This window comes from Streptomyces sp. NBC_00271 (assembly GCF_036178845.1).
GTDB lineage: Bacteria > Actinomycetota > Actinomycetes > Streptomycetales > Streptomycetaceae > Streptomyces.
The window spans coordinates 9,238,721-9,354,063 of the sequence record NZ_CP108070.1 but is presented as its reverse complement, the minus strand read 5'-3'; the positions used below and the strand labels follow the sequence as shown (position 1 = coordinate 9,354,063).

Here is a 115,343-nt window from a genome sequence, read left to right as displayed (position 1 = left end):
CCGCCGTGATCGACGCGCAGAGCGTGAAGACTTCGGCAAACGTGGCCGAGACCAGCCAGGGCATCGACGCCGGCAAGAAGATCAAAGGACGCAAGAGGCACCTGATCACCGACACACTCGGCCTGGTGCTGGCCGTCCTCATCACCGCCGCCAACGTGCACGACACCGCCGGCGGCAAGCTCCTGCTCGACGACCTGGCCGCCGCCCATCCCGGCGTGACCAAGGTGTGGGCCGACGGCGGTTACCAGACCAGCATCCTCAACCACGGCGCCGGACTCGGCATCGACGTCGAGGTGGTGCAGCGGCCTCGGGCGAAGGGGTTCGAGCCCCTGCCGAAGCGATGGGTGATCGAGCGGACCTTCGGCTGGCTCATGCAGCACCGCCGCCTCGCGCGGGACTACGAAGCCCTCCCACAGAGATCCCGCACGATGATCCACTGGGCAATGGCTAACAAAATGTCCCGCGAGCTGACCGGAGAATCCACCCCAACGTGGCGAATCGAAACGGACAACACTGCCATAGCAATCTGAAAGCTGATCAGATGCTCTCTAAGAACTCCTAACAAAAGTGGTGGGCTTGACCTGGTCAGAGGTCGGTGTCGTGCACGAGGCCGCCGGGTATCGGGACGCGGTCAGCCGCGTAATCGCACGCGATAAACCGGCGACGTCGGCGATCGTCCCCGGGATACTGGTCGCCCATGGATGAGGTCAAAGTCGTCGTCGCCCATTCCGAGCGCGCGACCCTGCGCGTCGGTGACGTGTTCTTGAAGGTGGACCCCGATCAGGCGCGCATCGACGTCGAGGTCGAGGCGATGTCCCTCGCGCCGGTCCCGACCCCGGAGGTCCTGTGGCGCAAGCCGCCCGTGCTCGCGATCACCGCACTCCCGGGGACGACGCTCGGGCGCCTCGGCGGGCCGTCGACCGGGTCGCCGGCGGCGTGGGCCGCGGCGGGCGCCGCCATCCGGAAGCTGCACGAAGCGCCCTTGCCGCCCCTGCCGGGGCGGGCCGGCCGGAGCATCGTCGCGCTGGCGGCGGAACTCGACGACGAGTGCGAGTTGCTCGTGACGAACGGTGTCCTGCGCGCTGACCTGGTCACCCGCAACCGCCAGGTCGCTGAGGCCGCGCTCCGGCCGTGGACTCCGGCGTTCACGCACGGCGACCTGCAGATCGCGCACGTCTTCGTCGACGGCGACGAGGTCACGGGCATCATCGACTGGTCCGAGGCGGGCCAGGGTGATGCCCTGTACGACCTCGCCACCTTCACGCTCGGACACGAGGAGCACCTCGACGACGTCGCCGCCGGCTATGGCACCGACATCGACCTCGACGTGATCCACGCGTGGTGGTCGTTGCGAAGCCTGCTGGCAGTTCGCTGGCTGATCGAGCACGGCCTCGACCCGTTCGCGCCGGGCTGTGAGGTCGACGTGCTGAGATCCCTGATGTGAGGCTGCGCGGGCCAAGCGGCGCGCTCCGGCCGGCTCACCAGCCCATTCTGAGCCGCATCGCCAGCTCCGAGTGATTGCTCCCGCGGGGTCACCCGCGAACTGAACACTCCAGGATGCGGCCGTCGACGGTCCCGACGAGCAAATGCCCTGGGCATGCTACAGCGAGAGAAAGTGCGGTGGTCGGTGCTCCGCCGACCTCAAGCTCGGTGTGCCATCGCACCGAGCCGCTGCCGGCGTCCAGTGCTGTCAGGGCTCCGGAGTTGTAGGCCACGTAGACCGTATCTGTGTCAGCATCAAGGGCGGTGGCGGGATGATCGGTCCGGTACTGCCACTGCACCGCGCCGTTCAAGGATCGCCGTACGACGTAGGCGCCACCCGGCTGGAGCCCATGCCCATGGTGGACGGCGCCGGCATACACCAGGGACTGCCCGATCTCGACCGCCGGACCCCCGAAGTGGTGCTCCTGCGGCACCCAGGAGTGCGGGAAGAGCCGCCGCAATGTCCCGTCGGCGCCCACGGCGGCGATCCACTTGTCCTTGTGCGGTTTATCCAGGTCAGTGCCTACCAGGACATACGGGCGACTCGCGCACCGGACTGCAAACCCGTGATTGAACAGGTCGAAGCGGCCTACCTCGGGACCGTCCGCCGGACTTTCGAGGTCGTACATCATCAGCCGTGCGGGACGCTTGCTGCGGCCGTCCAACGGCCTCAGGATCGTCCGCTGGCCGCCTGTGACGAGAACCGCGCACACGCCCGGGCTCAGGGTCTCCAGCACCTGCCCTGCGTCGACGGCGATCCTGGCGAGCCGAGGCGCGGACGTCTCCCAGCGTCCTTCCTTCCGGCGACCGCGGCGTTCGGCGTTGGCCCAGACCGATGTTCCGTCGGAAGCCAGAACCAGCTGGCGGCCGCCTTCCTCGTCCTCCACCGCCCACTGCCGGTCTCCTGACGGCAGCCACGACTCCGCCAGGACCCCGTCCAGAGCGGCCAGCACGCGGCCGTCCTCCATGCCTTCGACAGCCCACACCCGTCGACGTACGGACCACTGCCGACCGGCGGCGGCCGCGAGGTCCGCGAGAAGTCGGCGGGTCTCCGCGCTGTGATCCGACTGAACGGCCGGCTCCGCGGGGGCTGCCATTTCTTCAGCACCGATCGCCCGTTGTTCGACCGCGCCCCAGTCTGCGCGAGTGACAAGGACCGTATGTCCCTGCTTGTGTGCGTGCGGGTTGTCCCAGTCATCGCACGGGGCCAGGACCAGACGCAGTGCTGTCTCACTGCGCCATTCGACGCTGAGCACCTCCCGCGGGTGCTGCAACGCGGACACCACGTTGCCGGAGCCGAGGTGGATCAGCAGCAGCTCGCCTTCGAAGGAGTAGCCGCCGTCGTAGCGTCCCGTGCCGACGGCCAACAGGGGAAGAACGGGGTGGAAGGCGAGAGATCGTACGGGGTACCAGGACCTCACCAGATGCCGGCACCGCAATCCGTCCCGCTCATAGACACCGATCCGGTGCCCCGTCCATCTGGAGTCCGCGGTCCCACTGCCGTTCCACTGAACTGCCCCGACGTCCCCGCCCACAGCGACCATCCGCGAGCGATCGTCGATGACGGCCACAGCCGGCTCTCCGATTTCAGCGAAGGGCCCGTCGCCGAGCACGCGTCGGACGATCGGCAATGGGGTCATGCAGAGTCCCTCCCGGGGCGGCCCATGAACGACCGCCAATGATCTCGATCAAAGCCCTCACCCGCACCGCCCAGTGAGCACAGCCCGGTACGCGCCGGCGTCCTGGCAGTCACGGGCCGCCGGCCTCGGAGACTCGCCCGGTCAGAGCGGGCTGGCCATCCTGTAGACCGAGACATGGGAGCGCGACTCCGCAGTGAATTCCTTTCCCGTCCAGTCGGCATGCCTGGACTCCCGTGTCATTCCGGCCAGCTCGGCCATCAGGTCAAGTTCAGCCGGCCAGATGTATCGGTGCGGGCTGCGCAACAACCGGGCCTCGCGACCGGACTCGGTGTCGAACCGGAAGTGGTGCGAGACGACCTGCTGGCGAAGGACATCGTAGGTGTCGAGCCCGATGTAGCCCGTCGCCGACTCCCAGACCACGGCCTGCTGACCTGGCGGCAGCTTGCGCAGTTCGGGGACCCACAGCTCGACGACGAACCGGCCGCCCGGCGCGAGGTGGCGTGCGGCGTTTCGAAAACAGGCAACCTGCTCGGCCTGCGTGAGCAGGTTGGAGATGGTGTTGTAGACGAGATAGACGAGCTGGAACTCGCCCGGAACTCGTACAGTGGCCATGTCGCCGACGACGACCGGGATGGCCGCGTCGTCTACCTTCGTGCGGAGCTGATCGATCATCGGCTGCGACAGCTCGATGCCACTGACCGGGACTCCGCGCTCCGCGAGGGGAACTGCCACCCGCCCGGTCCCGATGGCGAACTCCAGCGCCCGCCCGCCGTCGGCGAGCTCCACGAGTCGGTCCACGGTCGGCCTCAGCACCGTCGGCGCGAACATACCGGTCCCAGGGGAGTCATAGCTCTGAGCGGCCTGGTCATCCCAAATCTCACTTTGAAGCATGAGCGGCGATGATTTCCCACCACCCCAGGAATGGCAACGCACTTTTTACAGAGTCAAGATGAGGATGCGCCGCCGGTTCGAGCTCCGGCTTGACCCAATGACGGTACCCCCGAGGAGCACCGGCGATGATCTGTGTTCCGGCCGGCACAGGACGTGACATGTGCCTCTCCCCCGCCGGCAGGCACCTCGGGGCGGGCCTCCAAGTGGTCCGTCGAGGTGTTGCGCGAAGCCTTGCCGCCCCAAGTTCCATACTGTAGACAATATTTCGTCGACAGAGTTCGGCAGTTCCTCGGTACCCTCGACCGAACGGAGCGAGCCACAGTGAAAGTCGCCGTTCTCGGCGCCGGTGCGATCGGCGCCTACGTCGGCGCCGCGCTGCACCGCGCAGGCGCCGACGTGCACCTCATCGCCCGTGGACCGCATCTCGCGGCCATGAGGCAGCACGGAGTCCAAGTCCTCAGTCCGCGTGGCGACTTCACCGCGCGCGCCCATGCCACCGACGACCCGGCCGAGGTCGGCCCGGTCGACTACGTCCTGCTCGGCCTGAAGGCCAACTCGTACGCGGCGTGCGGGCCGCTGATCGAGCCTTTGCTGCACGACACCACGGCGGTGATCGCCGCCCAGAACGGCATCCCCTGGTGGTATTTCCACCGGCACGGCGGCCCGCACGACGGCCACCGGGTGGAGAGCGTCGACCCGGACGGCGCGGTCAGTGCGGTGCTCGCGCCCGAACGGGCCATCGGGTGTGTCGTGTACGCCGCGACCGAGCTGGAAGGACCGGGCATCGTACGGCACTTGGAAGGCACCCGGTTCTCCGTCGGTGAGCCCGACCGCACCCTCTCCACGCGGTGCACGGCGTTCAGCGAGGCCATGACGGCCGGCGGCCTCAAGTGCCCGGTCGAACGGGATCTGCGCAACGACATCTGGCTCAAGCTGCTCGGCAACATCTCCTTCAACCCGATCAGCGCGCTGGCCCGCGCGACGATGCGGCAGATGTGCCTGCACGGCGGCACCCGCAAGGTCATCGAGATCATGATGACCGAGACGCTCGCGGTCGCCGAGGCGCTCGGCTGCGAGGTGGGCGTCTCCATCGAACGGCGGCTGGCCGGCGCCGAGCGCGTCGGCGACCACCGCACCTCCACTCTCCAGGACCTGGAGCGCGGCAAGCCGCTCGAACTGGACGTACTGCTGGCAGCGGTCGTCGAGTTGGCGGACATCACCGGCGTCGAGGTGCCCACCCTGCGCACCGTCCACGCCATCTCGGACCTGCTCGCGCTGAGGAGCGCCGCATGAGGAAACGTGAATCGAAGATCTACGCCCGGCTCACGCACCCCCTGGTCCGTGACGCGCGCGACGAGCCCTTCCGGCGGGCCGGCTGGGACGAGGCCCTGACCCGCGCGGCGTCCGGACTCAGTGCCGCCCGCGGCGCCTTCGGCCTGTTCTCCTGCGCCCGCGCGACCAACGAGATGAACTACGTGGCCCAGAAGTTCGCCCGGGTCGTGATGGGCACGAACAACGTCGACTCCTGCAACCGCACCTGCCACGCCCCGAGCGTCGCGGGCCTGAGCGCCGCCTTCGGTTCCGGCGGCGGCACCTCCTCGTACGCGGAGGTCGAGGAGACCGACCTCATCGTGATGTGGGGCTCCAACGCCCGCTTCGCCCACCCGATCTTCTTCCAGCACGTGCTGAAGGGGATCAGGAATGGCGCCCGGATGTACGCGGTCGACCCGCGCCGTACGTCCACGGCCGAGTGGGCGGAGAGCTGGCTCGGTCTGAACGTCGGCACCGACATCCCGATGGCGCACGCGATCGGCCGCGAGATCATCCACGCGGGCCTCGCCAACCACGCCTTCATCGAGCGGGCCACCAGCGGCTTCGAGGAGTACAAGGCGCTCGTCGAGCCCTGGACGCTGTCGCTCGCCGAGAAGGTGACGGGCGTACCGGCGGCGGCGATACGGCAGTTGGCGCACGCGTACGCCCGCGCCGAGCGCGCCCAGCTGTGCTGGACCCTCGGCATCACCGAGCACCACAACGGCACCGACAACGTCCGCGCGCTGATCAACCTGTCCCTGCTGACCGGGCACGTGGGCCGCCACGGCTCCGGACTCCAGCCCCTGCGCGGGCAGAACAACGTGCAGGGCGGCGGCGACATGGGCGCCATCCCCAACCGCCTCCCCGGCTTCCAGGACATCCTCGACCCCGAGGCGCGGCTGAAGTTCGAGTCCGCCTGGAACACCGTCATCCAGCCGCACTACGGGCTGAACCTGACGGAGATGTTCGAGGCCATGGAGGAGGGCACGCTCAAGGCCGTCTACTGCATCGGCGAGAACCCGGCGCAGTCGGAGGCCGACAGCGAACAGGCGATACGGCGGCTGGGCGCCCTCGACTTCCTCGTCGTGCAGGACATCTTCCTCACGAAGACCGCCCAGTTGGCGGACGTCGTGCTGCCCGCGACCGCCGGGTGGGCGGAGACGGAGGGCACCACCACCAACAGCGAGCGGCGTGTGCAGCGGGTGCGCGCGGCGGTCACACCGCCCGGTGAGGCCCGCGAGGACATCGACATCCTCTGCGACCTCGCCGCACGCCTCGGGCACGACTGGAAGTACGCCGACGCCGAGGCCGTCTGGAACGAGCTGCGGTCGGTGTCGCCGGACCACTACGGGATGACGTACGAACGTCTGGCGGAGCACCAGGGCATCCAGTGGCCCTGCCCCGACATCGGGCGGCTCGAACCCACCTATCTGCACGGCCGGTTGTGGGCCTCGGACCCCGCCGAGCGCGGTCGGCTCGCGCCGTTCGGGATCGTCCAGCACGACCCGCCCGTGGATCTGACGGACGAGGAGTATCCGATCCGGCTCACCACCGGGCGGCGGCTCGACTCGTACAACACCGGGGTGCAGAGCGGTGGTTTCGCCTCGCCGTTGCGGCGCGGCGAGTTTGTCGAGCTCTGCCCGGAGGACGCCGAGCACTACGGGGTCGTGGTGGGCGAGGAGGTCCAGGTCTCCTCGCGCCGGGGATCCGTCGTGGCACCCGTGTGGATCGACACCGCGCTGCGGCCCGGCCTTGCGTTCATGACCATGCACTTTCCCGACGAGGTGGACACCAACCAGCTGACGATCGAGGCGAACTGCCCGATCGCGGGGACGGCGGAGTTCAAGGCGTCGGCCATCCGGATCGAGAAGCTGCCGGTCGCGACTCAAGTGAGGTGATGTGGTGGATCTGCACTTCGGTGACAGCAAACCGACGGACGAGGAGCGGGCGGCGATCGACGCGCTGCTCGGTCCTCCGGAGTCCTCGTGGGAGGGCGCCGCCCGCGATGAGATGAGGGCCGCCGACCTCAGGTGGGCGCGCGGCGGTCGGGAGGCGCGCGAACGCCGCGACCTGCTGTTGCCGGGGCTGCACGCCGTCAACGACCGGATCGGCTGGATCAGCGAGGGCGCGCTCGACTACCTGTGCCGCCGGCTGACCGTGCCGCCTGCGGAGGCCTACGGGGTCGCGACCTTCTACGCGATGTTCTCGGTGAAACCGCGCCCCGCGACCGTGCTCCACGTGTGCACGGATCTCGCGTGCGCGGCGGCGGGCGCGGCGGAGCTGTGCGCGGGGGTCGAGGCGCGCCTCGGCCCCGGCAGCGGCGTCGGCGTCGAGCGCAGCCCCTGCCTGGGGTTGTGCGAGCGCGCTCCGGCGGCCCTCGCGGTCAGGGCGGGCGATCCGGTGCGTACGGCCGTGTCGGCGCCCACCACCGTCGCGCGGGCGGCGGAGGCGGCGAGCGCCCCCGACTCGGCGCCCGAGGAGCCGCCCGCGGCCTTCGCGGTACCCCAGGCGGGCGATCCCTCCCTCGTGCTGCTGAGTCGTGTCGGTGTGGTCGACCCCGCCTCGCTCGACGACTACCGGGCACACGGCGGGTACGCCGCCCTGCGGCGGGCCTTCGCACTCGGGCCGGCCGGGGTCATCCGTGAGGTCACCGACGCGGGCTTGGTCGGGCGCGGCGGCGCCGCCTTCCCCACCGGCCGTAAATGGCAGGCCACGGCGTCCCAGCCCGACCGTCCGCACTACCTGGTGTGCAACGCCGACGAGTCCGAGCCGGGCACCTTCAAGGACCGGGTCGTCATGGAGGGCGACCCGTACGCCCTCGTCGAGGCGATGACCATCGCGGCGTACGCCGTCGGGGCGCACAAGGGTTACCTCTATCTGCGCGGCGAGTACCCGCGCGCCCTGCACCGCATGGAGCACGCCCTCGGGCAGGCACGCGCGCGTGGGCTGCTCGGCGAGGACGTCCTCGGCCAGGGGTACGCCTTCGACATCGAGATCCGGCGGGGCGCAGGTGCGTACATCTGCGGCGAGGAGACCGCCCTGTTCAACTCGATCGAGGGGTACAGAGGAGAGCCGCGTTCCAAGCCGCCCTTCCCTGTGGAAAAGGGTTTGTTCGGTAAACCCACTGCCGAGAACAACGTCGAGACCCTGGTGAACGTCCTGCCGATCCTGACGAGGGGGGCCGAGGCGTACGCGGCGATCGGCACCCCGGGCTCCACCGGCCCGAAGCTGTACTGCGTGTCGGGCAGCGTGGACCGGCCCGGAATCTACGAACTGCCGTTCGGGGCGACGCTGGGCGAGCTGCTGGAGCTGGCGGGCGTGCGTGAACGGCTGCGCGCGGTGCTGCTCGGCGGCGCGGCGGGCGGCTTCGTACGGCCCGACGAACTCGAGATCCCGCTCACCTTCGAGGGCACCCGGGCGGCGGGCACGACCCTCGGCTCGGGCGTGGTCATCGCCTTCGACGACACGGTCCCGCTCCCCCGCCTGCTGCTGCGCATCGCCGAGTTCTTCCGCGACGAGTCGTGCGGGCAGTGCGTGCCGTGCCGGGTCGGGACCGTACGGCAGGAGGAGGCGCTGCACCGGATCGCCGAGCGGAGGGGCGCTGCGGCGGCCGACGACCTCGCCCTGCTCAGGGAGGTGGGCCGCGCGATGCGGGACGCCTCGATCTGCGGTCTCGGGCAGACCGCGTGGAACGCCGTGGAATCCGCGATCGACCGCTTGGGGGCCTACGAATGACCGCGATACCGCTGGGAGTGCCGCGTCGGCTCGTCGAGTTCACCCTCGACGGGCAGGAGGCCAGGGTTCCGGAGGGCTCGACGATCCTCGACGCCTGCCGGGCGGCGGGCAAGGAGGTCCCCACCCTCTGTCAGGGCGACACGCTCACCCCCAAGAACGCCTGCCGGGTCTGTGTCGTCGAGCTGGAGGGCGCCCGGACCCTCGTCCCGGCCTGCTCCCGCAAGGCGGAGGCGGGCATGGAGGTGCGGACGGACACCGAGCGCGCCCGCCACAGCCGCAAGGTCGTCATCGAGCTCCTCGCCTCCTCGGTCGACCTGTCAACCACTCCGGAGGTGGCCGGGTGGATCAAGGAGTACGAGGCGAAACCGGACCGCTTCGGCCCCGACGCGGCGCGCCTCGACGAGGAGCCGAAGATCGACAACGGCCTCTACGTCCGCGACTACGACAAGTGCATCCTCTGCTACAAGTGCGTCGACGCGTGTGGCGACCAGTGGCAGAACACCTTCGCGATCTCGGTCTCCGGGCGAGGATTCGACGCCCGGATCGCCGTCGAGCACGACGCCCCGCTGACCGACTCGGCGTGCGTGTACTGCGGCAACTGCATCGAGGTGTGCCCGACGGGAGCACTGTCCTTCAAGTCGGAGTTCGACATGCGCGCGGCGGGTACATGGGACGAGTCGGCGCAGACCGAGACGACGACCGTGTGCGCGTACTGCGGAGTGGGCTGCAACCTCACCCTGCACGTGCAGGACAATGAGATCGTGAAGGTCACCTCCCCGCACGACAATCCGGTGACCCACGGCAATCTCTGCATCAAGGGCCGCTTCGGCTACCAGCACGTACAGAACCGGGACTGATCAGGACATGGGACGAGTCACGGAACGACGCAAGGTGATCCGCATCCGGGACGGGGCCATCTCCACCCGCCCCGACACGCTCGTCGCCGAGGAGCCACTGGAGATCCGCCTCAACGGGAAACCGCTCGCGATCACCATGCGCACCCCGGGCGACGACTTCGCGCTCGCGGCGGGCTTCCTCGTCAGCGAGGGGGTCTTCGGCCGGGCCGACGAGGTGCAGAACATCGTCTACTGCGCGGGCGCCACCGGTGGGGGCCCCTCCCGCTCGAGCGAAGCCGAGAGTGGGGGAGGTTCCAACACGTACAACGTCGTGGACGTCCGGACCGCGCCGGGCGTCGTGCTGCCCGACATCACGCTGGAGCGCAACGTCTACACGACCTCGTCCTGCGGCCTGTGCGGCAAGGCGAGCCTGGACGCGGTCCGTACGACGGCCCGCTGGTCCATCGACGACGGGGCCGACGCTCCCCCGGTCCGGCTGGAGCCCGCGCTCCTCGCCGGCCTCCCCGACCGGCTGCGCGAGGCCCAGCGGGTCTTCGACCGGACCGGGGGTCTGCACGCCGCGGCACTGTTCACGGAGGACGGGGAGATGCTCGACGTACGGGAGGACGTGGGCCGGCACAACGCGGTCGACAAGCTGGTCGGGCGCGCCCTGCAACGCGGCGACCTCCCGCTCTCCCGCACGATCCTGCTGGTGTCGGGCCGGGCCTCCTTCGAGCTGGCGCAGAAGGCGGTCATGGCGGGCATCCCCGTACTGGCGGCGGTCTCCGCACCGTCCTCGCTGGCGGTGGACCTGGCCGCCGAGACCGGGCTGACCCTGGTGGGCTTCCTGCGCGGCCCCTCCATGAACGTGTACGCGGGCGAGCACCGCATCGCCCTGCAGGCCGCGGCCGCCCAGGGCTGACCGGCTCCCCGCGGCACGGCGGCGGGGCCCCGACCGGCGGGGAGCGCCCCCTGCGCCGTAGGGGCCCCGCCTCAGCCCGCCGCGACCGGGCTCACGGCTCCTCGGCCCGCGCCGGGTCGGCGAGGGGCGCGAGCGGGGCGAAGGCGGTGATCAGGGGCGAGCGCCGGCTCGCCTCCCAGGCGAGCAGCACCTCGTCGCGCTCCGCGTCCGGCACCGGTACGTAGGTGATGTCGGGGCGCGAGTACTGCTCGGCGACGGACTCCGGTACGAGCGTGATGCCGGCCCCGCTCGCCACGGACTCGAACTTCTCTTCGATGGTGCGGATCGGCAGCTCGCCGGGACGGGGGTCGGCGTACCTCAGGCGCGGTTCGTCCGCCAGGTCGGCCAGGGCGAGTTCCGGTTTGCCCGCGAGCCGGTGGTCGGCGGGGAGCATCGCCACGCGCGCCTCACTGAAGAGCGGCAGCAGCGTGAGGCCCTGCTCGCGGATCGGGCGGCGTACGTAGGCGAGGTCGACGGTTCCGTCGAGGATCAGCCGCTCCTGGTCGTCCCATTCGACGCGGCGGGCGAGCGCCTCGACGTCCGGGTGGGCGGCCCCGAAGGCGCGCAGGGCGCGGGTCACGACGACGCCGGCCCGGAAGCCGACGACCAGTCGGCGCGGTCCGCCGGCGGCGCGGCGCACCCGGAGCCTGGTGGCGTCCGCGGTGGCGAGCAACTGCCGTGCGTCGTCGAGGAGTTGATGCCCGGCCGCCGTCAGAGTCACACCATGGCTGTCGCGTTCGAAAAGCGGTGCGCCCAAGTCCTTCTCCAGGGCGCGGATCTGACGGCTCAGGACCGGCTGAGCGATGTGCAGTCGCTCCGCCGCGCGGCCGAAGTGGAGCAGCTCGGCGACCGCCACGAAGTAGCGGATCTTCCGCAGGTCGAGGTCCATGGCCGCCCCTTCCGTCGTCCCGGTGGCGATGCCTTCAGGGTATCGCCCCTGGCGAAAGGGGATGAGTCCGCGAGGATCCCGGACACCCCGTTCGGGGCGCGTACACGGCGGTCGGGTACGGCGCACCGTCGATCAGGAAGGGCGGTTCCCTCGCGCACTGACACGGGAGCCGACGCCGATCCGGGCCAACGTGGTCTCCCCCGGCGTGATCCGCACCGAACCGTGGCGGGACCTGCCGGAGGCCGCCCGCGAGGGCCTGTTCACGTCCGCCGCGCAGTCGCTGCCGGTCGGGCGGGGCGGGGTGCCCGAGGACGTGGCGGAGGCATGCCCCTACCGGCATCCCCTGCCCCGCGCCGCGCCTCAGCCCGCGCTGAAGTGCACCTGCGCGGTGGTCACGACCGTGCCCAGGCGTGGGAAGTCGAGGCGGACCGACGCCTCGTGTTCGGGCGCGGTGAGGGCCGCCATCGCGTCCTCTGCGAACACGAGGTCGTAGCCGAGGTCGCCGGCGGCGCGGGCGGTGGACTCGACGCCGAGGTTGGTGGCGATCCCGCCGAACACCAGGGTGGAGATGCCGCGCTCCCGCAGCCGCTCGTCGAGACCGCTGCCCTGGAACCCGCCGATGGTCCGCTTCACGACCTCGAGGTCGCCCTCCATCGCGAGTCCGGCGACGAGTCCGCTGCCGGGCGGCTGCTCGGGCAGCCCGGGCCGTTCACCCCGGACGAGCACGACGAGCGCGCCCGCCTTGCGGAAGGTGGCCGCCAACTCCTCGGCGGCGGCGAGGACTTCGGTGCCCTTGCGGGGTTCCACGGGCAGCCCGACGATGCGCTCCATCAGATCCACGAGCACCAGGGCGGTGCGCGCGGGGTCGAGGGCGAGCCGGGGTTCGGTTTCGGGTGCGGTCATGACGGAACGTTAGCCTTCATCAGCCGTCCGTACCGGAAATCCGGATCAACAGGCCCATGAACTGCTTCCGCTCGGCCTCCGAGAGCGGCGAGAGGAGGGCGTCGTTGGCCTCGCGCGCCGCCCGCTCGCAGCGTGCGAGGAGGCGTGCGCCCTCCTCGGTGATGGACACCGCGTTCTTGCGCCGGTCCCTGGGGTCAGGTTCACGCAGGACCAGGCCCGCACCCTGGAGGTCGTTGAGAACACCGACCAGGTCCTTGGGGTCGAGCTGGATGCTGCGGCCCAGTTCGGCCTGGGCGACGGGGCCGAGGTCGGAGACGGCGGAGAGCACCACGTGATCCCACATCTTCAGGCCCTCGGCCGCCAGCGCCTCGGCGACGAGGGCACGGCCGCGGGCGGCGGTGCGACCGAGGAGCCAGCTGGGGAGGGCGCGGATGGCGGACAGGGGGGCGGACATGGGACCAGCCTAGCGAATAACCGTTGGGCACCCCAATGAATGTCCGTTACCGTTGGGGCTCCCAACGACCTGAGGCCTCACCCCCTCGCCTCCTCACCCCCTCACCCCCTCACCCCCTCACCCCTGGAGGTGCGATGCGTCGCGTCCGATACGAGCACACCGGCGGCCCCCTGTTCCTGGAGGACGTCCCCGTACCCGCCGCCGGGCCCGGCGAACTGCTGGTGCGCACCGAGGCGATCGGCGTCACCCTCCCCGTCGTCCGCAAGGTCACCGAGGCCGCGGAGCCGATCCCGCTGGGCGGCGAGATCGCGGGCGAGGTCGTCGCCGTCGGCGCGGGCGTCACCCGTTTCGCGGCGGGCGACCGCGTCACCGGACTCTGCTTCGGGCACGGGTACGCCGACCACGCCCTGCTGAACGAGACCATGGCCTCCCCCGTCCCGGCGGCGGCGAGCGCGGTCGACGCCGTCGCCCTCGTCCGCAGCGGGCTGGTCGCGCTCGGCGCCCTGAAGGCGGCGCGCCCGGCGCCCGGCGAGGCGGCGCTGATCACCGGCGCGGCGAGCGGGGTCGGCCATCTCGCCGTCCAACTCGCCCGGCTGCAGGGCGCGTCACGTGTCGTCGGGGCCGTGTCCGCGCTCGCCCCCGGCAAGGCGGAGTTCGTTCGGGGGCTCGGCGCGGACGAGGTGATCGCGTACGACTCAGAGGACTGGGGCGAGCCCGTCGACTACGTTCTCGACGCGGTCGGCGGCGACCTGCTCACCCCGGCCGTCGCCGCCCTCGCCCCGGGCGGGCGGCTCGTCGCGTACAGCTCGGGCGGCGGGAGTGTGCGGACGTACGACCTGTTGGTGGGCGCCAAGTCCGTGATCGGCTTCCAGATGGCCCGGATCGCCCGGAACGAGCCAGGGCGGTACGAGCGGTGGCGCGAGGAACTGTGGCGACTGTTCGCGGAGGGGGCCCTGCGGCCCGCCGTGCACGGGGAGTTCGCCCTGGAGGACGCGGCGAGGGCGCACGCGGCGATCGAGTCACGGAGCAACCTCGGGAAGGTGGTGCTGCGCCCCTGACGGACGAGTTCAGGTTTGGCGTGAACACGACCTGTGCTCGCTTCTTGTGGGGCCGCTGGGGGCCCAAGTAGCGTCTGCGGCACACACATTGGACGTCGGATGTCGGATGTCGGATGTCGGATGTCCAGATCACCCTGGTTGCCCAGACACACGAAGGGCAGGTCGCACCATGTCGGCACGTCTGCGCGCACGTCTCAGATCGACCCTGACCGCCGTCCTCACGGCCGCCGCACTGTGCGTGCTCGCGCTGCCGAGCCCCGCGAGGGCCTCCGCGGCCGACGCGTCCGGTGCGGCCGATGCGTCGTTCGAGCAACAGGTGCTCTTCAGGGCCTCCCAGGATCCCGGCTACGCCTGCTTCCGCATCCCGGCCGTCGTGCGGAGCACCCACGGCACCCTGCTGGCGTTCGCCGAGGGGCGCGTGCACGACTGCGGCGACGCGGGTGACATCGACATCGTCGTCAAGCGGTCGAACGACGGCGGCCGGACCTGGGGACCGCTCCAGGTCGTCAACGAGGGGGCGGGCGACACCCACGGCAACCCCGCCCCGATCGTGGACCGCGAGACCGGTCGCATCGTGCTGGCGGAGACGTACAACACGGGCCGCACGGACGGGCGCGGTTGCGACGTCCCCTGCGACCGCACCCCGCATCTCCAGTACAGCGACGACGACGGCCTCAGCTGGTCCGCGCCGCGCGACCTGAGCGCCGAGATCCTCCCGCCGAACTGGAACTCCTGGTACGCCACCGGCCCTGTGCACGGCATCCAGCTGACCCGTGGCAGGCACGCCGGGCGGCTCGTCTTCGGCGTCAACACCGAGACCTGGAACGGCAGTCGGGTCACCGCCAACAACGCCGCCCTCATCACCAGCGACGACGGCGGCGACCACTGGCGGATCGGCGCGAGCGACTCCTGGCCGATCGCGGACGACGGCACCTTCCGTCAGAAGCCGTCCGAGCTGACGCTCACGGAACGCGCCGACGGATCCGTCCTCGTCAGCGGGCGCGAGCAGGACGGCACCGACCTCGGCCACCGTACCCAGACCGTCAGCCGGGACGGCGGCGACAGCTTCACGGCGACCTTCCGCGACCTCCCCGGCCTCTACGCGCCCCAGGTCCAGGGCTCCGTACTCCGCCTCGGCGACCGCATCCTGCTGGCCTGCCCCGGCGACCCCGACCGCCGCAGGACCATGATGATCCGCTCCTCGTACGACGGCGGGCGCACCTGGGACAGCGTGGACCGCGGCACGGTCGTGACCACCGACTGGTCGGGCTACTCCGACCTGGTCGGGATCGGCGGCGGCGCCGTGGGGCTGCTGTACGAGGGCGGCGCGGTCGACGCACGCGACGAGGTCCGCTTCGCCCGCTTCACCGAGGACTGGCTCACCCCGCGCCGCGGCCCCGACCCGACGACCGCCGACCTCGCCCGCCACGCCGAACCGGCCGCAGTCCTCGGTGGCGCCCAGGAGACGGCGGGCGTGCGCGGTGGCGCGCTGGAGTTCGACGGCGCCGACGACGCCGTACGCCTGCCGTATCAGGACCGACTCCCGCTCGGGACGAAGGACTTCACCGCGTCGCTGTGGTTCCGCTACACGGCCACCGGCGGAGAGCAGCCGCTGCTGTGGATGGGCGGGATCGGGACGACGCAGCCGCAGGTGTGGATGCGCGCCGAGCCCGCGTCCCACCGGATCACCGCGCTGATCACCACGAGGAACGGAGCCGCGGCCCCGACCTCCGCCTCTGTCCGCACGGCGAGCGCCTACAACGACGGACAGTGGCATCATCTGGCCCTACGCCGGGGCGACGGACTGCTCACGCTCTCCGTCGACGGTACGGCGGTCGGCGCCTCGGACGTGCCCGGTTCGGTCAGCCGCAACTCGCCGTTCGGGGTCCATGTCGGGCAACGGATGGACAGCCGGGCGTACTTCACGGGAGCGATCGACGAAGTGCGTGTATACGACCGGGCGTTGAGCGACGACGAGCTGTCCGCGCCGCCCTCCGGGGAAGTGACCCGGGACACGGTCCTATATCTGCCCATGGACCGGGTGCGCGGCGGCCACTAACGTCCCGTCCGTGCCCGACGACGCACGAGCACGACGACGGCGGACCGGGGCCGGCCTCGGTGTCCTGCTCGCCCTGGTCTGCGCGGCCGTGCTGCTCACCGCCCTCCCCGACCACGACCGGGAGGGCGGCGGCGCGTGCACGGCCCGTACGCTGCGGTCCTGGAGCGCGGACGCGCGGCTCACGGGCGAGTTCGCGCGCTACGGCGACGACGCGAGCCGTGTCGACGACTGGACCGGTGGCGACGGCACGCACTCGGTGCGGCTGCCGGACGGGCGGGTGCTGTGGCTGTTCTCGGACACGTATCTGGGCCAGGTGCACGGGCCGCCGAACCCGGTCGGCGAGTCGTACGCGTGGCGCGACACGAGTGCGCCCCTGGTGCGGAACTCGGCCGTGGTGATGTCGAAGGACGGGCGGCTGGAGACGACGCTGTCCACGCCGGTGTTCCCCGACCCCGGGCCTGGGCGGTGGCGGTGGCCGGTCGCGGCCCGTGTCGAGCCCCGCTCCCCCGGCTCCGCCGAGCAGGTCGTCCGCGTCCTGCTGTGGACCCGTACCGTCGGCCAGGCTCCCTGGATCTACGGCGTGCCCACGTCCACCGAGGTCGCCACGCTCTCACTGCCCGACCTGCGGCTGGAAGGCGTCACGACGGTCCTGGACCAGAGTTCCGTGACGGATCCCTCCCGGCGGGTGCTGTTCGGCACCACGGCGGTCGACGCGGGCGCGTGGACGTACGTCTTCGGCGGCGACGACGGCCAGGCCGCCTCGCGCCCGGCCTCGCAGGCGTACGTGGCGCGGGTGCCGCGCGGCCGGCTCGGGCAGCCGGCGGCCTGGGAGTACTGGGACGGCGGCGGATGGGCTGTGCGGGCACGGCCGGGGCCGGTGCTCGGGGACGGGCGGCGCACGGGGGTCGGCAGCGCGTTCACGGTGGTGCGGGACGGCGGGACGTACGTCCTGTTCACGATGGCGGCGGGCACCGCGGGGTTGACGACGATCACCTCGTACTGGGCGTGCGCGCCGACCGGCCCCTGGCACGGGCCCACCCGGAGCTTCAGTCCGTCCCTGCCGCAGGGGCAGGTGGCCGCGTACAACCCGCAGGCGCACGCGGCGCTGAGCGACGGCGACCGGCTCGTCCTGAGCTATGACGTGAACTGGCTGGACACGACGGGCGGTGTCTCGGCGCAGGCGAACCTCAGTCGGAACGTGGCGCTGTACCGACCGCGATTCGTGACGCTGCGACTGGGGGCACCGGGGTCGTAGCCGCCTCGGGGTCGTGGGCGCGGCGCTTGGCGATCACCGCGCACACCATCAGCTGCATCTGGTGGAAGAGCATCAGCGGCAGCACGGCGAGCGAGGCGTGCGCGCCGAACAGGACGCTGGCCATGGGAAGCCCCGAGGCGAGGGACTTCTTCGACCCGGCGAACTGGATCGCGATGCGGTCCTCACGCTGGAAGCCCAGCGCCTTCCCGCCGTACCAGGTGAGCGTCAGCATCACCGCGAGCAGCACGGCCTCGACCGCGAGCAGTCCCGCCAGTCGCACCGCGCTCACCTGGTGCCATATGCCCTGCACCATGCCCTCGCTGAACGCGGTGTAGACGACGAGCAGGATCGAGCCGCGGTCGACGTACCCGAGGACCTTCTTGTGGCGCGTGATGAACCCCCCGATCCAGCGGCGCAGCACCTGCCCGGCGAGGAACGGCACCAGCAGTTGGAGCACGATCTTGACCAGCGAGTCCGCGGAGAATCCGCCACCGCTGCTGCCCAGCAGTGCCGCGGCGAGCAGGGGGGTGACGACGATGCCCGCGAGGGAGGAGAAGGAGCCGGCGCAGATCGCGGCGGGCACGTTGCCGCGGGCCATGGAGGTGAAGGCGATCGACGACTGGATGGTCGAGGGGACGAGCGTGAGGAAGAGCAGACCGGTGTAGAGGTTGTGGGTCAGGAGCAACGGTTCGAGGCCGCGGGCGGCCAGGCCGAGCAGCGGGAAGACGACGAAGGTGCAGGCCAGGACGGTGACGTGGAGCCGCCAGTGCTTGAGGCCCTCGACCGCCTCGCGGGTGGAGAGCCGGGCCCCGTAGAGGAAGAAGAGGAAGGCGATGGCGGCCGTGGACGCGCCCGACGCGACGTCGGCGCCCGTACCCCGTGCCGGGAGCAGGGCCGCGAGTCCCACTGTCCCGAGCAACAGCAGGATGTAGGGGTCGATCGGCATCCAACTCGGCCACTGCAGGCGTTTCACGGTGCTCCACTGCTCAGACGTCGTACGGGGTGGCCCGGGGACAAGGGTGGTCCCGGGGCGGGTCGTGCCCTCTCCATCGTCCTCTTCCGGCCCGCGATCGGGAATCCGTCATACCGTTCTGACTGTCATCGCGATTCGCGATAACGTGGAGGTGTGTACGACCCCTCCCAGCTGCGTACCTTTCTGGCGGTGGCCCAGACCCTCAGCTTCACGCAGGCCGCCCGGCGGCTCGGGCTGCGCCAGTCGACCGTCAGCCAGCACGTACGCCGCCTGGAGGACGCGGTGGGACGGCAGCTGTTCTCGCGGGACACGCACTCCGTGGAGCTCACCGAGGACGGCGAGGCGATGCTCGGCTTCGCGCGCCGCATCCTGGCGGTGCACGAGCAGGCGACCGCCTTCTTCACGGGCACCCGTCTGCGCGGCCGGCTGCGCTTCGGCGCCTCCGAGGACTTCGTACTGACCCGGCTTCCGGAGATCCTGGAGGGCTTCCGGTACGACCATCCGGAGGTGGACCTGGAGCTGACGGTCGAGCTGTCCGGCACGCTGCACGAACAGCTCACGGCGGGCAGGCTGGACCTGGTGCTGGCGAAGCGGCGGCCCGAGGACCCGCGCGGCGAGCTGGTCTGGCACGACCGCCTGGTGTGGATCGGCGCGGAACGCCTGCGGCTCGACCCCGACCGCCCGGTCCCCCTGATCGTCTACCCGCCCCCGGGCATCACTCGCGCCCTCGCCTTCGAAGCCCTGGAGCGCCAGGGCCGCGCGTGGCGCATCGCCTGCACCAGCGGCAGTCTGAACGCCCTCGTCGCGGCGGCCCGCGCGGGCCTCGGCGTGATGGCCCACTCGCGCGGACTGATCCCCCCGGGCCTCGTCCGCGTACCCGACCGCGCGGGCCTCCCGGAACTGGGCGAGGTCGACTTCGTCCTGGTGCACGGGCAGCGGCGTACGTCCGCACAGGGCGCGGCGGACGCCCTCGCGTCCGCGATCCTGGGAGGCGGGGACCGGCTGCTCGGGGGCGGCGGGCCTAGCGGGTCGGTCTCGCGTACGTGAGTTGCTTGATGCGGCGCAGGAACGGGGTCGTCTCGACGTGCTGGACCCCTTCGAGGGTGCCGAGGCGGCCGCTCAGGTAGGCGTAGAGGCCCGCTGTATCACGGGCGACGGCGGTGACGACGATGTTGGAGGGGCCGGCCGTCGCCGCGGCGAAGGCGATCTCGTCGTGGGTGGCGAGGGCCTCTCCGACGGAGTGCAGGGCCGCCGGGGCCGCGGTGATCCACAGGACGGCGGCGCAGGCGTAGCCGAGGGTCTCGGAGTGGTACTCGACGTCGACGTACACGGCGCCGGAGGCGAGCAGCGCGGCGAGGCGGCGCTTGACGACGGACTCGGAGCGGCCGGTGGCGCGCTGGAGTTCCGGATAGGTGGCGCGTCCGTCGCGTTCGAGCGCGGCGGCCAGCGGCTCGTCCTCGGGGTCGATCCGGGCGGGCCCCGAGGGGTCGGAGAGCCGCGGCCGCAGCGCGTCGATCTGTTCGTCCGTCAGCGCGTCGAACCTGCTGATCCAGCCCGTCGGCCCGCCGAAGAAGCGGTTCAGGATCTGGTGGGCGCGGATCTCCATGATGCTCGGGGTGCGCGGCAACTTGCCGAGCAGCAGGTCGTCGTGGTCGCCGGGGCTGCGCGGCCGGGTCATGCAGACCACCTCGGTGCCGCCCGAGGCCAGTCCGATCCACGCGGTGTCCGGCCGCTTGGCCAGCGCCTCCGCGATCGTCTCCGCGCTGTCGGGCGCGCAGCGCAGCCGTAGCATCCACTGGCTCTGGCCGAGCCGCTCGGCGTCGCGCACCGCGACGACCCGCAGCCCGCCCTCGGCGGAGAGTCTGCGGAAGCGGCGCGCGATCGTCTGGTCGGAGACGCCCAGCACCGCCGCGATCCGGCTGAAGGGCGCGCGGGCGTCCAGTTCCAGCGCGGCCAGCAGTTGCAGATCGAGCTTGTCGAAGGTGTGGGATTCCAGCTCCATGGGGGCCGTCCTTGTCGGATTCCGGCGATCCGGCGCCCGAGGCCACCGCGATCACCCCTCGGGAGCTCATCGTACGGAGCCATACGCATCCGCGGCACGGGGTTCTGGAGGAGTTGAGGACATGCGTACATGGGGGCCGCTCACGGCGGTGTGCCTGGGGACGTTCATGTTGTTGCTGGACGTGACGATCGCGGTCGTCGCGCTGCCGGACATGGCACGGGCGCTGCACGCGTCGCTGAGTGATCTGCAGTGGGTGATCGACGGGTACGCGCTCGCGCTCGCCGCGCTGCTGCTGGGAGTGGGGGCTGCCGCCGACATTCTGGGACGGCGCCGGGTGCACGTGGCGGGCGTGGTGCTGTTCGCGGTGGCCTCGCTGCTGTGCGGGCTCGCGTCCGGGCCCGGGATGCTGGTGGCCGCGCGTGGGCTGCAGGGGGTGGGCGCGGCGGCGATGTTCGCGACGACCCTGCCGCTGCTCGGCTCGGTCTACCAGGGGCGGCAGCGGTCGACGGCGCTCGGGGTGTGGGGCGCGGTCAGCGGCGGCGCGGCGGCGGTCGGGCCGGTGCTCGGCGGACTGCTCACCGAGGGGCCGGGCTGGCGGTGGATCTTCTTCGTGAACCTGCCGGTGAGCGTGGCGTCGGTGTGGCTGACGCTGCGGGTGGTGCCGGAGTCGCGCGGACCGCGGGGGATGCGCATCGACTGGGCGGGCACGGTCGCCTTCGCCTGCTTCGCGGGGGCGACGACGTACGGGGTGGTGCGGGCCGGGGCGGACGGCTGGACGTCGGGGGTGGTGACGGGCTCGTTCGGGACGGCGGCGCTGGCGCTGGTCGCGTTCGTCCTCGTCGAGCGGCGGGTCGCCCACCCGCTCCTGGACCTGTCGCTGCTGCGCAAGCCGGCGTTCGTGGGCGTGATGGCGGGCGCGCTCGCCTTCAACGGGGTGGCGTTCGGTGTGATCCCGTACCTGTCCATCTGGATGCAGACGGTGCTGGGCATGAGCCCGGTGCGCGGCGGGCTCACCCTGCTCCCGCTGACCGGCGCGACGATGGTGGTCGCGATCCTCGCGGGGAAGCTGCTGCACGGGGTGCCTGCGCGGCTGACGATAGGCGGCGGGCTGCTCCTGGTCGGCTCGGGCGCGTTCTGCCAGGCCGTGCTGGACGCGGGTACGAGCTGGACGGTGCTGGTGCCGGGCCTCGTCCTGGTCGGGATCGGCACGGGCTTCGTGTCCCCCGCCATCGCGGGCGCCGCGCTCGCCGCCGTACCGCCGGAGCGGGCGGGCATGGCGGGCGGCGCGGTGAACACGGTCCGCCAGCTGGGGTACGCGCTCGGGGTCGCCGTCTTCGGCACGGTGCTGACCTCCCGCATGCAGGACACGCTCTCGCACGACGCGGCCCACACCCTGGCCGGCGGCGGCGCCGGGGCCCTGCGCGGCCCTCTCTCCGAACACGCCCTGCGGGCCGCGTTCGCCTCGGGGCTCGACTCGGCGTCGGTGGCGGCGGGCGTGACGGGGATGGTCGCCGGTGCGCTGGTACTGGTGTTGGTGCGGACGCCGCGCGCTGTGACGGACACGGCCGAGGCACCGGCGAAGCGGGCGACGGCGTCCCGCGCATGACACCGGTGAGGGCCCGGTCATGACACCGGCGGAGCCGGTCCCGGAGCCACCGGGACCGGCTCCGGCGGTAGCCGCACAGCGCGGAATCGGAAATTCCGTGTCCGGTATTCGGCGTCCCGTGCCCCGTAGGAGGGTCGTACAGATTCCGTGGAGATTACGGGACCGAAACCTACGGAACCGTACGGGATTCTGTCCGGCCCTTCCCCATGTGCGGGCATTTTCTCGGCTGACCTGTGCATATGCCGCACACACCCCCGCTCCGGCCCCCCTCCCGCCCGACGGCGTGGTGGGGTAGCTTTCACGGCGCTGTGCGGAGCGCCACTAGGAGCGGGATTGCGCGAGTTCACCAACCCTCCGTTGGCGTCGGCGCCGCCGGTGGGCGGCCTGGCCGACGTCGTCTTCGACCATGCCCAGGAGGACCCGTTGCGGGCCGCGTTCGGCCGCAAGGACGAGAACGAACAGTGGCGCGATGTGACGGCCGCCGAGTTCCGTGACGAGGTCCTCGCACTTGCCAAGGGACTGCTCGCCCAGGGAATCCGATTCGGCGACCGGGTCGCGATCATGTCCCGTACCCGCTACGAATGGACACTCTTCGACTACGCGTTGTGGACGATCGGCGCCCACGTCGTCCCCATGTACTCGACGTCCTCGGCCGAGCAGGTCTTCTGGATGCTGCACGACGCCCAGGTGTCGGCCGCGGTGGTCGAGCACGAGGACCACGCGATGACCATCGCCACGGTGATCGACCGGCTGCCCCAGCTGCACAAGCTCTGGCAACTGGACTCGGGCGCGGTGCAGGAGCTCTACGAGGCGGGCACGGGCATCGACGACGAGGTGGTGCACCGACACCGGCGCGCCGTCACCCCCGAGTCGATCGCGACGATCATCTACACCTCGGGCACCACGGGCCGCCCCAAGGGCTGCGTCATCTCGCACGCCAACTTCATGGCCGAGGCGAGCACGGTCATCGGGCTCATGGAACCGATCTTCACCTCCAAGCGCGACAACGGGGCATCCACACTGCTGTTCCTGCCGCTCGCGCATGTCTTCGGGCGGATGGTCCAGGTCGCGGGAGTCCTCGGGAAGGTCAAGCTGGGCCATCAGCCGCAGATGCATGCCGCCGTGCTGCTGCCCGACCTGGCCGCGTTCCAGCCGACGTTCATCCTGGCGGTGCCGTACATCTTCGAGAAGGTCTTCAACGCGGCCCGCCGCAAGGCCGAGAAGGACGGGAAGTCCGGAGCCTTCGAGAAGGCCGTGGAGGTCGCGGTCCGCTACGCGGACGCGATCGAGGCGAAGGCGTGGGGGATCGGCGCCGGGCCGTCGGCGAGCCTGCGGATGCAGCACCAGTTCTTCGACAAGGTCGTCTACACCAAGATGCGCGCCGCCATGGGTGGCCGGGTCAGACACGCGGTCTCGGGCGGCTCCGCGATGGACCGTCGGCTCGGGCTGTTCTTCGCCGGCGCAGGCATCCAGATCTACGAGGGATACGGGCTCACCGAGACCACCGCCGCCGCGGTCGTCACCCCGCCCGAGCGAACCCGGTACGGGACGGTCGGCCAGGCCATTCCGGGCACGACCGTGCACATCGCGGACGACGGCGAGATCTGGCTGCACGGCGACAACATCTTCCAGGGCTATCTGAACGACCCCAAGGCCACCGACGCCGCACTGCACGACGGCTGGCTCGCTACCGGCGACCTCGGCACCCTCGATGAGGATGGCTTTCTCACCATCACCGGGCGCAAGAAGGAGATCCTGGTGACCTCCGGCGGCAAGAGCGTCTCGCCGGGCGTCCTGGAGGAGCGTGTCCGCGACCATCCGCTGGTCGCCCAGTGCATCGTGGTCGGCAACGACCGGCCGTACATCGCGGCGCTCGTCACCCTCGACTCCGAGGCCGTCGATCACTGGCTCCAGATGCGGGGCAAGACGCGGCTGTCCCCGTCCGACCTGGTGCGCGACCCGGACCTGGAGACCGAGGTGCGGCGGGCGGTGGTCGCCGCGAACACCCTGGTCTCGCAGGCCGAGTCGATCCGTACGTTCCGGATACTGGCGAACCAGTTCACCGAGGAGCACGGCTTGCTGACGCCTTCGCTGAAGTTGAAGCGGAAGGCGATCGAGAACGCGTATGCGACGGAGGTGGAGGCGTTGTACCGGGCATGAGCCCGGTACAACGCCTCGGTCCGGCTAGTTGATGCTCACCTTGAAGATCTTGTCCGAGCCGTCCGCCGCTCCTCCGTTGTTGTCGCAGTTGGTGGTGGAGAGCCAGAGCTGGTCGGCGCCGGGCACCTTGGTGACCGTGCGCAGGCGGCCGTAGGTGCCGACGTAGTACGCCGTCGGCGTGCCGACGTTCTCCGTGTCGCCGGTGATGGGGATGCGCCACAGCCGTTCTCCGCGCAGGGACGCCATGTAGACGACGTTGCGGACGATCGCGATGCCGCTCGGTGACGCCTCGGAGACGTTCCAGGTCGCCTTCGGGTTGGTCATCCCGGAGACGCTGCAACTGCCTTCGCAGGTCGGCCAGCCGTAGTTGGCACCCGGTTTGATGAGGTTGAGTTCGTCCTTGGAGCTGTTGCCGAACTCCGCCTCCCACAGGCGGCCGTTGCGGTCGAAGGCGAGGCCCTGCGGGTTGCGGTGCCCGTAGCTGTAGACGTAGTTGCCGAACGGGTTGCCGGGGGCGGCCTTGCCGTCCGTCGTCATCCGCAGGATCTTGCCGTTCAACGACGTCTTGTCCTGGGCCAGTTCGGGTGTCTGGGCCTCGCCGGTGGAGACGTACAGATAGCCGTCGGGGCCGAAGGCGAGGCGTCCGCCGTTGTGGTAGCGGTTCTTCTTGATGCCCTGGAGGAGGATCGTGTAGCCGGTGAGGGAGCTGCCGTCGTAGGTCATGCGGACGACGCGGTTGCCCTCGGAGGCCGTGTGCATGAAGTACACGTAGTGGTTGGTCGCCCACTTCGGGTCGACGGCCACGCCCAGCAGTCCGCCCTCACCGTTCGTGGTCACGGCGTTCGGCACGGTTCCGACCTGGGTCCTCGTGCCGTCCTTGGTGACCTTCCAGACCCAGAAGTCGTCCCGCTCGGTGACCAGCGCCGTCTGCCCGTCGGGCATCCAGAACGTGCCCCACGGGATCGTCCAGCCGCTGGAGACGGTCCCGATGGACGAGGGGACCCCGCCGTCGGTGGCACAGGCCTTGGTTGTGAAGGTGACCGTGTTGCTCTGCGGCGACACGTTGCCGGCCGCGTCGCGCGCCACCACGTTCAGCGTGTACGGGCTGTTGCAGGCGAGCCCGGTGAGCGTGGTCGACGTACCGGTGACGCTCTTGTAGACCGTCGTGTCGCTGCGCACGTCGTAGCCGACGACCGCCTTGTCGTCGGTCGAGGCGCCCCAGCTCAGGTCGGCGCTGGTGGCCGTGACGTTCGAGGAGGTGAGGGTGCCGGGTTTGCCGGGCGGGGTGGTGTCGGAGCTGGGCCGAGTCGTGCAGTCGACGACCGGACTGGCCTGGGAGGCGTTGCCTGCGGCGTCGCGGGCGATGACGGTGAGGTTGTAGGTGGTGTTCGGACTCAGGCCGGTGAGCACCTTGGAGGTCGCGTCGCCGGCCGCCTCGCCGAGCTTGTTGCCGTGCTCGTAGAGGTCGTACGCGGCCACGCCGACGTTGTCCGTGGAGGCGCCCCAGGAGAGGGTGAGGGCGTCCTCGCCGATGGCCGAGCAGCTCGGCTGGCCGGGTCGCGACGGGGCCTGGGTGTCCGCCGCCGCAGCAACGCTGACGCGGTCGAGGTTGGGGCCGCCGTTCGCCGTGGTGGCGGTCGCGCGGATCTTGTTGGAACCCGCGTTGAGCTGGACGTTCACACTCTTCGTCGCCCAGGTGTTCCAGTCGGTGGTGGCCGGGAAGGAGACCCCGGAGGCGACGACCGTGCCGTTGACGGACAGGTCCATCGGGCGGTCGACGCTCGTGCCGTTGGCGTAGCGCAGGGCCAGCGAGGAGGTGCCGGCCGTGGCCGCGCTCACCGTGAACTCCACGTACGAGCCGGTGATGTTGGTGTAGTCGACGAAGCCGGTGCCCGTGTAGCCGGTGTGGTTGGTGGCGACGGCGCCCTGCGAGATCGTGGCGTCCTCGGCCTGGTAGTCGGTGGCCGCCTGCGCCGCCGTGCCGGCCAGTGCGACGAGCGGCACGGCCAGGACGAGCGAGAGGCACCAGGGCAGCGCTCGGTTCAGTTTCATGGGTTCGTCCCCTCAGCCCGTGTACTGGGCGAAGACCTTGAGGTAGTCGTACGGCTGCTGCGACACGCCGCTGCAGGAGTCACCGTCGGAGCCGGAGCCGCAGGCCCGGTCGCGGTTCACGGACCAGTAGGTGAGGCGCCCGATGTGGTGCTGCTGGGCGTAGGCGAGCATGGTCTTGAAGTCGGCGACGCGGACCAGTTCGCCGGAGTCGTCGGTCTTGCCGTTCATGGACGACAGGCCGATGTGCGCGTACGCCGTCGCGTCGCTGTATCCATAAGCCGACTTGACCCGTGCCTTCAGTCCCTCCATGGCCTGGGTGGTGAGCGTGCCCATGTTCGTGGTGCCGCCGCCGAAGTCGAACGGCATGATGCACCAGATGTCGTTCGCGAGGCCTGAGGCGGCGCCGCGCTTGATCATGTCGACGCCGGTGGAGTCCGGGCCGCTGGTCGCCGTGCCGAAGGTGATGATGGTCTTGAGGCCGGAGTTGTTGGCCTTCACGATCTTCAGCGCGTCGATCACGCGTTGCCGGACGGTCGCGTTGCTCCACTCGGTGTTCTCGATGTCGATGTCGATGACCTTGAGCCCATAGGCGTTGACGACCTTCTGGTAGGCGCCCGCGAGCGCCGAGGCGCTGGAGCACTTCTCGCCGAGCTTGGCGCCGCTCCAGCCGCCGATGGAGACGACGACGTCACCGCCCGCCGCGCGGATCGCGTTGATCTTCGACTGGTCGTTGCCGCCGGTCAGCGGGCGCGAGCCGTCCCACTTCGGGTTGCAGGAGCCGTCGGAGAGAACGAACGCGAGCGTGAACCACTTCACCCCGGTGGCCGACATGACCGAGGTCGGGTTCTGCGGGCTGCCCCAGCCGAGGTACTCGTAGGGCGCCACCGCCATGCCCGGTGAGGCCGCGGCGGTCTTCAGGGTGGTGCTCACCGGCTTCACCCGGATCAGGCGCGTCTCCCCCGGGCGCAGGGTCGCGCTGTACGAGTCCGCGATCGTGCCCTTGTGGGAGCCCGACCACAGGTCCGTGACATCGCCGGAGCCGGTGAAGCCGACCTGCGACCAGTTCACACTCACCGTGGAGTTGCCGGACGTACCGGTGTTGAAGAGGGCGACCACGTACTGGCCGTCGCTCTCCTTCTTGCTCCAGACCTGCTTGACGCCGCTGCTCACGATCCGCTTCGCGGCGACGCCGTCCTGGTCGACGCCGATGAGGCGGTCGTTGGTCAGCATCGGTTTGTCGACGGAGTCGAGGTCGGTCAGGTCCGTGCCGAGCAGCAAGGGCGCGCCCGCCATCGCCCACAGGGTGAAGTGCGAGCGGCGCTGGTCCGCGGTCAGGCCCGCCTGGTCACCGTTGCCGATCTCCAGGGAGTCCAGGTCGTTCCAGCCACCAGGACCGGCGTACTGCTGCCAGTTGGCGGCCGAGGTGAAGCGCGCGGAGACATGCGACCAGTCGGTCAGCGGATAGCCGCTGCCGTTGTCGCCCGAGCCGCAGTAGCACTCGACGTCGCCCTGCGTGCGCCAGCTGTTCGCCAGTGACTTCCAGGTGGAGGCATGGGCGATCGGCAGGTTGTTGGAGAGGGCGAAGGTGATGGGCCGGCCGGTGGCCCGCAGCGCCTTGTCCCAGGCCTGGACGTCGGGGATGTCCGCACTGCCCACGCCGTCGATCTTCAGGTAGTCGACTCCCCAGGAGGCGAACTGCTTCGCCCATGAGTTCACGAACTCCTGGGCGCCCGGCTTCCCGTAGTCGATGTAGTACATGTTCTTGCAGTTGTAGTTCTTCTCGGTCTTCGAGGTGTCCGCGATGTCGGCCGCGTGGTACGAGGTCCCCTCGATCGGTGTGTTCCTGGTGACGGCGTTCTTGGCGATGCCCGGCGTCACGTAGAAGCCGAACTTCAGCCCCTTGGAGTGGATGTAGTCGGCCAGCGCCTTGATCCCGGCGGGGAATTTGGTGGTGTCGACGGTCCAGCGTCCGTAGGAGTCGACGACGAATCCGTTCGCGTCGCACTTCTGCCAGAAGTCGTCGAGGTTGATGTACACGAAGCCGTGGTCCTTGAGCCCGCTCGCGACGAGCGCGTCGGCCTGCGCCTTGATCTTCGCCTCGGTCGGCCAACGGCGCACGAAGCTCCAGCTGCTCCAGCCCATGGCGGGTCGGAGGGCCTGGCCGTTGTCCGAGTACGTGTGGACGGTGGCCGCCGGGGTGGCGTACGACGTGCCGATCCAGGCCTCGTCGATCCGCAGCCGCTTGGAGCGGGTGGTGTCGGTGGACGCGGCCCAGGTGGTGTCGACTTCGAGGCGTACGTATCGGGCGTTGGCGGCGGTCAGGTCGATCCCCTGGATACCCCGCCTGCTTGCGAGCTGACCGGTCTTGACCGCGCTGCCCCAGGTGGACCCGTCGTTGCTGAGGAACACCTTGTAGTCCTTGATACGTGCGGACTGCTCGGTGTCGGAGCGCGCGTAGGCGACGGAGTCCTCGCGCTGGTTGAGGCCGATGTACTGGACCTTCTTCGCGCTGCCGAGGTCGAAGGTGAGGTTGACGGGCAGCGTCTTGTTGCTGTCCCAGTAGGTGAGGTAGTCGCCGTCGCCCGCGGCAGCCGCGCCATGACCGCTCGCCGAGGCGCTCGCGGACATCGTGACGCCGGACGCGATGCCCTGGCGGCCCGCCGTGGTGACCTTGAAGACGGTGTCGTACGGGTCCCAGTTCGCCAGGCCGCTCAGGGTGAGCACGCCACCCGACTGGGACCACGAAATAGCCGCGCCCGTACGGAGGTTGGTGACGGAGGCGATGCGGTAGCCGTTGTCGCGGATGCGCAGGGTGCTGGTGCTGGGCGGGGTCAGTACGTGGATGTACTGGAGGTCGGGGTCGGTCTTGCTGACCGTGGTGACACCGTGGGCCCCGTCGTTCCAGAAGCCGGGCTTGAGGCCGCCGTACAGGTAGCCGCCGCCCTCGGTGCCGTGCAGTGACTGCCAGATGGGGCCGAGATAGGAGTTGGCGAAGTTGTTGAAGGCCTCCTGGTTCGTTGGGAACTTGCCGTTGACCTGCGCGGTCTCGGCCATCAGGGCCTTCACGGAGGAGCCGGCGTTGGTGATCAACCGGCCGAGGGTGAGCATCTTGTCGACGGACGGGTTGGAGCCGTCGTACCACCACGCCCCGCTCGACGGCAGCTTGAAGTCGGCTTCGGTGAGGCGGGGCCCGGCCGTGTAGACGGCTTGGGGGTAGTCGTAGGACGGGGTCATGCCCGTCTTCTGCTCATTGCTGATCATGTCCATGATCGGCGTGTCTTCGTTGTTGTTGCTGAGCGTGTAGTTCGGGCGCTTCTGCTGGATCTGCGCGTAGAGGTCGTGGCTCTCCCAGTACGCGTTGTCGTTGTCGATCCAGAAGCCGCCGAGGTCCGGATAGCGGTCCATGACCTCGAAGAAGTTGTCGTAGCTGAAGCGGCCGAAGCCGTCGCGGGTGGTGAGGTCGACGTCGGTGCCCTTGTAGGCGGAGTACGCGGCCGAGTCGAGCCACTCGTGGCCGCCCTCGTCGTGCCACTGGGGGTCGTCGGTCATGTAGAGGATGACCTTGAGGCCCTTGGCCTTGGCGGCGGTGATGAGTTCGCCGAGGAAGTCCCGCTTGGTGGAGCAGCTGCCGGGGATCTTCGAGGGCCAGGGGCGGGCGTAGCCGAGGCGGCTGTGGAAGGTGGCGAGGACGAGGTACTGGGTGTGCAGTTTCTGGGCCTCGTTCACCCAGTAGTCGGGCGTCCAGCCGCCGTTGGTGACGTCGTTCTCCCAGGCGGTGCAGCTGGTGTGGGCGGGGGCGGTGCGTTCGCCCCAGTGCAGGAAGAGTCCGCCGACGGAGCCGCGCAGGAAGGCCTGGCGGGGGTTTTCGAGGTCGAGCGGCTTCACACCTGTGTGCGGCCGCTGCACGGCGGTGGTCGTCGTCGCCGTGCTCTTGGCCGCCGTACCGCAGTTCTCGCTGGAGCCGCCGGCGGAGACCCGCAGTGCGCCGCCCGAGGTGTTGTGACTGTCCGTCAGGCAGTAGCCGGTGACGTTCTGGAAGCCCATGTCGTGGGGTGAGTTACTCCCCCGCTGGGCCGTGAACCGGGTGAACCTGATCCCGTTCGCGGCGTTCGCGATGACGGCCGGGCGTCCGTCGTCGGCCGCGTATTTCACCGAGCTGTCCGTGAAGCTGACGTTGTCGGCGTTGTGGACGTACCAGCCGTAGGCGGGCCGCGTGCCGATGGCCTTCGGGTTGTAGTCGCCCGGGTCATTGCTCGGCACGGCGGTGGACATGGTGCCGTTGCCGCCGGGGACGGTGATGTCGACGTTGGTGAAGGTGACCCCGTTGATCCGGTGGCCGCTCTCGCCCCACAGTGTCGGGCTGAAGGATGGACTCACCCCGGTCGCCGTGATGTTGTCGTACGTGACGTTGCTGATCGAACCGACGCCGGGACTGTTGCCGCAGCGCTTTCGGGTACCGATCTTCTGCATGATGGGAGAGCGGACGCCGGTCATGGTGATGTCGCGGTAGTGGACGTCTGAGATCTTCGCGCCGTCCATGGAGACCATGCCGAGCCCGGACTTGTTCGAGCCCTCGATGCGGATCTTGGCGAACTGGTAGTCGGAGAAGTCTCCGCAGGTCTCGGACCCGAACATCAGGGCGTTGCAGCACACCGCCGACAGATACGAATCGCTCACCCGCACATGGCCGTTGGGGAGCTTGGCGCCGAGCGCGTAGTCGCTCTTGAAGACGAGGGCGTCGTCGTTGGCCTTGATGTCGGCATTCGTGACCGTGACGTTGGTCGTGCTGATGATGTTCCAGCCGTCGCGGTCGCTCGCCGTGTCGATGGTCAGGTGGTCCGAGGTGACGTTCGTACAGCCGTTGATGAGGGCCGCGAAGTGGCCGCCGCGCCGCAGGGTGAGGCCGTCGCCGAGGCGCAGGCCGTCGCAGCGGGTCAGCGAGAGGATCTTGTCGGCCTCGCCGGACTTGGGGTTGCCGGTGATGAGGTTGCCGAGGCCGTCGATGACGCCCTCACCGGCGAAGCCGATGTTCTTCAGCTTGTCGCCGTAGATCATCGCGTTGTGGAAGTGGCTGTGCCCGTAGTCCTGGTAGGCGTCGTTGGGGTTGGCCTCGGGCGGGTCGTAGGTGTCCGCGCTGGAGCCTTGGATCGTCGCGCCCTTGTCCACTTGAAGAGTGACCTCGCTCTTCATGTGGATGGTGTTCTTGGACTTGTACTGGCCGGCGGGGAAGCGGACGGTGCCGCCGCCCGCCGCGTTGGCGGCGGTGATGGCCTTGTTGATGGCGGGGGTGTCGTTGGTGGAGCCGTCGCCCTTGGCTCCGTAGGCGTGGACGTCGAAGACGGCGGCGTGGGGCGTTTTGGTGGACGTGGACGTGGGTGGGGTGGCGGTTCGGGGGGCCGCGAGGGCCTCGGGGTGGGTCAGGCCGAGTACGACGGCGAAGGCGAAGAAGACGCTCGCCGCCCAACTCCGCTTTCTCATGGGGGGTTTCATGGAACGGCTCCTCATACCAGTTGGTAGCCGCGCAGGTTGGTCAGCAGCAGGTAGCAGTCCTGCAGGGACCCGGAGGTGTCGCCGAGGGACCGGTAGATGCCCCACTTGGGGCGCACCCGGTCGGCGAGGAAGGTGTCGACGCCCGACTTGGACGCGTCGATGACGGTGGTGGAGCCGTTCTTGAGGATCCAGCGGAGGGTGCCCGCGGAGCCGTTGCCGACCTTGATCTGGAAGTCGACGTCGATCCATTTGTTCTGCAGCGGCTCCAGATCTGTGCGGCCGATGAGGATGTCGTCGATCGCGAGCTTCAGCTCGATGGTCTGCACCCCGTTCACCCGGCGCAGTGACTGCACCACGATCGGCGAGGTGCCGGTGCCGGGCTGCTTCATCTGCATGATGTGGGTGAAGGTGGTGGTCGCCTTCAGCGAGCTCGGGATGTACATCGAGTACGTGACCCGCCAGGTCTGGCCCACGGTCCACTTGAGGTAGTCACTGCCGCTCCCGTTGCGCAGGCCCGTGACTTCCTGGCGCTGGCGGTCCGTCGAGGTGTCGCGGTCGACGGTGTGCATGTTGAAGCGCCAGTTGTCGCCGGTGGCGAAGATGTGCGGCTGCCCCGCGGGGTGCGAGTCGGCGCGGTCGTCCTCGATCGTCTCGAAGGCGCCGAGCTTGTCGCCGCTCGCCGACGGGGACCACTTCAGCTGCCAGGAGGCGGCGTGGGCGGCGGTGGCCGTCGCCGGGATGCCGACCGCGGCTCCGGCGGCGCCGCCGAGCGCCGCGCCGAGCAGGGTCCTTCTGGTGGTGCTCATGGCTGACTCACCTCGTCCTGAGTGGGTGGGCTGTGAGCTGTTCGTTCATGATCAGAAAGGCGCCGAGGCCGTGGAAGTCGTTCGTGGCCCGGTCGCGGGCGATGTAGTACGCGTAGTCGCCGACATTGGTGCCGATGGAGATGTCGATGACGTTGGTGCGGCCGTCGGCGCCGACCGACATCCTGGAGAGGACGCCCTGGTAACCGCGTTGCGCAACGGACCCGTAGTGCGGGTCGAGGTAGCCCTGCTGGGCGCCGCGCGAGAGGGCGTAGGTGAACATGCTGGAGCAGGACGTCTCGGTCCAGTTGTCGCTGCGGGCGCCCTTGTCGATCACCTGGAACCAGCGGCCGGTGGCCGGATCCTGGTACTTCTCCAGCCCGGCGGCCAACCTCCTGAAAATGCCCACGAGTTGGGGTCGCCTGGGGTGGTTGACCGGGATCGCGTCGAGCACGTTGACGATCGCCATCGCGTACCAGCCGACCGCCCGGCACCAGTGCTCCGGGGCGAGACCGGTCGCCGGGTCGGCCCAGCTCACCGTCCTCGACTCGTCGTAGGCGTGCTTCAACAGGCCGTTCGCCACCTGGAGATGGTTGCCGTAGACGTAGAGCTGCTTGGCGGCCTCGTCGTTCGCGTAGGTCGTGTCCCCGAACTCCTTGCCGTACTCGACGAGGAACGGGTTCACCATGTAGACGCCGTCCGACCAGAGCTGATGGGCCCGGCTGCTGGTGTCGGCGTGCCAGAAGCCTCCGTCGGAGGTGCGCGGGTAGGTGTTCAGACGGTTCCGGATCTTCAGGGCCGCCTTGCGGTAGCGGTCCTGGCCCGTCTCGTGATGCAGGATCGTCAGCAGCCGGCCCGCCTGCATGCTGTCGAGGCTGTTGAAGCTCTGGCCGATCGAACCGTCGCTCGACACGAAGCGGTCGACATAGCTCTTGATGTAGGTGAGATAGCGGGCGTCGTGCGTGCGCTGGTACGTGAGGTACTGGCCGTAGAGGTACAGCCCGACCGGGTACGACCAGCCGCCGATCGTGCTCGGGGTGTAGCGGGCCATGGTCGAGTCGATCAGGGCGACGGACCAGTCCTGGGCGGCGGCGGGCCTTCCCACAGGCGCTTGGGGTAAAGGTGCTGGGGGTGCGGTGGCGGCCACCGTGGTCAGGCCGGCGGTAGTGAGCACGCCCGCCATCAGCGCTGCCCGCAGTCGTCGTCTCATGTTCCTCTCTCTCGGTAGGCGTAGGCGGAGTTCCTGAGCGGGGCCTCGTCGACGAGCGCGCGGACGAGGTGGTGGTCGGGTGCGTGGCGGCAGGCCGGGTCGGTGCGGGAGGCGTCGCCGGTGAGCGCGTACGCCTGGCAGCGGCAGCCGCCGAAGTCGGTCGTGCGCAGGGCGCAGCCGCGGCAGGGGTCCGGCATCCACGCCTCGCCCCGGTAGGCGTTGAAGGCCTTCGACTCACGCCAGATCCAGTCGATCCGGTGTGCGCGCACGTTCGGCGCGTCGAGTGTCGGGAGGGTCGCGGCGGAGGGGCACGGGAGCGCGGTGCCGTCCGGGGCGACGGTGAGGGAGACGGCGCCCCAGCCGCCCATGCAGGGTTTCGCGGTGGCGTCGAGAAGGTCGGGGGCGACCCAGACCAACTCCAATGAGCCGGTGAGTTGTTCGCGTCGGCGGCGCACGGTGACGCGGGCCCGTTCGACCTGGTCCCGGGTCGGCAGCAGGGCGGTGCGGTTGCGGGCGGCCCAGCCGTAGTACTGCGTGTGGGCGAGCTCGATCCGGTCGGCGCCCCAGGCGAGAGCGAGCGTGATCAGGTCGTCGACGGCGTCGATGTTGGCCCGGTGCAGCACGACGTTCAGACCGAGCGGCAGCCCTGTCGCCCGCACCAGCCGTGCGGCGCGCTCCTTGGCGGTGAACGCGCGGGCTCCCGCGATGAGTTCGGCGGCTTGGGGATCGGTGTGCTGCACGGAGAGCTGGACGCTGCGCAGTCCCGCGTCCAGCAGCTCCGCGAGCCTTCGCTCGTGCAGGCCCACACCGCTGGTGACGAGCTGGGTGTAGAGGCCCGCGGTGTCGGCGGCGGCGACGATCCGGGCGAGATCGCGCCTGAGGAGGGGTTCGCCGCCGGACAGGTGGGTCTGGACAACGCCCAGGTCAGCGGCTTGACGAAAGACGTCAGTCCATTGTTCGGCGGTCAGCTCTCTTGACCGACTGATCAGTTCGACGGGGTTGGAGCAATACGCGCAGCGCAGCGGGCAGCCGTGGGTGAGTTCGGCCAGCAGGGCCCAGGGGGGATCGACGGTCGCGGTCATCGCAGCCAGCCCTCCTCGTACAACGCCGAGAGGAATCCGGGTACTTCGTCGGCGATCGGCGCGCCGGGGAAGCGTTCGGCGAGCATGGCGACGATCTCGGGCACCTCGCGCCTGCCGTCGCAGAGCCGAACGACACTCCCGGCGTGGCCGCGCAGGACGACGACGCGTTCGGGCATGAGCAGCAAGTCCGTGTCGCGTACGCGATCATGACGGAGCATCACGGAGCGGGCGAGAACGGGAAGCCAGGTCATGGCGGGCCCCCTGCGGGGCCGGGCACCACCGGGGTGTCCGTCTGCACGGGTGCACCGGGGTGGCGGGCCGGGACCTTCGTCGGTATCGACGCACTCGCGGTCCCTGCCTGCGCCGCCGCGCCCGAAGCCCCGAAAGCCGCGTCGCCGCCGGCCACGTCCCGCGCGGCGCGGGGACGCCGCTGCGCGGGCCCGCGCGCACGCGAACTCGCCACCGAATCCGACAGCCCCGGCGGGACGACTCCGGGCGAGACCTCCCCAGACGACGACTCAAACACGAGGGGCGAGGCATCTCCCGACGTGCGCTCAGACACGAGCGGTGAGACATCTCCCAGCACATGCTCAGACACAAGCCGCGCGGCATCCCCCGACACCCCGTCCGCCGGGCCCGTCGGCACGGAGTCGCTCGCCCGGTCCACCGCGTCCAGGAGCGCCCACAGCACCTCGCACTTGAATGTCAGCGCCGCCACGGCCCGTTCCTGCTGCTCACGGGTGCGGGCCCAGCCCTGGACCAGGGCGAGCGCCTCCTCGCTGTCACGGCTGCCCTGCCCGATGCGGGTACGGAAATACGCGAGCCCCTCCGCCTCGATCCAGGGGTAGTACCGCTCGAACGCGGCGATCCGCGTGCGCATCAACCCCGGTGCGGACAGCTCCGTGAGGGAGGCGGCGACCGCGTCGAGCGCGGGGCGCAGGCGGCAGAAATTGACGTAGCCCTCGACCGCGAGCCGGACACCGGGCAGCACCCGGGCGGTGTCCCACAGCGCCGGCCGTTCGAGGCCGGCGGCCTCGCCCAGCCGCAGCCAGCGTTCGATGCCGCCCTGTCCGACGGCGGTGCCGTCGTGGTCCTGGATCCTGCGGACCCACACCCGCCGCAGTGCGGGATCGTCGAACTTGGCCAGGATCAGGGCGTCCTTGACGGGGATGTGGCGTTGGTAGTGGAAGCGGTTGATGATCCAGCGGCGCAGCTCGGCCGGGGTCAACTCGCCTTGGTGCATACGGACGTTGAAGGGATGACGGTCGTGGTAGCGGTCCTCGGCGACGGCACGCAGCCGCTCGGTGAACTCGGCGGTTCCCCAAGGGGCCGCGGCACCGTCGTCGCACACCGGTGTCGCGGTCATGGTTCGACAACCGTGGGGCTAGGCCGTACGCGCCAGGCGTGGCCCGGCGGTCGCCGCTTCGGCAACCGGGCCCAGGCGGTCGCCGAGGGCGTACGCGGTGACCTCCAGGGCGGTCTCGACGACCAGATACCCGGGGGTCTTCCAGACCCTTTCCTCCGATGTTTCCCGAACAACCTGCTCCGCGCGGCAGCCTTCGAGGGCGTTCTTGTTCATGTGCGCGTACCTGCTTTCCTAATGGGTGGGGGGTGTAGGGCCCAGACAGGTGCTGGTGTTCACATGCATGCACCGGGTTCATGAACCCGTTCGGTGACGCCCTACAGAGTGGTCGGATGACGGAACTCGGTCAATGGTCCGGACCGATAAGGTCGGATCCATTTCCGGCCAATCTCCGACCCTCACCAGGAATCCACAGCGAATCCACCGGTCAGGAATGCATAACGGCCGGTGATCGTTGACCATGGGAGTACCATCCGACGACTTAAGGATCGAGAGCTCGTGAGCAAGGTCCCCCCGATCATCCTGAACAACGGCGTCGAGATGCCGCAGCTGGGCTTCGGTGTCTGGCAGGTCCCGGACGACGAGGCGGAGCAGGCCGTCGCCACGGCGCTGGAGTCCGGATACCGCAGCATCGACACCGCGGCGATCTACGGCAACGAGGAGGGCACGGGCAAGGCCATCGCCACCTCCGGCATCCCCCGTGAGGAACTCTTCGTCACCACCAAGCTCTGGAACAGCGACCAGGGGTACGACTCGACGCTCCGCGCGTTCGACACCTCCCTGGAGAAGCTCGGCCTGGACTACCTCGACCTGTATCTGATCCACTGGCCGCTGCCGACCCGGGGCAAGTACATCGACACGTACAAGGCCTTCGAGAAGCTCTACACGAACGGCCGGATCAAGGCCATCGGTGTCTCCAACTTCTACCCGGAGTACCTGGAGCAGCTGATCGAGGCGACGTCCGTCATCCCGGCCGTCAACCAGATCGAGCTGCACCCGCACCTCCAGCAGCACGCGGTCCGCGAGTACCACGCGCAGCAGGGCATCGCCACCGAGGCCTGGTCCCCGCTCGGCTCGGGCAAGGGCCTGCTGGAGGTCCCGGCGATCGTCGCCATCGCCCAGAAGCACAACCGCACTCCGGCCCAGATCGTGCTGCGCTGGCACATCCAGCTGGGCAACGTCGTGATCCCCAAGTCCGTGACCCCGTCCCGGATCAAGGAGAACATCGACGTCTTCGACTTCTCGCTCGACACCGAGGACATCGCGGCGATCAGCGCGCTGAACGAGGACCGTCGCCTGGGTCCCGACCCGGCGACGTTCGACATGGGCTGAGCCCGGCCCCCATGGGCTGACCTGCCCCGACCCCGCCGCCGGCCCGGACGCGCACCGCGTGTCCGGGCCGGCGGCGTCTTCCCCCGCGCGCGCCGACGCGCATCCACACGTTTCCACTGCGGTTTCAGCCCCTGGACCGGACCAACTCCGCCGAAGGGCTTGACGCGGTCATGCAAGAAGGCCACCTTGTACGGCAACCCGGTAAGGAAACTTTCCTAACAGAAGGGTCCCCCACAGTGCGCTCTCGAACACTGACCCTCGCGGCCGTCGCCGGTGCCGCGCTCCTCGCCACCGCGGCACTCCCGGCCAGCGCGTCGGGCTCCGCCACCCCCCGTTCCGCCCAGGAGGGTTCGGTCAGCGCGGCCGACCTGCTCGCCAAGGTGACGTCCTGCTCGCAGATTTCGAACGGCAAGTACAAGACCGACGACGAGACCTCGGCCACCATCCCCGTGTGCGGCAAGAACGGCGCGGTGTTCTGGAAGGCCGACATGGACATCGACTGCGACGGCCAGGTCACCGGCAAGTGCAACGGCGACGCCGACCCCTGGTTCCAGGACGACACGGCGTTCCACCAGTCCGACGGGAAGCCGCTGCGCGCCGAGTCACTGCCGTATGTGGTCGTGCCCAGCACCAGCAGCATCTGGAAGTACACGAGCTATGGCATCAAGGGCGGCGGTGTCGTCGCCGTGATCTACAACAACAAGGTCGAGTACGCGGTGGTCGGCGACACCGGGCCCACGAAGATCATCGGTGAGGCGTCGTACGCCACGGCGAAGGCCCTCGGCATCGACCCCGACCCTGCCACGGGCGGGGCCGACTCCGGAGTGACCTACATCCTGTTCAAGAACTCCCAGGTGTCGCCGATCGAGAGTCACAGTGCGGCGGTGTCGCTCGGGGACTCGTTGGCGAAGCAGTTCCTGCAGAACAACTGAGGCTTCCGCACCCATTGAGGCTCTGCACCAACTGAGGTTTCCGCGACAGCTGAGGCGCCCGCGGGTCCGACGTCAGTTGGGCTGGCCGATCGGACGTACCACCACGGTGTTCACATCGACGCCCGACGGCTGTCCGATCGCCCAGACGATCGACTCGGTGAGCTGGTCCGCCGTCAGCAGATGACCGGGTGGCAGACTCCCGTAGCTGTCCCAGAACGGGGTCTCCACCCGGCCCGGCGAGATCAGGGTCACGCCGACACCGAACTCGGTCACCTCGCGGCGGGCGTTCTCGGCGAGCCCGGTCACGGCCCACTTGGTGGCCCCGTAGATGTTGCCGGGGCCGTGGACGTGGCCCGCCACACTCCCGACCAGCACGATCCGGCCCCGCGTCTCCTTCAGGGCGTCGATGGAGGCCCTGATCAGCAGCGCGGGACCCAGCACATTGGTCAGCACCATCTCGGACCAGCCCGCCGGATCACCGCCGGCGACGGTGTCGTGCGTGGCGAAACCCGCGTTGGCGACGACGGTGTCGAGTCGCCCGAACTCCTTGAGCGTCAGCTCGACCGCGGCGTGCACCTGGTCGTAATCGGCCGCGTTCCCGACGACCGTCAACAGGCCCTCGGGGTTCCCGAGTTCCTCGGCAAAGGCACGCAGCCGCTCCGCACCGCGGCCGGTGACCGTGACCCGGTGGCCGGCGTCGAGCAGTCGCCGCGCGACCGCAGCGCCGATGCCGCTTCCGCCACCGGTGATGAGTGCGACAGGTGAGTCGGTCATGGATACCCCCGTATGTGTGCGACAACGAGCGGGAGTACATCACTTGAAGTGCCCTCGAAGTCAAGGCCGGCACCGCTGGCCTCCCTCAACACGTCCGCCGGTAGGGCACGTCGGGCAGATACCTGCGCCACTCGGCCCGGGTCGCCCCGCCCCCGCCCGAGCGCACACATCGGCCGCCGCACGGGCAGGCGTCAACTGTGCCGAACACAGCGACAGATGACCCGTCGCGATGTGCAACTCCCCCGCACCCGGGGAAAATCCGATCGCAAGGTCGGGTCCGTCACCGGTCGACAGGGTCGCTCCCTCCCGTCGCGGGGACGCCGTCTCCCACACGCGGACCGAGCCGTCGTCCCGGCTTTCTCGGCCAGCAGCGAGCCGTCGGCCGAGAAAGCCGGGGCGGGCCGCTCGACGGTGGAGTCGGCGACTGCCAGGACGACGATCCGGTGCTGTCCGCCGTCGTCCCACGGGGTGAGGCGCCCCCGGGTGTCGGCGGCGGCCAAGTAGCGTCCGCCCGGGCTGAAGACCGCGTCGGCAGGAGATCCTCGCCCTGGAGTCCCTGCCTGCGACTGCCCGTCGCGACGTCGATCAGGACTCCCTCGGCGGTCACGACCGTACGCCCGGCCGGGTCGATCGCGGCGGGGCCTTCGCTCCATCTTCCGACGACGTGGGCGACGGGGTGCGCGCCCTGGCGGGTGACGAGGATCCCGTCGCGGGTGCTGACGGCGATGTACACCGTGCCGTCCGCGGCGACGGCACGCACCGCGGGCCGCACCGCGGGCCGCACCGCGGGTTCTGCCGACTGCCCGTCGGCGTCGAACGCGGCATCGCTCCGTGCCTTCTTCCGCCACGCCGGGCTGATGAGCCCATGCAGCGAGAGGGTGCGTACGACTCCTGCCTGGGAGCCTTCGCGGTAGCGCAACACCTCCTCGCGCGGGTCGAGCCGGATGTCGGTGACGGCGGGCGTCTCGACGGGGAACGTGATGAGCGGCCGGTGCGGCCCGCCGTTCGCCGGGGCCGGGCTGTCCGTACGCCACAGGGCCAGGCCGGCCGCACCCCAGCTGAGGACGTACGCGCCCGTGGGGTCGAACTCCACCGAGTTGACGCCCTCGCCGGGCATCGGCAGCAGGGGACGCTCCCGGTCGGCATGGAAATTCCAGGTGACGACGCCGTCCGCGGTTCCCGCGGCCAACGCGCGGTTGTCGGGAGTGAAGGTCAACTCGTCGGAGCGGCACAGCAGCCGCCCTGCGTCCGCGCGGGCGGATCGGTCAGGACCCGGCGCCGCTCGACGACGTCCCAGACACGCAGTGGTTCACCGTCGTGGGTGCACCAGCCGTGTACGCGCGCCCCGGCACATGCTGACCGGACGCGCACTACTCCGGCTTCACCGCGACGTGCACGGTGTGCGCCGTCAGCAGGAAGACGTCCGGCCGGTGGTACACGCTCGCCTTGTCATCCGGGTCGAGGAGACGGTCGAGGGTGGCGAGGTCGTCCGCGTCGAGGCCGGGAGCGAGGGAGTCGCGGCGGTGGGTGAGGGAGGTGACGACGAAGGCGCGCGTCTCGTCCGAGACCGGGGCGGGGAGGTCGACGAGGAAAGTGCGGGTCGCGGTGTGGCGCAGGCCGACGGCGGTCATCAGGGCGGGCCAGTCCTCCGTCTCGGCCACCGCTCCGGGCAGCTCGTCCCGCATCCGGCCGAACCACTCGTCGTGGACCGCGTCGATGCGGGACTGAAGGCCGGGGCGGCCGATGCCGATCTCGCGCGGGACGTAGCGCATGGGCAGGCCGCCCTCCATGAGGGCGAGGGTGCCGCCGGGCGCGAGAGCCCGTGCGAAACCGGTGAGCGCGGCGCGCTGGTCGCCCACGTGATGCAGGGACCTGCTCGCCCACAGCAGGTCCGCCGGGTACTCCAAGTCACCCAGTCCGCCGCCGAGTTCGGCCCGCAGGGTGCTGAAGCGGTCGCCGACGCCGAGCCGGTCGGCGCGGGCGCGGGCCCGCTCCAGCAGGGGTTCCACCTCGTCCACGGCCACGACCCGCGCCGCGGGGAAGGTGTCCGCGAGGAGACAGGAGATGACACCGGGGCCACTGCCCGCGTCCACGATCAGCCCGGTCTCGGACCGCTGGTCCCGCAGCCAGCCCGCCGCCTCGGTGTAGAGCGGGCTGAACAGCTCCGCCTCCTGCTCCAGCATGGGGATCATCTCGGCGAAGTCCATGTGGGTGTGGTCATGAGCGTGCCGGTCGTTCTCGTGGTCGTGGTGGCCGTGTGCCATGGTGGTCCGCCTCTCGTCCGGGTGCGTACACAGCGTGCTCCTCGACTCCCGGAAACAGCCAACGATGTTGCGTAAACGGCAAACCCGGCGGCAGAAAAACCTGATGCGTCCGAAGCGGCGCGTCCACGAGCATGGCCCCATGGAGGACGAGATGGTGGAGCGGTTCCTCGAGGACGGGTTCGTGAAGATCGAGGGCGCCTTCCCGCCGCGCGTCGCCGAGGGCTGCGCCCGGTTGCTGTGGAAGGAGACGGGGTACGACCCGGACGACCCCGGCACCTGGAAGGACCCCGTGCACTGGGTGAGCAGCATGGCGCAGGGCCCGTTCGCCGCCGCGGCCAACTCCCCCGCCCTGCACCAGGCCTTCGACCTTCTGGTCGGCGAGAGACGCTGGGATCCGCGCTACGCGCTGGGCAGCTTCCCGCTGCGGTTCCCGCACACGCGGGAACCGGACGACGCGGGCTGGCACATCGAAGGCAGTTACCTCCCCGACGGCGAGACGCTCTACCACTCCAATCTCCGCTCGCGGGGCCGGGCCCTGCTGATGCTCTTCCTGTTCAGCGAGGTGACCGAGGCCGACGCCCCGACCCGTATCAGGGTGGGCTCGCACCTCGATGTGCCGCCGGTCCTGGAGCCGTACGGCGAGGCGGGGGCCTCGTTCCTCGAGCTCGGTCCGAAGGTGGCCGAGGCCTCCGCGCACCGCCCGCTCGCCCACGCCACCGGCCGCCCCGGCGACGTGTATCTCTGCCACCCGTTCCTGGTGCACGCGGCGCAGCCGCACCACGGCACGCGCCCGCGTTTCATGGCGCAGCCGCCGCTGTATCCGTCGGTGCCCTACGAGCTGGAGCGGGCGGACGGCGACTACTCGGCGGTGGAGTTCGCGATCCGCCGGGGGCTGGCCCAGGAGGCCTGACCCCGGCGGATCACCGGGTCGGGCGCCCTACAGCGGCGGATACGCGTTCGTCATCAGCTGCTGGAACTGTGCCGAGAACCAGTGCCCCGACAGCGGGGCGTTCGGCAGCGCGCCGGACATGTTGTTGTTGTTCCGGGGGTTGCCCGTGTAGGTCGGGTCGCACATCCGGTCGAAGCCCTTGCCCTCGTCGTTGGCGATGGCGGAGCTGGAGCCGTCGGACTCACCCGGGGGCTTCATCCACACATAGGCGTCGATCCCTGTGGCCGGGGCGGCCTGCGGGCGCTCGCCGAGGCCGGCTCCGGCCTGGTTGCACCAGTTCCCGACGTGGATACGGCGGTCGTAGCGTCCACCGTCGACGTAGGTGTCGACACTGGTCGTCGCGCCGGGACCGGTGGGCCGGGCGGTGCCGCCCCAGCCGTTCCTGGACGTGTCGATCAGCATGCCGATGCCGGAGTTGAAGCCGACCGAGACGAGCTGGTTGCGGAAGCCCTGGGCGAAGGACAGCTCGTCGACATAGCGGTTCCAGTCGACCCACTTGGACTGGCGGACGGAGGTGCCGTTCACCGTGTCGTTGATGGTGAAGTTGTTCTCCTTCAGGGCGCTGTAGTTCGCCGTGTTGGTGATGAACCCGGCGACGTCGTCGACGGTGGCGCCCTCACTGGTGGCCGCCTGCTTGAACAGGGTGGCGGACGGGGCGAAGTTGTCGTCCCAGCCGATCCAGCCGTGGTGGCCGGCGTCGAGGTAGTTGTAGACGTTCGGGACCGCGCCGAGCTTGGCCAGCGCGTAGCCCACGCCCTTCACGTAGTTGCCGTTGGCGAGCATCGTGTCGCACTGCGGGGTGGCGGTGGCCCGGCTGCCGGTGTTGGTGACGAGGTTCGGCAGCGAGTCGATCTCGATGGTCGTGACGATCCGCAGCGAGGCGTACTTGCTGTCCGCGAGGATCGCCGCGATCGGGTCGATGAACTGCGTCTTGTACTTGTCGATCTCCGTCGGGCCGAGCTCCCCGTTGGAGGCGAGGGCCGCGCAGTCACGTCCGGGCAGATCGTAGACGACCAGCTGGACGACCTCCTCGCCGCTGCCCTTCTGCGCGAGCGCCGCGTCGAGGTGGGCGCGCAGGCCCATGCTGCCGCTCGCCCCGTTGATCGCGGCGATCCGGTCGAGCCAGACACCGGTGGGCTGGTTGGAGATCCGGCTGCCGCCGGTCTCCGCCGCCGCCTTCGCGGACCACTCCGGGTTCACGTACACCTTGGCACCGGCGTACGGGTTGTCGACTCTCCCGGAGGGGTCACTGCCCCCTCCGCCGCCTCCGCCACCGCTTCCGTCGTCGACGTTGCAGGTCACCCCGTCAAGGGTGAAGGAGGTGGGCAGCGCGTTGGTGCCGCTGTAGGAGGCGTTGAAGCCGAAGCTGACCGAACCGCCGGTCGCCAGCGTCCCGTTGTAGGTCTCGTTGGCCGCGGTGACGGCGGTGCCGCTCTGGCTGATCTTCGCGTTCCAGCCCGAGGTCACTTTCTGGTTCCCGGCGTACGCCCACTTCACCGCCCAGGAGGTCTTGGCGGCGCTGTTGTTGGTGACCGTGACGGCGGCGGTGAAGCCGGTGTCCCACTGGTTCTGCACCTTGTAGTCGACGGTGCAGGGGATGGCGGCGATCCCGGCGGGGTCCGCGGGAACGGCCGCCACGGCGGTTCCCGAAGCGCCGGCGAGCAGGACGAGCGCCCCTAAGAGCGCGGATTTGGTACGACTCATGAGTGCGGGTTCCCATCTCTTCTTGTGCGGGTGTCCGTTGACTTCCTGCGCGGGTGTACGTCTGGTTCCTGCGCAGGGGTGCGTGTGACTCCTGCGCGGGGGTGCGTGTGACTCCTGCGCGGGGGTGCGTGTGATTCCAGTGCGCGTGTGCGTCTGATGCCTGCGCCGGTTATCCGTTGAGGGCGCGCAGATGATCACGCAGCCCGACTCCGTACGACGTGGGAGTGCCGTCGTAGTCGGAGATCAGGGAGGGACCGGAGGAGCAGTCCCAGGTGTTCCAGGTCCAGCCGAGGTAGGAGAGCCCCCGGTCGTCGAACCACTTCATCGCGGTGTCGACGAAGCCGTGGGAGCAGGTGTTCTCGCCGATCTCCCCCGCCACGAGTGGGACTTGGGCCGCCACCGGGGCGAGCGTCGAGTTCCAGCAGCTCTCACTGGCGCACGTGTTGAAGTTGTAGGTGTGGAAGGCCGCGACGAGGTTGCCCGTCGGATCGCTCGGCCTGTACGTCAGCCACTGGCTCAGGTCGTTGGAGTACGCGAGCCCGCCGGTCAGGATCAGGTTCCTGGCGCCGGTGCCGCGCACCGCGTCGACCAGGTCCTGCATCCCGGCGACCTCGTAGCCGATGCCCGGGCAGGTGCCGCCGTCCTTCCAGCAGGCCCACGCCTGGGCGGTGGTGGAGGTCGCGCGATCCGGGTAGGGCTCGTTGAACAGGTCGAAGGCGACGGCCTGGTCGTCCTTGAACGTACTGGCGACCGAGGACCAGAACGCCGGGCTGTACTGCGCGTCCGGCATCGGCTTCTGGCAGGTGGCGTGCACGTCCGAGCAGCCGGCCGAGTTCCCGGTGTACTGCCCGTAGTTCCAGTGCAGTTCGACGAGCGGGGTCATCCCGTGCGCCTCGACCTTGGCCACCAGGTCCTTGACGGCGGAGATGTAGTGGGCGCCCGCGTACTCCGGTTTGATGTTGGACAGGCCGAGCCAGCACTCCTCGTTGAGCGGAATGCGGACCGTGTTGGCCTTCCAGTCGGCGATCGCCTTGACCGAGGCGTCGTCGACGGGGCCGTCGAAGATGCCGTATCCCTGGACGCACATGAACTCGCCGCCGGAGCGGTTGACGCCGAGCAGCCGCCGCGTCGTACCGTCGGCGTCGACGAGCTTGTTCCCGGAGACGTGCAGCTCGGGTGCCGTACCGGTCGTGGGCGGCGGGTCCGTCGGGGTCGGCGACGGCTCCGTGTCCACGTTGCACGTGGTCCCGTTGAGCTTGAACGTCGTGGGTACGGCGTTGCTCCCCGACCACGAGGCGAGGAACCCGGCGCTGACACTGGCCCCTGAGCCCAGCGAGCCGTTCCAGCTCTCGTTGGCCGCGGTGACCGTCGTGGCGGACTGGGACCACTTGGCGTTCCAGCCCTGGCTGACCTTCTGACCGTTCGCGAAGTCGAAGGTGAGACTCCAACCGCTGAGCGCGGCCCTGTTGTTGGTGATCTTCACGGCGCCCTGGAAGCCGGTGTCCCACTGGCTCGTGACGGAGTAGTCCACCGTGCACGCGGGTGTGGCTCCTGAAGCCGTGACGACCGGCGCGATCGCGGTGCCCACGAGGGCGACCGCGGCGCCGACCACTAAAAGTCCTGAACGCGGAGGGTGTCGCATGAGCGACTCCTTGCAGCTCGGGCGCGTCGTGACGGACGCGTCGACTGATGGAACCGCTCCCACTGGTGCGGATGAAGTTAGCGCCAAGTGTCGGTAAAGGACAGAGGCGTCGCACTGTTGATCAATCGAACAATTTCGACTCTTCAAGCACCTTGACCCCTTCGACCCCTCTCTCCAATATGGGAGCGCTCCCACTGGTTCAAGGCTTGTTGCTGCTCCGCCCCCACTTCTCCGAGCCGCAAGGAGGAACCAGGACATGCACCCAAGTTCCAGAAGCAGACGCCGGAGGACCCGGCGGCTGTGGACCGCCGCGGTGGCCGCCCTCGCGCTTCCGCTCACGATGCTCGCGAATGGCTCAACTCCCGCTCAGGCGGCGGGAGTTCAGTGCAGTGTCGACTACAAGACCAATGACTGGGGCTCCGGCTTCACCGCGGATCTCACGCTCACCAACCGGGGCGCTGACCCGATCAACGGCTGGACCCTGACATACGACTACACCGGCAACCAGACGCTGACCAGCGGCTGGAACGGGACCTGGTCGCAGTCCGGCAGGACGGTCACCGCGAAGAACGCCTCCTGGAACGGGACGATCGCCGCCGGGGCAGCGGTCTCCACCGGCGCGCAGTTCACCTACAGCGGCACCAACACGGCGCCCGCCTCGTTCGCGATCAACGGCACCACCTGCACCGGCGCCCACCAGCCGCCGGTCACCGTGCTGACCAGCCCGGCCGCGGGCGCGGTCTACACGCAGGGCGACGCGATCCCGCTGGCCGCGACCGCGGCGGCCGCCGACAACGCGACGATCGCCAAGGTCGAGTTCTACGACGACACGACCCTGCTGGGCACGGACACCAGCTCCCCCTACACGCTGTCGACGTCCAGCCTGGCCGTGGGCAGTCATTCGCTGGTGGCCAAGGCGTACGACAGCCTGGGCGCCTCCGCGGCGTCCACACCCGTCGGCATCACGGTCGCCTCGGGTCCCGCCGTGGTGGCTTCGCCGACCCAACTCGGCGTCCAGCAGAGCAAGTCGGGCACCTTTGCCGTGCAACTTTCGAAACAGCCGGCCGCGAACGTGACGGTGACGACCGCCCGTACGGACGGCAATACGGGCCTTTCCGTCACCGGCGGCGCCTCGCTCACCTTCACCCCGGCCAACTGGAACACGGCGCAGAACGTGACCGTCACCGCCGATGCCTCCGGGACGGGCGCCGCGACCTTCACGGCCTCGGCGACCGGGTACGCCAAGGCGACCGTCACCGTGACGGAGCTGGCCGCGTCGAAGGCGTACGACGCGCGTTTCCTGGACCTCTACGGCAGGATCACCAACCCGGCGAACGGCTACTTCTCACCCGAGGGCATCCCCTACCACTCGGTGGAGACGCTGATCGTCGAGGCGCCGGACCAGGGACATGAGACGACCTCGGAGGCGTACAGCTATCTGATCTGGCTGCAGGCGATGTACGGGAAGGTCACCGGCGACTGGTCCAAGTTCAACGCCGCGTGGACGACCATGGAGACGTACATGATCCCCACCCACGCCGACCAGCCGACGAACTCCTTCTACAACGCCTCGAAGCCCGCGACCTACGCGCCCGAGCTGGACACCCCGAACGAGTATCCGGCCAAGCTCGACACGGGCGTCTCCGTCGGCTCGGACCCGATCGCGGCCGAGCTGAAGAGCGCGTACGGCACGGACGACGTGTACGGCATGCACTGGCTCCAGGACGTCGACAACGTCTACGGCTACGGCGACGAGCCCGGCAAGTGCGAGGCGGGACCGACCGCGACCGGACCGTCGTACATCAACACCTTCCAGCGCGGCGCGCAGGAGTCGGTGTGGGAGACGGTGCCGCAGCCGACCTGCGACGCCTTCAAGTACGGCTCCACGAACGGCTACCTGGACCTCTTCACCGGGGATTCCTCGTACGCCAAGCAGTGGAAGTACACCGACGCGCCGGACGCCGACGCGCGGGCCGTGCAGGCCGCGTACTGGGCCGACGTGTGGGCCAAGGCGCAGGGCAAGGGCGGCGATGTGTCCACGACCGTCGGCAAGGCGGCGAAGATGGGCGACTATCTGCGCTACGCCATGTACGACAAGTACTTCAAGAAGATCGGCAACTGTGTCGGTCCGTCGACCTGCGCGGCCGGCACCGGCAAGGACGCCTCGCACTATCTGCTCTCCTGGTACTACGCCTGGGGCGGCGCGACCGACACCTCGGCGGGCTGGGCCTGGCGCATCGGCTCCAGCCATGTCCACGGCGGCTACCAGAACCCGCTGGCCGCGTACGCACTCAGCTCGTACGCCGATCTGAAGCCCAAGTCCTCGACGGGGGCGGCCGATTGGGGGACCTCCCTCACCCGGCAGCTGGAGTTCTACCGCTGGCTGCAGTCCAACGAGGGTGCCATCGCGGGCGGCGCGACCAACAGCTGGGCGGGCCGTTACGCGACCCCGCCGGCTGGGACACCGACCTTCTACGGCATGTACTACGACCAGCAGCCGGTGTACCACGACCCGCCGTCCAACCAGTGGTTCGGCTTCCAGGCCTGGTCCATGGAGCGGGTCGCCGAGTTCTACCAGCAGACGGGGAACGCGAGCGCGAAGGCGATCCTCGACAAGTGGGTCTCCTGGGCACTGTCCAAGACCACGATCAACCCGGACGGCACCTACCAGGTCCCCTCCACGCTCCAGTGGTCCGGCACACCCGACACGTGGAACGCTTCAAGTCCCGGCGCCAACAGTGGACTTCACGTGACCGTCACCGACTACACCAACGACGTCGGTGTGGCCGCCGCGTACGCCAAGACCCTGTCGTACTACGCCGCCAAGTCCGGCAACGCCCAGGCGAAGACGACGGCGAAGGCACTCCTCGACGGCATGTGGAGCAACTACCAGGACAGCCTGGGCATCGCCGTCCCGGAGACCCGCGCCGACTACAACCGCTTCGACGACACGGTCTACGTCCCGAGCGGCTGGAGCGGCAAGATGCCGAACGGCGACACGATCAACTCCACCTCGACCTTCACCTCGCTCAGGTCCTTCTACAAGAACGACCCGAACTGGTCGAAGATCGAGGCCTATCTGGCGGGCGGAGCCGCGCCCTCCTTCACGTACCACCGGTTCTGGGCCCAGGCGGACATCGCCCTGGCCATGGGCTCGTACGCGGAGCTTCTCGAATAGTCCCCGCCAAGCGCTCCGCGGGTTGGGCGGTACTCGAGCTGCGGGCCGTCTGTGGCTGGTCGCGCAGTTCCTCGCGCCCCTGAAGGGCGCGGTAGCTCGCCGCGCTTCACCGGAACCGCTTGAAAGCTCCGCGTGCGCGGTCTCGTCACCTGACGACGAGGCCACCTGGCCGGGCGGCCCCCACCCGCACTGGGGGCCGCCCGGTCGTCATGCCCTCCTTCAGAGAGGACCCCACCGTGCGAAGAACCCGTATCCTCACGGCCGTGCTGGCACTGGCCGCCGGCCTGCTGGCGGGCAGTCCGTCCGCCCTCGCCGCGAGCACCCCGACAACGACGCTCGCCGCCGACACGTACACCTGGAAGAACGCCAGGATCGACGGCGGCGGCTTCGTCCCCGGCATCGTCTTCAACCGCTCCGAGAAGAACCTCGCCTACGCCCGCACGGACATCGGCGGCGCCTACCGCTGGCAGGAGTCGACGAAGACCTGGACCCCGCTCACGGACTCGATCGGCTGGGACCGGTGGGGCCACACCGGGGTGGTCAGCCTCGCGTCCGACTCCGTCGACCCGAACAAGGTGTACGCGGCGGTCGGCACGTATACGAACAGCTGGGACCCCGGCAACGGTGCCGTGCTGCGCTCCGCCGACCGGGGCGCGAGCTGGCAGAGGACGGACCTGCCCTTCAAACTGGGCGGGAACATGCCGGGCCGGGGCATGGGCGAGCGCCTCGCGATCGACCCCAACAAAAACAGCGTGCTGTACCTCGGCGCGCCGAGCGGCAAGGGCCTGTGGCGGTCCACGGACTCGGGTGTCACGTGGTCACAGGTGACCAACTTCCCGAACGTCGGCAACTACGTGCAGGACGCGACCGACACGAGCGGCTACGCCAGCGACAACCAGGGCATCGCGTGGGTGACCTTCGACGAGTCCACGGGCACCCCCGGAAGCGCCACGCAGACGGTCTACGTCGGGGTCGCCGACAAGGACAACGCGGTCTACCGCTCGACGGACGGCGGCGCGACCTGGTCCCGGCTCGCCGGGCAGCCCACCGGCTACCTCGCCCACAAGGGAGTCCTCGACGCCACGAACGGCTACCTCTACCTCGCCTACAGCGACAAGGGTGGCCCGTACGACGGCGGCAAGGGCCGGCTGTGGCGGTACGCGACCAGGACCGGGACCTGGACGAACATCAGCCCGGTCGCGGAGGCCGACACCTACTACGGATTCAGCGGACTGACCGTCGACCTGCAGCATCCGGGCACGGTGATGACCACGGCGTACAGCTCGTGGTGGCCGGACACCCAGATCTTCCGGTCCACCGACAGTGGCGGCACCTGGACGAAGGCCTGGGACTACACCTCGTACCCGAACCGCTCGAACCGCTACACGATGGACGTGTCGTCCGTGCCCTGGCTGACCTTCGACGCGAACCCGTCACCCCCCGAGCAGTCCCCCAAACTCGGCTGGATGACCGAGGGGTTGGAGATCGACCCGTTCAACTCCGCCCGGATGATGTACGGAACGGGCGCGACGATCTACGGCACCGAGAACCTCACGAACTGGGACAGCAACAGCCAGTTCACGATGCGGCCCATGGTCCAGGGCCTGGAGGAGACGGCCGTCAACGACCTGGCCTCTCCCCCCTCCGGGGCGACCCTGCTCAGCGCCCTCGGTGACATCGGCGGCTTCCGGCACACGGACCTCACCAAGGTGCCGTCGATGATGTACACCTCGCCGAACTTCACCACGACGACGAGCCTCGACTACGCCGAGACCAACCCGAACACGGTGGTGCGCGTCGGCAACCTCGACGCGGGCCCGCACATCGCCTTCTCCACGGACAACGGCGCCAACTGGTTCGCGGGCACCGACCCTTCGGGCGTGAGCGGCGGCGGAACGGCAGCGGCGGCGTCCGACGGCAGCCGCTTCGTGTGGAGCCCGGTGGGCGCGGGCGTGCAGTACACGATCGGCTTCGGTACGTCGTGGTCGGCGTCCAGCGGTATCCCCGCGGGCGCCATCGTGGAGTCGGACCGGGTCGATCCGAAGACCTTCTACGGGTTCAAGTCCGGCAAGTTCTACGTCAGTTCGGACGGTGGCGCCACCTTCACCGCCTCCGCAGCCACCGGCCTGCCGAGCGGTGACAGCGTGCGCTTCAAGGCGCTGCCCGGCGCGAAGGGCGACGTGTGGCTGGCGGGCGGCGCGAGCGACGGCGCGTACGGGCTGTGGCACTCCACGGACGGCGGCGCGAGCTTCACCAAGCTGTCGAACGTCGACCAGGCCGACACCATCGGCTTCGGCAAGGCGGCGACCGGGGCCTCGTACCAGACGCTCTACACCAGCGCGAAGATCGGCGGGGTGCGTGGCATCTTCCGCTCGACGGACAAGGGCGCGAGCTGGACCCGCATCAACGACGATGCCCACCAGTGGGGTTGGACCGGCGGCGCGATCACGGGAGACCCGCGGATCTACGGACGCGTGTACCTCGCGACCAACGGGCGCGGAATCATCTACGGCGACAGCTCCGACACCGGTGACGGGGGCGGCGGTACGGATCCGACGCCGCCGCCGACGGGCGCCTGCGCGATGACGTACAGGATCACCAACCAGTGGTCGGGCGGTTTCCAGGCCGACGTGGCACTCACCAACACCGGCACCACCGCCTGGAGCGGCTGGTCCCTGAGCTGGCCCTTCACGGACGGCCAGCAGATCACCCAGGCGTGGAACGCCGACGCCACCCAGTCGGGGACGACGGTCACTGCGAAGAACCTGACCTGGAACGCGAACGTGGCGGCGGGTTCGTCGGTGAGCTTCGGCTTCACGGGCAGCTGGACGGGTGCGAACGCCAAACCCACCACCTTCAAACTGGGAGATCAGGCCTGCTCGGTGAGTTGACGACGGGTGGGGGGGCGCGAGTCACGCGCCCCCCCACTTCGTACGGCATGCGGGCCCACTGATCGAGACTCATTTTATTGAACGTTCACATTCATTACGGTTTCATCACTCTCCTCTCACCACTCTCACACTTTCCTTACCTCTCCCGTTACGGTCATCTCTCCATGAACCACTCAGGGGGACGTATGTCGCACAACCAGCCGCCGATGCCCGAACAGCCAGGCTGGGGACCCGTACCGCCGCAGCCGCCGACGACAGCTCGGCCGCGGTGGGCGCGTAAGCGAGTGGCCATACCCGCCGCGATCGTTCTGCTGTTCGTCGGTGTTGGTATCGGCTCGTCGGGCAGCGACCAGAAGGCGACGGCGAGCGACAAACCGACGCCCCAGGTGACCGTCACGAAGACGGCCGAGGCGAAGCCCGCTCCGACGGTGACGGTCACGAAGACCGCGAAGCCGAAGGCGACACCGAAGGCGACACCGAAGAAGGAAGCAACGACTTCGGACGACGCGGCCGCGGACGGCAAGGTCGTGTTCAAGGTCTGGGGATCGGCCCCGTCCGGAACGGACATCACCTACGGCAGCGACAGCGACAGTCGTCAGGGGTCCGGTCTGCCGATGACGAAGACCCTGACCGCGGATTCGGATGCCATGTACTTCCAGGTGACCGCCCAGTTGCAGGGGGGCGGCGACATCAACTGTTCGGTGACGGTGGATGGCCAGACCAAGAAGGGGCACGCGTCCGGCGGCTACAACATCTGCTCCGCGCAGCTGAGCAGCGACTTTTTCGGCGGCTGGAGCTAGCAGGTCAGCGCCGCGCCCCGCCCGCCGTGGAGAGCGGGGCGCTGCCGCGTCTTCGGCCGGAGCGCGGCCGCCGTCACCAAGCGGCACAGCGTTCGTTACCCGTCCACGAGTGGTCCACCACGATCCGCCTGTACCTGCATCACCCTGGGGAAAACCATGCGTTTCCACATCATCAGTGCCGCCGTGCTGTGTGCCGCCACCGGCGCGCTCGTCGGCTGCGATCCGGACACGACCGGCCACGCGCGGCCCGACTCCACACCCACCGCATCGGCCACTCCGGCTACTCCGGCCACTGAGGCCAAGGAGACGACGGACGACAAGCCGACCGAAGCCGAGCGGAAGGCGGTGCCGGACTTCGTCGGCATGGGCCTTCAGTCGGCACAGGACGCGGCGCAGGCAGCGGGCTTCTACGCGCTCACGTCGCATGACGCGCTCGGCCGCGATCGGCTCCAGGTGTTCGACCGGAACTGGAAGGTGTGCGGCCAGAACTACGGGGCGGGCAAGACGATCCCGACCAGCACGCGCCTCGACTTCGCGGCAGTGAAGCTCGCCGAGAGCTGCCCAGCCAAGGACGAGAAGGCGCCCGAGGCCGCCCAGGGCACGATGCCGGACTTCGGGGGCAAGTCCGTGAAGGCGGCCCGAGCCGCCCTGGACCCGAGCACGTCGCTCACCGTCAACGACGCTTCGGGCTCCGATCGCTGGATTCTGGTGGAGAGCAACTGGAAGGTGTGCACGCAGTCGCCGTCCACGGGCACGGCGCTCGAGGGGCAGCCGGTGACGCTGAACGCGGTCAAGTTCGACGAGACGTGCCCGTAGAAGAGGCAGCGCGCGCAGAGGACCATCGGCGGCCGTTCCGAGGTGATGAACGGCCGCCTTTTCGTTCAGTTGTGGGCGCTTCCTACACCGCTCAGGGCACGTACACCGTCGGCCGGGGTGCCGTCGCCATCCCGTTGCCGATGAAGAAGCTCGGGTGCGGGGGCTGGTTGTAGGCGGTGTTCTGCCAGGCCAGGGCCGTGCGGTACTGGGTGTCGTGGAGGAGGGTGGTGATCCTTGTGGTCGTCTCGTACGGGGTGGAGTAGATCCTGAGGGCCGTGTTGTCGGTCGTCGGCCAGACGACCTCCTCGCGCCAGTCTCCGAGGATGTCGCCCGACAGTGACGGAGTCGCCTTGGTGCTGTTGTTGGAGTGGACGCCCGAGCCGGTCAGCAGGCGGGTGTCGGACGAGGTGCCGTACTTGTCGATGTGGGTGTCGTCGAGGAGTTCGCGGACGGGGTCGCCGTCCCACCAGGACAGGAAGTTGATGCTGCCCGGCTTGCGGGTCGCCACCACCGTGCCCTGCGGGTTGCGGACGCCGTCGGCGTGCGAGGACCAGGACTCGGCGCCCGCGCTGCCCGCCCAGATGTCACCGGAGACGCCTCGGCCGTTGTCGCCGTCGGCCGCCGTGGACCAGAGGATCGCGCCCGTCTTGGCGTCCGCCATCCAGGACGCCGGTTTCGAGGAGTCCTCGTCGACCTTGAACTCCTCCAGGCCGGGACGGGAAGGGTCGAGGTCGCCGACGTGCATGGCGTCCCCGTGCCCGTTCTTGGTGGTCCACAGGCCGTTGCCGTTGTCGTCCACGGCCATCGAGCCGTACACGATCTCGTCCTTGCCGTCCCCGTCGACGTCCGCGACCGACAACTGGTGGTTGCCCTGGCCGTCGTAGCCCTTGCCGCTGTTGGTCGAGGAGTTGGTGTCGAAGGTCCAGCGTCGGGTGAAGGCGCCGCCCCGCCAGTCCCAGGCGGCGATGACGGTACGGGTGTAGTAGCCGCGCGCCATGATGAGGGAGGGCCGGGAGCCGTCCAAGTAGGCCGTTCCCGCTAGGAATCGGTCGACCCGGTTGCCGTACGAGTCGCCCCAGGAGGAGACCGTGCCGCGCGCCGGAACGTAGTCGACGGTGCCCATGGCGGCGCCCGTCTGCCCGTTGAACATGGTCAGGTACTCGGGCCCGGACAGCACGTATCCGCTGGAGTTCCGGTAGTCGGCGGAGGAAGTGCCGATCACGGTGCCCCGGCCGTCCGTCGTCCCGTCCGCCGTCTTCATGGCGACCTCGGCCTTGCCGTCGCCGTCGTAGTCGTACACCTGGAACTGTGTGTAGTGCGCGCCCGAGCGGATGTTCCTGCCCAGGTCGATGCGCCACAGGCGGGTACCGTCGAGCTTGATGCCGTCGACGATCGTGTTGCCGGTGTAGCCGGACTGGGAGTTGTCCTTGGCGTTGGTGGGCTGCCACTTGAGCACGAAGTCGAGCTGGCCGTCCCCGTCGAGGTCGCCGACGGAGGCGTCGTTGGCCTCGTAGGTGTAGGCGACCCCGTCGGGAGTGGTACCGCCCGCGGGCGGGGTGATGGGCACGTCCTTGTATCCGGTACGGAACTGGATGGCGTGCACCGAGTCGGCCTGCTCGACGCCGTTCACGATCGCGCGGACCGTGTAGTCGGCCTGGGCGGGCGCGCCCGAGTGGAAGTAGTTCGTGGAGCCGGTGATCGGCGTCGGGTTGACCAACGTCCCGGCCCGGTAGACGTTGAAGGACACGTCGTTCGGGTCGGTGCCGAGCCATCGCCAGCTGACCAGGTTGCCGCTGTCGGTGTGGACACTGACGACGCCCCGGTCGAGGGCCTCCACCTGTCGGGCTGTGGCCGCATGGGCCGTTCCGGTGCCGAGGGCGGTGAGTCCGGCGGCGATGAGGGCGGCCGTGGCCATTAGGGCCGAGCCGATGGCGCGTCTGCGGTGCTGCCTGTGCGGGTGCTGCACGATGGTTACCTCCTGGGAGGACAGACTGCTTCTGTCCCCTCAGTTGCCGCGGCGGGCAGGTGGGTTGCCGTCTTCCGGCAAGCATTCGCAAGCGCTCTCTACGCGTACAGGCGGGCCAGTGCCGTCACCGTGCGCGCGATGCGCTCCCGCAGTTCGGCGGGCTCCAGCACCTCGATCGCCGCACCCAGTCCGAGGAATGCGTCGTGGGCCTGGTCGATGGATTCGATGGGGACGGTGGCGCGCGTCCAACCGTCTCCATCTGTGTGGCCGTTGACCTCGACAGCCCGGGCCGCCGGGCCGGTGAGAACGGTTCCCGGCGCGATCCGGATCACGGCCTCGGCGCGGTGCAGCCGGTCGTGGAACTCCTGTTGGTACGCCGTCCAGTACGCGGCCAGGTCGAACCTCTCGGGGCGGCTGAACTCCTCTTCTGTCAGGGTGAGTTCGAGAATCTGGTCGACGCGGAACGTGCGCGGACCGGGGCCCGCGACGACGTACCAGCGGCCCGCCTTCAGGACCAGGCCGTACGGCTCCAGGCGGCGCCGCACCTCCGTGGGCTCGCGCCAGCGGCGGTACAGGACGTGCAGCACCCGCGCGTTCCAGACGGCGTCGGCGACGGCGGGGAGGTACGGGGTGTCGTCGGCGTCCGCGTACCAGCCGGGGGCGTCCAGGTGGAAGCGGCCGCTGATCCGGTCGGCGTGCGTGCGCAGCTCGCGCGGGAGGGCGGCGCGCACCTTCAGCTGGGCGGCGGCCAGGACCGGGCCGAGGCCCAGCTCGGCGGCGGGGCCGGGGACGCCGGCCAGGAAGAGGGCCTCGGCCTCCCCCTCCGTGAGGCCGGTGAGACGGGTGCGGTAGCCGTCGAGGAGGCGGTAGCCGCCGGCGTGCCCCGCGTCGCCGTACAGCGGGACGCCCGCCGCGCTCAGAGCCTCGACGTCCCGGTAGACCGTGCGCACCGAGACGTCGAGTTGCTCGGCGAGGTCGGCGGCGGTCATCCGGCCGCGGGTCTGGAGCAGCAGGAGGATCGAGACGAGCCGACTGGACTTCACTGACACAGGATGTCAGTGAAGTCGGCCTAGCGTGCGCGTCATGGCTTCCACGACCTTGCCGAACTCCTCGCACTCCCCGAACGAACGGAACGAACCGAACTCCTCGGACTTCAGGGAGAAACTGCTGACCGTGCCGCCGCCCATCGAGGTGGCGGGGCGTCGGATCAAGCGCTACCACGTCACCGCGGACCCGGCCGGTATCGCGCCCGACGTCGAGGCGGCGGCGTACGCGATGCTGCCGAAGCTGCTGCCGCAGCCCGACGGCACACCGCCCGCGACCTTCGTCGTACTGCACCGGGGCGGCGACGACGGCGCCTACCTCAACGCGTACAGCTGGGTGTGGGACAACGTCCTGCACTTCCGCGGCGCGTCGGCGGGCCAGCCGGTCCTGGGCTGCCCGGACCGGGACCCCACGCACTTCATCACACCCGACCTCCCCTGGATCGGCTGCGTCTGGGAGCTGCCGCCGATCCTGCACGAACGCGACGCCTGGGTGCGGCACATGCTCGTGCCCGACGCCCCCGACCTGGACGCCTACCTTGCCGACTCCCTCCCCGAGGGCACGACTGGAGACCGCTCATGAGCAGCCCGCACGACTTCGACTTCTTCCACGGCGAGTGGGACGTCCGCCACAGGCGTCTGACCGACTTCCTCGACCCCGACAGCGGCTGGGAGGAGTTCGGTGCCACGAACCGCTGCTGGAGCCTGTTCGACGGGGCCGCGAACATCGACGAGATGACGGTGCCCGGTCAGGGCTGGCAGGGGCTCACCCTGCGGCTCTTCGACCCCGCGGCGCGGGTGTGGTCGCTGAACTGGTCGTCGAGCCGCAGCGGGAAGCTGTTTCCGCCGGTGGTGGGGCGGTTCGGGCCCGACGGGCGCGGTGAGTTCCACGGCGACGACACGCACGACGGGAAGGACGTGCGGGTGCGGTTCGTGTGGTCGGGGATCTCCCCGACCACGGCCCGCTGGGAGCAGGGCTTCTCCGTGGACGGGGAGAAGACGTGGGTGATCAACTGGGTCATGGAGTTCGCGCGGCGGGGATCTTTCTGAACGCGCGGAGCGCGAACCGCGGGTCGGGGCGCGGGACTTCCTGATCGGGCAGCGCCTCGAGCAGCGTGACGAAACGCTCGGCCAGCGGGTCGTCCGGGGCGATCCGGGTGAACCAGCCGCGGCGCAGGTCCGCCACGGTGCTGCGCGGGCTGCGGCCCTGGCCGTGGCCCCGGAAACGGGCCCCGCCGGCCGGGGTGAGGCCGTGCTCGACGGCGTACGCCTCGACGTCCTCGGGGCGGTCCTGGGCGGGGCGGCGCGGGCGGGAGGCGAGTACGGCGTCGATGTCGCTGCCCACGTCGTGCGCGGCGGCCTTGTCCACGGTGGTGACGTACACCCCGCCCGGGCGCAGGACCCGCGCGCACTCGGCGACGATGGCGCGGACGTCCTCGGCGCCGTCGACCAGATGGAGCAGCCAGACGCTGGTGACGGCGTCGAACGAGGCGTCGGGGAAGGGCAGTCGGCGGCTGTCGGCGCGGATCACCGCGCCCGGGAGCCGTGCCGCCGCCATCCGGGCCATGCCCTGCGCGGCGTCCGCGCCCGTCACCCGGAGCGTCGGGCGGGCGGCGGCGAGGCGGCGCGTGACGATTCCGGTGCCGCAGGCGACGTCGAGCAGGGCCTGTATGTCGTCGGGGACGAGGCCGAGTACGGCGTCCGCGGCAGCGGCCGCTCTGGGCTCACCGCCCCTGCTGGCGTCGTATGCGTCGGCTTCCTTGTCGTAGTCCAGCATGTGAATCAGTGTGCGCCATGTCCCGGAGCGAGTGCCTCCACCCTGCGGGCGAGCTTGAGGTCGAGCTCGGTGACGGCGCCGCCGACGCTGTGGGTGTTCACGGTGAGGGAGATCGTGTTGTAGCCGAGGGTGAGGTCGGAGTGGTGGTCGAGCTCCTCCTGTACCTGGGCGACGTGTACGACCATCGCGGTCGCGGCGAAGTGGGAGGGGAGGCGGTAGGAGCGGGCGAGGTGGTCGCCGTCCAGGGACCAGCCGGGCAGCTCCGCGAGCTGATCCTCGATCTCCTTCTGCGACAGGGGTTCGACGGGCATGATCTCGCTCCGTTCTTCGTGCGGTGGGGATGCGGTGGGGTGTGGTGAGGGCTGTTTCTCAGCCTGCCACAGTCCCTCGACCAGGGCTCTCCGGCGCCCCGTCTTCGACTGCGGGTGTGTGGGGGCCGGTCGCGCAGCTTCCCGCGCCCCTGGAAACCCGGGCCGTCCGGCGTTCGAGGGCACCCACGCTCCACCCACGGTCTTCCTCGGTTACGGTCGGCGTATGTCCATCGTCGCGTCCGGTCCGACCAGACCCTCAACCCACCCCGTCGGCAAGGGCGTCGGCCCGCTGCTGCGCGGCTGGCGGGAGCAGCGCCGGGTCAGCCAGCTGGAACTGGCACTGCGGGCCGACTCCTCGGCCCGCCACATCAGCTTCATCGAGACCGGCCGCTCCCGCCCGAGCGAGGAGATGGTGCTGCGGCTGGCCGAACACCTCGACGTCCCCGTACGGGAACGCAACGCGCTGCTGCTGGCCGCCGGCTACGCGCCCCACTACCCGGAGACCCCCCTCGACGACCCCTCGATGGACGCCCTGCGCCAGGGCATGGAGCGGCTGATCCAGGGCTACGAGCCCTACCCGGCGCTGGTGGTCGACGCCACGTACACCGTGCTCGCCGCCAACCGTGGCATCGCCATGCTCCTGGAGGGCGTCTGCGAGTCGCTGCTCACGCCGCCGCTGAACGCGATGCGGCTGACCCTCCACCCTGAGGGCCTGGCGCCGCGGATCCGCAACCACCGCGAGTGGCGCGACCACCTGCTCGCGCAGATGGAACGGCAGATCGCCCTGGACCGCTCCGAGCCACTGCGCGCGCTCTACGAGGAGGTGGCGGCCTACCCGGTACCGGAGCAGGAACAGGAAGGGGCAGGGGAAGGGGATGTGGACGGCGGCGTCGAGACCGTTCCCTATTTCGCGCTCCCCCTGCAGATCGAGCACGGCGGGCGCGTGCTGTCCTTCATCTCCTCCATCTCCACTTTCAACACCCCGATGGACGTCACCGTCGCCGAGCTGGCCATCGAGACGTTTCTGCCCGCGGATCCTGCGACGGTCAAATACCTTCAGTCACTGGTGTCTTGACGGAGCGTCGCTGATCCGTTTGAGTGGGGGCTTCGGCGCTTGGGGAGGGCGTGGCGTGAGTGAGCGGCGGGCTGCGCCCACCGTGGGGCAAGTGGTGCTCGGGCGGCGGCTGCAGGAATTGCGGGAGGCCACCGGGCTGAGGCGGGAAGAGGCCGCGCGTGTCCTGCGTGTCGCCCCGGCGACGGTGCGGCGGATGGAGATGGCCGAGGTCGCCCTCAAGATCCCGTACCTCCAGGTGCTGCTGACGACGTACGGCGTGGCCGACGACGAGGTGGCCGCCTTCGTCGCGCTCGCCGAGGAGGCGAACCAGCCGGGCTGGTGGCAGCGGTTCCACGATGTGCTGCCGGACTGGTTCAGCATGCACGTCAGCCTGGAGGGCGCCGCCCGTCTGATCCGCTCGTACGAGCCGCACTTCGTGCCCGGGCTGCTGCAGACCGAGGACTACGCCCGCGCCGTGCTGGAGGCGGGCACGGTGGGCCAGACGGGGCCCGAGGCCATCGAGCGGCATGTGACGCTGCGCATGACGCGGCAGCAGCTGCTGCTGGGGCGCGAGCACCGGCCCCACCTCTGGGTGATCATGGACGAGACCGCCCTGCGGCGTCCGGTGAGCATCCGGGGCGAGGTCATGCGGGACCAGATCGACCGGCTGCTGCGGGAGATGGAGAGCGACGACATCTCCGTCCAAGTAGCCGAGTACGCGAGCGGCCCGCATCCGGGGACGTACACCTCCTTCGCGCTGTTCCGCTTCGCGGAGCCGGAACTGCCCGACATGGTCTACAGCGAGTACCTGACCGGTGCCATCTACCTCGACTCGCGCGCCGAGGTGGCCACGCACCTGGAAGTGCTGGACCACATGTCCGCCCACGCCGCCTCCGTGCCCCGTACCAAGGAGATCCTGCGGGAGATCCGGGACTCCTACTGAGAAGTTCCCAGGGAGGGGTTCTTGGCGAGGAGTTTCCAGGGAGGGGCTCTCCGAGAGCCCCTCACCTCGAGGGTCCTTATGCCGCGCCGCCCCTCGTCTCCTTCTCGTCGTCCACGATCTCGGCGTCCACCACGCCCTCCTCCTCCGCCGCCGTGGTGTGCTCGGCGGCCGGCTCCTCCCGGGGCGTCTGCTGGGCCTGGGCGTACATGGCCTGGCCCATCTTCTGGCTCACCGAGGCCAGATTCTCGACGCCGGTACGCAGGGCGGTGGTGTCGGTGGCGGAGTCCTCCAGGAGGCGCTTGAGGTCGGCGACGGCGGCCTCGACCTCGGGTTTCGTCCCGGAGGGGATGCGTTCGTCGTTCTCGCGGAGGAACTTCTCGGTCTGGTAGACGAGTTGTTCGGCCTGGTTGCGGGTCTCGGCGGCCTCGCGGCGCGCGCGGTCCTCCTCGGCGTACTGCTCGGCCTCGCGCATCATGCGGTCGATGTCGTTCTTGGGGAGCGCGGAGCCGCCCGTGACGGTCATCTTCTGTTCGCGCCCGGTGGCGAGGTCCTTCGCGGAGACGTGCATGATGCCGTTGGCGTCGATGTCGAAGGCGACCTCGATCTGCGGGACTCCGCGCGGAGCGGGCGGCAGCCCGGTGAGGTCGAAGACGCCGAGCTTCTTGTTGTACGCGGCGATCTCGCGTTCGCCCTGGTAGACCTGGATACCGACCGAGGGCTGGTTGTCCACGGCCGTGGTGAAGATCTCCGAACGGCGGGTCGGGATCGTGGTGTTGCGCTCGATGAGCTTGGTCATGATGCCGCCCTTGGTCTCGATGCCGAGGGACAGCGGGGTGACGTCGAGGAGCAGGACGTCCTTCACGTCCCCCCTGATGACACCCGCCTGAAGGGCCGCGCCGAGCGCCACGACCTCGTCCGGGTTGACGCCCTTGTGCGGGTCCTTGCCGGTGAGTTCCCTGACCAGGTCCGTGACGGCGGGCATCCGGGTCGAGCCGCCGACCAGGATGACGTGGTCGACCGCCGCGAGCTTGACACCCGCGTCCTTGACCGCCTGGTGGAAGGGGGTCTTGCAGCGGTCGAGCAGATCGGCGGTCAGCTCCTGGAACTGGGCGCGGGTCAGCTTCTCCTCGAGGTGCAGGGGGCCGTCGGCGGTGGCGGTGATGTAGGGCAGGTTGACGGCGGTCTCGGAGGAACTCGACAGTTCGATCTTGGCCTTCTCGGCGCTCTCGCGCAGCCGCTGCAGCGCCATCTTGTCGTGGCCGAGATCGATGCCGTGCGAGGCCTTGAAGCGTTGCGCGAGGTGTTCGACGACCCGCTGGTCCCAGTCGTCGCCGCCGAGCCGGGTGTCGCCGTTGGTCGCCTTGACCTCGATGACGCCGTCGCCGATCTCCAGGAGGGAAACGTCGAAGGTGCCGCCGCCCAGGTCGAAGACGAGGACGGTCTGCTCCTCGCCCCGGTCGAGGCCGTAGGCGAGGGCGGCGGCCGTCGGCTCGTTGATGATGCGCAGCACCTTCAGGCCCGCGATCTCGCCGGCCTCCTTGGTGGCCTGGCGCTGGGCGTCGTCGAAGTACGCGGGCACGGTGATCACGGCGTCCGTGACGTCCTCGCCGAGGTAGGCCTCCGCGTCCCGCTTCAGCTTCTGCAGGACGCGCGCCGACAGCTCCTGGGCACGGTAGCGGGTGCCGTCGACGGAGCCCTGCTCCGGGAAGCGCCAGCTCGCGTCGCCCATGTGGCGCTTGACCGAGCGCGCGGTGCGCTCCACGTTCGTCACCGCCTGACGTTTGGCGACCTCGCCGACGAGCACCTCGTTGTTCTTGGCGAAGGCCACCACGGAGGGGGTGGTGCGCGCGCCCTCCGCGTTGGTCACGACGGTGGGGTCGCCGCCTTCCAGGAGGGCCACCACCGAGTTCGTCGTACCGAGGTCGATCCCGACCGCACGTGCCATGTCCGTCCCCTTCCGCCAGGGCGATGCCCACCTTCAAGCACAAAACTTGAGTGCGTTCTTGTCAATGGGGCGGACATGACAGCGCCGCGGGCCCTGCACGGGGACCGCGGCGCCGTACTGCTCCCGGACGTCAGGCCAGCTTGGCCGTCAGGGTGATCGTCGTGCCGGTCAGCGCCGCGCTGACCGGGCAGTTCTTCTTCGCGTCCTCGGCCGCCGCGACGAAGCCGTCGTTGTCGAGGCCCGGCACCGTGCCCTCCACCGTCAGGTGGATGCCGGTGATGCCCTCGCCGGGCTGGAAGGTGACGTCGGCGTTGGTGACGAGCTTGGTGGGCGGGGTGCCCGCGCCCGCGAGGGCGTGCGACAGCGCCATGGAGAAGCAGCTGGAGTGGGCGGCCGCGATCAGTTCCTCGGGGCTGGTCTTGCCGTTGGCGTCCTGCGCCCGCGACGCCCACGTCACCGGCTGCTGGCCGATGCCGGAGGAGTCGAAGGTGACGACGCCGCTGCCCTCGAGCAGGTTGCCTTCCCACACGGTGTGCGCGGTGCGCGTGGTTGCCACGATGATTCCCTTCGATGGGGTCCCGTTTTCGGGGTCCGTGCGCACCATCCGATCACACCTGCGCGCGACTCACCCAGAATGACGGCTCACCGAACCGCGAAGACGGCTCACCGAGACCGCGATCACGGTTCACCGCACCCGGAAGACCGGTCCCCGCGCCGTGAACGGGAGCCGCGCGCCCTGCGGAATCAGATACGCGTGCTCGCGCCGCACCCGCAGCACGTCGCACCAGCCGTCCGTGATGACCAGCAGCGGCGCGCCCGGCGGGAAGTCGTCCGCGCGGTGCAGCAGATCGATGCCGGGCTGCAGCACCGTACCGCCGCGCCCGTGCACTCGTACGCGACCGGCGATCTCGGTGACCGGAAGATAGCCCGCGTCGTGCGGCGCCGCGTCGCAGAACACCACCCGAGCGGCCGGTACGTCCCGGGCCTCGGCGTACGAGGCGATGGCACCCAGCGCCTTGCCGAGCAGCGTGCGGTCCATGGAGCCGGAGGTGTCCAGGACGACGCCGAAGGTGCAGCGGGCGATCTCCTCGGGCGGGAAGTACCGTCCCGCGCGCGGGATGTCGGGGGTGGACGCCTGACGACGCGAGGGGCGCGCGTACGTCCGTACCGGCTCGGGGCGGGGCACGAACTCGTCGAACCAGCGGGCCAGGCGGGCGTCCCAGGGCAGCGGTGGATGGTCGAGCGCGCGGATCTCCTCGACCAGACCGCCCGGCAGATAGCCCCTCTCCAGCTGCTGGTGCAGGTCCAAGCCGTGGCTCAGCCCGCGCCGGTAGAGCTCGTCCAGGTCCACGTAGTCGCGCGGGGAGCCGAGCGGGGCGCCGAGGATGTCACCCGCGCCCTTGCCGCGCAGCGTGGACAGCCGGCGCATCCGGCGCAGGTCCTTCGCGATCCGGTCGTACACCTCCTCCGCCGAGAGGTCCTTCAACTCCGCGTCGTACAGGAGGCCTTCGGGCATCGTGCCGACCTGCATCTCGCACAGCCAGCCGTTGATGACGTAGTCGGCCGCGATGTTGAAGAGGTAGGGGTCGCGGGGGCCGCAGCGGTCGCCGTGCCGCAGGGCGGCGTGCAGCATCTCGTGGGCGAGGACGAACCGCCATTCCTCGTCCTCCAGTTGGCGCAGCGGGTTGATGTAGATCTCGCCCGCCTCCGCGTTCACGGCGGCGACGGAGATGTCGTGGGCGCGGGCCAGTTCGGCGTCGGCGACCAGCGTGATGCCGGCCGCGATGCCGCCGAGCAGCGGGTAGGAGGAGATGAACCAGCTCAGCGCCCGCTCCCAGGGCTGCAGCCGGGTGGGCCCGCCGCGCATCGAGCCGCGGCGGCCGCCGGCCATGTCCATCGCCGTGGCCACGGTGCGGGTCAGGGCGTGCGCGAACTCGAGCTGCCAGTCCGGGGCCTGGCCGCCCTTCCAGGTGTCCCACGGCACCAGCAGCTGGTCCGGCTCGCCGCCGGCCGTACCGCAGCGCTCGTACGGGGCCGGAGTGCCCTCGCGCCGCCAGCGGGCGGCGAGTTGCTCCTCGTCGCCGTCGGGGTACGTGCGCGGCAGGTCCTCGGGGGTGAGGCCGATGGGGAAGCCGAGCAGGAAGCGGTTGACGACCGCGCAGCGGGCGGCGAGGGCGTGACGGTCGGGCTGCTCACGCGTCTTCGGCGCCGCCGGGACATGGCCGAAGCCCAGGTGGATGACGGCGTGCGCGACCGCCCAGGCCCACTCGACGGGCTCGGCGCGGCGGGTGGGGTGGACGTGCAGCACGCCGTTGGAGTCGACGCGGACGAGACCGTCGCGGGGCGAGTCGGGGCAGTCCTCCTGGCGGCAGGTGCTGAACCCGATGGCGGCGAGCGCCCGGTTGGCCCGCACCAGCCGCATGCCCTCCGCGAAGGCCTCCGCCGCCAGGTCCTTCTTCGGCTGTCCCTTGCCGCGGCTCGTCGGGGTGCGGCTCACTGCCGCGCCTCGACCAGCCGGGGCATGTCGCGGGCCGCCTCCACCAGGAACCAGGCGGGCAGGAGGGGATTGCCGTCGGTGTCCGGGGCGATGACGCCCTGCGCGACCTCCACGGAGATCTCCGCGAGCTGCACGAGCAGCGACTTGGCGCGGTACGCGGTCTGCTGTCCGCTCGTCGAGAGGTGCTCCTTGCTGGCGGGCAGCTCCTTGATGAGCCGGCCGCGGAAGGACTCGGCGAGGTAGTAGAGCAGGTCGCGGTCCTCGGGGCGGTGCGGCCAGCGGGCGTCGCCCTTGACGATCGCCTCGATGCCGAACCGGCTGCGCACGATCTTCACATAGCCGCAGAAGGCGACCGCGTGCGCGGGGGTCAGGGTGCCGTGCGCGATCACCTTCAGGGTCGGCTCGTCGAGGGCCGGCCCGAAGGAGTGCAGCGCGTCGGAGAGCATGTGCCAGGAGCGCGGCGTGGAGAACGGCTCCTCGGTCTTCGGCGGCTTGGACCACAGATGGTCGGGCCGGTCGGTGAGGTGGTCCACGACCCAGGGGTGAATGCCGTTGCCGGCGGCCCAGCCGAGCCAGTCCTTGGAGGAGGCCTCCAGGTGCACGTGCGTGAGGCGGTTGATCAGCGCGGAGGCGATCGGACGGGCCAGCGCGTTGTCGGTGGCGCGGTTGCCCGCGCCGATCACGATCGAGCCCTTGGGCAGCTCGTAGTTGCCGATGCGGCGGTCCAGGATCAGCGAGTAGAACGCCTTCTGCACATCCGGCGTCGCCGCGTTCAGCTCGTCCAGGAAGAGGCAGTACGGCTCGTCCCGGGCGATCGCCTCCGGCGGGCAGAACACCGAGCGCCCGTCGCGGATCTGCGGGACGCCGATCAGGTCCTCGGGGGCGAGCTGGGTGCCGAGCAGGCTGACGCACTCCAGTCCCAGCGACTCGGCGAACTCCCTCACCAAGGAGGACTTTCCGATACCGGGGGCGCCCCAGAGGAAGACCGGCCGCACGGTCGCGAGACCGAGCAGCAGTTCCGGTATCCGGGCGGGGGTGACGGTCACGACTGCCTGCACGCAGCATCCTCGGGGGTCGGGAAGTGCCCCGCGGGTGCGCGGTGCTCCATGCGAACAGTGTGTGCGCGGGGCTCGCCGACCGCAGCCCATTTTCCGCCGCCACCGACCGCAGCCCGTTTCCGCCGCCCCGGCCCGGCCCCCTGGCCGTGGCTCAGGCGGCGCGCTCGTCCGCGGGCGCCGCCAGCGGCACTTGGGGGCCGTCGCACTCGCGCAGCCAGCGCCGCAGTACGCGGTGCACCTGCTCGGCGCCCACGAGATCCGCGTCGTCCTCGACCGGGACGGACAGGGCCACCGGTGACAGCAGGAAGGGGCGGGCCTGGGCCCCGCCGAGTCCGCCGTGCGAGCCGATCTGCTCCTCGAAGGCGAGGACCTCGCCCTCCTGCGGGTCGTACGAGGAGTTGACCATGATGTCGGCGACGTGCGGGAAGGAGTGCGTACGTCGTACGGCGTCGGCGGCGCCGGGGCCGAAGTCGGCGAGCGGGCCCGGGCGCGCGTCGTCGAGCTTGTCGACCGGCACCTCCGCGCCGTTCGCGGCCAGCACGAGTCCGCCGTACTCCTCGCTGCGGACCAGCACGAAGCCGACGCCGGGGTGGTTGGCGAGGGTGGACAGCAGCGCGGGGTGGCGGCGGTCGATCTCCTCCCGGCTCATCCGGTGCGGCATGTCGGGGAAGGAGACCAGGCCGAGGTTGCCTGAAGCCAGCACGATGGGCTCGGAACGGCGCGAGGGACGGTGACGCTCACCGCGCTCCTCGACGGGTCTGCGCAGCGCGGCCCGCACCGCCGCCCGCGCCTCGGTGCCGCTGTGCGTACGCTGCGCCCTGCGCGGCACGGGCAGCCCGCAGCCGGCCCGGACCAGGTTGCCGAGGCTGAGGCCGTAGCGGGTCAGGAAGGTCTCGCCGGGGCTCTGGCCGTGGTCCGACAGCACCACGATCCGGTAGGGCCGCGGGGCGTGTTCGGCGACCTTGGCCACCAGGGCGAGGGACCGGTCGAGACGCTCCAGGACCTTCTCGGCGTCCCGGCTGCGCGGCCCGGAGTGGTGGGCCACCTCGTCGTACGCCACCAGGTCCGCGTAGACCGCGTTGCGTCCGGCGAGCATGTCGCCGATCACCGCGGCGACGACGACGTCCCGCTCGACGACGGTCGCGAAGGCGCGCACGAAGGGGTACAGCCCGCCGCGCTTGACCCGGGGCCGCCGCTTCTTCATCCGGGCCCACGTGGACTGGCCCATCTCGCGCAGCACCTCGGCGACGAAGGACATGGCCGTACGGACGGCGTTGGCGGGGTCGCTGAAGTAGGCGAAGTAGCCGGAGCGGGAACGGTTCTCCCGGCCCCTTCGCGCGGCCATGGACAGCACCAGAGCCAGCTGGTCGGCGCCGCCGCTGAAGAGGTTGCCGCGGCTGGCGCCGTCGACGGTGAGCAGGCCCCCGTCGCCGGTGTACTCGACGGCCCGACGCTGGAGTTCGGCGGCGCTGGAGGGCCGGTTGCACACCATGACCTCGTGCGTGTCCTTCTCGTACCAGCGGAAGGCCGGCACGTCGTGGTTGCTGCCGTGCAGGATGCCGAGCTGGCTGGCGCCGGTCTGACTGGACCAGTCGGTGCGCCACGGGGTGAGCCGGTGGGTGGGACAGCCGCCCTCCCCGGGGCCCCCGAGCCACTGCGCGACGGTGGGCATCAGCCCCTTGGCGACCGCCTCCTGCAGCACGTCGTGGCCGACACCGTCGAGCTGGAGGAAGACGGCACCGGGGGTCGAGGGCCAGGCCTGCCCGTCACCGCGCCTGCGGCGCCGGTCGGCGAGCCGGTAGAGCCTGCGCCGGTAGGCGTCGTCGTCCCGGACGGCGAGGGCACCCCCGGTGGCCGAGGCGACCGCGGACATCACGGCGGCGACGACCACGGCGGTCTCGGGCGCGGCCTCGCCCTGCCCCGAGGGGTTGATGCGCAGGGCTATCAGCAGCAAGGACCCGTTCAGGAAGAAGACGAGCAGACCGAGCACGAGGGCGGGCACCAGGAGCAGTGCCCGTACGAGCAGGGGCCACACGAGCGAGGAGAGCAGACCGAAGACGGCCGCGCCGACCCCGGCGGTGACGGCTATCCGCGTGGCGCTGTCGCCGTTGGTGGACTCCAGCTGGAAGTCGGGCAGCACACCGGCGAGGACGAGCATGGTGACCGTGGACACGGCCCACACCGCGAGGCTCCGCCACACTCCGCTGAGAAGTCGCCGCCAACGCCTTCCGCCCACGCCCTGTCCACCTCACGTCCCGGCCCGCCCGGTGTGCGAGGCCTGCTCCCACCCTGTCACAACGGTCGAGCGGCCCCCGGTGTCCCCCTCAGCGGCCGTCGTAGCCCGCGGTCGGCATCGACAGGCGACGGTGGACCCGGGCCTTCATCTGGGCGTCGTACGACGGTTCCGCGCGCCCGACCGTCTCGATCCGTACGCCGCGGCGGACGCACTCGGCGGTGAACTCGTCCACGGAGGCGAGGGCGCGCTCCAGGACGCGGTGGCTCGGCGCGACGAACAGGTCCACGAGGCCCGCCTCGACGTCCGCCCACAGGGTGCGGTGGTCGGGGCGCAGACCGCGGACGAGGAGCTCGCGGGTGACGACGTAACCGCGCTCGGCGGCCCAGCGGGCGCACATCGCGTACTGGCTGCGGGAGTCCACGAGGAAGGGGTCCGCGTCGAGCTCCTCCAGGGGCGTCAGGCTCGCGATGGCCGTGACGCGGACCAAGGTCGGCACTGCGGAGGCGCTGCGTGCGTGTCCCATGGCGTCCCCCCTCACCTCCGGGTTTCGCCGCCGACCCTACTCCTGCACGTAGGCTCGGGGGGAGTCGCACGGAGGAGGCAAAGAAGTGCCGGTGGAGATCACCTGGTGGGGGCACGCCACTTGCACGCTGGAGGACTCCGGCACACGCGTCCTCACCGATCCGCTCTTCGCGCGCCGGCTCGCGCACCTGCGGCGCAGGCGCGGGGCGCCGCCCCCTCCCGAGGCGGCGGTCGCGGACGTGGCGCTGGTCTCGCATCTGCACGCCGACCATCTCCATCTGCCCTCCTTGCAGCGGCTCGCGCCGGGCACCCTGGTCCTGGTGCCGAAGGGCGCGCCGCGCGTGGTGCCGGCGCTGCGCAGGCTGGACCATCTGCGGTTCGTCGAAGTGGCGCCCGGGGACCTGACCGAGGTCGGCGACCTGGTCGTACGTACGGTGTCGGCGCGGCACGACGGGCGGCGACTGCCGGTCGGACCGCACCGCTCCCCCGCGCTGGGCTTCGTGGTGGAGGGCGAGGCGCGGACCTATTTCGCCGGGGACACCGGGCTGTTCGAGTCGATGGCCGAGGAGGTCGGACCGGTCGACGTGGCGCTGCTGCCGGTCGGCGGGTGGGGCCCCTTCCTCGGGGAGGGACACCTGGACGCGGGGCGGGCCGCCGAGGCGCTGGCCCGGCTGATGCCGAGGAGCGCGGTGCCGGTGCACTACGGCACGTACTGGCCCATCGGCATGGACAGCGTGCGCCCCCATGAATTCCATGCGCCGGGTGATGAGTTCGTGCGCCTGGCTGGGGAGCGTGCGCCCCAGGTGGCGGTGCACCGGCTCGAACACGGCGAGAGCGTGCGCCCGGAGGTCGCGCGGTGACGCCTCTGACCGGTATGGGCGCGGCCCCCGCGATATTCCTGTCCGCCAAGAGCGCCGCCCCCGCCCTGTTCCTGTCCGCCACGGGCGCGGCCGTGTCACCGGAGAGCACGCAGCAGGCGATCGGCTATCCGACGCTGTTCGTGCTGGTGCTGATCGGCGCGCTCGTCCCGGTGGTGCCGACGGGTGCGCTGGTCAGTTCCGCGGCCGTGGTGGCCTTTCACGAGACCGCGCCGTTCGCCCTGCTGCTGGTCTTCGCGGTGGGCTCGCTCGCGGCGTTCCTCGGTGACGTGGCGCTCTACTGGCTCGGCCGGCGCGGCATGGGATCCAAGAACGGCTCGCGCTGGCTGGAGGCGATCCGGGTGCGCGCCCCGGAGGACCGCCTCACCCAGGCCCAGGAAAAACTGGACGACCACGGCGTCGCCGTCCTCGTCCTGTCCCGCCTCGTCCCGGCGGGCCGCATACCGGTGATGCTCGCCTGCCTGCTGGCGAAGATGCCCCTGCGCACCTTCGCCCGCGGCGACCTCCCCACCTGCCTCGCCTGGGCGGCCACCTACCAGGTCATCGGCATCCTCGGCGGCTCCCTCTTCGACGAGCCGTGGGAGGGCGTGGTGGCGGCGGTGGCCCTGACACTGGCGATCAGCGCGGCGCCGGGAGTGTGGCGGAGGGTACGCGGAACCGCGCCTCGGTAGGCACCCCCACCACCGCCGTCACGCCAGGACCCGAGAACCCCCCACCGCCAGATCCCACAGATTCCCCCGCTCCAACCCCACCCGCTCCCAAGCCGCCTTCACCCGGGTCAACGGCTCCAGCACGGGCTCCGCGGACAGCACGAACGTCCCCCAGTGCATCGGCGCCATCCGACGAGCCCCCAGGTCGACGGCCGCCCGAACGGCCTCTTCCGGGTCACAGTGGACGTCACTCAACCACCACCGGGGGTCGTACGCCCCGATGGGGAGCAGGGCCAGGTCTATCCCCGGGTAGCGCTGCCCGATGGCCGCGAACCAGTGCCCGTACCCCGTGTCCCCCGCGAAGTACACCCGCTGTCCTTCGGGCGCCGTCAGCACCCAGCCGCCCCACAGCGTGCGGCAGGTGTCGGTGAGACCGCGCTTGGACCAGTGGTGCGCGGGGACGAAGTCGAAGCGCACGCCGTCGAGTTCGACCGCCTCCCACCAGTCCAGCTCGGTGACCCGGGTGAACCGGCGGCGCCGGAACCAGCGCCCGAGTCCGGCCGGCACGAACACCCGTGTGTCGCGCGGGAGTCGGCGCAGCGTCGGCGCGTCGAGATGGTCGTAGTGGTTGTGGCTGATGACGACCGCGTCGACGCGCGGCAACGCGCTCCAGGCCACGCCGACCGGGGTGATCCGGGCCGGGGTGCCGAGGATCCTGCGGGACCAGACCGGGTCGGTGAGGACGGTGAGCCCGCCCATGCGGATCACCCAACTCGCGTGCCCTGCCCAGGAGACGGCGACGGTTCGGGTGCCTACCCGTGGCAGCGGCCCCGGTTCGAAGGGCAGCACGGGAATGTCGGCGAGCCCCTCGGGCCCCGGCCGCAGCGCCCCCTCACGAGCGAACCGCGCGAAGGCCCGCAGTCCCGGCAACGGCGCGGTCAGCCGGTCGACGAACGACCGCGGCCACGCACGGCGCTCACCGAGCGGACGGGGTTCGGCGAGAGGTGGGGGATCGACGAGCGGACGAAGAGGAACGGCGTCCTGCGTGTTCGTGGACACGGACGTACTCGTGGATATGGACGTGCTCGGGGATATGGACGTACTCGTGCTCGTGGTCGACTGGGACTGCTGCGTCATCGAGGAGGCTCCCATCGCTGAGCGTCGTCACGGAGATCGTCGAACGCCGACCCCAGGAGGGTCAACGCGCGTTGCACCTGCGGCAGTTCCAACGGCGAGGGTGAACTGAGGCATTCCGCCCGCTCCTCGTCGGTGGCGCCGAGCAGCGGTCCGGTCTCCAACCGCACGCGCAGCGCCTCGAGGTCGTCCCCGAAGCGGTGGCCGCCCGGCGCGGGCATGCCGAGCCGGGCGGTGAGGAAGTCCTCCAGTTCCTGTGCGTCCCCGACGCCGAGGGCGGTCAGCGCGGAGCTCAACGGGCCGAGATCCACGTACAGATGCCGACCCGCCCGCGGCGGCCGCGCGAGAGCGCCTGACCCGACCACCGCGCGGTGCGCGGCGAGAGCCACACGCGCGTGCAGGCGTACGGCGGCGGTCAACCGCTCCGTGACCGCGTCCGGTTCACCGAGCGCGTACGCGGCCGCCGCCGCGACCGGTTCGGCGACCCGGGCACCGAGCACGGTGAGCACGTCGAGGACGCGGGCGCGCAGCCGAAGGCCCTCGTCGGTGTCCGGGAAACGGGCGACGGCGGCCGGCCAGCCCTGCGGCAGGAAGGCGCCCGCGAGGTCCGTGAGAACAGTGACCTCGCCGGGGAGCATCTCGGCGGGGCTGAGCAGAACGGTGTCGTGCGGCCGGTGCAGGGTGTCGCGCCACGTCTCGTCGCTGACCACGTGCAGTCCCTCGCCCACCGCGGCCTCCACGGTCTCGTGCACCACCTCGGGCGGTGCGACGGTGGCGGTGGGGTCGTCGGCGACGGAGAGCACGAGCAGGCGCGGGTCGCCGCCCTCGGCGCGGACCCGGCGGACGGTCTCCAGGAGTGCGTACGGATCCGGTAGGCCGCCGCACTCCGCGGGCGTCGCCGCGTGGAACACGGACCGGCCCAGGAGGCGGACCTGCGGTGCCCACCAGGCGGCGCACGGGCGCGGCACCAGGACGTCGCCGCCGAGTGCGCCGGTCAGCGCGAGGAGCAGCGCGGGGGCGCCGGGGGCGGCGACCACCCGGTCGCGGTCGGCGGCCAGGCCCCGCCGGGTCCAGTAGCCGCAGGCGGCGTCGAGAAGCGCGGGGCCGCCGCCGGAGGGCTCGGCGTGGGCGTGGCCCGCCGCGTCGGCGAGCACGGCGCGCAGCTCGGCCAGTACCGGCAGGCCCTGATCGGGAAGGGGCGGCCCGTAGCGGACCGGACCGTGTCCTTCCGGAACCGTCCGCCGCATACGTGCCTCCGTGCAGTCCGTGGTGCCGTGCCCTGTCGTTACCCGGGCTCCCGACCCGCCATGGGCGCCCGGCCGGGGTGCGCCCGTCACAGCGTCAGCGGTGGGAGGAGCCCCTTTGGCGCAGCCGGTGGAGGGCCGCGCCCAGCGCGCCCACGATCAGGACGCCGCCGGTGATCAGGGCCGGGACGGAATCGGTGAAGGTGCCGCCCGCGCCGCCCTGTACTCCGTACTGGGCACCGGTGGGGCGCTCCTCGCTGTCGTGATCCGTGCCGGTCTCGTGCGTCGCACCGGTGTCACGACCCGTACCCGGGTCACGCCCCGTGCCGGTGTCGTGAGCCGCACCGGTCTCGCGCCCGGCGCCCGTGTCATGCCCCGTACCGGTGTCGTGCGTCGCACCGGTGTCACGACCCGTACCCGGGTCACGCCCCGTGCCGGTGTCGTGAGCCGCACCGGTCTCGCGCCCGGCGCCCGTGTCATGCCCCGTACCGGTGTCGTGCGTCGCACCGGTGTCACGACCCGTACCCGGGTCACGCCCCGTGCCGGTGTCGTGGGTCGCACCGGTGTCACGGCCCGCGCCCGTGTCATGAGGCACACCCGTGTCATGAGGTGCACCGGTCTCGCGCCCCGTAGCCGTGTCACGCCCGGCACTTGTGCCGGTGCCCGGGCCCGTGCCCGTGCCGGTGCCCGTACCGGTGCTGGCGCCCGTGCCCGTACCCGTGCCGGTGCCGATGCCCGTACCGGTGCTGGCGCCCGTGCCCGTGCCCGTACCGGTGCTGGCGCCGGTGCCGGTGCCGTGGGACACGGTGTACGAGGCGTTCCATGGCCGCTCCTGGCCACCCGGCGCGACGGGACACACGCCGTTGACGCCCCATTGGGCCTCACGGTCCCCGTCGACGGAATCGCTCGTGAACTGCTCGCCGGCCGCGGATGCCACTCCGAACCCACCGACCCCTCCGGATCCATCGACCGCTCCGGATCCAGCGTCGGGAGTCCCACTCGCCGGGATGCGGGCCGTCCCGCGGTACGAGGTGGCGCCGTCCGTCTTCTCGTCGCCGCCGGTGATCCGGTGCAGCTGGACCGTGCCTCCCTCGAAGCCCTGGGAGTGGGCGTCGATGGACTCGGGCGGGGTGCCGCCGATCGCGTCGCAGGTGACGGAGATGGAGAGGAGGCCACCGGGGCCCACGGAACGGGGATCGACCTCCGCGCCCGGATCCGCGGACGCGGCCGTGGCGGCCGCCCCCAGGGCGGCACAGGCCAGGGCGGTGGCGGACAGGACACGGACGGTACGGCACATGGGTCGGACTCCTTCGGACAGACACTGTCTGAAGGGGGCACGGCCGTCGCGCCCCCCACCCCATCACAGCCCGCCCCGGCGCGGGGCGCGCGCGGCCGGACACCATTCGCGCGACACGGGCGCCCGAGCGGGTGACAGCGGCGGCTCGGCCGACCGAGTCAGTTCGCCAGGGAGGCGAGCTCCCGTTCCAGGCCGCGTCCACGCTTGTCCACGACGGCCGAGGCCACGTCGGACAGTTTGCGCTGGGTCGCCTGCGAGACGCGGCGCAGTACGCCGAAGGCCGCGTCCGCGTCGCAGCCCAGTACGTGCATGACGATCCCGCACGCCTGGTCGACGACGGGCCGGGTACGCAGCGCGGCGCCGAGCTGGTCGAGCTCGGTGAGGGCGGCCCGGTAGGAGCGGTCACGGACCAGGCAGGTGACGGCGAGGTCGCCGAGCGCGCGGGCGGGTCCATGCGGGGCGTCCTCCAGGGCGCCGGGCCGGAAGCTGTAGAGGCTGAGGGTCACGGTCAGACCGGAACGCCGGAAGGGAATCGTGACACTGGAGCGGACACCCGAGTCGAGGGCCATCGCGCGGTACGCCGGCCAGCGCTCCTCGCGCAGCAGGTCCGCCGAGTCGACGGGCTCACCGCGTTCCAGCGCGGCGGGGATCGGACCGTCTCCGGAGCGGAGTTGGACCGAGACGAGTGCGGCGAGGTCGGGGTGGGTGACCGCGGCGGGGCGTTCCGGGCCGCCCTCGGCGACCATGCAGCTGGCGCCGCAGCAGTCGGTGGTGCAGCGGGCGGCCTGCTCGGCGAGCTCCGACAGCCGCCTGCCCGGAAGCGTGGATTCCGGCGACCGCGTTCCCAGGTGCCCGAGTTGGCCGCCTCGACCGCTCCGATCGTTGTGACCGCGTTGCTCAAGTCGCCCCGCATCCCGCATGGTTCACCCCTCCTCCCTCCGCGCCTTCCCGCTCACCTGCGCGGAAAACGGACCCGGCGGGGTTACACCCCCGCCACACCTGGAACCAATCCTTCGGGTTACGTTCATCGCATGGCGCAGACGGACGAATTCGGTGAGGAACTCGCGGACTTCGTGCGCCGCGTGGCGGAGCTCAAGGCGGCTCGATCGGTACCGGCCGACGACCTGCCGACGGTGCTCGACGCGGCGATCTTCGAACTCGACCACGTGGCGGGCCAGTTGTGGCCCTGGTACGAGAGTCTGTCCTCGACGGGCCCGTCCGGCGTCGCCTCGATCGACCGCCAGGAGCAACAGCTCCTCAAGGCGCTCTTCCAGCGGGTGCCGGTGCCCGTCGCGCTGGTGGACCGCGAGACGGTGGTGCGCAGGCTGAACTTCGCGGCGACCTCGTTCACCGGCGTACGGGCCGGCTACGCGACGGGTCGGCCGCTCACCGGTTTCCTCGCGCACGCCGACCGTGCCGCGTTCCGCTCGCAGGCGGCGGCGGTGGCGCGCGGCGAGGGCGACCGCAGTCTCACCGTGCACCTCCAGCAGCAGCCCGCGGTGCCGGTGCGGGCGACGCTCACCGCGCTGCGGCCCAGCGGCGAACCCCGCACCGCCGTCCTCGTCGTCCTGCAGCCCGCGGACAGCCGGGTGCCGTCCCCCGAGCGCGTGCCGGGCCCGGTACCGACCCTGACCGAGACGACCCGGCACGCGGCGCTGATGGACCTGGTGGACGCCATGATCACGGCGCTGCTCAGCGGTCCGGTCGGCGATCCGTCCGGGGTACTGGAGCGGGCGGCCGGGGTGCTGCACGGGCGGTTCGCCGACTGGGTGGTGGCCGACGTGGCGGGAGCGGGAGCGGCGCGGCTGTCCCGTACGACGGTGCTGGCCCCCTCCGACAGCGTGGAGGGGGCCCGGGGCGTGGCCGCACAGGATCCCGCCGCGTGTCCGCTCGTCGTCGAGGCGGCCCGTGGCGGATCCACGGCGCTGCCGGTGCGCCCCGAGGATCCGGACGCCTTCGGCCGTGACACCTCGGGCGCCCCGATCCTCGTACGCGCGAACGTGACGTCGCTGCTGTGCGTGCCCCTGACCACCTCGCCCGGTCCCGTACAAGGCGTGCTGACCCTGTTCCGCAGCGGTGCCCGCCGGGCGTTCTCGATGGCGGAGGCCCAGGCGATGGACATGATGTCCCGCCACCTGTCCCTGGCGATGAGCGCGCCGGCCAGGACCTAGGCCGCGTCGCGCATCACCTGGTCGCGCAGCCGGTGGCAGCACCGGCTGATCAGCCGCGACACGTGCATCTGCGAGATGCCGAGTTCGTCGGCGATCCGGCTCTGCGTCATGTCGCCGAAGAACCGCATGTAGAGGATGGTGCGTTCACGCTCGGGCAGGGCCTGCAGCCGGGGCTTGACGGCCTCGCGGTCGATGACGACGTCGAGCGCGGGGTCGGCCGAGCCGAGGGCGTCGCTGAGCGAGTAGCCGTCGTCGCTGCCGGAGACCTGGGCGTCCAGGGAGAGCGCGGTGAAGCTCTCCAGGGCCTCCAGGCCGGCCTTGACGTCCTCCTCGCTCATCCGGGCGCGCTCGGCGATCTCGGCGACGGTGGGCCCGCGGCCCGAGATGGTCCCCGAGAGCTCCTGGACGGCGAACCGCACACGGTTGCGCAGGTCCTGGACGCGGCGCGGCACGTGCAGGGTCCACATGTGGTCGCGGAAGTGCCGTTTGATCTCGCCGGTGACGGTCGGCACGGCGTAGCTCTCGAAGGCGTTGCCGAGCTCGGGGTCGTAGCGGTCCACGGCCTTGACCAGACCGAGCGCCGCGACCTGGCGCAGGTCCTCCAGGCTCTCACCGCGGTTGCGGAACCGGCCCGCGAGCCGGTTGGCCATCGGCAGCCAGGCCTCGACGATCTGCTCGCGGAGCGAGTCGTGCTGCTGGCCCGGAGGGAGCGAGGCGAGCCTGCGGAATGCCTCCGTGGTGTCGGGGGCGTCGTCGTGCGGATGGCGTTTCGCGCTCACTTGGTTTCGCATGGTGCGTCGCAACTCCCTTGCAGGTGCCTTGGGTTGGACGGTCACCGTGGGAGCGCACGGGTGCGTCGAACGGCACACCCGTGGCGAGGACTTCCCCGCTCCCACGGACGTGCCTCCTGTCCGAAGCACTTGAATTCCGCCTGCCCCGGCCTGTGCGAGGCAAACACCGAGGCAAATACCCGCGCCTGTCGGCGCGTTGGGCTCAGGGAAGGGCGAGCAGGTACTCGATCGCGGCGCGCAGCTCCTCGTCCTGGAGGAAGGCCTCGTAGTTCCGTTCCTGTGCCAGGCGGCCGTCGAAGCCCCGTACCGTCCGCAGTGCGGCGCGTGTCGCGGGGGTGAGGGTGCCGATCCGGGCCAGGGCTCGCAGCGCCTCTCCGAAGAGCCATTCCAGCAGTCGGCCCGCCACCGGCAGCAGCGCGGGCGCCGCGGACGGCCTGAGCACCAGCAGCCGCCATGCCTCGTCGAGCACCGCCTCGGACAGTTCGGTGTCAGATCTCCTCGAACCTGGGCCGTACGGCGAGGTCGGAGAGTGTCTCCACCAGCAGGTCGATCCGCCGGACCGGCTCCTGCGGATCGAACGGCGCCCAGGCGATCACGGCCGCGACCTTCATGACGGGCTCGCCGTCACGCAGAAAGCCGTCGAGCACCGCCCGTACCTCCTCGACCGACCGGCCATCCGCTTGCGCCGCCTCGGCGGCCACTCATCCCAGCTGCAGCAGCACCGGCAGACGCATCGCCGGGTCCGTCTCGGCCCGCCACCGCTCCAGGAGCGGTACGACACCGTCCGCGAGGGTCCCCGGGTCGGCGGCGAGCGCGACCAGGAAGGGCAGTGCGGCGGTCGCCGCGGAGGGCACCCGGCCGTAGCCCGCGGCCAGGCAGAAGGACAGCGGGTAGCAGTGCTCCTCCGTCGGGGCCCCGCCCCCGAGTGCCGGTCGCCGCAGCGCAAGCGGCACCCCCTCGACCGGGTGCTGGGGCAGCGCCGACTCGAGCGGGTCCCACGGCGCCGCGTCCAGCGCCTCGAGCGATATCGCGGTCACTTCCGCCCCCATGACCGCGGAGAACCGGTTCTCCGGCCGTCATCCTGCCGCCTGGCGGTGGAGCTCGTCGTGCCGTTTTCCCACGGACGTGTCGACGCCGGGTCCATGGGTACGCGATCACCGTCCCCGATCCCCTGGAGGGAGTCATGCAGCGAGGCAGCGACCGGCTGAGCGTCCACCGGGACGAAGAGATGAAACACGAACTGCGGGGCCTGCTCAGGTCGGGTCACCCCACCCGGACCGAGGAGTGGCAGGACCCGGAGCCGACCGCCGACGACGACCCGGAGATCGCGCGCGGCCCCGTGGCACCGAACCGCGCGCCCGACTCCATCGAGACGGTGCGCCTGGAACTGGCCCGGTTTCTGAGCCGTACCGCCTTCCCCGCGGGTCCCCGCGACCTGGCCGACACCCTGCGCGACAAACACGCGCCCGACCCCCTGGTCGAGGCCGTGGAGCGGCGCCCGCACAAGGCGCGCTACGCCACGGTGCACGAGCTGGCCGAATCCGTCGTACGCGCCCGGCGCACGCAGTGAACAGCGCCCCGGCGCTGTTCACCACCGCTCGGGGGCCGGGAAAGGAAACGGAGGAATCATGCGTATCGCGTTCCTGATGGCGCCCGAGGGCGTCGAGCAGGTCGAGCTGACCGATCCCTGGCAGGCGGTACTGGACGCGGGTGGCGAGCCGGTCCTCGTGTCCACGAAGCCCGGCCGGATCCAGGCCTTCCATCACCTGGACAAGGCGGACACCTTCCCTGTCGACGAGGTGGTCACCGACGTGTCGGCCGAGTCCTTCGACGGGCTCGTGCTGCCGGGCGGTGTGGCCAACCCGGACGCGCTGCGCCTCGACGAACGGGCCGTGGCGTTCGTCCGCGCGTTCTTCGAGCGCGGCCGTCCGGTCGCCGCGATCTGTCACGCCCCCTGGGCGCTCGTCGAGGCGGACGTGGTCTCGGGCCGGGTCCTCACGTCCTGGCCGAGTCTGCGCACCGACATCCGCAACGCGGGCGGCACCTGGGTCGACCGGCAGGTGCAGGTGTGCGAGCAGGGGCCCAACACCCTGATCACCAGCCGCAAGCCGGGCGACCTCAAGGCGTTCGACGAGGCGTTCCTGGAAGCGTTCGCGCGGCAGGCCGCCTGACGGAGTGTCCGCTCCCGCGGAATCCGGCACCATCCGGCGCACCTCGGTTCACCGGCGACAGCGGGGACCGAGGGCGACGGGTGCGGGCGGCAACGGGTGTGCGGGCTGGGCGAGTTGACCCGATGTCGTCTCTCGCGCCCTCCCTGACACCCCGACCCGTCATGTCGCCCCGACCCGTCGTTCAGCACTCCGCCGCGAGGCCCCGCTCCCGGGCCCCCTCGCGCGTGCGGCCCGCGGCGATGGGGCGGCGCGGATGGCGGCGCAGGTACTCGCCCTCCAGCTGCGCCATGCGCATGTTGTGGGTCCGCAGGGCGTCGTTCGAACCGTGCAGCAGTGTGTCGTGGCGGGTGCGGTGGATCGTCTCCAGCTCTTTCATCAGCTGCTGGTCGTCCAGCCGGTCCGGGTCGACTCCGGTCATGGTGGTACCCCGCTCGTCGTGTCCTGCGGCGCGGTCCGGGCAGCCGCCGGGCAGGCGCTGCCGTACGCGGCGCCCGAGCGGCGTCCGGGAGGGAGCCGTGGATCTCGCCGTCCTCCCTCCACTCTACGAACTTCCGGGCCCCCGGTCCTCCGGGAAGCGCGGGACGACCGGGACCGGGACCGCGTCCTGGTGGCCCCGAGTCGTAACGGGCCCGAGTCCTACCGGGCCCGCTCGACGCGCCGCTCGTCCCACACCGGCTCCGCCGTCTCCCGGATCCTGCCGTCCGAGCCGAAGACCAGATAGCGGTCGAAGGAGCGTGCGAACCAGCGGTCGTGGGTGACCGCGAGCACCGTCCCCTCGTATGCCTCCAGGCCCTCCTGGAGCGCCTCGGCCGACTCCAGGTCGAGGTTGTCGGTGGGCTCGTCCAGCAGCAGGGCCGTGGAACCCTCCAGCTCCAGCAGCAGGATCTGGAAGCGTGCCTGCTGGCCGCCGGAGAGCTTCTCGAAGCGCTGCTCGGCCTGGGCGGTCAGCTCGTAGCGGCGCAGCCGGGCCATGGCGGCGCCCCGGTCCTGGGAGTGCTCGCTCCACAGGATGTCGAGAAGGGCGCGGCCCTGGAGCTCCGGGTGGGCGTGCGTCTGGGCGAAGTGTCCGGGCACGACGCGCGCGCCGAGCTTCCACTCGCCCGTGTGCGCGACGGTGTCACCGGCGAGCAGGCGCAGGAAGTGCGACTTGCCGGAGCCGTTGGAGCCGAGCACGGCGACCCGCTCGCCGTAGAAGACCTCCAGGTCGAACGGGTTCATCAGCCCGGTGAGCTCAAGTCCCTTGCAGGTGATGGCCCGTACGCCGGTACGCCCGCCGTGCAGACGCATCTTGATGTCCTGCTCGCGCGGCGGCTCCGGCGGCGGGCCGGCCTCCTCGAACTTCCGCAGCCGGGTCTGCGCCGCCGCGTACCGGGACGCCAACTCATGGCTGATGGAGGCCGCCTGCCGCAGATTCAGCACGAGCTTCTTCAGCTGGGCGTGCTTCTCGTCCCAGCGCCTGCGCAGCTCCTCGAAGCGGGCGAACCGCTCCTGGCGCGCTTCGTGATACGTCGCGAAGCCGCCGCCGTGCACCCATGCGTCGGCGCCGGTGGGGCTGGGCTCGACGCTGACGATCTTCTCGGCGGCGCGGGACAGCAGCTCCCGGTCGTGGGAAACGAAGAGAACGGTCTTGCGGGTCTCCTTGAGCCGCTCCTCCAGCCAGCGCTTGCCCGGGACGTCGAGGTAGTTGTCCGGCTCGTCGAGGAGCAGTACCTCGTCGGTGCCGCGCAGCAGGGCCTCCAGCACCAGCCGCTTCTGCTCTCCTCCGGAGAGGGTGCGTACCTGTCGCCACTGCGCCTTCTCGTACGGGACGCCGAGCGCGGCCATCGTGCACATGTCCCAGAGCGTCTCGGACTCGTATCCGCGTACCTCGGCCCAGTCGGAGAGCGCCTGCGCGTAGCGGAGCTGGGCGGCCTCGTCGTCCACGGTCATCATGGCGTGCTCGGCCGCGTCGACGGCCTTGGCGGCCTCCTGTATGCGGGGCGGCGCCACGGAGACGAGCAGGTCCCGCACGGTCGTCTCGTCTCTCACGGACCCCACGAACTGACGCATCACGCCGAGGCCGCCGGTCACGGTGACGGTGCCCCCGTGCGGCTTCAGCTCCCCCGAGATCAGTCGCAGCAGCGTGGTCTTGCCCGCTCCGTTGGGGCCCACCAGGGCGACGACGGCCCCTTCGCCCACCCGAAACGACACATCGCCGAGCAGCGCCCTCCCGTCGGGAAGGTAGTACTCAAGATGTGCGGCTTCGAGATGTCCCATGGGGAGGCATTCTCCGGCCACCCGGCCCACGGAGCAAACGCATATCCCCACCGAGCCCCCACACCCCGGCTCTCCTCGCCCCCGCCGCCCCTACCCGTCCCATCCCCCAGGGGCTCCGCCCCTTCGCCCCCGCATCACCCAAAGGGCTCGTCCTCAAACGCCGGACAGGCTGAAAGATGCGCGCCAGCGCCCTCAAGGGGCGCGGGGAACTGCGCGACCAGCCCCCACCGGCCGTCAGCCGAGCGAACCGGGCGCGCGGGGGACGCGGGGCGCAGCCCCGCCTCAGGGGCGCGGGGAACTGCGCGACCAGCCCCCACCCACCCGCAGCCAAACGAACCGGGCGCGCGGGGGACGCGGGGCGCAGCCCCGCCTCAGGGGCGCGGGGAACTGCGCGACCGGCCCCCACCGGCCCGCAGCCGACAAACCCACCCGGGGGTCTGGGGGCGGAGCCCCCAGGTTCGGGATGGGACGGGTAGGGGCGGCGGGGGCGAGGAAAGTGCGGTTCGGCGGGTACGGGGAGTTCATGACCGTCACCCCGGACATCGACCTCACCACCCGCCCCCCGAACCACCGCACCCTCCGCAACCACTTCCTCACAGCCGACTCCCGCCTCTTCGAAGCCATCGCATCCCGCCACTGGCCGGGCTGCGACCCCCTCCTGCCCAAACTGAGCCGCAGCGCGAACCACGGCCTGCTGTGGTTCGCCACGGCGGCCGCACTCACAGCCACCCGCACCCCCCACGCCCGCCGAGCCGCCGCAACCGGCCTCGCCTCCCTCACTCTCGCCTCCGCCACGATCAACACCGTGGGCAAGCGCTCGGTGCGCCGCCCCCGCCCACCCCTCGCCCCGGTCCCCCTGGCCCGACAACTGAAGCGACAGCCGATCACCACCTCGTTCCCCTCGGGCCACTCCGCGTCGGCCGCCGCCTTCGCCACGGGCGTGGCACTGGAGTCGCGCGGCTGGGGCGCCGCGGTGGTACCGCTCGCCACCGCCGTGGCCCTGTCCCGCGTCTACACCGGCGCCCACTTCCCGAGCGACGTCCTCGCGGGCGCGGCGCTGGGCACGGCAGCCGCGTACGCCGTACGAGGCCTTCTCGCACGCCACCACCGACCGTGACCCGTCCGGACACCTCACCCCCGTCAACGCCCGAGCCCCACCACTCGAGTTGTCCACATAACAAGACGTGGGTCTCAGCATGCGACATGCAGGCGTACGGTGATGCTCAACCGACGAGACGACGCGAAGGGGAAACGGTCATGTCGAAGTCGCAGGAGACCGCCGTCTACACACACGGCCACCACGAGTCCGTACTGCGTTCGCACACCTGGCGCACGGCCGCCAACTCGGCCGCCTACCTGCTCGACTCGCTGAAGCCCCACATGAAGATCCTGGACATCGGCTGCGGCCCGGGCACCATCACCGCCGACCTGGCGGCGCTGGTCCCCGAAGGCCACGTCACCGCCGTCGACCACGCCCCGGGAATCCTGGACCAGGCCCGCGCCGTGGCCGCCGAACGCGGCCTGGGCAACGTCGAGTTCGGGGTCGCGGACGTGCACGCCCTGGACTTCCCGGACGACACCTTCTGCGTGGTCCACGCCCATCAGGTGCTCCAGCACGTGGGCGACCCGGTGCAGGCGCTGCGCGAGATGCACCGGGTCACCAAGCCGGGCGGTTTCATCGCCGCCCGCGACGCGGACTACTCGGCGATGGCCTGGTACCCCGAGGTGCCGGGCCTGCCCGACTGGCTGGACCTGTACCTGCGCGTCGCCCGAGCCAACGGCGGCGAACCGACGGCCGGCCGCCGTCTCAAGTCGTGGGCACTGGCGGCCGGCATCAAGGACATCACGGCGACGTCGGACACCTGGACCTTCGCCACCGAGGACGAGCGGGAGTGGTGGGGCGGGCTGTGGGCCGATCGCACACAGGCCTCGGCCTACGCGGAGCGCGCCACGGAGGGCGGACACGCGACCACCGCGCAACTGCGGGCCGTTTCGGAGGCGTGGCGGGAGTGGGCGCGGCAGGAGGACGGCTGGTTCTCCGTCCTCCATGGAGAGATCCTCTGCCGCAAGGAAGCGTGATCCGCCTGCGCCTCTCTTCGGCGCCGGATTCAGCGGGTGCGGCTCAGCGCACGATCGCCGTCTCCACCAGCAGCCGCGCCGCCGCCGCGATCGACTCCGCGTCGATGCCCGCGGCGTGCAGTTGCTCGGCGGGGGTCGCCGAACCCGGCATCGTACGGACGGCGAGGCGGACCAGGCGCGGCACCGGACGGCCGTCGAGGAAGGCGTCGAGGACCGCGTCACCGATGCCGCCCTCCTCGCGGTGGTCCTCGACGGTGACGAGGCAGCCGGTCTGTTCGGCGGCCTCGCGCAGGGTGTCGCGGTCGACGGGCTTGACCGAGTAGAGATCGATGACCCTGACCTGGATGCCCTCGCGGTCGAGCGACTCGGCGGCGGCCAGCGCCTCGTGCAGGGTGACGCCCGCGGCGACGAGCGTCAGCCGGTCCTCGTCACTGGCGCGCAGTACCTTGCTGCCGCCGACGGGGAACTCCTCGGTGGGGCTGTAGATCACCGGGGTTTCCCCGCGTGAGGTGCGCAGATAGCGGATGCCCTCGCGGTCCGCCATCGTGGCGACGAGCTTGGCCGTCTGGTTGGCGTCGCACGGGTAGAGCACGGTCGTGCCGTACAGCGCCCGGAACATCGCCAGATCCTCCAGGGCCATCTGCGAGGGGCCGTCCTGGCCGATCGAGACGCCCGCGTGCGAGCCGACGAGGTTGATGCCGGAGCCGCTGATCGCCGCCATCCGGATGAAGTCGTGGGCCCGGGTGAGGAACGCCGCGAACGTGGTGGCGTACGGCACCCAGTCGCGCGCGGCCATACCGACGGCGGCCCCGACGAGTTGCTGCTCGGCGATGTAGCACTCGAAGAAGCGGTCGGGGTGTTCCTTGGCGAAGAGTTCGGTGCGGGTGGAGTCGCTCACCTCGCCGTCCAGGGCGACGACGTCACCACGGGCGGTGCCGAGCGCGGCGAGCGCCTGTCCGTAGGCGTCGCGGGTGGCGACCTTGTCCCCGGTGTCGTAGCGGGGCAGTTCGAGGTGGCCGGAGCGGACGGCGTGCAACACCCTTGCCGGGGGCGGCTGTTGGACCTCCACATGCAGGTTGCGCACTCCGCCGAGTTCGGCGATCGCCTCCTCGGCGTCCGGCAGCGGTTTGCCGTGCAGGCCCTCGCGGTCCTGGACGGACGCGACACCCTTGCCCTTGAGCGTGCGGGCGATGATCACGGTGGGCTGTCCCGCGGTGGACTCGGCCTCGGCGTACGCGCGGTCGATGGCGTCGGCATCGTGTCCGTCGATCTCCACGGTGTGCCAGCCGAAGGCCTGGAACCGGCGCGCGTACGCGTCGAGGTCGTGGCCGTGCCGGGTCGGGCCGCGCTGGCCCAGCCGGTTGACGTCGATGATCGCGACGAGGTTGTCGAGGTGCTCGTATCCGGCGTGCTCGGCGCCCTCCCAGACGGATCCCTCGGCGAGTTCGCTGTCGCCGCACAGCACCCACACCCGGTAGCCGGTGTGGTCGAGCCGTTTGCCGGCCAGTGCGACGCCGACCGCCACGGGCAGCCCCTGGCCGAGCGAGCCGGTGGCGGTCTCGACCCACGGGAGCCGCCGGGGTGTCGGATGCCCTTCGAGGCGGCTGCCGAGCCTGCGGAAGGTGAGCAGTTCGGCCTCACTGATGGCCCCGGCCGCCCTGTAGGCGGCGTACAGGAGCGGTGAGGCATGACCCTTGGAGAGGATGAAACGGTCATTGCCGTGGTGCTGGGGGCGCTCGAAGTCGTAGCGCAGATGCTTGGCCAGCAGGACCGCCATCAGGTCGGCCGCCGACATCGAGGACGTGGGGTGCCCGGATCCCGCGGCGGCGGCAGCGCGCACGCTGTCGACACGCAACTGTTGTGCAAGTTCCTTGAGTTGACGGGTTTCCATGGCGTTCACGGTGGTGTTCATGACTCTCCTTCCGGACGGCTCGCCAAGTCACCGGGGAAACCGGCCACCCGTGCCGGCTCCGGCGAGGCGGTGTCCAGCGCCGCGGGTGACGGCCCCGACGAGGGGGCCGGACAGGGGCATGCCCAGGGGGTTGGCGGCGACATTGCGGCCGGGTCCACCTGTCGGGTCACGTGGTCCCGGAGGTACAGCGCCTCGGGCAGTCCACGGAAGCCGTGCGCGCACTCGGCGACACCGGGCACGGGCAGCAGCTTGTTCACGCCGCCGACGGCCAGCACAAGACGATCGTACGTCCGCGTGGTGACACGACGTGGCTCCAGGATGTCGGCGGGACCTGCGGCAGCAGGGGCGGATACAGAAAGTAGTCGGTCGGGTCGCCAGGGTGATGTCGGGGTCGACTCACGGTTTCGCCTCCGGCAATGTCGCTCGTACCTCGTACGGGCTTTCCGCGTCCCCATGGTCGGGGCGCCCAAACCCCGGGGGCTCCGGTGTTTCCTCCTCCCCCCGGGGTCGCTCCGCCGTCTGCAGGAGACGTCCGAATCGATCTCACCCTCCGGCGCGCCCAACTAAGCTCGTCCGCATGGAGATTCTGGGAGCCACGTTGCGGATCTGCGTCGACGACCTGGAGGCTTCGGTCCCCTTCTACGAAAGACTTGCGGGTGGGCGGGCCCTGCGGTTCGAGCGCGGCGGTGTGTCGGTGGCGGCGGTGGGCTGTTTTCTGCTCATGAGTGGACCCGAGGCCGATCTGGAGGTCCTGCGGAAGGTCTCCGCGACCATCGCCGTCAAGGACGTCGAGGACGCGCATCGGGTGCTCAGTGAGCTGGGCGCGCGGATTCTGGCGGGTCCGGTGGGGACGCCGGTCGGACGCAACCTGATCGCCATGCATCCGGACGGCGCGGTGTACGAGTACGTCGACCGCGGATCCCCGACACTCTGACCGCCCCCGCCCCGAATCGCATGACTGCGGGCCGGTGGGGGCTGATCGCGCGGTTCCCCGCGCCCCTCAAGAGCGCTGGCGCGCATCTTTCGGCCCGTCCGGCGTTTGAGGACGAGGAAGGCTAGTTGGGGGTCGGGCGCATGCGGAAGTCGTAGTGGGGCGGGAGTGGCTCGTCCGTCAGACGGGTCCACAGGGCGGTGATGGTCTCCGCCCCCTCCCGCAGGTCGGCGACCTCGAACGCCTCGTCGAAGACGGCCCGCGCCCCGTCCCGGTCCCCCTCCGCGAGAAGCAGCTCCACCTCGAGCAGACGGAACCGGCCGCGCGCCCGCGTGGCGGGCCGCAATCGGTCCCAGACCCGCCGCGCCTCCCCCGTACGCCGCACCGCGAGCAGCGCCCCCACCGCCTCCCGCCCGAGCGCGGCCGTGGCCGCGGTCCAGGCCGGACCGTCGTCACGCCGCTCCTGGCACAGGTCGTCGAAGGCCTCGGCGTACCGGTCGGCGGCCCGTTCCCGGTTGCCGGCCTCTTGATCGGCGACGGCCAGACACCGCAGCAACGGCCAGAGCGACGGGGCGAGTTCGAGCGCCCGCTCCCAACTGCGCACGGCCTGCGCCAGGTCTCCGGCGTGCCACTGCGCGACGCCGAGGTGGTACTCGGTGAGCGGTTTGGCGGGCGCGGTCTCCAGCATGTCCCGCCAGTGCGGAGCGACCAGGCTCTCACCGGGTGGCCCGACCCGCCGCGGCTCGGGAAAGGCGCCGGTCCGCAGGAGTTCCACCCAGGGCGCCTGCGGCTCCCCCAGCGTGGACTCCTCGAACGGCGTCCCGGGCAACTTGTGGGAGGCGCGCAGCACTTCGAGCGCACCCCAGCCGGACCCGACGGCCAGCACCTCACCGGGCTCGGTGTCGGCGTACGGCAGCCACGCCTCGTACGCCGCGTCGACGTCCCTGCGCGGCAGGACCTCCGACAGCCGGCGATCCGTCTCCGCGCGCGCGAGCGCCCAGTCCGTCCCGTGCACCACTCCCGCGTCCGTCGCGAGCGGCCCGTACGCCTCCAGCCAGGACACCTCGCTCTCCGCCTCCAGCCGGACATGCTCCAGCTGGGTACGGGCGAGCCCGGCCTGTATCTCGCAGTAGCCGCCGGTGCCGGGTTCGGTGAGCCATTCCTGCCAGCGCCGTCCGCCCGGACCGGAGCCCCAGACGAACAGCTTGCGCCCGCGCAGCACGTCGGTGGAGGTCTGCACGAGCCCGTCGCCGTTGTCGTCGAGCGCGGCGATCCAGCGGCGCTGCCCGTCGGGCACCTCGTAGAAGTAGTCGGCGGGGAAGACGCTGCGCGGCGGATACGTGCGGTCCACCCCCTCGTACTCCGCTGCCGGCACCCTCCGCAGCCGCCGCTCGTACCCGAAGTGCCAGGCCTCGTCCGCGGGGGCCAGCACCCGGCGTTCCTCGGGGACGGCGATGTTGGACCACCAGTACAGGGGCGCGGGCCTCTCGTGCGGATTGCGGACACGGACGCCGACATGGAGGAAGTCGGAGCCGTCCGGGAGCCACAGGTCGACCTGGAAGGGCACGTCGCGCAGCCGCTCCCACTCCCACAGGCGGAGCATCTCGCCGCCGTCGGGGGCGGGGACCCGGGCGGCGTGCACGGGGGCGCAGGACAGGGTGGTGTGGCCGGTCGCGCCGATGTTCCACTCGATGCCGCCGGAGAACCAGGCTCCGTTGAGGGCGAAGCAGGCGGGCTGCACCACCGGGTTGCGGTAGAGGAGTTCGCGCTGCGAGGGCTTGTGGAACAGCGAGACCACTCGGCCGCCGTAGCCCGGCAGCACCACCGCCCGCAGCCGGTCGTTCTCGATCACGATCGTGTCGATCCCGCGCGGCTCGCGCCGTCTGTCGTATCCGTCCCGGATGCGCTCGGGCAGGACGCTCCGCAGCGGCTCGTAGCGGATCTGCCGGGCCATGTCGCGCGGCAGGTCGGCGCTCACCCGGTCGTCGATGCGGTGTGTCTCGTCGAGCGGCCGCAGGGGTGGCAGCGGGTTGTCCGGGCCCAACTCCGCGACCGGCAGGGTCAGTACGTCACGTCGGATCGTCGTCACGATGACCATGGAACAGCGACATCGGCCACCTGACCAGGGTGTCCGCTCGTCAGGATTCCGCAAAGGCGACGACGACCACATCGGTGAACAGCGCGCCCGCCGTGCCGACGGCAGGGAACTGGCAACAAGTCGGTAACCCCGTCGGCCGCCCCCGGTCAGTCCGTGCGCCGCTGCGGTGCGGACTGCCCGGTGCCGCTCTCGGTGAGAGCCGTGCGCGCGGCCTGCAGCAGTTCGTCGGAGATCGGGTTGTCCCGGGTGGCGCGGGCGAGGACGAGGGCACCGACCATGGTGCAGAGCTGGGCCATGCCGTCGTCGTCGCCGGTGGCCAGCCGAGCGGCGCGGTTGCGTACCCCGTTGATGTAGACGTCCTGGGCGCGGGCGGCCTGGCCGGGCTCGCGCCCGAGGTCGGCGGCGAATCCGGAGACGGGGCAGCCCTCCCCGGGGTGATCGCGGTGCCAGACCGAGAGGTAGTCCTCGATCAGCGTCCGGCGGGCGGCCTCGTGCTCCCCTGCCTGCTCCTCGGACGCCACCGCCGAGTGTGCCGCCTGTTCGTCGAAGGCGTGCGCGATGGCCTCGTCGACCAGGTCCTCCTTGGAGCCGAACTGCTTGTAGAAGCCGCCGTGGGTGAGCCCGGCGGCCTTCATCAGGTCGGCGACGCTGACCGCGGTGCCTTTCTCGCGGAACATCCGGGAGGCGGTGGCTACGACGCGCTGCCGGTTCTCCTGTGCTTGCGCCTGGGACACGCGGCCCACGGAATCACTCTCCTCTATTGGATGTCACTTGCCATCTATCCTAGCCGCTGTTTAGATTGCTGACGACATCTATTTCATGCTCCTCCGCCCCGCAACCGCGGAAGCACCGACAGCACTGGAGACCCCTTTGGCATCGCCACCCGCCCCCACCGAGTCCTCGACGCCCGCGGCGTCCACGCCCACCGTGCCGCCCGGACCGTCGGCCCGCCGGTCGGTGCCGGTACGAGCCTGGCTGCAGCCGGCGATCGTCGGACTGATCGTGGTATCGGCCTTCGTCGCCTGTTACGTGGGCCTCCAGCGCGACCCCGAGCCGCACGGCGTGCCGCTGGCCGTGACCGGGCAGCAGCTCGCCACCGAGGTCCGGCAGACGCTCGGCGACCGCGTCGACGTACACCAGGCAGCCGACGCCGGCGCGGCGCGCCGTGCGGTGCTCCACCGTGACGCCGTCGCAGCCCTCGGCCCCAGCGGTGACGGCGGACTGCGGCTGGACGTGGCCGGAGCCAACGGCCTGTCCACCACGAACGCCGTGACCGGCCTCGCCGCCACCTATGCGAACCGGGCGGGGCAGCACCTGGAGACCGCGGACGTCGTCCCGCTGGCCAAGTTCGACAGTCGTGGGCTGTGCGGCTTCTATGTGGCCTTCGGTGTGACCCTCGCCGGGTTCGTCCTCGCCCAGAGCACCCTGGGCCTCGGCAACGTGCTGGCCCTGCGCCACCGGTTCCGGCTGATCTGGGGCTTCTCCGCGGCCTGCGGCACCATCGCGGCCGTCATCGCCGGACCCGTCATGGGAGCCCTGCCGGCACCTTTCCTGCCCCTGGCGGGCACGCTCGCGCTGCTGGCGGCCGCGGCAGCGTTCACCACCAAGCTGCTCGGCACCTGGCTGGGCCCGCTCGGCGTCCCGGTGGCCACCCTGCTGCTCCTGACCGTCGGCAACTCGACCAGCGGCGCCACCATCGGCGTCGTCCTGCTGCCCCGTCTGGCCCGCGTCGTCTCGGGTCTGCTCCCGCCCGGCGCCGCCATACGGGCCGTCGCCGACCTCAGCTACTTCGGCGGTGCCCACGTCTCCGGCCCGCTGATCACCCTCGCGCTGTGGGCCGTGATCGGGGCGCTGCTGGTGGGCCTGCGGTCCCGGCGGGTCGCCGCCCGCTGACGCTCTTTACCTCAACACATCTCCACACACCTCAACCCAGATGTTCCCTTACTCCGAAGGAGATCGACTGATGGATGCCAGCAACCTTGTTCTCATCGCCGGCGCCGGTGGCGTGGGCCGCACGGTCCTCGAGCAACTGCGCGCACAGGGCGTACCGGTGCGCGTGATGGTCCGCCGCGACGACGATCGTGCCGGCGGGCTGCGCGCACTCGGCGCGGAGGTCGTCATCGGCGATCTGACCCGACCCGAGACCGTCGCCGCCGCGCTGGAGGGTGTCGGGCGGATGTACTTCGCGATGCCCGTGTCGCCGGACCACCTGCTGGCGGCAACCGTGGTGGCCTCCGTCGCGAGGGAGTACGGGAAGCTGGACGCCCTGGTCGGGCTGTCCCAGCTGACGGTGTCGCAGATGACCGCCACCAGCACCGAGGAGTCGCACCAGCAGCGGCTGCACTGGCTGGCGGAGCAGGTACTGAACTGGTCCGGCCTGCCCGTGGTGCACATCCGGCCGACGGCGTTCCTGGACACTCCGCTGTTCACCTCGCTGGCGGCGCGGTCGATCCGGCAGAACGGCACGCTCGCGCTGCCGTTCGGCACCGGGCGCACGTCGCCGGTCGCCGTGGAGGACGTCGCCCGGGTGGTCGCCACCGTGCTCCGGGACCCGGCTCCGCACGTCGGGCAGGTCTACGAGCTGACCGGACCCCGCTCGGTCGACATGAAGGAGCTGGCCGGGGAGTTCTCGCGGGCGCTGGGACGACCGGTGACCTACGTGGACGTGCCCCCGGAGAGGTGGGAGGCCGAGCTCCCGAAGCTGGGGATGCCGCCGCACCTCGAACAGCACGTCGCCGTCATGGGCCGACTGCACCGTGAGAACCGCTACGACCGCACCGCCGACGGCGTCGAACGGGTGACGGGCGTACCCGCCCAGACGATCGAGGCGTTCGTGGCCGCCCGCAGGGACTTCTACCTGGGCTGAGCGCCTCTCGGCCGTGTCCGCCCGCAAGAGGCCCTCGTCGCAGGGGGTTCAGCTCGCAGGCAGGTTCAGGTCGAAGGGAGGTTCAGGCCGAAGAGAGGTTCAGCTCGGCGGGAGCATCTCCGAGGTGATCGCCCATCGCTCGTGGTCGCGCCACGCCCCGTCGATGTAGATGAAGTCCGGCGAGAACCCCTCGAGCCGGAATCCGCAGCGCCGGGCGAGGGCGATCGAGGCCGCGTTCCGGGGCTGGACGTTGATCTCCAGCCGGTGCAGCCCCATCGCCCCGAAGGCGTACCGGACCACGAGCCCGAGTCCCTCGGCCATCAGCCCGCGCCCCGTGGCGTGTGCGAAGGCGCCGTAGCCCAGCGCCCCGCACAGGAAACCGCCCTCGACGATGTTGTTGATGTTGATGAAGCCGGCGATGGCCCCGTTGTCCCGTTCGCAGACCAGGAACCCGGCCTTCGTACGGTCCTCGATGAGCCGCCCCGCGTAGGCGGCGTAGGCGTCGACGCTACGGGGCGGGAAGAGCCAGGGCTGGTGCAGCGCCTTGCTCTCCCGGGCCCGTGCGGTGAACTCGGGACCGTCCTCGTGGGTGAAGTGCCGGATGCCGACGCGGGGGCCCTCGGCAAGATAGACGGAGGCGTTCTCAGGCATCCCGACACAGTACGCGACGGCGGCCATCACGCCAGGTCCTAGGTGAGCGCCGGCTCCTCCAGCGTCAGGGTCCCCGCGTCCGCGTCGAGTTCGGCCCGTACCCCGAAGGGAATCGTCAACGCGCCCTCGCCGTGCCCGAATCCGAACTCCTCGACGACCGGCACCCCGAGCCCGCCGAGCCGGTCGGTGAGCAGCGTCCGCACGTGCTCGTACGGCGAGCAGCGCGCCCAGGAGCCGAGCAGGATCCCGGTGACCCCGTCCAGCCAGCCGGCCCGCAGGAGTTGGGTGAGCGCCCGGTCCAGGCGGTACGTCTCCTCGCCCACGTCCTCCAGGCAGAGCAGGCCGCCGCGCGCGGAGGTCCGGGCGTGCGGGGTGCCCAGGTCGGCGGCGAGCATACTCAGGCATCCGCCGAGCAGGACACCCGAGGCGCGGCCGGGCACGAGCGGTGCCGCGTCCCCGCCGGATTCGATCACCCGTACCGTCTCCGGTTCGAAGAGCGTCGCGCGCAGGTGTTCCTGTGCCCGCGCGTTCTTGACGAAGTCGACGGCGGCGACCATCGGCCCGTGCAGCGTCGCCAGCCCCGCCCGGTTGGCGAACGCCTCGTGCAGTGCCGTGATGTCGCTGAAGCCGAGGAGCACCTTGGGGTCGGCGGCCCGTATCGCGTCCCAGTCGAGGAGGTCGACCATGCGCTGGACGCCGTAGCCGCCGCGGGCGCAGAGCACCGCGGCCACGTCCGGGTCGCACCAGGCGGCCTGGAAGTCGGCGGCCCGGTCGGCGTCGGTGCCCGCGAGGTAGCTGAACTCGGGGTGCCGGTCCAGGACATGTGGTGCCACGACGGGGTCGAGGTCCCAGCCGCGCAGGATGTCGAGGCCCGCGGCCAGCCGTTCCTCGACCACGGGCCCGCTGGGAGCGACGACGGCGACGCGGGCCCCGGGGGCGAGACGGGCGGGACGGGTCAGGGCTTTCACTGGGTGGACTCCACGATCGGTGGGGCGGATCCCGTCGGCGCCGCGACGGGCTCTTCCTGGGCGGTGAGACGCAGGGTGGGGATGCCGGGCGGACGCAGGCCGAAGACCTGGGCGTACAGGGAGAGTTCGGCCTCCAGGGCCCGCACCATGGTGTCGGCCCGCCGGAACCCGTGCCCCTCTCCCTCGAAGGTGAGGTAGGCGTGCGGTACGCGTCGCCCGGTCGACCGGGCCAGCCTGGCCAGGAACCGTTCGCACTGCGCGGGCGGACAGATGACGTCGTCCAGCCCCTGGAGGAGGAGGAAGGGCGCGGCGATGCGGTCGGCGCGCTCGGTGGGCGAGCGTTCCACGTAGCGGCCGGGCACCTCGGCGATCGGCCCGATCAGCGTCTCCAGGTACTGCGACTCGAAGTCGTGGGTCTCCCCCGAGCCCCATTCGCCGAGGTCGAGGACCGGATAGAGGATCGTGCCGCAGGCGTAGACGTCGGTGCTGGTCAGGGAGGCGGCGGCGGTCCAGCCGCCCGCGCTGCCGCCGCGGATGGCGAGCCGGCGCCGGTCGGCGGTGCCCTCCTCGGCGAGGGCGAGCGCGACGGCCGCGCAGTCCTCGACGTCGACGACGCCCCACTGCTCGCGCAGCCGGTTGCGGTACTCCCGCCCGTGCCCCGCCGATCCCCCGTAGTTGACCTCGGCGACGCCGATGCCGCGCGAGGTGAAGTAGGCGATCTCCAGGTCGAGGACGAGGGGCGCCCGACCGGTGGGTCCGCCGTGCGCCCACACGACGTAGGGCGGCAGTTCGTCGCCGGGTGCCACGTGGTCGGGGTGGTGCGGCGGGTAGATGTGGGCGTGGACCTCGCGCCCGGCGGGGCCGGTGAAGGTGCGGATCTGCGGCTCCGGGTAGTGCGCGGGGTCCACCGGGTCGGCGTGGCCGGCGCCGATCACCCGGGCGCGGCCGGTGCGGGCGTCCAGTTCGACGACCTCGTACGCGCTGCGGGGGCTGGCGGCGACGCCCACGATCCGGCTGCCGTGGACCGCGAGTGTCGGGGTGAACTCGGTCCAGGGGCCGGCCGCGTCGACGACCTCGCCGGTCTCCGGGTCGAGTATCCCGAGCGCGGTGGCGCCCCGGCCGTGCACGACGGCGACGAGCCCGTTCTCCAGCGGCGCGAACCAGCGGTACCCGATCTTCCACAGCGGCCCGCCGAACTCCTCCTCCCGGGGGCAGACCGGCGTGTCCTCCCCGAGCCGGTAGAGGTTCCACCAGCCGGTGCGGTCACTGGCGTACAGGAGGGTGCCGTCGGGGGTCCAGTCCGCCTGGGCGATCGACTCCTCCGGTCCGCCCGCGACGGGCCGCGCGCCGCGCAGGGTGCCGTGCTCGGTGACGTCGGCGAGGATCAGTTCGGTGCCGTCCCAGGGCATGCGCGGGTGGTCCCAGGCGAGCCACGCCGCCTGCGCGCCGTCGGGCGAGAGCCGGGGTCCTGTGACGAACCGGTGGCTGCCGTCGCTGAGTTCGCGCACCGCGTCGCGGTCCTGCGCCGCCGACCCGTCGAGCGGCACCGCGGCCACGACCCGTCGTACGTCGGTGGGTCCGTCCCCGGTGAACTCCTCCAGCACACACCACACTTCGCCCAGTTCGGGGCGCAACTGAGGGTCCACCCAGCGCAGTCCGCCGCCCACCGGGGACACGGGGGTCAACGGGCGGGGCCGCGCATCCGGGGCGTCGGGCGCGTACGCGTAGAGTCGCTGGTCGGCGAAGTTCACGAACACCACGAACGGCCCCTCGGGGCGCATCTCGCCGGCCCAGGGCTGTCCGCCGTACTCGATGACCCGGCTGCGCACGTTCCAGGGGGCCGGCAGTACCGGCTCCTCCGTGCCGTCGACCCGTCGGCGTACGAGCGTGCGCCGTCCGCCCTCCGCGGGCCGGGGCTCGGTCCACCACGCCTCGTCGCCGACGAAGCCGACGAACTCGGGAAGCCCGTCGTGCGCGGCGGCGAGCGCCGCGTCGATGGGCGAGGGCCACGATCCGTACGCCAGGTTCTGCATCCTGTCCTCTCTAGGCCGTACGCAGGAAGCGGTCGAGGACGCGGACACCGAAGTGCAGCGCCTCTACGGGAACGCGTTCGTCGACTCCGTGGAAGAGGGCCTGGTAGTCGAAGCCCTCGGGGAGCTTGAGCGGGGCGAAGCCGTAGCCGGTGATGCCGAGGCGCGAGAACTGCTTGGCGTCCGTACCGCCCGACATGCAGTACGGCACCACGTGCCCCTCCGGCGCGAACTCCTCGACGGCGGCACGCATCTTGGCGTACGTCGGCGAGTCCACCGGCGACTGGAGGGCCACTTCGTGGTGGTCGAACTCCCACTCCACGTCCGGTCCGGTGAGCTGGTCGAGGGTCGTGCGGAACTCCTCCTCGCCGCCCGGCAGATAGCGGCCGTCCACGTGGGCGACGGCCTCCCCCGGAATCACGTTGACCTTGTAACCGGCGCTGAGCATGGTCGGGTTGGCGCTGTTGCGGACCGTCGCCTCGACGAGCGCGGCGGCGGGCCCGAGCTTGTCGAGGAGCCCGTCGACGTCGTCCAGGTCCGCGTCGACGCCGTACAGCGTGGCGAGTTCGGTGAGAGCGGCGCGGACGGTCGGAGTGAGCCTGAGGGGCCACTCGTACGCACCGATCCGCGCGATCGCCCCGGCCAGCCGGGTCACCGCGTTCGCCCGGTTCACCTTGGAGCCGTGGCCCGCCCGCCCGCGCGCGGTGAGCTTGAGCCAGCCGGTGCCGCGCTCCCCCGCCGCGATCGGGTACAGCTCCCGGCCCGCGCCGTCGTGGAAGGTGAACGCCCCGGACTCGCTGACGCCCTCGGTACAGCCCTCGAACAACTCCGGATGCCGGTCGGCGAGGAACCCGGAGCCGTCCTGCGCGCTCGCCTCCTCGTCGGCCGTGAACGCGATCACCAGGTCGCGCCGGGGCCTGACGCCGAGGCGCGACCACAGGCGTACGACCGCAAGGATCATCGCGTCCATGTTCTTCATGTCTACCGCGCCACGGCCCCACACAACCCCGTCGCGGATCTCCCCGGAGAACGGGTGCACGCTCCAGTCGTCGGCCTGCGCGGGCACCACGTCGAGGTGACCGTGGACGAGCAGCGCGTCGGCGGACGGGTCGGTGCCTTCGAGACGGGCGACGACGTTCGTACGGCCCTTGGTGCGCTCCAGCAGTGTGGGTTCGAGGCCCGCTTCGGCGAGGCGCGCGGCGGCGTACTCGGCGGCGGGGCGCTCCTGGCAGTCGCCGCCGCCCCGGTTGGTGGTGTCGAAGCGGATGAGATCGGAGGTGAACCGTACGACCTCGTCCAACGCCTGCTCGTCCACGGCCCGTTCGTGCGTGGCCCGTTCGCCCGTGGCCCGTGCGTCCACAGCCCACTCGTTCATGGCTCTCTGCTCAGCCATACTGCTCCTCCACCGCGGCCGAGACGATCGTGGTGACCGCCTTGAAGGTGCGAATGCCCTCGTACATGGTGTCGCTGGTGTACACCACCTTGCGCTCTCCGACGCGCCGCACGCCCGGCACGACGGTGGCCGCCATCGACAGGTGTTCGGCGTCGAATTCGAGTTCCACCGTGAACGGGCCGCACGCCAGCGGTTCTTGGCGCACCGCCAGGGCTGCCGCCGCCTTGGCCGCGGCCCGGATGTCGGCGGCAGTCCTGGTCGGTGTGCGGCAGACCGCCGTGTACCGCGACACATGGTCCTTGACGGCGACCTTGAGTGCCTCCGGCGCGTACCCGAGCGCGTCCTCGCAGGTCAGGTCGTCGCCGGTGACGAGCACGACGGGCACCCCGTACTCGGCGACGACGTGGGAGTTGAGCAGTCCCTCGCTGGCCCGTACGTCGTTCACCCACACGCCGGTGATCGAGTTGGGGAGGTAGGTGTGGGCGAGCACGCCCTCCGTGCCGGCGCCCGTGTGGTAGCCGACGAACGCGATCCCGTCGACGTCTCCGTGCTGGACGCCCTCCACCATGGACAGTGTCTTGTGGCGTCCGGTGATCATCTCGGCCCGGTCGTCGAGCTGCTCCAGCAACAGATTGCGCATGGACCAGTGGGCCTCGTTGATCAGTACCTCGTCGGCGCCGCCGTCGAAGAAGCCGAGGACGGCGGCGTTGACGTCCGAGGTGAACATCGGCCGGCAGCGCTCCCACTGCGGGGTCCCCGGCAACACGTCGGCGGGCCAGGTCACCCCGGTGGCGCCCTCCATGTCGGCGCTGATGAGGATCTTCACGACACACCCTTCCGGCACAGGTCAGCGGCTGTCTCCATGTCGTGTCACGTTACGTGGCGCCGCACGGCCGGGCCAGGAGGCCGTCCACGGACGTCACCACGCCGCCCGGACCCGACCGCCCCGAGCGGTCCCGTCAGGGTTTCACGGCGACGGCGCCGTACTGCGCGAGGATGATCGGCGGGGTCGCGTTCTCGTTCCGGAACCTCATGGCCGCGACGTTGCCCTCGCCCCCCAGGAAGTCGCGGTCGGACCGGGCCACGGCGCGGATCACCGGGAACATCGTGGCGACCTGCTCGCCGACCGCCTGGTCGGCGGGGTGGTTGTCCCGGCCGCCGATCCAGTAGTTCCGGACGCCCGGATCAGTCCTCGTAAACGGTCAGTACGACGCCGTCGAGTTCGATGCGGCGCGGAGTGCCGCCCTCGCCCCGGACGAGGGCGTCCAGGCAGCGCCGGAAGAGTTTCAGCTCCTCCTCGTCGAGGACGGCCGCGGCGAGGTCGAGGAGTTCGGTGAGTGCGCCCTCGGTCAGTATGTCGGGCAGCTCACCGGAGAGGAGGACGACGGACTCTCCTGTACTGCCCCGCACCACTGCGGTGGTGGGTCCTCCGTGCACGAACAGCACATGTCCCCCTGGGTGACACAGGGGTCGTGCGGCTCACGTGCCCCGAGCAGAATGAGAGACTAGCTGTGGATCTTGGGGGTTTCGGCCGTTCTGGATTCTTTTACCGGGAACCCCGGGAAGCGGAACCGGAGCACTCGGACGGGCGTCTTCGCCGTACGGCCCTTGACCGGGCCAAAGCCTCCGGGGTGCCTCCGACGGAGCAACCGTACGGACCGAACCGAGGTCAATGTCCCCTTGACGTGGGGCTCCGACATCCGACGCAGACCCCCGCAGCACCGCCGCCGCCCAGGTCCACCCGCCCCTACGACGCGACTCCGCCGCCCATCACCCGAATGCAAGCCACCCCCGTAGACGCGGACGCACCACCCACCGCGCACGCCGCGCCCCGTCGACCCCGGCGGCCCGGCCACTGGCGCCCGGTGTCGCGCCCCGGCAGGCTCTAGCCGCGTCGTGCGTCGCGGCCCAGCAAGGACTGGACCAGGGCGGCGACATGGCGGCGGTCGTCGGCCGAGAGTTGCTGGACGCTGGCGATGAGCAGGTCGACCTCGGGGTCGGCCGGCGCGCCGGGCGCGCCTTCGGCGGGCGGGGCGTCGGCCGCGTAGACATGAATGCCGCACGCCTCCGCGGCGGCCCGCCGCACGGTGTCCAACGACAGTCCAAGCCCCTTGGACAGCCCTTCCAGCGTGCTGGGCTGGGGCATGCGCACCACGCGCTCGGCCGTGGCCAAGTGGTGGACGGTGGAGCGCGGAATGCCGCCCCGACGTGCCACTTCGCCGTAGGACCAGCCTTCGCGGTCGAGGCGATCTCTGATGATCTGCTGCAGTGCGTTGGCCACCGATGGTCACTTCCTGCTCGCCGCCGGGCGGAACTCTTCCAAGCGGGATCGATTCTACGGGGGGCTTCGCTCCGGCCCCAGAAGTCTTTTCCCGAACCGCTTGCGCGGCGAGCTCCGGGGCTACTACTGTCCAATCTCGTTGGACAGCACGTCCGACCAGATTGGACAGAGTTTGGGGGGAACCAGCCTCTGTCCGATCGGAAATGCCCATCCCTGAGGGGGAATTGATCATGATGGACAACCGTGAACTCGACACCGAGACCGCCGAGCTGCTGCCGGGTCGCGAGGCCCTCGGTCGGCTGAAGTTCAGCTTCGGCAAGACCGTCAACGTGACCAAGCACGTCGCGAACATCGACGCCTCCAACCAGTCGGCCGCCCTGAACGACCACTCCAGCTGGTCGGACGCGTCGTCGGGCGCCTCGCAGGCCATCAACGTCCACCAGTAATCGGCACCGGAGGCTCGCCCGCCTCCACATCACCGGGTGCTCGCCCGCATCCGCCTCTGTGCCATCACCACACCCGCATCAACGAACCACGTCCCGAAAGGACATCCCATGAGCATGGACATGAACGAGCTGCAGTCCGAGTCCGCCGAGCTCCTCCCCGGCCGTGAGGCCCTGGGCCGCCTGAAGTTCAGCTTCGGCCGCACCACCAACGTGACCAAGCACGTCGCCAACATCAGCGCCCACAACGAGTCGGCCGCCCTGAACGACCACTCCAGCTGGTCGGTGGCGGAGTCCAGCGCCAACCAGGCGATCAACGTCACGCAGTAACACCCGCCGCGCACAACGGCAGTTCGGCGGACCGCGCCCGGGGGGCGGGCGCGGTCCGCCCTTGGGGGGGAAGGACCAGAAATGACGGCACTGGGGGACGGGCCCACGTTGCTGTACGACACCGGGTCGCCGGTGCCGGGGCCGGGGGGAATCCCGGTCACCTACGAGCAGTTCGCCACGGGAAGCCTGCCGGTTGTCGGCGCCGGCGTCGAGGCGCTGCCGGTGCCTCGGCTGAGCTCCGGGCTCAAACTGCACGGGGAGTACCAGGGTTCGGGCTTCACCGAGCCGAAGTACATCGCGCGCCGCGGAGACGGCCAGGTCGTGCAGCTGTCACGGCTGCTGTACCTGGTCGCCTCCGCGATCGACGGCGTGAACGACATCGAGACCATCTCGCACCGGGTCAGCGCCCGCTACGGCCGCGAGCTGAGCGCCGACAACGTGCGTTTCCTGGTCGAGGAGAAACTCGACCCGCTCGGCGTCACCGTGCCCGAGGGCAAGGAGGAGGACGAGGTCTCTGCGCCACGCTCCGACCTGCTCCTCGCCCTCAAGGGGCACCGGATCATCTTCAACGAGCGCCGGTCGGGCCGGATCGCCCGCTCGCTGGCCTGGCTGCACCGCCCCACGGTGGTCGTGCTGATGCTGGCGTCGGCCGTGGCCATGGACGTCTGGCTGTTCGGCTTCTTCGGCGCGGTGGAACCCGTGCTCCAGGTCCTCGACCAGCCGATCCTGATGCTCGTCGTGTTCGCGCTCACCGTGGCCTCGCTGGTCTTCCACGAGTTCGGCCACGCCTCGGCGTGCAGATACGGGGGCGCACGGCCGGGCTGCATCGGCTGCGGGCTCTTCCTCATCTGGCCGTCCATGTACACCGACGTGACGGACATCTACCGGATCGGCCGGGCCGGACGGCTCCGTACCGACCTGGGCGGGGTGTACTTCAACGTCGTCTTCATGCTCGGGATGGCGGGCGCGTACTTCGCCACCGGGCAGCAGTTCTTCCTGGCCGCGGTCTATCTCGGGCACTTCGAGATCCTGGAGCAGCTGATGCCGGCCGTCCGGCTGGACGGCTACTACATCCTGGGCGACCTCGCCGGCGTCCCGGACCTCTACGGCAAGATCAAACCGATTCTGCTCAGCACGGTTCCGGGTCGGCGCGGCAAGGCGGCGCGCGCCGAGGTCGTCGGGCTCAAGAAGTCGTCCCGGACCATCATCACCACCTGGGTCCTCACCATGGTGCCGCTGCTGATCGGCGAGCTCGGATACGCGCTGTGGAACCTGCCGCGGATCGTCGCGACGATGGTCCGCTCGCTCACCGACCAGGTCGTGGGAACCGGGGACGCCTTCGCGGGCGGTCAGATCGCCGCGGCCCTGATGGGCGTGATCGGCTGCTTCATGCTGCTGTGCCCGATGGCCGGCGTGGTCTATCTGTCGCTCAAGGTGGGCGGCCGGGTCTTCCGCGCCGCGAAGCGGTCGACGGCGGACAAGCCCCGGCTGCGGGTGGCACTGTGCGCGCTGGCACTGCTGGGCCTCGGCTCGCTGAGCTACGCGTGGGTGTCCGGTGTGACACCCGAGCCGCTGCCGAAGCGTCCGCCGATCGCGCCGATCCTCCAGCCCGGCGTGTCCACGGCCCAGCCGCCCGCCCGGCCCGCGACCGCGCCCCAGCCGCACACGTCACCGTCCGACACCTCGGCGGCCCTGCCGTCCGGCGCCGCGTCCTCCGGCTCCACGGCCGCCACCGCGCCGAGCGCGTCGGCCTCGCCCAGCGCGGACGCCTCCGCCTCCACGTCACCCGGCGCCTCCCCGTCCACGAAGCCGACCACACCGGCCGGCGGTCCGGGCACGACGGGTTCCGTCTCGGCCGGTCCGCCCGCGGGTCCGTCCGAGCCGCCCGGCCCGTCGCCGTCCGTCTCGTCGTCCGCACCGGCGCCCTCGACGGATCCGCCGACGCCGACCGAATCCGTCAGCGCGACCGGCGCACCGAGCCCGGCCACCCCGTGACCGCCCTCGGCGATCACCAGCCCGGTGGCCGTCGTCCCGCCGAACCACGACCGCAGGAGACCCATGTGAGTACCCATCCCAACACGCACCGCAAGCCACGCCCAGCCGGCCGAATCCTCTCCCAACGGGCCATGCGCATAGGCCTGTTCGCGGCCGGCGCGGCCGGTATCGCCGCGGCGGTCCCGGCCCAGGCCGCCACCGCGGCGGCGGGCTCGGTCGCCCGCCACGCCGTCGCGGAGGACCACACCTTCAGTCACGCCGACCGGGCACATCCGACCCAGGTCAAGGACTCCTTCACCGTGCGGCAGCTCGGCACGGCGAAGGCGGTCGGTGTACGCAACCAGGCAGGCGCGGTCTCCGTCGGCTGCTCGGTCGACGCGCACTGCCGGTCGGTCGCACTGTCCTTCCAGATCGTCACGCTGGCCGGCCAGAACACCCACCTGAACGCGGTGAACCTCAGCGACGCGACCAACGAGCACTGCGACGGCTGCCAAACCCTTGCCGGCGCCTACCAGTTCGTGGTGTCCACCGCCCGCCCGTTCACCCTGGACGCCACCGCGCAGCGCAAGCTCGCCGACATCCACCGCAGGCTGGACGACCTGACCCGGTCCAAGATCCCGGCGACCGACCTCAAGACGCAGGCCGACTCGCTGGCCGCGGAGGTCACCGACGTCCTGCACGACGCGGTGGCAGGCGCACCGAAGGCCCCGGACGCGCCCGCCGTCGCGGTCCACCGTCACCTGGACGGCTGGCCCGGCCACTGACCCAACGGCCACCATGAAGGGGTACGGCGTCACCGACCGGCAGGTGACGCCGTACCCGTACGTGCGGCTCAGCCGGACGTGCGTCCTGCCACCAGCCACTTCGACGGCAGCTCGATCCGCGCACCCTCAGGCGTGAACTCGGTGGTCACGAGAGGGAGTTCGCCGCTCGCGAGGACGGTGAGGCCCGCCGCGCGAAGGTAGTCGGGGACCGCGTCGTCGGACACCTCGCCGGGCGCGATGCCGTGCCGGAAGATGGGGGCCAGTTTGGGCGGCGGTCCCTCGGAGCTCCGGGCCAGGCCCATCAGGACCGGCCGGGCGGCTTCGGAGAGTTCGACGAGAAAGGCCCGGCCGCGCTCCCCCACCAGGGTGGCGAGGGCGTCCACCAGCGGCTGGCGGTCGTCCGGCTCGCACTGGTGGAGCACGCCCCGCATATAGACGTTGGCGTCGCCCAGCTCCGCGTGCAGGGTCTGCGCCTCGGTCTTCTCGGCCGCGTCGAGCAGCCGGTACGTCGCCTGGCCCGCCGGATCGGCGAGGCGGGCGTGCTCGAGAGCGGCGGCCGAGAGGTCGGCGCCGACCACATGCCGGAAGCGATCGGCCAGGAAGCGGGTCTGGGTGCCGTTGCCGCAGCCCAGGTCCACGACCGGCAGATCCTGAGCCGACAGGTACGGCTCGAAGAGGGCGAGGTGGACGCCCGCGGTCAGTGCGGGGTCCGCGTCCCAGAAGACGGCTCCCTGCTCGTCGGGGGCCTCGCGCCAGAAGCCCTCCCAGGCTTCCCTGTACCGATGTGTCACGCTCATGCCCGCTCCCCAGGTCGCCACCGCGGCCCGCCGACGATGGCGGGCGGGATCGGTCTATCGCGCCACGCGTGCGTCGACAAGCGTGCGGCGCATAACTGCACGGTTCATTTCGATCCGTGTACGCCGGTACGCGCCCCTGGGTCAGCGGCTCGGGTCAGCGCCTGGGCAGGGTCAGTTCGAACCACACGGTCTTGCCGGCGCTGGTGCGGCTCGTGCCCCACTCGCGGGCCAGCGTGCTGACGATACGCAGACCGCGGCCGAACTCGTCGCCGGGGCTCGCGCTGAGCAGCGTCGGCAGGGTGTGGTCGTCGTCGGCCACCTCGCACAGCAGGGTGTCGCCGCGTACGAGCCGCAGTTCGATCCGGCGGCTGTGCGCGTGCCGTACGGCGTTGGTCACCAGTTCGCTGACCATCGACTCGGCCGGGTCGGCCAGCCGGGCCAGGCCCCAGTCGTGAAGCTGTTCGCGGACCACGGTGCGGGCACGGCGGGCCTCGACCGGGTCGAGCGAGAGCCGCCACTCGGCGACGTCCTCGGGTTCGATGCCGTTGAGTCGGGCCATCAGCAGCGCCACGTCGTCCTTGCGGCCGCCACGGGTGTTGAGGGCGCGGATGATCGTGTCGCAGGCGTCGTCCATGGACGCGGCCGGGTGGGCGGCGGACTCGCAGAGCGTGGCGAGGCCGACGCCGATGTCCTCGCCGCGCACCTCGACCAGGCCGTCGGTGCACATCACGAGCCGGTCGCCGGGCGCCACCGGCACGCGTACCGCCTCGAAGGGCACGCCGCCGACCCCTATGGGCGCGCCGGTCGGCAGGTCGAGCAGTTCACTGTGGCCGTCCTCGGCACGGACCAGGACGGGCGGGATGTGGCCCGCGTTGGCGATCTGCAGCTCGCCGGCGATGGGGTCGTAAACCGCGTACAGACAGGTCGCGAGGTAGTGCTCGCCGAGCCGCTGGGCCAGATCGTCGAGGTTGCGCAGGAGTTGGGCGGGCGGCAGGTCGAGCGCCGCCATGGTCTGCACCGCCGTACGCAACTGGCCCATCATCGCGGCCGAGTTGAGGCCGTGGCCCATCACGTCGCCGACGACGAGGGCGGTGCGGGAGCCGGGCAGTTTCACCGAGTCGAACCAGTCGCCGCCGACACGTCCCAGCAGGGTGCCGGGCAGATAGCGGGTGGCGATGTCGCAGCCGGCCATGCGGGGCGCGATGTGCGGCAGCATGCTGTCCTGGAGGGTCTCGGCGACGCTCTCCTGGTAGGTGTACATGCGCGCGTTGTCGAGGACGAGGCCCGCGCGGGCCGCGAGTTCGGCGCCGGTGACCCGGTCCATGTCGTTGAACTCGACGCGCTCCGGGTGGCGCAGCAGGATCATGAACCCGAGGACCACGTTGCGGGCCTTCAGGGGCACGACCAGCATGGAGCGGTGGGTGATCAGCGGCCTGATGTCGCGCTTCTCGAACTGCGCGGCGATCATGTGCCCCATCTGCTCGCTGATGCGCGGCACGAGGACGGGTTCGCCGGTGGTCATGCACTGGAAGAACGGTGTGTGCGCGGGGAACGGCATGGCCTCGCCGACCGGCACGACGTCGTCCCAGCGGCCCGGCTCGTCGGTGTGTTCGACGGCGACGCGGTGCCACATGGTGGTCGTGTCGGGCACCCCGTCGGGGAAGCCCTCACCGGCGACGACCTGTTCGCGCAGATAGGTGCCCGCCACGTCCGTGAAGCGCGGCACCACGGCCCGGCTGACCTCGAGGATCGTCTGCGCGAGGTCGAGCGAGGTACCTATGCGCCCGCTGACCTCGTTGAGGAACTCCAGGCGCTCGCGGACGGCGACGTACTCGAGGTCCTCGCCCTCCTCGTCCTGGAGCTCCTGCGGCAGGAGCTCGCCAGTGGCCGCCGCGCGCGCCGCCCGCTCACGGCGCGCCTTGCGTTCGGCGCGCCGGGGCACGCCCCAGTCGGGAGTCACCGGCACCCGGTCGTTCTGGCTGAACTCCAGGACGGGGTAGCCCAGTTCGAGGACCTGGGCGACGATGCGGGCGCCGTCACCCACGCTCATGCTGGGCAGGATCTCGGGCAGTCCGCGGGCCAGTTCCTCGGCGCCGGGGAAGTCGGTGTGCAGCGCGAAGCCGGGCGCGATGCGCTCGATGGCCACCTCTTCGTCCTCGTGGCGCAGCGCGTCCGCGTCGGCGACGAGCACGAGCAGCCGCTCCGGTCCGGGGCCGACCAGCGGGTACGCCCACCACAGGACGTCCACGCGGTCCCGCTCGGGCACGGTGAGCCGGGCGCGTCCGGCGGCCGGGTAGGAGAAGCGTCCGCCGAGGGAGGACTCCAGGCCGGGGCCGAGTCCGTCGTACGCCGCGTACGCCCCGTAGGGCGCGATCTCGTCCTCTTCGGGGAGCGCGCCGGAGACGGGGAGCAGGTCGACGGCGGGGCGCCCCACCGCGTCCTCCTTGGGCACGCCGAACTGGCGCCGGGCGCCGGTGCTCCAGTGCGACACCAGTCCGTCGCGGTCGACGACCACCACGGCCAGCGGGATGCGCCCGGCCCCGGTGTGCTCCACCGCGTCGTCCCCAGCTCCGCGGCTGTGCGGTGCGCCCGCTTCGGTGCAACTCGCGGTGCCACTTTCCGTGCCACTTGCTGTGCCGCTGTCCATGGCCGAGGCCCTTCCTCCCCACGGCTCCGCAAGATCTGTGCCGCCTTCACTACCGTACGGCTGCGGCCCGTCGCGATGTGTGGCAATACGGGAATTGACCTTTCCAGGGGGGCGGCTCCGGCGCACCGGCCGCCTCCGCGAAGGTGCCCGCGGCGGCCGTTCAGTCCTCGTGGCCGAGCTGCAGATCCCGCTCCGTGCGCCCCCCACCGGCCACCTGCAGCACGGTGGCCACCGGCGGATAGCCCGCCGCGATGACGGTGTACTCGCCGGAGGACAGGTCGACGAACCGGAACGCCCCGTCCGCACCGGTGGTGAGGGTGTCCACCACGTTCCCCGCGGCGTCCAGGAGCGTCACCCGCGCGTCCTCGACGGGCCGGCCGCCGCCCGCCCGCACGGTGCCGCGCAGCACGGCGCCGCCCGCGAGTTCGACGTCCTGGCGGGTCTCGCGCGAGGCCTGCACGCTGACGGGCAGGGCGGCCGGGCGAAACGCGGGCGCGCTGGCGGCGAGGGTGTACTCGCCCGCCACCAGCTCCGTGATGACATAGCCGCCTTCGCGCCCGCTGCGGGTGGCGGCCACGACTTCCCCGTGGACGTTGGTGAGCGTGACGGTGGCGTCGCGCACGGGGCTGCCGTCCGCGGTCAGTACGCTCCCGGCGAGGCGTCCGGCGCCGCCGAGGACGACGTCCAGTTCCACGGGGCGCTCGCCGATGGTCACCGAGACGGCCTGCGGCTGGTGGCCGCCGGCCGCGGCGATCAGGACGTACGACCCCGATCCGGGCGTGGACAGCGCGTACCGGCCGTCCTCGCCGCTGGCGCCCCGCCCGATCTGCTGTCCGGCGATGTCGATGAGGGTGAGCGCGGCGCGCGGCACGACGGTCCCGTCGGGGTGCTGCACGGTGCCGCAGACGGGGATCCCGGCGGCGCAGGACGAACGGGCCTGCGGGATCGGGGCGTTCACCCGTGCGGCTTCCGGGTCGGCGATGGGGGCGTTGTGGGACACCAGCGGTTTCTCCTTGAGGAAGCAGGCGATGAGCAGGCCCAGGACGAGCACCGGGACGAGATAGAGGAAGATCCGCGGCATGGCGTCCGCGTAGGCGCGGACGTAGGCGTCGCGCAGGGCCCCGGGCAGGGAGTGGACGAGCTGCGGGGTGATGGACTCGGGGTCGGGCAGGCCGGTGCGCGGGGGCAGGCGGTCGGCGAGCGCGTCCGAGAGCCGGTGGGCGAACAGCGTGCCGAAGATGGCGGCGCCGACGCTGCCGCCGATCTGCCGGAAGTAGTTGTTGGCGCTGGTCGCGGTGCCGAGGTCGGCGGGGCGTACGGAGTTCTGCACGGCGAGGACCAGGACCGGCATCACCATGCCGATGCCCGCGCCGAGGACGGCCATCCAGATGCTGTACTGCAGTCGGGGCGTGTCGACTTCGAGGCGGGACAGGAGCCACATGCCGAGGGCCGACAGGGCGCTGCCGAGGATCGGATAGATCTTGTAGCGGCCGGTGCGGCTGATCAGCTGTCCGCAGACGACGGAGGCGCCGACGATGCCGCCCATCATGGGGAGCATCAGGAGTCCGGACTCGGTGGCGCTGGCCCCGTCGACCATCTGCAGGAAGGTCGGCAGATAGCTGGCCGCTCCGAAGAGGGCGACGCCGATGACGAGCCCCACCAGGGCGGTGATGTTGAAGACGCCGTCCTTGAACAGCCTCGGCGGGATGAGGGGTTCGGTGGCGAAGCGCTCGGCGACGAAGAAGAGGACGGTCGCGACGAGCGCGCCCGCGCCGAGCCCCATGATGACCCGTGAGCCCCAGGCGTACTCGGTGCCGCCCCAGCTGGTCAGCAGGACCAGGCAGGTCGACGCGGCGGCCAGCAGCAGCACACCGAGTACGTCGACGCGTCCGCGCGCGGGGGGCCTGGGCAGCTTCAGTACGACGGTGACGACGGCCAGGGTGAGCAGGCCGAAGGGCACGTTGATGTAGAAGCACCAGCGCCAGGAGAGGTGGTCGGTGAAATAGCCGCCCAGGAGGGGCCCGGCGACCGAGGCGAGGCCGAAGGCGGCGCCGATCAGGCCCATGAAGCGGCCGCGCTCGCGAGGCGGCACGATGTCCGCGATGATCGCCTGCACGCCGATCATGAGGCCGCCCGCGCCGACGCCCTGGATCGCACGGAAGGCGATCAGCTGGTCCATGCTCTGGGCGCGTCCCGAGCACGCCGAACCGGCCACGAAGACGACGATCGCGAACTGGAAGACGCCCTTGCGGCCGAAGAGGTCGCCGAGCTTGCCGTAGACGGGGAGTCCGACGGTGGAGGTGAGCAGATAGGCGGTGATCGCCCAGGACATCCTGCCCAGGCCGTGCAGCTCACCGACGATCTTCGGGAGCGCGGTGGCCACGATCATCTGATCGAGGGCGGCGAGCAGCAGCGCGAGCATGAGCCCGAAGAAGACCAGCCGTACCTGGCGCGGGCTCAGGCGGGCGGTCCCGGGGACCGGTGGAGGGGACTGCTGCGCAGGCGCGGCAGCCGGTTCGTCCTGCACCAGAGTGATCCCGCCCACGTACCGCTCCCCTCGTCGCGCCCACCGCACAATTCCCGCTTATCGCGACAACTGTGAGCAAGCACGACGAGTTACGGCGTACCACCGCTTCACGAGGACATCCACTCGAACCGGTGAGGGTGACAACGCGCCCCGGAGAGTTGCCTCTTGGGCCGTGCGACTGCCAAAGAGGCGTACGTCCGGGCTACTTCTGCGTCTCTACTTCTGCGTCTCGGTGGCGAGTTTGTCGAGCACCAGGTCGTAGATCCTGCCGAGGCCCTTGGGCGCGAAGGTCTTCTCGAAGAAGCCGCCGATGCCGCCCGCGCCGTCCCAGACGGTGGTGACGACGACGCGGGACTTGCCCTCACCGGCCGGGGTGACCCGCCAGGTGGTGACCATGGAGGAGTTGCGGTCCTTCTCGACGAGCTCGCCGTCGGTGGGCTCGGTGACCTCGAGCAGGCAGTCGCGCACGCGCTTGCTGGTGGCCTGGAGCTTCCAGTGGACGAGGGTGCCCTCGCCGTCGCCGCCCTCGCGCACCTCGTACTCGCTGAAGTGCTCGGGCAGCAGCTTCGCGCGCGTGCCGCTGTAGTCGGCCAGGGCGTCGAACACCGCCTCCGCGTTCGCCGCGATGACCCGCTCCGTCGTGGCCTCGACCTGCGCCATTGCACTTCCTCCAGCACTTGGTGACTCGGGGTGTGCGGCAAGCCAACCACCCGGCGGCCCGACCCCCCAAATCGGGGCCCCGAAATTGCGGTCGCACGATCAAGGGAACATGTGTTCTATTCTGTGGCCAGTGCTATCGAGGAGGCGTCATGCGCTGGGACAACCTCACAGCGGACCCCGCCGGGGACCGCGCCCGGGACGCCGCGCTGTTCGGCGCGGACGCGGTGACCACCCGTACGTTCGACACCCCGGAGTTCCGTGGCATCACGTTCCATGAGATCCGGGCCCGCTCGATCGTGAACCGGGTACCGGGGGCCTCGCGCATGCCCTTCGAGTGGACGGTCAACCCCTATCGGGGCTGCACACACGCGTGTGTGTACTGCTTCGCGCGCAAGACCCACAGCTATCTGGACCTCGACACGGGACTCGACTTCGACTCCCAGATCGTGGTGAAGGTCAACGCGCCGGAACTGCTGCGCCGCCAGCTCGGCTCACGCCGCTGGCAGGGCGAGCACATCGCGATGGGCACGAACGTCGACTGCTACCAGCGGGCCGAGGGCCGCTACCGGCTGATGCCCGGCATCATCGCGGCCCTGCGCGACCACGCGAACCCCTTCTCGATCCTGACGAAGGGCACGCTGATCCTGCGCGACCTCGACCTGCTGAAGCAGGCCTCCGAGGTCACCGACGTCGGGATCTCGGTCTCCGTGGGCTTCACCGACTCCCAGCTGTGGCGCACCGTCGAGCCGGGCACCCCGGCCCCGGAGCGCCGTCTGGACGTCGTGCGCACCCTCACGGACCACGGCATCGGCTGCGGGGTCCTGATGGCCCCCGTGATCCCCTTCCTGGGCGACAGCCCGGCCCAACTACGCGCCACCGTACGGGCGATAGCGGCCTCCGGGGCCACCTCGGTGACCCCGCTCGTACTGCATCTGCGGCCCGGCGCCCGCGAGTGGTTCATGGCCTGGTTGGAGCACTACCACCCGTATCTCGTACGGCGTTACGAGCGGCTGTACGCGGAGGGCGCCTACGCCCCGAAGTGGTACCAGCGCCGGATCACCCGTCAGGTCCACGAGCTCGCCCAGGAGTACGGCATCGGTCCCACGCGCGCGGGGATGCCCCGCAGGATCGCCGCGCCCGCGGAGCCCGCCGAGCCCATGGCGCCCGCCACGCCGGAGCCGACCCAGCTCACCCTGCTCTGACCACGGCGAACGGCCGTTGTCCGGCCCGTTCCTGACGGCATCCGAGCGCATCACACGGCTCAATCGGGTCAAGACTTTCCAGAACGAGTTCTTCCGGGGCCGCTTTCCGGGACGATGCGGCGAAGGCCGTGGCGTGCACGGCTCAAAATCCTCCGTCCTTGGGAGGCTCTGTGAAGAAACGCGCAGCTGCTCTGTGCGGGGCGGCGGCCGTGCTGGCCGGGATGATCACGTCGATCCCCGCCGACGCGAGCGCCGGTTCCGCGACCGCACCGCGCACCACCCTCACCACCGCGAAACCCACCTGGAAGAAGTGCGGGACCAGCAGCTATCCAAAGCTCCAATGCGCGTCCCTGAAGGTGCCGCTGGACCACTCCAAGCCCCACGGCCGGCAGATCACCCTCGCCCTCTCACGCGTGCCGCACACCGCGAAGACGTACCAGGGGCCGCTGCTGGTGAACCCGGGCGGTCCCGGCGGCAGCGGGCTCTCGCTGGCCGGATTCGTCGCCTCCTCGCTGCCGAAGGCAGTGGCGGCGCAGTACGACGTCATCGGCTTCGACCCACGCGGTGTCGGCGCCAGCAAGCCCGCCCTGGACTGCAGGCCCGGGTCCTTCAACCCGGTGCGCCCGAACTCCGTGCCCAGTACGGCCGCGATCGAGAAGGCCAACCTCGACCGCGCCAAGGCCTTCGCCAAGGCGTGCGGCAAGAAGTACGCCGACCTGCTGCCGTACATCGACACGGTGAGCGCGGTCCGGGACATGGACTCGATCCGCGCCGCGCTCGGCGCCAAGAAGATCAACTACTTCGGTTACTCGTACGGCACCTACCTCGGTGCCGTGTACGCGAAGCTCTACCCGCAGCGCGTACGCCGTCTGGTGCTCGACTCCATCGTCGACCCCAGCGGTGTCTGGTACGAGGACAACATCGGCCAGGACTACGCCTTCAACGACCGCCACCAGGCGTTCATGGCCTGGGTCGCCAAGCACGACGCGACCTACAAGCTCGGTACGGACCCGGCCAAGGTCGAGGCCAAGTGGTACGCCATGCGGGGGGCGCTCGCCAAGAACCCCGCGGGCAACAAGGTGGGCGCCTCCGAACTGGAGGACACCTTCATCCCGGGCGGCTACTACAACGGCTACTGGCCCTCCCTCGCCGACGCGTTCGCGGCCTACGTGAACGACAAGAAGACGGCCCCGCTCGTCGCGGCCTACGAGAACCTCGGCGCCGTCAACGCCTCCGGCGACAACGGTTACAGCATCTACACCTCGGTGCAGTGCCGTGACGCGTCCTGGCCGCGCGACTGGAACCAGTGGCGCAAGGACAACTGGGCGGTGTACGGCAAGGCGCCGTTCATGACCTGGAACAACGCCTGGTACAACGCGCCGTGCGCGTTCTGGCCGACGAAGACGCTGCGGCCGGTGAACATCGCCAACAAGGCGCTGCCGCCGACGCTGCTCTTCCAGGCCACGAACGACGCGGCCACTCCCTACCAGGGCGGCGTGACTGTTCATCACGCACTGCGCGGCTCCAGCCTGGTGGTCGAGCAGGGCGGCGGGAACCACGGCATCACGCTGAGCGGAAACGCCTGCCTGGACAAGTACCTGGCGGCGTACCTCACCAACGGCAAGGTGCCGCACGGCAGCGGCGTGGCCGACGCGGTGTGCAAGAAGCTGCCGGACCCGGAGCCGAAGAGCACGAAGGCTGCGTTGTCCACCACCTCGGGCGGTGCGTCCTCGGCAGGCGCGACGCTGCACGGGCTGCTCGGCCACCGCGGCTGAGCACGCCCTGACGGCCCGTCGGGGGCGTTGTCAGACCCATGGTCCACCATGGACGCATGAGTGAGCTGACCCGCATTCCCGCCCCCGACGGGGTCGCCCCCGCCGCCGCGTACTCGCATGTCGTCCTCGGTACGGGCCGCTTCGTCGCGGTCTCGGGGCAGCTCGCCCTGGACGAGGACGGCAAGCTCGTCGGCGCGGGCGACCCGGCCGCGCAGGCCCGCCAGGTGTTCGAGAACCTGCGCCGCTGTCTGGCCGCCGCCGGGGCGACCTTCGACGACGTCGTCAAACTCACCTTCTTCGTCACGGACATGGCCCACATGCCGGCCGTCCGCGCGGCCCGCGACGCCCACATACCCGCGGACCGACTCCCGGCCGCGTCGGCGGTCCAGGTCGCCGCGCTGGTCCGCCCCGAGTTCCTGATGGAGATCGAGGCATATGCGGTGGTGGGCGAGTGAGCGCACTCCCGGTCCGGATCCGGGAGATGGTCCTCTCGGACTGCGAGCGGGTGGCCGAGATCCGTATCCGCGGCTGGCGGACCGCGTACCGGGGGCTGCTGCCCCAGTCGTACCTCGACGCGCTCAGCGTGGCCGAGGACGCGGCCCGGCGGCGCGAGCGTTTCGGGCGGGGCGGCGGCGCGATCGTGAACCTGGTCGCCGAGCGGGACGGCGAGGTGGTCGGCTGGGCCTGCCATGGCCCGTACCGGGACGACGAAGCCCGCGGCGACGGCATCGGGGCGGCCGAGTTGTACGCGATCTACGTCGATCCCGAGCGGATCGGGGCCGGAGTGGGCCGCGCGCTTCTCACGGAATCGATCGCCCGCTGCACCGCCGCGGGGCACGAGCGCATGCTGCTGTGGGTGCTCGAGGGAAACACCAGGGCGCGTCGGTTCTACGCACAGGCCGGGTTCGGTCCCGACGGTGGCGAGGAACCTTTCGATGTGGACGGTGTCGCGGTGCCCGAGGTCCGGTACGCCCGCACCCTCACGCGCCCCGGCGCCGATACCGGGGCGCGCCCGTAGCGGGGGAACATCTTTGCGGTTATGACCGTTCCCGTGCGGACGTCACGGACTACGCTCGAAGGGCCGGGTCCGGAGCGCGACGACACGGTGAGCACGGTCGACGAGGCGCTGCGGGAGGCGGCCCGTCGGCCGCCCGCCGTGTCACCCGGGCAGTCGGGCCAGCGCGTGCACCGCCGCCTCGGCGAGTGCCGGATGGGCGAGCGCCTCGTTCAGGACGGGTCTCGCGCGTACGTCCCCCAGCGTTCCGAGCCCCTCCACACAGGCCAGGGCGACCACGCGGTAGGGGTCGTGGGGGCGCAGCCTGCGCCCCAGGGTGGTGATCAGCGCCGGTACGGCCTCGGGGGCGCGCAGCTCGACCAGGAGTCGTACGGGATGCAGCGCGTAGGCGACGCGCAGCTCGTTGGTCGCGAGCGCGGCCGCCGCGCGGGCCGTGCGCGGATCGCCGAGGCGGGCGAGCGCGTGCGCTGCGGACGCGCAGCGCTGTGGGTCGCGGTGGTTCAGCAGCAGGACCAGGGCCTCGAAGGCCCGCCGGTCCCCGGCGAGTCCGAGCCGGAAGGCGACCAACTCCCGGGCCCACAAAGGCTGTCCGGGCGCGGTCAGCGCGTCGGCCAGCACCTTCGGATCCTCGGTCGCCACGAGTCGCTCGTACACCGGCGAAGCCCCCGCCTCGTTTCGTAGACGCTCCGTGAGTGATCGCAACTCTTCGTCCATGAAGCCGAGCCTAGGCGCGGCCCCCGTCGCTCCGGGACCTACATCACAAACTCGGGGGCTGGCGCGCTCGTTACCGGCGGGTTAAGCTCAGACGAGCGAGTTACCCACTCGCGTTTTGCTTGCGGTGGCCTGGTGACGCAGCCGCCGTGAGAGCAGTCGGTTCGGTACCTCAGGTACCTCAGTGCGACACGGCTCCGGGACAGGGCCGGTCGGCTTCACCGTTCCCCGGGTGCGCCCTCGCGGGCACCCCCTCTGGACGGCACCGGGCGTGTGCGCTCGTCAGCCCGGCAACACCCGCACTCTCCGCACTCCGTGCGCCTCCTCGGCGTACCTGCGTGCGCTCCTCAGTCGTCACCCTCTTCCTGGAGTCCCGCGATGGCAACTCCCCTGTCCGACACCCCTCTGTCCCCCATCAAGACCGTCGCCGTCGTCGGCCTCGGCACGATGGGCACCGGCATCGCCGAGGTCCTCGTCCGGGCCGGCCTCGACGTCATCGGCATCGACATCAGCGAGGCCGCGGCCGCCCAGGCCGTCTCCGCCCTCGAAGCCTCCACCGCCCGCGCCGTGCGACGCGAGCGCCTCAGCGAGCAGGAGCGCGCCGACGCCCTGCCCCGCTTCCGCACCTTCACCGACCTCGCGGCCGCCGCCGACGCCGATCTGGTCATCGAGGTGACCCCGGAGTCGTACGAGATCAAGCAGCAGGTCTTCCGCGCGCTGGACGGCATCGTGCGTCCGGACACCATCCTGGCCACCGGCACCAACGCGCTCTCGGTGACGCGCCTGGCCGCCGACTCGGCCCGCCCCGAGCGCGTCCTCGGCCTGCACTTCTTCAACCCGGCCCCGGCGATGAAGCTGGTCGAGGTCGTGTCGTCGGTGCTGACCGCGCCCACGGCCGTGAGCGCGGTCACCAACCTCGCGCTCGACCTCGGCAAGGAGCCCGTCGCGGTCGGCGACCGCCCCGGCTTCGTCGCCGACGGGCTGCTGTTCGGCTACCTCAACCAGGCCGCCGCGATGTACGAGGCCAAGTACGCCTCGCGCGAGGACATCGACGCCGCGATGAAGCTCGGCTGCGGGCTGCCCATGGGCCCGCTCGCGCTGCTCGACCTGATCGGCGTCGACACCGCGCGGACGGTCCTGGAGGCCATGTACGCCGAGTCCCGCGACCGGCTGCACGCCCCCGCGCCCATCCTCAAGCAGCTCAGCGAGGCGGGCCTGACCGGCCGCAAGTCGGGGCGGGGCTTCTACTCCTACGAGGCGCCCGGCAGCGCGACGGTCGTGCGGGACGCGCTGACCCCCCTCTCCGGCGGCCCCGAGGTCCCCGGCCGCACGGTCCGCTCCGTCGGCGTCGCGGGCTCGGGGACCATGGCCTCCGGCATCGCCGAGGTCTTCGCGAAGGCCGGGTACGAGGTCGTCCTCGCCGCCCGCACCGAGGAGAAGGCACAGGCCGCGAAGGCCCGCATCGGCAAGTCGCTGGCCCGCTCGGTCGACAAGGGCCGGATGACCGCCGAGGCCGCCGCGAGCACCCTGGACCTGATCGTCCCGGCGGGCTCGTACGACGCCTTCGCCGACGTCGATCTCGCCCTGGAGGCGGTGGCCGAGGACCTGGAGGTCAAGCAGCAGCTGTTCGGGGTGTTCGACAAGGTCTGCAAGCCCGGCGCGATCCTCGCCACGACCACCTCCTCGCTGCCCGTGGTCGCCTGCGCCCGTGCCACCTCACGCCCCCAGGACGTGATCGGCATGCACTTCTTCAACCCGGCCCCGGCGATGAAGCTGGTCGAGGTGGTCAGGACCGTCCTGACCACGGACGACGTGCACGCCACGGTC

At 70.8% G+C, this 115,343-nt stretch carries 95 protein-coding genes and 6 pseudogenes (2 of these 101 running past the window's edge); 44 read left to right on the top strand and 57 right to left on the bottom strand.

What is annotated here, in order from left to right:
• Positions 1-530, top strand: the 3' portion of a protein-coding gene (locus OG798_RS42410; RefSeq protein ID WP_121413298.1) for an IS5 family transposase. It extends 322 nt beyond the left edge of the window; only the last 530 of its 852 coding nucleotides appear in the window; its start codon lies beyond the left edge, outside the window; it ends in the stop codon at positions 528-530.
• Positions 531-697: 167 nt separating this feature from the next.
• The gene (locus OG798_RS42405) at positions 698-1,444 is read left to right on the top strand and encodes a phosphotransferase family protein (RefSeq protein WP_328758733.1); all 747 of its coding nucleotides are present in this window, start codon (positions 698-700) and stop codon (positions 1,442-1,444) included.
• Positions 1,445-1,532: 88 nt separating this feature from the next.
• On the opposite strand, the gene OG798_RS42400 is transcribed toward OG798_RS42405, so the two are convergent.
• On the bottom strand, positions 1,533-3,122 hold the full coding sequence (locus OG798_RS42400; RefSeq protein WP_328758732.1) for a hypothetical protein: 1,590 nt from the start codon (positions 3,120-3,122) through the stop codon (positions 1,533-1,535).
• A gap of 141 nt (positions 3,123-3,263) precedes the next feature.
• Positions 3,264-4,013 (bottom strand): class I SAM-dependent methyltransferase, encoded by a 750-nt coding sequence (locus OG798_RS42395; protein WP_328760149.1) that lies wholly within the window; start codon positions 4,011-4,013, stop codon positions 3,264-3,266.
• Positions 4,014-4,334: 321 nt separating this feature from the next.
• Between OG798_RS42395 and OG798_RS42390 the strand changes: the two genes are divergently transcribed.
• From OG798_RS42390 to fdhD, 5 genes are read left to right on the top strand one after another with little or no spacing between them, the layout of a single operon-like run.
• Complete coding sequence (locus OG798_RS42390; RefSeq protein WP_095851618.1) at positions 4,335-5,306, top strand: 2-dehydropantoate 2-reductase; 972 nt, start codon at positions 4,335-4,337, stop codon at positions 5,304-5,306.
• Positions 5,303-7,222 (top strand): molybdopterin oxidoreductase family protein, encoded by a 1,920-nt coding sequence (locus OG798_RS42385; protein WP_328758731.1) that lies wholly within the window; start codon positions 5,303-5,305, stop codon positions 7,220-7,222. Before OG798_RS42390 ends, OG798_RS42385 begins: the two co-directional genes overlap by 4 nt.
• 4 nt (positions 7,223-7,226) lie before the next feature.
• Complete coding sequence (locus OG798_RS42380) at positions 7,227-9,059, top strand: NADH-ubiquinone oxidoreductase-F iron-sulfur binding region domain-containing protein (protein ID WP_267063440.1); 1,833 nt, start codon at positions 7,227-7,229, stop codon at positions 9,057-9,059.
• Positions 9,056-9,916: a 2Fe-2S iron-sulfur cluster-binding protein gene (locus tag OG798_RS42375; protein WP_121414451.1), complete on the top strand. Its 861-nt coding sequence runs from the start codon at positions 9,056-9,058 to the stop codon at positions 9,914-9,916. The genes OG798_RS42380 and OG798_RS42375 overlap by 4 nt, the downstream gene beginning before the upstream one ends.
• A gap of 7 nt (positions 9,917-9,923) precedes the next feature.
• Complete coding sequence (gene fdhD / locus OG798_RS42370; protein ID WP_095851621.1) at positions 9,924-10,817, top strand: formate dehydrogenase accessory sulfurtransferase FdhD; 894 nt, start codon at positions 9,924-9,926, stop codon at positions 10,815-10,817.
• Between the two features lie 91 nt (positions 10,818-10,908).
• Here the strand turns inward: fdhD and OG798_RS42365 are convergent, their stop codons facing one another.
• On the bottom strand, positions 10,909-11,745 hold the full coding sequence (locus OG798_RS42365; protein ID WP_121414452.1) for a LysR family transcriptional regulator: 837 nt from the start codon (positions 11,743-11,745) through the stop codon (positions 10,909-10,911).
• Here OG798_RS42365 and OG798_RS42360 point away from each other — a divergent pair.
• Positions 11,744-12,013, top strand: a pseudogene (locus tag OG798_RS42360) (hypothetical protein); the annotation flags it as partial. The gene OG798_RS42365 and the pseudogene OG798_RS42360 sit on opposite strands and share 2 nt — an antisense overlap.
• Positions 12,014-12,105: 92 nt before the next feature.
• Here the strand turns inward: OG798_RS42360 and OG798_RS42355 are convergent.
• Both OG798_RS42355 and OG798_RS42350 read right to left on the bottom strand, forming a co-directional pair.
• Positions 12,106-12,648 (bottom strand): isochorismatase family protein, encoded by a 543-nt coding sequence (locus OG798_RS42355; RefSeq protein ID WP_095851623.1) that lies wholly within the window; start codon positions 12,646-12,648, stop codon positions 12,106-12,108.
• Positions 12,649-12,667: 19 nt separating this feature from the next.
• The gene (locus tag OG798_RS42350; protein WP_095851624.1) at positions 12,668-13,102 is read right to left on the bottom strand and encodes a MarR family winged helix-turn-helix transcriptional regulator; all 435 of its coding nucleotides are present in this window, start codon (positions 13,100-13,102) and stop codon (positions 12,668-12,670) included.
• Between the two features lie 134 nt (positions 13,103-13,236).
• On the opposite strand from OG798_RS42350, the gene OG798_RS42345 reads away from it, so the two are divergent.
• The 3 genes from OG798_RS42345 to OG798_RS42335 all read left to right on the top strand — a co-directional run bounded on the left by OG798_RS42345 (position 13,237) and on the right by OG798_RS42335 (position 17,474).
• Positions 13,237-14,160, top strand: a complete 924-nt coding sequence (locus tag OG798_RS42345) for a quinone oxidoreductase family protein (RefSeq protein WP_121414454.1) — start codon at positions 13,237-13,239, stop codon at positions 14,158-14,160.
• 169 nt (positions 14,161-14,329) lie between these two features.
• Entirely contained in the window at positions 14,330-16,219 is a 1,890-nt protein-coding gene (locus OG798_RS42340) for a sialidase family protein (protein ID WP_328758730.1), read from the top strand.
• A 10-nt stretch (positions 16,220-16,229) separates the two neighbouring features.
• Positions 16,230-17,474 (top strand): DUF4185 domain-containing protein, encoded by a 1,245-nt coding sequence (locus tag OG798_RS42335; protein WP_097224096.1) that lies wholly within the window; start codon positions 16,230-16,232, stop codon positions 17,472-17,474.
• On the opposite strand, the gene OG798_RS42330 is transcribed toward OG798_RS42335, so the two are convergent.
• On the bottom strand, positions 17,407-18,420 hold the full coding sequence (locus OG798_RS42330; protein ID WP_328760148.1) for a bile acid:sodium symporter family protein: 1,014 nt from the start codon (positions 18,418-18,420) through the stop codon (positions 17,407-17,409). The genes OG798_RS42335 and OG798_RS42330 overlap by 68 nt on opposite strands.
• 180 nt (positions 18,421-18,600) lie before the next feature.
• Here OG798_RS42330 and OG798_RS42325 point away from each other — a divergent pair, with 180 nt between their 5' ends.
• Positions 18,601-19,494 (top strand): LysR substrate-binding domain-containing protein, encoded by an 894-nt coding sequence (locus OG798_RS42325; protein WP_095851629.1) that lies wholly within the window; start codon positions 18,601-18,603, stop codon positions 19,492-19,494.
• On the opposite strand, the gene OG798_RS42320 is transcribed toward OG798_RS42325, so the two are convergent.
• Positions 19,469-20,449: an Lrp/AsnC family transcriptional regulator gene (locus OG798_RS42320; RefSeq protein WP_267063436.1), complete on the bottom strand. Its 981-nt coding sequence runs from the start codon at positions 20,447-20,449 to the stop codon at positions 19,469-19,471. The genes OG798_RS42325 and OG798_RS42320 overlap by 26 nt on opposite strands.
• Positions 20,450-20,570: 121 nt before the next feature.
• Between OG798_RS42320 and OG798_RS42315 the strand changes: the two genes are divergently transcribed.
• Positions 20,571-22,055 (top strand): MFS transporter, encoded by a 1,485-nt coding sequence (locus OG798_RS42315; protein ID WP_095851631.1) that lies wholly within the window; start codon positions 20,571-20,573, stop codon positions 22,053-22,055.
• Between the two features lie 333 nt (positions 22,056-22,388).
• The gene (locus tag OG798_RS42310) at positions 22,389-24,215 is read left to right on the top strand and encodes an AMP-dependent synthetase/ligase (protein WP_328758729.1); all 1,827 of its coding nucleotides are present in this window, start codon (positions 22,389-22,391) and stop codon (positions 24,213-24,215) included.
• 24 nt (positions 24,216-24,239) lie between these two features.
• Here the strand turns inward: OG798_RS42310 and OG798_RS42305 are convergent, their stop codons facing one another.
• From OG798_RS42305 to pqqA, 8 genes and pseudogenes are all read right to left on the bottom strand, one after another.
• Positions 24,240-26,267 (bottom strand): PQQ-dependent sugar dehydrogenase, encoded by a 2,028-nt coding sequence (locus OG798_RS42305; RefSeq protein ID WP_328758728.1) that lies wholly within the window; start codon positions 26,265-26,267, stop codon positions 24,240-24,242.
• Positions 26,268-26,279: 12 nt separating this feature from the next.
• The gene (locus OG798_RS42300; protein ID WP_328758727.1) at positions 26,280-31,745 is read right to left on the bottom strand and encodes a glycosyl hydrolase family 28 protein; all 5,466 of its coding nucleotides are present in this window, start codon (positions 31,743-31,745) and stop codon (positions 26,280-26,282) included.
• Between the two features lie 23 nt (positions 31,746-31,768).
• Positions 31,769-32,563, bottom strand: a complete 795-nt coding sequence (locus OG798_RS42295) for a heparin lyase I family protein (RefSeq protein WP_095851635.1) — start codon at positions 32,561-32,563, stop codon at positions 31,769-31,771.
• A 7-nt stretch (positions 32,564-32,570) separates the two neighbouring features.
• Positions 32,571-33,743, bottom strand: a complete 1,173-nt coding sequence (locus OG798_RS42290; protein ID WP_443054223.1) for a glycoside hydrolase family 88/105 protein — start codon at positions 33,741-33,743, stop codon at positions 32,571-32,573.
• A gap of 23 nt (positions 33,744-33,766) precedes the next feature.
• Positions 33,767-34,852: a pyrroloquinoline quinone biosynthesis protein PqqE gene (gene pqqE / locus OG798_RS42285; protein WP_328758726.1), complete on the bottom strand. Its 1,086-nt coding sequence runs from the start codon at positions 34,850-34,852 to the stop codon at positions 33,767-33,769.
• Entirely contained in the window at positions 34,849-35,103 is a 255-nt protein-coding gene (gene pqqD, locus OG798_RS42280) for a pyrroloquinoline quinone biosynthesis peptide chaperone PqqD (RefSeq protein WP_121414463.1), read from the bottom strand. The genes pqqE and pqqD overlap by 4 nt, the downstream gene beginning before the upstream one ends.
• A gap of 401 nt (positions 35,104-35,504) precedes the next feature.
• A pseudogene (pqqC, locus tag OG798_RS42275) lies at positions 35,505-36,218 on the bottom strand (pyrroloquinoline-quinone synthase PqqC); the annotation flags it as partial.
• A 75-nt stretch (positions 36,219-36,293) separates the two neighbouring features.
• Positions 36,294-36,362 (bottom strand): annotated as a pseudogene (gene pqqA / locus OG798_RS56710) (pyrroloquinoline quinone precursor peptide PqqA); the annotation flags it as partial.
• A 393-nt stretch (positions 36,363-36,755) separates the two neighbouring features.
• Here pqqA and OG798_RS42265 point away from each other — a divergent pair.
• Both OG798_RS42265 and OG798_RS42260 read left to right on the top strand, forming a co-directional pair.
• A complete protein-coding gene (locus OG798_RS42265; protein ID WP_267063964.1) occupies positions 36,756-37,547 on the top strand; it encodes an aldo/keto reductase in 792 nt (263 codons plus the stop codon).
• A gap of 236 nt (positions 37,548-37,783) precedes the next feature.
• Positions 37,784-38,479: a glycoside hydrolase family 75 protein gene (locus OG798_RS42260; protein ID WP_097224099.1), complete on the top strand. Its 696-nt coding sequence runs from the start codon at positions 37,784-37,786 to the stop codon at positions 38,477-38,479.
• Positions 38,480-38,551: 72 nt separating this feature from the next.
• Here OG798_RS42260 and OG798_RS42255 read toward each other — a convergent pair whose 3' ends face one another.
• From OG798_RS42255 to OG798_RS42245, 3 genes are all read right to left on the bottom strand, one after another.
• Positions 38,552-39,253, bottom strand: a complete 702-nt coding sequence (locus OG798_RS42255) for an SDR family oxidoreductase (RefSeq protein WP_328758725.1) — start codon at positions 39,251-39,253, stop codon at positions 38,552-38,554.
• Between the two features lie 280 nt (positions 39,254-39,533).
• Positions 39,534-40,469 carry a hypothetical protein gene (locus tag OG798_RS42250; protein ID WP_267063429.1) on the bottom strand — a complete coding sequence of 312 codons (936 nt, stop codon included), beginning with the start codon at positions 40,467-40,469 and terminating at the stop codon, positions 39,534-39,536.
• Between the two features lie 154 nt (positions 40,470-40,623).
• The gene (locus OG798_RS42245; protein WP_261690136.1) at positions 40,624-41,517 is read right to left on the bottom strand and encodes a class I SAM-dependent methyltransferase; all 894 of its coding nucleotides are present in this window, start codon (positions 41,515-41,517) and stop codon (positions 40,624-40,626) included.
• A gap of 139 nt (positions 41,518-41,656) precedes the next feature.
• On the opposite strand from OG798_RS42245, the gene OG798_RS42240 reads away from it, so the two are divergent.
• Positions 41,657-42,427, top strand: coding sequence for a phytanoyl-CoA dioxygenase family protein (locus tag OG798_RS42240; protein WP_183127073.1), 771 nt, complete (start codon positions 41,657-41,659; stop codon positions 42,425-42,427).
• A gap of 27 nt (positions 42,428-42,454) precedes the next feature.
• Here OG798_RS42240 and OG798_RS42235 read toward each other — a convergent pair whose 3' ends face one another.
• Entirely contained in the window at positions 42,455-44,170 is a 1,716-nt protein-coding gene (locus tag OG798_RS42235; RefSeq protein ID WP_328758724.1) for a glycoside hydrolase family 6 protein, read from the bottom strand.
• Positions 44,171-44,339: 169 nt separating this feature from the next.
• The gene (locus OG798_RS42230) at positions 44,340-45,812 is read right to left on the bottom strand and encodes a cellulase family glycosylhydrolase (protein ID WP_267063427.1); all 1,473 of its coding nucleotides are present in this window, start codon (positions 45,810-45,812) and stop codon (positions 44,340-44,342) included.
• A gap of 256 nt (positions 45,813-46,068) precedes the next feature.
• Here OG798_RS42230 and OG798_RS42225 point away from each other — a divergent pair, with 256 nt between their 5' ends.
• From OG798_RS42225 to OG798_RS42210, 4 genes are all read left to right on the top strand, one after another.
• Positions 46,069-48,990: a glycoside hydrolase family 48 protein gene (locus OG798_RS42225; protein ID WP_121414469.1), complete on the top strand. Its 2,922-nt coding sequence runs from the start codon at positions 46,069-46,071 to the stop codon at positions 48,988-48,990.
• A gap of 236 nt (positions 48,991-49,226) precedes the next feature.
• Positions 49,227-51,881 carry a cellulose binding domain-containing protein gene (locus OG798_RS42220; RefSeq protein ID WP_328758723.1) on the top strand — a complete coding sequence of 885 codons (2,655 nt, stop codon included), beginning with the start codon at positions 49,227-49,229 and terminating at the stop codon, positions 51,879-51,881.
• A gap of 284 nt (positions 51,882-52,165) precedes the next feature.
• Positions 52,166-52,681: an MmpS family transport accessory protein gene (locus OG798_RS42215; RefSeq protein ID WP_328758722.1), complete on the top strand. Its 516-nt coding sequence runs from the start codon at positions 52,166-52,168 to the stop codon at positions 52,679-52,681.
• A 156-nt stretch (positions 52,682-52,837) separates the two neighbouring features.
• Positions 52,838-53,497, top strand: coding sequence for a hypothetical protein (locus OG798_RS42210; RefSeq protein WP_328758721.1), 660 nt, complete (start codon positions 52,838-52,840; stop codon positions 53,495-53,497).
• A gap of 91 nt (positions 53,498-53,588) precedes the next feature.
• Here the strand turns inward: OG798_RS42210 and OG798_RS42205 are convergent, their stop codons facing one another.
• Both OG798_RS42205 and OG798_RS42200 read right to left on the bottom strand, forming a co-directional pair.
• Positions 53,589-55,412, bottom strand: a complete 1,824-nt coding sequence (locus tag OG798_RS42205) for a rhamnogalacturonan lyase (protein ID WP_328760147.1) — start codon at positions 55,410-55,412, stop codon at positions 53,589-53,591.
• 149 nt (positions 55,413-55,561) lie between these two features.
• Positions 55,562-56,506: a helix-turn-helix transcriptional regulator gene (locus tag OG798_RS42200; RefSeq protein ID WP_267063422.1), complete on the bottom strand. Its 945-nt coding sequence runs from the start codon at positions 56,504-56,506 to the stop codon at positions 55,562-55,564.
• A gap of 130 nt (positions 56,507-56,636) precedes the next feature.
• Between OG798_RS42200 and OG798_RS42195 the strand changes: the two genes are divergently transcribed.
• Both OG798_RS42195 and OG798_RS42190 read left to right on the top strand, forming a co-directional pair.
• Positions 56,637-57,089, top strand: a complete 453-nt coding sequence (locus OG798_RS42195) for a hypothetical protein (protein ID WP_267063962.1) — start codon at positions 56,637-56,639, stop codon at positions 57,087-57,089.
• Positions 57,086-57,556 carry a hypothetical protein gene (locus OG798_RS42190; protein ID WP_328758720.1) on the top strand — a complete coding sequence of 157 codons (471 nt, stop codon included), beginning with the start codon at positions 57,086-57,088 and terminating at the stop codon, positions 57,554-57,556. Before OG798_RS42195 ends, OG798_RS42190 begins: the two co-directional genes overlap by 4 nt.
• On the opposite strand, the gene OG798_RS42185 is transcribed toward OG798_RS42190, so the two are convergent.
• Positions 57,525-58,283, bottom strand: a complete 759-nt coding sequence (locus OG798_RS42185) for a class I SAM-dependent methyltransferase (RefSeq protein WP_095851652.1) — start codon at positions 58,281-58,283, stop codon at positions 57,525-57,527. The genes OG798_RS42190 and OG798_RS42185 overlap by 32 nt on opposite strands.
• A gap of 5 nt (positions 58,284-58,288) precedes the next feature.
• Complete coding sequence (locus OG798_RS42180) at positions 58,289-58,594, bottom strand: 4a-hydroxytetrahydrobiopterin dehydratase (protein WP_095851653.1); 306 nt, start codon at positions 58,592-58,594, stop codon at positions 58,289-58,291.
• Between the two features lie 223 nt (positions 58,595-58,817).
• Here OG798_RS42180 and OG798_RS42175 point away from each other — a divergent pair, with 223 nt between their 5' ends.
• Positions 58,818-59,669, top strand: a complete 852-nt coding sequence (locus tag OG798_RS42175) for a helix-turn-helix domain-containing protein (protein ID WP_095851654.1) — start codon at positions 58,818-58,820, stop codon at positions 59,667-59,669.
• 55 nt (positions 59,670-59,724) lie between these two features.
• Positions 59,725-60,591: a helix-turn-helix domain-containing protein gene (locus OG798_RS42170; protein WP_267063420.1), complete on the top strand. Its 867-nt coding sequence runs from the start codon at positions 59,725-59,727 to the stop codon at positions 60,589-60,591.
• Positions 60,592-60,667: 76 nt separating this feature from the next.
• On the opposite strand, the gene dnaK is transcribed toward OG798_RS42170, so the two are convergent.
• The 6 genes from dnaK to OG798_RS42140 all read right to left on the bottom strand — a co-directional run bounded on the left by dnaK (position 60,668) and on the right by OG798_RS42140 (position 68,850).
• The gene (gene dnaK / locus OG798_RS42165) at positions 60,668-62,536 is read right to left on the bottom strand and encodes a molecular chaperone DnaK (RefSeq protein WP_267063419.1); all 1,869 of its coding nucleotides are present in this window, start codon (positions 62,534-62,536) and stop codon (positions 60,668-60,670) included.
• A gap of 130 nt (positions 62,537-62,666) precedes the next feature.
• Positions 62,667-63,092, bottom strand: coding sequence for an OsmC family protein (locus OG798_RS42160; RefSeq protein WP_060901013.1), 426 nt, complete (start codon positions 63,090-63,092; stop codon positions 62,667-62,669).
• Between the two features lie 129 nt (positions 63,093-63,221).
• Entirely contained in the window at positions 63,222-64,958 is a 1,737-nt protein-coding gene (locus OG798_RS42155; protein ID WP_413253668.1) for a vWA domain-containing protein, read from the bottom strand.
• Positions 64,959-65,029: 71 nt separating this feature from the next.
• On the bottom strand, positions 65,030-66,091 hold the full coding sequence (locus OG798_RS42150) for an ATP-binding protein (RefSeq protein ID WP_095851657.1): 1,062 nt from the start codon (positions 66,089-66,091) through the stop codon (positions 65,030-65,032).
• A gap of 151 nt (positions 66,092-66,242) precedes the next feature.
• The gene (locus OG798_RS42145) at positions 66,243-68,327 is read right to left on the bottom strand and encodes a phage holin family protein (RefSeq protein ID WP_097224111.1); all 2,085 of its coding nucleotides are present in this window, start codon (positions 68,325-68,327) and stop codon (positions 66,243-66,245) included.
• A gap of 88 nt (positions 68,328-68,415) precedes the next feature.
• Positions 68,416-68,850, bottom strand: a complete 435-nt coding sequence (locus OG798_RS42140; RefSeq protein ID WP_121414476.1) for a hypothetical protein — start codon at positions 68,848-68,850, stop codon at positions 68,416-68,418.
• A gap of 85 nt (positions 68,851-68,935) precedes the next feature.
• Between OG798_RS42140 and OG798_RS42135 the strand changes: the two genes are divergently transcribed.
• Both OG798_RS42135 and OG798_RS42130 read left to right on the top strand, forming a co-directional pair.
• A complete protein-coding gene (locus OG798_RS42135; RefSeq protein WP_095851660.1) occupies positions 68,936-69,709 on the top strand; it encodes an MBL fold metallo-hydrolase in 774 nt (257 codons plus the stop codon).
• A gap of 14 nt (positions 69,710-69,723) precedes the next feature.
• Positions 69,724-70,398, top strand: a complete 675-nt coding sequence (locus OG798_RS42130; protein ID WP_328760146.1) for a DedA family protein — start codon at positions 69,724-69,726, stop codon at positions 70,396-70,398.
• 18 nt (positions 70,399-70,416) lie between these two features.
• Here OG798_RS42130 and OG798_RS42125 read toward each other — a convergent pair whose 3' ends face one another.
• The 4 genes from OG798_RS42125 to OG798_RS42110 all read right to left on the bottom strand — a co-directional run bounded on the left by OG798_RS42125 (position 70,417) and on the right by OG798_RS42110 (position 74,972).
• Positions 70,417-71,514 (bottom strand): MBL fold metallo-hydrolase, encoded by a 1,098-nt coding sequence (locus OG798_RS42125; RefSeq protein ID WP_267063417.1) that lies wholly within the window; start codon positions 71,512-71,514, stop codon positions 70,417-70,419.
• The gene (locus OG798_RS42120) at positions 71,511-72,758 is read right to left on the bottom strand and encodes an aminotransferase class I/II-fold pyridoxal phosphate-dependent enzyme (RefSeq protein WP_095851661.1); all 1,248 of its coding nucleotides are present in this window, start codon (positions 72,756-72,758) and stop codon (positions 71,511-71,513) included. Before OG798_RS42120 ends, OG798_RS42125 begins: the two co-directional genes overlap by 4 nt.
• A gap of 94 nt (positions 72,759-72,852) precedes the next feature.
• Positions 72,853-74,052: a hypothetical protein gene (locus OG798_RS42115; RefSeq protein WP_328758718.1), complete on the bottom strand. Its 1,200-nt coding sequence runs from the start codon at positions 74,050-74,052 to the stop codon at positions 72,853-72,855.
• A 158-nt stretch (positions 74,053-74,210) separates the two neighbouring features.
• Positions 74,211-74,972 (bottom strand): ANTAR domain-containing response regulator, encoded by a 762-nt coding sequence (locus OG798_RS42110; RefSeq protein ID WP_328758717.1) that lies wholly within the window; start codon positions 74,970-74,972, stop codon positions 74,211-74,213.
• A 111-nt stretch (positions 74,973-75,083) separates the two neighbouring features.
• Between OG798_RS42110 and OG798_RS42105 the strand changes: the two genes are divergently transcribed.
• Positions 75,084-76,223 carry a PAS domain-containing protein gene (locus OG798_RS42105; protein WP_267063415.1) on the top strand — a complete coding sequence of 380 codons (1,140 nt, stop codon included), beginning with the start codon at positions 75,084-75,086 and terminating at the stop codon, positions 76,221-76,223.
• Here OG798_RS42105 and OG798_RS42100 read toward each other — a convergent pair.
• The 4 genes from OG798_RS42100 to OG798_RS42085 form a co-directional block, all read right to left on the bottom strand.
• Positions 76,220-77,014: an RNA polymerase sigma factor SigF gene (locus OG798_RS42100; protein ID WP_328758716.1), complete on the bottom strand. Its 795-nt coding sequence runs from the start codon at positions 77,012-77,014 to the stop codon at positions 76,220-76,222. The two genes, OG798_RS42105 and OG798_RS42100, sit on opposite strands and share 4 nt — an antisense overlap.
• Before the next feature lie 202 nt (positions 77,015-77,216).
• On the bottom strand, positions 77,217-77,483 hold the full coding sequence (locus tag OG798_RS42095; protein WP_267063414.1) for a hypothetical protein: 267 nt from the start codon (positions 77,481-77,483) through the stop codon (positions 77,217-77,219).
• 19 nt (positions 77,484-77,502) lie between these two features.
• The gene (locus OG798_RS42090; RefSeq protein ID WP_328758715.1) at positions 77,503-77,661 is read right to left on the bottom strand and encodes a hypothetical protein; all 159 of its coding nucleotides are present in this window, start codon (positions 77,659-77,661) and stop codon (positions 77,503-77,505) included.
• A 54-nt stretch (positions 77,662-77,715) separates the two neighbouring features.
• The gene (locus OG798_RS42085; RefSeq protein WP_328758714.1) at positions 77,716-78,051 is read right to left on the bottom strand and encodes a hypothetical protein; all 336 of its coding nucleotides are present in this window, start codon (positions 78,049-78,051) and stop codon (positions 77,716-77,718) included.
• A 146-nt stretch (positions 78,052-78,197) separates the two neighbouring features.
• On the opposite strand from OG798_RS42085, the gene OG798_RS42080 reads away from it, so the two are divergent.
• Both OG798_RS42080 and OG798_RS42075 read left to right on the top strand, forming a co-directional pair.
• Positions 78,198-78,584: a DUF2795 domain-containing protein gene (locus OG798_RS42080; protein ID WP_095851667.1), complete on the top strand. Its 387-nt coding sequence runs from the start codon at positions 78,198-78,200 to the stop codon at positions 78,582-78,584.
• A 58-nt stretch (positions 78,585-78,642) separates the two neighbouring features.
• Entirely contained in the window at positions 78,643-79,185 is a 543-nt protein-coding gene (locus tag OG798_RS42075) for a type 1 glutamine amidotransferase domain-containing protein (RefSeq protein WP_121414483.1), read from the top strand.
• A 181-nt stretch (positions 79,186-79,366) separates the two neighbouring features.
• On the opposite strand, the gene OG798_RS42070 is transcribed toward OG798_RS42075, so the two are convergent.
• Together OG798_RS42070 and OG798_RS42065 are read right to left on the bottom strand one after the other, a co-directional pair.
• A complete protein-coding gene (locus OG798_RS42070) occupies positions 79,367-79,603 on the bottom strand; it encodes a DUF6158 family protein (RefSeq protein ID WP_095851669.1) in 237 nt (78 codons plus the stop codon).
• 218 nt (positions 79,604-79,821) lie between these two features.
• Complete coding sequence (locus OG798_RS42065; protein ID WP_121414484.1) at positions 79,822-81,441, bottom strand: ABC-F family ATP-binding cassette domain-containing protein; 1,620 nt, start codon at positions 81,439-81,441, stop codon at positions 79,822-79,824.
• Between the two features lie 523 nt (positions 81,442-81,964).
• Between OG798_RS42065 and OG798_RS42060 the strand changes: the two are divergent.
• Positions 81,965-82,537: pseudogene (locus OG798_RS42060) on the top strand (phosphatase PAP2 family protein); the annotation flags it as partial.
• A gap of 161 nt (positions 82,538-82,698) precedes the next feature.
• A complete protein-coding gene (locus tag OG798_RS42055) occupies positions 82,699-83,520 on the top strand; it encodes a class I SAM-dependent methyltransferase (RefSeq protein WP_328758713.1) in 822 nt (273 codons plus the stop codon).
• A 43-nt stretch (positions 83,521-83,563) separates the two neighbouring features.
• On the opposite strand, the gene OG798_RS42050 is transcribed toward OG798_RS42055, so the two are convergent.
• Together OG798_RS42050 and OG798_RS42045 are read right to left on the bottom strand one after the other, a co-directional pair.
• A complete protein-coding gene (locus OG798_RS42050; RefSeq protein WP_328758712.1) occupies positions 83,564-85,432 on the bottom strand; it encodes a transketolase in 1,869 nt (622 codons plus the stop codon).
• Positions 85,433-85,569: 137 nt separating this feature from the next.
• Positions 85,570-85,850 (bottom strand): annotated as a pseudogene (locus tag OG798_RS42045) (NAD(P)/FAD-dependent oxidoreductase); the annotation flags it as partial.
• Between the two features lie 159 nt (positions 85,851-86,009).
• Here OG798_RS42045 and OG798_RS42040 point away from each other — a divergent pair.
• Entirely contained in the window at positions 86,010-86,366 is a 357-nt protein-coding gene (locus tag OG798_RS42040; RefSeq protein WP_121414486.1) for a VOC family protein, read from the top strand.
• A gap of 121 nt (positions 86,367-86,487) precedes the next feature.
• On the opposite strand, the gene OG798_RS42035 is transcribed toward OG798_RS42040, so the two are convergent.
• Positions 86,488-88,461, bottom strand: a complete 1,974-nt coding sequence (locus tag OG798_RS42035; RefSeq protein ID WP_328758711.1) for a DUF5107 domain-containing protein — start codon at positions 88,459-88,461, stop codon at positions 86,488-86,490.
• A gap of 146 nt (positions 88,462-88,607) precedes the next feature.
• Positions 88,608-89,204, bottom strand: a complete 597-nt coding sequence (locus OG798_RS42030) for a TetR/AcrR family transcriptional regulator (RefSeq protein ID WP_328758710.1) — start codon at positions 89,202-89,204, stop codon at positions 88,608-88,610.
• Between the two features lie 127 nt (positions 89,205-89,331).
• Here OG798_RS42030 and OG798_RS42025 point away from each other — a divergent pair, with 127 nt between their 5' ends.
• Together OG798_RS42025 and OG798_RS42020 are read left to right on the top strand one after the other, a co-directional pair.
• Positions 89,332-90,354: a hypothetical protein gene (locus OG798_RS42025; RefSeq protein WP_267063410.1), complete on the top strand. Its 1,023-nt coding sequence runs from the start codon at positions 89,332-89,334 to the stop codon at positions 90,352-90,354.
• 70 nt (positions 90,355-90,424) lie between these two features.
• Positions 90,425-91,327 carry an NmrA family NAD(P)-binding protein gene (locus tag OG798_RS42020; protein ID WP_121414490.1) on the top strand — a complete coding sequence of 301 codons (903 nt, stop codon included), beginning with the start codon at positions 90,425-90,427 and terminating at the stop codon, positions 91,325-91,327.
• 99 nt (positions 91,328-91,426) lie between these two features.
• Here the strand turns inward: OG798_RS42020 and OG798_RS42015 are convergent, their stop codons facing one another.
• From OG798_RS42015 to OG798_RS41980, 8 genes and pseudogenes are all read right to left on the bottom strand, one after another.
• Positions 91,427-91,978, bottom strand: coding sequence for a GNAT family N-acetyltransferase (locus OG798_RS42015; RefSeq protein ID WP_121418227.1), 552 nt, complete (start codon positions 91,976-91,978; stop codon positions 91,427-91,429).
• 38 nt (positions 91,979-92,016) lie between these two features.
• The gene (locus tag OG798_RS42010) at positions 92,017-92,946 is read right to left on the bottom strand and encodes a S66 peptidase family protein (protein ID WP_267063408.1); all 930 of its coding nucleotides are present in this window, start codon (positions 92,944-92,946) and stop codon (positions 92,017-92,019) included.
• Positions 92,943-94,979 (bottom strand): prolyl oligopeptidase family serine peptidase, encoded by a 2,037-nt coding sequence (locus OG798_RS42005; protein WP_121414492.1) that lies wholly within the window; start codon positions 94,977-94,979, stop codon positions 92,943-92,945. The genes OG798_RS42010 and OG798_RS42005 overlap by 4 nt, the downstream gene beginning before the upstream one ends.
• A gap of 10 nt (positions 94,980-94,989) precedes the next feature.
• Positions 94,990-96,351 carry a M20/M25/M40 family metallo-hydrolase gene (locus OG798_RS42000; protein ID WP_328760144.1) on the bottom strand — a complete coding sequence of 454 codons (1,362 nt, stop codon included), beginning with the start codon at positions 96,349-96,351 and terminating at the stop codon, positions 94,990-94,992.
• A 10-nt stretch (positions 96,352-96,361) separates the two neighbouring features.
• Entirely contained in the window at positions 96,362-97,195 is an 834-nt protein-coding gene (locus OG798_RS41995) for a M55 family metallopeptidase (protein WP_328758709.1), read from the bottom strand.
• Positions 97,196-97,424: 229 nt separating this feature from the next.
• Positions 97,425-97,547: pseudogene (locus OG798_RS41990) on the bottom strand (SAM-dependent methyltransferase); the annotation flags it as partial.
• Between the two features lie 7 nt (positions 97,548-97,554).
• A complete protein-coding gene (locus OG798_RS41985) occupies positions 97,555-97,815 on the bottom strand; it encodes a hypothetical protein (RefSeq protein WP_229888692.1) in 261 nt (86 codons plus the stop codon).
• 439 nt (positions 97,816-98,254) lie between these two features.
• A complete protein-coding gene (locus OG798_RS41980) occupies positions 98,255-98,650 on the bottom strand; it encodes a helix-turn-helix domain-containing protein (protein WP_095851680.1) in 396 nt (131 codons plus the stop codon).
• Between the two features lie 227 nt (positions 98,651-98,877).
• Here OG798_RS41980 and OG798_RS41975 point away from each other — a divergent pair, with 227 nt between their 5' ends.
• The 4 genes from OG798_RS41975 to OG798_RS41960 all read left to right on the top strand — a co-directional run bounded on the left by OG798_RS41975 (position 98,878) and on the right by OG798_RS41960 (position 102,182).
• On the top strand, positions 98,878-99,096 hold the full coding sequence (locus OG798_RS41975) for a hypothetical protein (protein WP_067362861.1): 219 nt from the start codon (positions 98,878-98,880) through the stop codon (positions 99,094-99,096).
• Between the two features lie 108 nt (positions 99,097-99,204).
• Positions 99,205-99,423 (top strand): hypothetical protein, encoded by a 219-nt coding sequence (locus tag OG798_RS41970; RefSeq protein ID WP_054230284.1) that lies wholly within the window; start codon positions 99,205-99,207, stop codon positions 99,421-99,423.
• Between the two features lie 81 nt (positions 99,424-99,504).
• Positions 99,505-101,418, top strand: a complete 1,914-nt coding sequence (locus OG798_RS41965; RefSeq protein WP_121414495.1) for a hypothetical protein — start codon at positions 99,505-99,507, stop codon at positions 101,416-101,418.
• Positions 101,419-101,483: 65 nt separating this feature from the next.
• A complete protein-coding gene (locus OG798_RS41960; RefSeq protein ID WP_257037152.1) occupies positions 101,484-102,182 on the top strand; it encodes a hypothetical protein in 699 nt (232 codons plus the stop codon).
• A 68-nt stretch (positions 102,183-102,250) separates the two neighbouring features.
• Here the strand turns inward: OG798_RS41960 and OG798_RS41955 are convergent, their stop codons facing one another.
• From OG798_RS41955 to OG798_RS41940, 4 genes are all read right to left on the bottom strand, one after another.
• Positions 102,251-102,979, bottom strand: coding sequence for a class I SAM-dependent methyltransferase (locus tag OG798_RS41955; protein ID WP_097224123.1), 729 nt, complete (start codon positions 102,977-102,979; stop codon positions 102,251-102,253).
• 154 nt (positions 102,980-103,133) lie between these two features.
• Positions 103,134-105,626, bottom strand: a complete 2,493-nt coding sequence (locus OG798_RS41950) for a SpoIIE family protein phosphatase (RefSeq protein ID WP_328758707.1) — start codon at positions 105,624-105,626, stop codon at positions 103,134-103,136.
• A 160-nt stretch (positions 105,627-105,786) separates the two neighbouring features.
• Positions 105,787-108,171: an MFS transporter gene (locus OG798_RS41945; protein WP_267063405.1), complete on the bottom strand. Its 2,385-nt coding sequence runs from the start codon at positions 108,169-108,171 to the stop codon at positions 105,787-105,789.
• A gap of 198 nt (positions 108,172-108,369) precedes the next feature.
• Positions 108,370-108,813 carry an SRPBCC family protein gene (locus OG798_RS41940; RefSeq protein ID WP_095851686.1) on the bottom strand — a complete coding sequence of 148 codons (444 nt, stop codon included), beginning with the start codon at positions 108,811-108,813 and terminating at the stop codon, positions 108,370-108,372.
• Positions 108,814-108,962: 149 nt separating this feature from the next.
• Here OG798_RS41940 and OG798_RS41935 point away from each other — a divergent pair, with 149 nt between their 5' ends.
• From OG798_RS41935 to OG798_RS41920, 4 genes are all read left to right on the top strand, one after another.
• Positions 108,963-110,015, top strand: coding sequence for an Rv2578c family radical SAM protein (locus OG798_RS41935; RefSeq protein ID WP_095851687.1), 1,053 nt, complete (start codon positions 108,963-108,965; stop codon positions 110,013-110,015).
• A gap of 170 nt (positions 110,016-110,185) precedes the next feature.
• Positions 110,186-111,790, top strand: coding sequence for an alpha/beta hydrolase (locus OG798_RS41930; protein ID WP_267063404.1), 1,605 nt, complete (start codon positions 110,186-110,188; stop codon positions 111,788-111,790).
• Positions 111,791-111,846: 56 nt separating this feature from the next.
• On the top strand, positions 111,847-112,245 hold the full coding sequence (locus OG798_RS41925; protein ID WP_121414498.1) for a RidA family protein: 399 nt from the start codon (positions 111,847-111,849) through the stop codon (positions 112,243-112,245).
• A gap of 26 nt (positions 112,246-112,271) precedes the next feature.
• The gene (locus OG798_RS41920) at positions 112,272-112,808 is read left to right on the top strand and encodes a GNAT family N-acetyltransferase (protein WP_121418229.1); all 537 of its coding nucleotides are present in this window, start codon (positions 112,272-112,274) and stop codon (positions 112,806-112,808) included.
• A gap of 141 nt (positions 112,809-112,949) precedes the next feature.
• Here the strand turns inward: OG798_RS41920 and OG798_RS41915 are convergent, their stop codons facing one another.
• Positions 112,950-113,519, bottom strand: coding sequence for an adenylosuccinate lyase (locus tag OG798_RS41915; protein ID WP_328758706.1), 570 nt, complete (start codon positions 113,517-113,519; stop codon positions 112,950-112,952).
• Between the two features lie 375 nt (positions 113,520-113,894).
• On the opposite strand from OG798_RS41915, the gene OG798_RS41910 reads away from it, so the two are divergent.
• Positions 113,895-115,343: the 5' portion of a 3-hydroxyacyl-CoA dehydrogenase family protein gene (locus OG798_RS41910; RefSeq protein ID WP_095851691.1), read on the top strand. Its footprint extends 357 nt past the window's final position; the window shows 1,449 of its 1,806 coding nt (coding positions 1-1,449); the start codon lies at positions 113,895-113,897; its stop codon lies beyond the right edge, outside the window.

Bases quoted from the DNA above. Each gene is read 5' to 3' on its own strand.
- OG798_RS42020 (WP_121414490.1), top strand. From the start codon at position 90,425: ATGGATGCCAGCAACCTTGTTCTCATCGCCGGCGCCGGTGGCGTGGGC.
- OG798_RS42300 (WP_328758727.1), bottom strand. From the start codon at position 31,745: ATGAGAAAGCGGAGTTGGGCGGCGAGCGTCTTCTTCGCCTTCGCCGTC.
- OG798_RS42350 (WP_095851624.1), bottom strand. From the start codon at position 13,102: ATGTCCGCCCCCCTGTCCGCCATCCGCGCCCTCCCCAGCTGGCTCCTC.
- OG798_RS42075 (WP_121414483.1), top strand. From the start codon at position 78,643: ATGCGTATCGCGTTCCTGATGGCGCCCGAGGGCGTCGAGCAGGTCGAG.
- OG798_RS42245 (WP_261690136.1), bottom strand. From the start codon at position 41,517: ATGGCACACGGCCACCACGACCACGAGAACGACCGGCACGCTCATGAC.
- OG798_RS41965 (WP_121414495.1), top strand. From the start codon at position 99,505: ATGACGGCACTGGGGGACGGGCCCACGTTGCTGTACGACACCGGGTCG.
- OG798_RS41925 (WP_121414498.1), top strand. From the start codon at position 111,847: ATGAGTGAGCTGACCCGCATTCCCGCCCCCGACGGGGTCGCCCCCGCC.
- OG798_RS42225 (WP_121414469.1), top strand. From the start codon at position 46,069: ATGCACCCAAGTTCCAGAAGCAGACGCCGGAGGACCCGGCGGCTGTGG.
- OG798_RS42015 (WP_121418227.1), bottom strand. From the start codon at position 91,978: ATGCCTGAGAACGCCTCCGTCTATCTTGCCGAGGGCCCCCGCGTCGGC.
- OG798_RS42180 (WP_095851653.1), bottom strand. From the start codon at position 58,594: ATGCCCGTCGAACCCCTGTCGCAGAAGGAGATCGAGGATCAGCTCGCG.
- OG798_RS42290 (WP_443054223.1), bottom strand. From the start codon at position 33,743: ATGGCGGGCGTGCTCACTACCGCCGGCCTGACCACGGTGGCCGCCACC.
- OG798_RS42040 (WP_121414486.1), top strand. From the start codon at position 86,010: ATGGAGATTCTGGGAGCCACGTTGCGGATCTGCGTCGACGACCTGGAG.
- OG798_RS42255 (WP_328758725.1), bottom strand. From the start codon at position 39,253: ATGACCGACTCACCTGTCGCACTCATCACCGGTGGCGGAAGCGGCATC.
- OG798_RS42230 (WP_267063427.1), bottom strand. From the start codon at position 45,812: ATGCGACACCCTCCGCGTTCAGGACTTTTAGTGGTCGGCGCCGCGGTC.
- OG798_RS42375 (WP_121414451.1), top strand. From the start codon at position 9,056: ATGACCGCGATACCGCTGGGAGTGCCGCGTCGGCTCGTCGAGTTCACC.
- OG798_RS42240 (WP_183127073.1), top strand. From the start codon at position 41,657: ATGGAGGACGAGATGGTGGAGCGGTTCCTCGAGGACGGGTTCGTGAAG.
- OG798_RS42400 (WP_328758732.1), bottom strand. From the start codon at position 3,122: ATGACCCCATTGCCGATCGTCCGACGCGTGCTCGGCGACGGGCCCTTC.
- OG798_RS42175 (WP_095851654.1), top strand. From the start codon at position 58,818: ATGTCCATCGTCGCGTCCGGTCCGACCAGACCCTCAACCCACCCCGTC.
- OG798_RS42385 (WP_328758731.1), top strand. From the start codon at position 5,303: ATGAGGAAACGTGAATCGAAGATCTACGCCCGGCTCACGCACCCCCTG.
- OG798_RS42205 (WP_328760147.1), bottom strand. From the start codon at position 55,412: ATGGCCACGGCCGCCCTCATCGCCGCCGGACTCACCGCCCTCGGCACC.
- OG798_RS41940 (WP_095851686.1), bottom strand. From the start codon at position 108,813: ATGGCGCAGGTCGAGGCCACGACGGAGCGGGTCATCGCGGCGAACGCG.
- OG798_RS42070 (WP_095851669.1), bottom strand. From the start codon at position 79,603: ATGACCGGAGTCGACCCGGACCGGCTGGACGACCAGCAGCTGATGAAA.
- OG798_RS41955 (WP_097224123.1), bottom strand. From the start codon at position 102,979: ATGAGCGTGACACATCGGTACAGGGAAGCCTGGGAGGGCTTCTGGCGC.
- pqqE (WP_328758726.1), bottom strand. From the start codon at position 34,852: ATGACCGCGACCGTCGATCCCCCCTGGGCCCTGCTGGCCGAACTCACC.
- OG798_RS42320 (WP_267063436.1), bottom strand. From the start codon at position 20,449: ATGGAGCTGGAATCCCACACCTTCGACAAGCTCGATCTGCAACTGCTG.
- OG798_RS42355 (WP_095851623.1), bottom strand. From the start codon at position 12,648: ATGACCGCACCCGAAACCGAACCCCGGCTCGCCCTCGACCCCGCGCGC.
- OG798_RS41915 (WP_328758706.1), bottom strand. From the start codon at position 113,519: ATGGACGAAGAGTTGCGATCACTCACGGAGCGTCTACGAAACGAGGCG.
- OG798_RS42000 (WP_328760144.1), bottom strand. From the start codon at position 96,351: ATGAACGAGTGGGCTGTGGACGCACGGGCCACGGGCGAACGGGCCACG.
- OG798_RS42080 (WP_095851667.1), top strand. From the start codon at position 78,198: ATGCAGCGAGGCAGCGACCGGCTGAGCGTCCACCGGGACGAAGAGATG.
- OG798_RS42210 (WP_328758721.1), top strand. From the start codon at position 52,838: ATGCGTTTCCACATCATCAGTGCCGCCGTGCTGTGTGCCGCCACCGGC.
- OG798_RS42140 (WP_121414476.1), bottom strand. From the start codon at position 68,850: ATGGGACACGCACGCAGCGCCTCCGCAGTGCCGACCTTGGTCCGCGTC.
- OG798_RS42125 (WP_267063417.1), bottom strand. From the start codon at position 71,514: ATGACGCAGCAGTCCCAGTCGACCACGAGCACGAGTACGTCCATATCC.
- OG798_RS41935 (WP_095851687.1), top strand. From the start codon at position 108,963: ATGCGCTGGGACAACCTCACAGCGGACCCCGCCGGGGACCGCGCCCGG.
- OG798_RS42005 (WP_121414492.1), bottom strand. From the start codon at position 94,979: ATGCAGAACCTGGCGTACGGATCGTGGCCCTCGCCCATCGACGCGGCG.
- pqqD (WP_121414463.1), bottom strand. From the start codon at position 35,103: ATGACCTGGCTTCCCGTTCTCGCCCGCTCCGTGATGCTCCGTCATGAT.
- OG798_RS42050 (WP_328758712.1), bottom strand. From the start codon at position 85,432: ATGAACACCACCGTGAACGCCATGGAAACCCGTCAACTCAAGGAACTT.
- OG798_RS42130 (WP_328760146.1), top strand. From the start codon at position 69,724: ATGGGCGCGGCCCCCGCGATATTCCTGTCCGCCAAGAGCGCCGCCCCC.
- OG798_RS42330 (WP_328760148.1), bottom strand. From the start codon at position 18,420: ATGCCGATCGACCCCTACATCCTGCTGTTGCTCGGGACAGTGGGACTC.
- OG798_RS42190 (WP_328758720.1), top strand. From the start codon at position 57,086: ATGAGCAGCCCGCACGACTTCGACTTCTTCCACGGCGAGTGGGACGTC.
- OG798_RS42155 (WP_413253668.1), bottom strand. From the start codon at position 64,958: ATGCGGCTGGTGCGGGCCAACCGGGCGCTCGCCGCCATCGGGTTCAGC.
- OG798_RS41920 (WP_121418229.1), top strand. From the start codon at position 112,272: ATGGTCCTCTCGGACTGCGAGCGGGTGGCCGAGATCCGTATCCGCGGC.
- OG798_RS42235 (WP_328758724.1), bottom strand. From the start codon at position 44,170: ATGAGTCGTACCAAATCCGCGCTCTTAGGGGCGCTCGTCCTGCTCGCC.
- OG798_RS42100 (WP_328758716.1), bottom strand. From the start codon at position 77,014: ATGCGAAACCAAGTGAGCGCGAAACGCCATCCGCACGACGACGCCCCC.
- OG798_RS42315 (WP_095851631.1), top strand. From the start codon at position 20,571: ATGCGTACATGGGGGCCGCTCACGGCGGTGTGCCTGGGGACGTTCATG.
- OG798_RS42265 (WP_267063964.1), top strand. From the start codon at position 36,756: ATGCCGCAGCTGGGCTTCGGTGTCTGGCAGGTCCCGGACGACGAGGCG.
- OG798_RS42185 (WP_095851652.1), bottom strand. From the start codon at position 58,283: ATGCTGGACTACGACAAGGAAGCCGACGCATACGACGCCAGCAGGGGC.
- OG798_RS42065 (WP_121414484.1), bottom strand. From the start codon at position 81,441: ATGGGACATCTCGAAGCCGCACATCTTGAGTACTACCTTCCCGACGGG.
- OG798_RS41950 (WP_328758707.1), bottom strand. From the start codon at position 105,626: ATGGACAGCGGCACAGCAAGTGGCACGGAAAGTGGCACCGCGAGTTGC.
- OG798_RS42120 (WP_095851661.1), bottom strand. From the start codon at position 72,758: ATGCGGCGGACGGTTCCGGAAGGACACGGTCCGGTCCGCTACGGGCCG.
- OG798_RS42405 (WP_328758733.1), top strand. From the start codon at position 698: ATGGATGAGGTCAAAGTCGTCGTCGCCCATTCCGAGCGCGCGACCCTG.
- OG798_RS42340 (WP_328758730.1), top strand. From the start codon at position 14,330: ATGTCGGCACGTCTGCGCGCACGTCTCAGATCGACCCTGACCGCCGTC.
- OG798_RS42115 (WP_328758718.1), bottom strand. From the start codon at position 74,052: ATGTGCCGTACCGTCCGTGTCCTGTCCGCCACCGCCCTGGCCTGTGCC.
- OG798_RS42345 (WP_121414454.1), top strand. From the start codon at position 13,237: ATGCGTCGCGTCCGATACGAGCACACCGGCGGCCCCCTGTTCCTGGAG.
- OG798_RS41970 (WP_054230284.1), top strand. From the start codon at position 99,205: ATGAGCATGGACATGAACGAGCTGCAGTCCGAGTCCGCCGAGCTCCTC.
- OG798_RS42110 (WP_328758717.1), bottom strand. From the start codon at position 74,972: ATGCGGGATGCGGGGCGACTTGAGCAACGCGGTCACAACGATCGGAGC.
- OG798_RS42365 (WP_121414452.1), bottom strand. From the start codon at position 11,745: ATGGACCTCGACCTGCGGAAGATCCGCTACTTCGTGGCGGTCGCCGAG.
- OG798_RS42105 (WP_267063415.1), top strand. From the start codon at position 75,084: ATGGCGCAGACGGACGAATTCGGTGAGGAACTCGCGGACTTCGTGCGC.
- OG798_RS42055 (WP_328758713.1), top strand. From the start codon at position 82,699: ATGTCGAAGTCGCAGGAGACCGCCGTCTACACACACGGCCACCACGAG.
- OG798_RS42395 (WP_328760149.1), bottom strand. From the start codon at position 4,013: ATGCTTCAAAGTGAGATTTGGGATGACCAGGCCGCTCAGAGCTATGAC.
- dnaK (WP_267063419.1), bottom strand. From the start codon at position 62,536: ATGGCACGTGCGGTCGGGATCGACCTCGGTACGACGAACTCGGTGGTG.
- OG798_RS42295 (WP_095851635.1), bottom strand. From the start codon at position 32,563: ATGAGCACCACCAGAAGGACCCTGCTCGGCGCGGCGCTCGGCGGCGCC.
- OG798_RS42035 (WP_328758711.1), bottom strand. From the start codon at position 88,461: ATGGTCATCGTGACGACGATCCGACGTGACGTACTGACCCTGCCGGTC.
- OG798_RS42305 (WP_328758728.1), bottom strand. From the start codon at position 26,267: ATGAAACTGAACCGAGCGCTGCCCTGGTGCCTCTCGCTCGTCCTGGCC.
- fdhD (WP_095851621.1), top strand. From the start codon at position 9,924: ATGGGACGAGTCACGGAACGACGCAAGGTGATCCGCATCCGGGACGGG.